Below are 83918 nucleotides of genomic sequence, written 5' to 3'. Positions count from 1 at the left end.
AGATTAAGTCCATATAATTGTGTAAAAAGAAAGAGTCATTTTATTCACTCTTGGCAACACTGTTTTCTACCACGATAACAATGAAGAGAGGAATAATAATGACTCAATTACAGTTTAACCTAGATATTGATGTTTTAAAAGAATCGGTTATGAATTCTAATATTGAAGTGGTTGTTAAATCAGCCATTGTTTTAGTCTTAAATGAATTCATGGAAAAAGAGAGAGATGAATTTTTACATGTTGGTACCTATGAACGCTCCGATGAACGTCGTGACTATCGAAACGGCTACTATGAACGTGAACTAACAATGAGTATTGGTAAATTAAAGCTGAAGGTGCCTAGGACTCGCAATGGTGAATTTTCAACATCGGTATTCGAAAAGTATGCCCGTTGCGACCAGGCCCTGGTAATCTCCATGTTAGAGATGGTCATCAATGGTGTCTCTACCCGGAAGGTTACTAATATTGTGGAGCAGCTTTGTGGTGAAAACATCTCTAAATCATTTGTTTCATCACTTACTCAGAAGCTCGACCCCATTGTTAACGATTGGGCCAAGCGGCCCTTAAATACATCCTACTATCCTTATCTTTTTGTAGATGCCATGTATATAAAAGTACGTGAGCACCACCGTGTTGTCTCAAAAGCCGTTTATATTGCTACAGCTATTACGGAGAAAAACAAACGTGAAATACTTGGCTTAAGCGTTGACCATACGGAAAATTACGAGAGTTGGAGCCGTTTCTTTCAGCAGCTTAAGTCTCGTGGACTTCAATCACCTAAACTTGTCATATCTGATGCCCACCAAGGACTTCAGAAAGCAATACAGCGTGAATTTATCGGAACTGCATGGCAAAGATGCAACGTACATTTCAAACGGAATGTTATAGGGAAAATCCCCAAGAAAGACTCGGCTGAAATCCGTACGATGATCAAGCGTATATTTGAAGCCGTTACGATTGAAGATATACGCCAGTTTAAAGATGAATTAATGACACGGTTTGGGGATGAAACTAAATATGAAAAAGCCCTCGCTATATTGGATGAAGGTTTTGAAGATACCATACAATATATGAACTATCCAGAAAAGGTACGCTGCCACATCCGAAGCACTAATTCACTTGAACGATTAAATCAGGAGGTCCGCAGGAGGGAAAAAGTTGTTCGTGTCTTTCCTAATACCCAATCTGCATTTCGACTGGTTGGCGCCGTCCTAATGCAATATCAGGAGTCCGCCTACTCTGTAAGAAAGTCACTCAGTAAGTAACGAAGTTAATTTTCAGCTCCATTTCCTTCCCGGATATGGAAATAAAAAGCCCATGGAAACTTCGCTAAAAAAATGAAAAGGTAATGGATAGAGATTACAAAAGTTCTAGTTGAAAACACTTGCCATTGAATTTACACAATAATCAGGACTTGACTGCCCTTCAAATTTAGTGAGGATTATATTCCATAAAAATTAAATATATTCCATGAAAACACAGATATTTTCCATAAAAATTTGATATATTCCATAAAAAACGAATATATTCCAAGACGATAATTATTCTAAATTAATTTAAGCAGATATGCTCGAACCAAAGTCAATTTCGGTGCTTTTTTTTAACAAGAAATCGGCTCCGCTTTTTTATTCTGTAATGATATTGTGTCCTGATGCTTTTTTTAGCCGGTTCATGACCGCAGTGCCTACGCCTTTTTCCGGGAAAACTTCTCCGAAAATGATATCGGCATTTGTGTTGTTAAAGGCTCGTAAAGTATCATATAAAGCTTCTGCAACTGTTTCAAGCCGATTTCTGTGCCCGCAGCTGTATACGATGTCTGCCTTATAAAAGTCTTTCGCTTCCTCAGTCGTTAATACCCCAACCGTTAAACCTTCTGCTTGTTTTTGGAGAATTAGTTCCTGAATGAAGGGTTTACCGGCATCCACAAGATAGAAGGGCGCATCGGGAGCATAATGACGATACTTCATTCCAGGAGACTTAGGAGCTTGAGCCGAATCAGTCAGTGCCGGATCAAAACGAACCTCTCCTAGTACTTCCTGCAGCTGTTCTGCGGTCACTCCACCTGGCCTAAGGATAACCGGAATGTTTTCCGTACAATCAATAACAGTCGACTCTACCCCTACACCAGTAGGTCCGCCATCAAGAATGCCTGAAATTCTTCCGAATAGATCATCCTGGACATGACGGGCAGTCGTCGGGCTCGGCCTGCCGGATAGATTAGCACTTGGTGCCGCAATCGGCAGGCCAGCAGCCTTAATAACCGCCAGGGCGAGCGGATGGTCCGGCATTCTAACAGCCACAGTGGAAAGTCCCGCTGTAGCGAGATCAGAAAGCACTCCTTCTTTCTTGTTAAAAATAATTGTTAACGGACCAGGCCAAAACTTTTCTATCAAGATTGCTGCCTTTTCCGGAATTTCTGAAACAAACTTCCCTAACTGCTGGGAGTCCGCTATGTGGATAATGAGCGGGTTATCGCTGGGACGTCCCTTAGCTTTGAAAATTCTCTCGACCGCTTTGTCACTTTGGGCATTTCCGCCAAGTCCGTAAACGGTTTCAGTTGGAAAAGCTACTACTTCGTTTTTTTGTAAAAAACCTGCTGCTTCTTGGACTTGTGGATATGTTATTAATTCATCCACAAACTTATCCACTAGCCAAACCTTTGTTTCCATTTGAATCCACCTTTAATTAATGGGACCTTGGTCCCGAATCTAGTTCGTTAATCCCTTTATTTATAGCTTCTTAGGATTATTATCTATGAAAGTATAAAAGAAGACAAATGCGAACACAAGTTTTTATCCACATTTTGTGTATAACATTGATGATTTTGTGGATAACTTTTTGAACATATCCACAAATTAAAGGTTTAATTCCATAATCGTTGAGTTATCCACATTTAAAATGTTCTTTAAATGTGATGAATGATATAAATCCTTGGGAATTTCCTGCTTTGAAACAGCTCGAAATCCTATTTCTTCAAAAAATGTTAAGGCATTCTGCTTATTGGAGGCAAGATAGAGAGAGGTTAAAGCTTTTTCCCTTGCCAGCTGGAGCATATGGTCGAACATCATAATAATATGCTGTTCAGATAGACTGCCTGACACAACAAACGACCTCAGCAGGCCAACTGATTGTAGCGGTTCAATTCCCAGCGTAGCTATCATTTTTCGATTGCTATCTTCCATTATTAAAAAATAATCAATAGTTTCCTCAAGCCCCTCTAAACTTAAATTAGCATTTTGCAATAAATCCCTCAGCTTGTTAGTGTCTTCTTTAACTGCATAACGAATACTTATTTTCATTTTTCGCACCCCATTTTCAGATTCTATTATATGAATATGAAAAGATAGGGAAAGTAGAACAAAAAATAGGACTATTGAGCGCCAAGAACAAAAACCGTGTCAAAACCGCCTGGCCCCCTTTTTGGCCGGTGTTTAAACCGGAGTAGTTGATTTCCGCTCCAGTCGCTTGCTTTCCGCGGGGCGTGCGGTGAGCCTCCTCATCGCTTCGCTCTTGCGGGGTCTCACCTGTCCCGCTGATCCCGCTGGAGTCAAGCGACTTATGCTCCAATCAACTACTCAACTACATCAATACGGTATTCTATTAACATCATGACAGCCTTCACGAACAAATATTTTTGGGGATTTCCACATCCCATGATTTATCCATTTCCTATAGGACGTTCGGTCGAGTTTGGTTCTTTTTTTCAAACAATCGATCCCAGTGATTATGTACATCAAAATAGATTCTCGTCAGAATATTCATTTCCATAAGGTTATTTTTCGTTTCGCAAAGAAAGGACAAAAGCATAGCGCTCGGTTAAGCGAAGTACACTAGCTACCGAGCGTTGGAGCTGCGGATACAGACAACGCTACCATTATCCGTAACTTGGAACTTTTATAGTTTCTTATACAACAAAAAAAACACGGCAACCTTGATAGGCTGCCGTGTTTTTCACTACTTTTACATATTAGTCGCTGTTGTTTCCGCCTTTGCGGCCAATTTCTTTATAAAAATCTTTGTCGTGAGATTCACTAGTGGCTTCTCCGCCTTTACGGCCAATTTCCTGATAGAAATCTTTGTCATGATTCTCACTAGTGGTTTCTCCGCCTTTTTGGCCAATCTCCTGATAGAATTCCTTGTCATGAGATTCAGCAGTGGCTTCTCCACCCTTGCTTCCGATGTCTTGATAAAAATCTTTATCGTGAGATTCACTAGTGGCTTCTCCGCCTTTGCGGCCTATTTCCTGATAAAATTCTTTGCCATGTGATTCACTAGTAGCTTCTCCGCCCATGCGTCCTCTTTCCTCGCGTGACAATTTATCGTTGTTGTTGTTGTTTGCCATGTCTGATCATCTCCTTTGTTATTTTTATCTTACACTCTTATGTATAGCCGCTTTCTCAGGACATAAACCCTTGTAAATTGAATGTAAAATGCTTGTGCTATTCATGTAATAATCTTGGAAATTTATCCGGCTTTTTTTCCATAGTTGGATAACTTTTCATTCTATAAGTCATATTTTTTCATCTGAAAGACGTTTCTATTTTCTAGCTTTATCTTCTAACTGCCTTTTTTAAGAGGTAGCCTGTGATGCAGCTCACTTCTCTAAAAGATGCTAGGCTTTATACTAAAGTTACCGCTCCAGTGAAAAAGGTTCTCATTTCAGCGGAACCACAATAACTTCCTTAGGAGGGAAACAATATGGAACATAAGACATTAAAAAGCTATCAGGAATTTAGCGATGAAAAGTTTACGAAGCGAATTGTATATAAAATAGGAGAAAGTACGGTATTTCTTCTTAATTTCCTGCCAGGACAGGCACTGCCAGCACACGGGCATTCTGGAACAGAAGTATACATCCTGGTTCTTCAGGGAAACGGAACCTTCACCATTGACGGTGTAGAAATAGCAGCTTCGGCTCACGATACTGTTCACTGCGGCGGCCAGGAATCGCTTGCCTTTACGAATGACGGCTCTGATCCGGTCAGTCTCTATGTGATGCTGAATAAAATCCCGGATGACAGATACGCGCAGAACGTTTAGGCATACAAAAACAGCTAGCAGGAGAGATAGCCTGCTAGCTGTTTTTAATGAAGGTTATATTTCTTTTTAACTAGTTGTATTTCTTAAAGACCAATGTCGCGTTGTGGCCTCCAAAACCTAGTGAATTGGATATGGCAACCTGTACATCAGCGGACTTAGCCGTATTTGGAACGTAATCCAAATCTAGCTCTTCGTCTGGGGTGGTGTAGTTGATCGTTGGAGGAATGACCCCTTCCTTAATTGCCAGAAGCGAGAAGATCCCCTCGATCGCACCTGCCGCGCCCAATAAATGGCCAGTCATAGATTTGGTTGAACTGACAGCCAGCTTATAGGCATGCTCACCAAACACCTCTTTGATGGCTTTTGTTTCATATAAATCATTGTAATGGGTTGATGTTCCATGGGCGTTAATATAATCCACCTGATCAGGGTTAATGTTTGCATCTTCCAGTGCCTGTCTCATAGCACGCTGCCCGCCTTCCCCGTTTGGAGCTGGTGTGGTGATATGATAGGCATCTCCGGTAGCGCCATAGCCAACGATTTCACCGTATATAGAAGCTCCGCGAGCCAGGGCATGTTCTAAGTCTTCTAAAATGATGATTCCTGCACCTTCTGCGATAACGAACCCGTCTCGATCTTTATCAAAAGGACGGCTTGCAGTAGCTGGGTCCGGATTGGTCGATAGAGCGGTCATGTTCGTAAATCCGGAGACGGTCATTTCCGTAATCGCAGATTCTGTTCCGCCTGCAATCATCATGTCAGCTCCGCCATTTTGGACAACCCTAAAGGCATCCCCTATTGAGTTCGCTCCAGATGCACATGCAGTTACTGAACAATTGTTCATTCCTTTTGCTCCGATTTCAATCGATACTCTGCCTGCAGCCATATCAGGTATAAGCATAGGGATTGTAAAAGGGTTTACACGTTTTGGTCCCTTTTCTAAAAATCGCTTATGCTGGACTTCAAACTCATCCAGCCCGCCAATTCCAGAGCCGATCCATACTCCAAGCCTCTCAGGATTTATGTTTTCTCCTACTTTTATTCCTGCATCACTAACAGCCATTTTAGCTGCTGCAATTGCAAATTGGGTAAACCGCCCCATCCTGCGGGCTTCTTTCATATCCATAAAATCAGCAGGAGCAAAATCCTTCACTTCTGCTGCGACTTTTACATTCACATGGGCTGGGTCGAATTTCGTAATCGGGCCAATCCCCGATTCACCTCTTTTAATCCGGTCCCAGGTTGTAACAGCATCATTTCCCAGTGGTGTGACCGCACCGATCCCCGTAATGACGACTCGTTTCTTCATTATATGACTCTCCCCTTTTAACATAGTTTATATGATATTCAATTATGACTAGGTACTAGAATCTACTATATAAACATTATAAACCTTTTAACAGAAAAAGTGGTCAAAACAAACCCGGAAAAACTCCCAAATTTTTTCAAATCAATTTATGAGGAAAAATTTGTAAGGTGACAGGCACCATCCATTTTTCTGGATGGTGCCTGTCACCCTTAATAGTCACCCTAATCAATATGAAACCCCTATGTGATTCACATAGGGGTTCTTTGGTTATTTTTTATCGAGCCAGACGTCTTTCATGTGAATGTTTCCGTATGATGCGTGTGTGTGCCAGTTTTTCAGGTAGGCTTGCACTGGTGATCTTGTGATATGGGTAGTGATCGGGATCGGATTCACTACATTTTCGAGAGCATAGATTTGAATATCCCTTACTTTTTTGATCCGTTCTGCTTCATCAAGAATGGTCCTTTGCTCTTCCAACATTTTATCTAGTTCCGGATCATTGATTCCATACCAGTTCTTCGCTCCCTTGGAATGAAGCTGGCCATAAAGCCACTCATCAGGCTCTTGAAGGTAAGACTGGAATCCGACTCCGATATCATAGTCAAGCTTAGGCCATTTTTGCGTGAAGTAAGTTGCGTATTCGACAACCTCCAGCTCTGCATTAATGCCGATGCTTCTTAAATCTTCGACGATCCATTGCGCCATTCTTACAGTGGCTTCGCCATAGCCGTCCGTTACCATTACTTTTGTATCAAATCCATCCGGGTAACCGGCTTCTGCCAGCAGCTTTTTTGCCTCTTCTACATCATAAGGCTGCATGCTTTCTCTTTCCTCTTTTGTTAATGCCCATTTACCGAGGGATGGGTTGACTGGACCGCTGATTTCGCCGCCTCCGAAGATTTGATCAACTGCGTTTTGCTTATCAATCGCTAAGCTAATCGCCTTCCTTACTTTTACATTATCAAATGGTTTGCGTGTTGCATTCATATAAACCTGATTTTGAGTAGGGAACAGAGTTTCTGTATATTGCAGATTTGGATCTGATTTTATGAGGTTCCCAAACTGCTGCGGAGACAGCAAGCCGGTTGTATCTGCTCGTTGAGTTCTAAAGGCCGCAAGTCTTGTATCTTCGTCAGGAACTACCTTGAAATTAACTCCATCAAGATATGGAAGACCTTCTAGAAAGTAATCCTCGTGTTTCGTGAAGACTGTTTCGACATTTCTTTCCCATTTATCGAGTACAAATGGCCCCGTACCAACCGCTGTATTCTCCAAGTCGATTTTCCCCTCGACAGCTTCCTTAGGAAGGATCCACATGAAATGGTTTGCCATATAACTGAGGAATGGGGCAAATGGTGCCTTTAAATGAATTTCTACCGTTAAATCATCCGGAGTTTCAACTTTGTCAATTTGATCAAGCATATACGCCTGATGTCCTGGAAGTGTTTTTATTCTTTCAAAAGTTGCTACTACATCTCCAGCATCAACGTTACGGCCATTTACAGGAGCAACATTATGCCATTTCGCATTTTCCCGGAGATAAAAGGTATAGACTTTGCCATCATCAGATATTTTCCATTCCTTCGCAAGATCGGGAACAATATTATATTCTGAGTATTCAACGTCAGGACCTGTTTCATAGGTTACCAGCTTGCTATATACGAGCCCAAGAATATTATGAGTGTAAATCGATGACGTCTTGTGAGGGTCGAGCATATCAGGATCTGCAGGGTTAAGAATCTGGACGACTCCCCCTGGTTTCGGGGCACCGTCATCCTTACTTTCTGTATCAGTCTTTTTTCCATTGTCAGCAGCCGGAGCATCTGTTTTTCCTGAACATGCAGTCAGCACCAAAGTCAGCATTACCAAGAAAATTAGCCATTTACTCTGTTTCAACACGCATCCCTCAAATCGATTAATTTTTTTATCCAAACGGTTAGTTCAGCTTTGGATCAAGGAAATCCCTTAAAGAATCTCCTAACAGATTAAAAGCTAGCACAGCAGCACTTAAAATTAGGCCTGGAAATAACACCATCCAAGGTGCGTTTTCCATATAACTGCTTGCACCGCTTAACATTAAGCCCCAAGAAGGATTGGGAGGAGGCGTACCAATGCCCAAAAAGCTTAGCGAGGCCTCTGCGATAATCGATTGCCCAAATGTAAGGCTTGCAATAACAATGATTGGAGCCATCATATTGGGAAGTCCATGTTTAAATATGATTCTGAAAGCACTCGCCCCTGCTGACCGGGATGCTTCTACATAATTCATTTCCTTTATGCGCAGCATTTCCCCCCGGGTAATTCGAGCAAAGTGCGGGATGTTGACGATTGTTAAAGCAATGATGACATTTTTGATGGCAGGACCTAACAGAGCTGCAATGAACAAAGCAAGAATCAGCGGCGGGATCGCCATGATCGCGTCCATAATTCTCTGAATCACCATATCCACCGCTTTGCCGAAATACCCGGAAACGACTCCGAGCATTGTGCCAAGCACCATTGAAATTACCACGGTTGCCATACCGACAAGCAGGGATACCCTTGCACCGTAAATGATCCTGCTGAAAATATCTCGGCCCAAATCATCCGTACCCATTATGTGCGCTTGTGTCGGCGCAAGCATAAAGGCAGCCCTGTCCTGGGCAACTGGATCATATGGGGCAATAAGCGGGGCACAAATGGCGGCAAGAATGATGATGACAATAATGGAAAGCGAAACGACACCCATCCTTTGCGTTTTAATAAACCGTTTTGTTTCTTCCTTTGCCTTGGTCAGCTTAATTCTTTTACCAGATACATTTCCCTTTAACTCAATATCAGGATTTACCTGAGAAGCTGGGTACATGCCCCATTCACATCCTTCCTTTTAAAATAGCTTAACTTGGACGCATACGCGGATCGATCCAGCCATAGGCCATATCGACAATCAGGTTAACGAGCATAAACAATGCTCCGTACACTAATACGGTTGCCTGTACGACTGGATAATCACGTTTGGTAACGCTTTCAAAAATTAAGCTACCTATTCCAGGCAAGGAGAAAATGGATTCAATGATAACCGTCCCCCCCAACAGGAACCCAATCTGTAAACCTATTAGAGTGACAATCGAAATAAGTGAGTTTCTTAAGGCATGCTTAATAATAACGATTTTTTCCTTGGCACCCTTTGCCCGAATTGTTCTGATGAAATCTGCGTGCAATACTTCCAATAAGGATGAACGGGTCATTCTTACGATACTTGCACTCAAGGATAAGGCCAGCACTAAAGCAGGAAGAAACATTTGCTGCAGGTTTACAATCGGGTTTGTTAAAAATGATTGGTACCCAAGGGGAGGGATCCAATTAAAAGTTAGTGACAGAAAAATAATTAACAGTAAAGCGAACCAGAAATTCGGAATTGACAGTCCCCCGATTGCTATGACCCTGATGGTATTGTCGATCCACGTATTCCTTTTCATCGCTGAATAAATTCCTGCCGGTATCGCTATGATAATGGCCAGAACGATCGCCATGAACGCTAGCTGAAGCGTAATCATAATTCTTTCGCCAATCATCTCGGTGACTGGCAGCTTAGACCAGAGGGAGTTTCCTAAATCCCCGGTTACAGCATTTTTCATCCAATCCACAAACTGAGTCCAAACTGGCAAATCCAAGCCAAGCTCTGCTCTCATTTGAGAAATTTGTTCTTCAGAAACCGCCCCGGCGCCAGCGAGCTGGAGCGCCACAACGTCACCGGGAACTAACCTCATGACAATGAACACAAAGGAGATCATAATCACAAGGACGATAAACCCATATACCAGCCTTTGTCCCAAGTACTTCAGCAGACTCATTCCCTCTCCACCCCCTTATTAAAATAAGTGACAAGCAACATTATGGCCGATTGTAAGCTCCTTTAATGGAGGTGCATCTGTTTTGCATATCTCCTTGGCAAATGAACAACGAGTATGAAAACTGCAGCCGGATGGCGGGTTCGCCGGATTAGGCACATCTCCCTCAAGGATGATCCGATCCCTTTTAAGGGTTGGATCCGGAACTGGGATAGATGAGATTAGCGCACGAGAGTACGGATGCTTAGGGTGGTTAAAAAGATCTTCCGAATCTGCTACTTCTACGATTTTCCCTAAATACATGACACAAATACGGTCAGCGATGTATTTCACAACATTCAAGTCGTGGGAAATAAATAAATAGGAAAGTCCAAGATCCTTTTGAAGCTTTTTAAGCAGGTTTAATATTTGTGCTTGTACCGAAACATCTAACGCTGAAACAGCTTCATCACAAATAAGCAGTTCTGGTTCTGTGGCTAGAGCCCGTGCGATCCCGATTCTCTGCCGCTGCCCACCGGAAAATTGATGCGGGAACTTGTAAAGATCACCGCTCGAAAGTCCAACCATCTCAAGAAGCTGGCCAGCGCGGATCGACTTTTCTCTTCCTGTTGCTATTTGGTGAATTTCCAACGGTTCCCCGATGATGTCTTCTATTGTCATCCTCGGATTTAAAGAACTGTAGGGATCCTGAAAGACAATTTGCATTTTCTTTCGCTGTTCCTTTAATTGATTCCCTTTATAGCTCGCCAAATTATTGCCGTCAAACAGAACTTCTCCTTCTGAAATATCCAAAAGCTTAAGGAGGAGCCGGCCTGTAGTGGACTTACCACATCCTGATTCTCCGACCAATCCCAAGGTTTCTCCTTTAAAAATTTCAAAATTGATCCCGTCGACAGCCTTTACATTCGCCACGGTCCTCGAAAACAGTCCCTTTTTAATCGGAAAGTGTTTTTTTAGACCTTCGACTTTTAAAAGCAGCTGCTTCTCTTTTTCCATAGGTGCATTAGCTGCCTCTGCTTCGGCAGGAACAACCGCATCAGCCTGCAATACATCGATAAAATGGTCTTTCTTCTCAGGATCATTCATCCAGCATCTGCTGAATCTCTCGTTCCCCAGGTCTATAAAAGCTGGTTCCTCCTGCTTGCACAGGTCTGTTGCATACTGGCAGCGCGGATGGAACCGGCAGCCGGAAGGCATTTCATGCAAGTTGGGAACAGAGCCCTTAATGATCTGCAGCGGCTGATTACGATCCGTTTCAGCCCTCGGTATGCTTTTAATTAACGCATCTGTATACGGATGCTCGGGCTTGGCGAAGATTTCACGAACCTCGCCCTGCTCCACTACCGTTCCGGCATACACTACAATGACCCGGTCGGCCATTTCGGCAACAACCCCCAAATCATGCGTTACTAAAATGATCGAAGTACCAAACTCTGCCTGTAATTTTTTTAGCAGCTCTAAAATTTGAGCTTGCACCGTTACATCAAGCGCGGTTGTCGGCTCATCTGCGATTAAAACATTCGGCCTGCATGCCAGGGCAATCGCAATCATGACTCTTTGCCGCTGGCCTCCGGATAGTTCATGAGGATAGCTATTCATTCGGGAACCGGCATCAGGAATCCCTACTAGATTCAGTAATTCCAGCACTCTCTCTCTTGCGTCTGCCGGAGAAAGATCCTCATGAATTTTTAGCACCTCAACAATCTGATCCCCTATCGTATATAAAGGATCGAGACAAGTCAGCGGATCCTGAAACACCATTGCAATTTGTTTCCCTCTGATCCGCCTGATTTCCTCGTCGCTCAGCTCAGCCAAGTTTAAGTCATTATATAAAATTTTCCCCTCGGTGATTTGGCCCGTACTTTCGAGAAGCTTCATAATGGATAGGGCCGTTACACTTTTTCCGGAACCGGATTCTCCGACGATGGCAATGGTTTCTCCTTTAGAAATACTAAAGGAGACTCCATTTATAGCATCGATCACCCCGTGGCGAGTTTGGAAGACTGTTCTTAACTTATCCACCTTAAGGATAGTATTATTTACCAACCAGTTCACCTCTTTCTAGTAGTTCAGTGGTTTTAAAACTAACTATTAGAAACTGCAGAATCCTTCGTTTCAAACTCCTCTCTCAATTTCCTTTTTAGGATTTTCCCAACACCGTTTCTCGGCAGCTGATCGAGAAAGACTACTTTTTTAGGTGACTTGTATTTTGCGAGCTTTTGCTGGCTGAAGCTGATAATTTCATCCTCAGAAACAACTGCGCCTGGCTTCTTGATGACACAGGCAACAATTTCTTCTCCCAGGCTTTCACTAGGCACTCCGATAACAGCCACTTCGGCAACTGCCTCATGAGATGCAATAACTTCCTCTAGATCACGAGGATAAACATTGAAGCCCCCGCGGATAATTAAGTCTTTTTTCCGGTCAACAATGTAGAGGTACCCATCATCATCCATCGTGACAAGGTCTCCGGTATATAACCAGCCATCTTTAATCGCCTTTTTCGTTTCTTCCTCAAGGCCATAATAACCTGGTGTAATATTATCGCCTCTGACAATCAGCTCCCCAACTTCTCCCTTTGGAACCTCCTGCCCGTTTTCATCGACAATTCGAACCTCAACACCAGGGATCGGAATCCCGACAGAACCATATTTGATAGGCATTCCTTCCCTATGGCTCGCCACAACAGGCGCAGCTTCAGAAAGGCCATAGCCTTCGAGAATGTCGGCCTTGAATTTTTGGTTAAACGCGTGTATTAACGCGACCGGCAATGCAGCAGAACCACTGCCAACCGTCTCTAAACTGGAAAGGTCGTATTTATCAGCTGCTGGTGAAGTAACCATTGCATGAATCATGGCCGGAACACCTGCAAAGCTTCTAACCTTATATTTTTCAATGGCAGCAAACACTTTTTCAACTTCGAATTTTGGAAAGACAACGACTGAGCTCCCTAGCAGAAAGCTTGTATTCATAGAGGTAAATCCATATACATGTGCTAATGGCAAAATTCCCAGTGTTGTTCCTCTGCCGAAGTTCTCCCGTTCCCTGGATAATTCATATGAGGTATAAGCGCTTGTATAAAGGTTCTTATGTGTTAACATAACTCCTTTAGGACGGCCGGTTGTCCCGGAAGTATACAAAATAACCGCTATATCACTTTCAGATGCTTGCGGTGCGATCTCTTGTGCCTCATCAAGCGCTGCTATTTCTTTATATAAATCAATAATTTCCCAGCCTTCATAGGCCGATATGTCTTCAATTGGATCTACTACAATGAATTTGGGTTTATGCGACAGGTTTTTTGATGCTTCAATCATATTAGGAAGGACTTGAGATGATGTAATGATTGCTTTGGCTTTAGAATCATTAAGGATGAAGTGGATTTCGCCTGGGTGAAGTAGGAACATGACAGGAATGACAATACTGCTTGAGCGCAGGATCCCTTGATAAGAAAAAATGACTTCGGGACAGTTCGGCATACTGACCATGACCCGTTCCCCGTCTGCAATGCCATGATTCCTTAGTAACATGGATATCTTTTTTGCCATACGCTCAACATCAAGATTGGTATATTCCTTATCCCCATAATAGAGAAAAGGATACTCACCAAATTGTTCTTTCGTATGGTCTATCAAACTGGTTAAAAGCATAAAAACCCTCCCTTTGCTGATAAATGATATGGTAATCTTTTACTTAGTTATAGATATTATCAGAAATTTTAGATAAATGTAAGCGTTTTCTAAACTTTTGTTTTTAAAAATATTTTTTAGTATTTTCGGTCTACTTTTGAATATATTAGTATCTTTTCTCTCTTGAATTAGAATCGATCTACCATAAAATTTTAGCAGGATAAATTTTCTAAAAAACTTCCATAGACGAAATAGTTGTGATATTATTCAAAATAGTTACAATATTCCAAAATAGCTTGTATATAATTTTGTAAAGGAGGGTCGATTCTCCCAAGCAGTATGTAATTCTTCAACCATTATGATTAAAAAGAGGTGGAAAAGATGGACTTATCATTTAGCCAGCAACAAGAGGAATACAGACAGGGTGTAAGAGAATGGCTCATCAACAATATTCCGGAAGGCTGGGGAACACCAGAATTTAACTGGCCTGACGATGAAGCAGAACGCGGCAAGATATTAAGGGAATGGGATCGGAAGTTATATGAAGGCGGATACGCCGGAATATCCTGGCCAAAAGAGTATGGCGGACAGGGATTAACACATGTAGAAGAAATTATTTATGATGAAGAAGCTGGAAAACTTAACGCTCCAAGCGGAATAAATGTTCTAGGAAAGCTGTTGCTTGGGCCGACTTTGCTATTATTCGGAACAGAAGAGCAAAAACAAAGATTTCTTCCCGCCCTGCTTCGCGGCGATGAAGTGTGGTGCCAAGGCTTTTCTGAGCCTAATGCAGGTTCGGATCTTGCTGCTATTGAAACGAAAGCGGTCCTTGAAGGCGACAACTGGATTATCAACGGGCAAAAGGTCTGGACAAGTTACGCCCATCATGCCGATTGGTGCTTCGTACTGGCAAGAACAGACAATGAGGTTGCCAAACATAAGGGCATCACATTCTTCCTCGTGCCAATGAACAGTGAAGGCATCACCGTACGCCCGCTAGTTCAGATGAATGGCAACAGCGATTTTAACGAAGTATTTTTTGATAGCGTTTCCATTCCTAAAGAAAATGTAGTCGGCGGCCTAAATAATGGCTGGAAAGTTGCGATGGGAACGTTAGGCTTCGAACGTGGAACATTAGCACTTGGACGCCAAGTTCGCTTCCAAAATGAATTTAATACTCTCGCGCGGATCAGCTCTTCTGTTGAAAAGTCAGGGGAAAAGGCTAGTGAAAGCGCGTATTACCGTCAAAAACTTGCCGAGTTATTTTCCGAGATTCGAATTCTCCGCTATCACGGTCTAAAAACAATTAGCCAGCTGTTAAATGAAGGCAAGCTCGGACCGGAAGCTTCCCTGCAGAAATTATTCTGGTCCGGCATGCATGTCAATATGGGTAAATTAGGTTTAGAAATATTAGGTGACCAGGCGCCATATATTGGAGAAGAAAGCGTCGGCCGAGGCGTTCTTCAAGCAATTGACTCCGGTTCCCGCGGTGCAACCATTTATGCCGGTACAACGCAAATACAAAAAAATATCATTGCTGAGCGAGTTCTCGGCATGCCTAGATAAGGAGGGTAAAAAATGTTCTTTGGATTTAATGATGAAGAAAAGATGCTTCGCCGGAGTGTAAGGGAAATGTTTAAAGCCCGAAATACTCCTGAACATGTCCGGGAATTCATGGAGACCCCTGCCATTTCTGACACTATGCAAAAGCTGCTTGCCCAGCAAGGGTTATTAGGAATCATTGATCTAGATGGCGATGGAGAAGATGGCAAAGGGATGTTAAATGGAATTTTAATTGCCCAAGAAGCAGGCCGCCATTTATTAACCTACCCGCTCACTGAAGCAATGGTCGGCTTGGCTGCGCTTAAAACTTGCAAACAGCAAGAAAAGGTTGTGAACGAAGTAGAAGCAGGCAAAAAACTGTTAACCGTTGCCTGGGTTAATGTCGATGCAAGAGCACGAAAGTCTGACGGCGGTTATGTGTTAAACGGGACATTGAGAGAAGTTCCTTTTGCTAAAGATGCCGACCTTATTCTCGCCAGCATCCGCGTTGCTGGTAAAGGATACACTCCTGAGGAGGAAGAAACGCTAATTGTTCTCGACGCAAAAAGTCCTAATATTAGCGTACATAACTCTAATTCCATGGACGAAACGTATCCGCTATATGAAGTGAACCTCGCTAACTATGCAGTTAAACCTGAGGATGTGGTTCAGGGCTTAGGCATGGGCATTGGTAACAGGTTAATGACAAGAATGCGGCAAATTGGGGCTCTCCTCGTGTCCGCAGATCTAGTCGGCTGCTCAGAAAAAGCGCTTTATGAAACGGTTGAATACACAAAGCAACGGAAGCAATTTGGCGTTTTAATCGGCAGTTTCCAGGCTGTCAAACACCTTGCAGCCGATATGTATTTAAAGGTTGAGAGCGGAAAGTCCGCTGTAGAATATGCCGCTTGGGCAATCGATACCAATAATGAGGAAGCAGATTTAGCTGTATCCATTGCGAAGTCTTATACTTCCAATGCTGGAATCGAAGTCTGCGGTGACGCCATTCAGCTCCATGGAGGCATCGGCTTCACGTGGGAAAATGATATGCATTTATATTTCAAAAGAGCCAGAAGAAGCGCTGCTGTACTAGGTGATGTATACTCCCACCGCGAAAGGATTGCAAAATTCGCAATCGACGATCTAGGAGAAAAAACATACCTAACCAAAAACAAAACAGAATTCGCACCAGTTTAACTCAAAGGCGGAGGCGCCTTGGTCAGCCCCGACAAGCGCTGGAGGGCCTGAGGTTGAAGTCGTTCTTTGACTTCAGCCGCAGGACCGAAGCGACTCGAGGGGGTAGGCGCCGCAGCTGGATGAAACCTAAAGCGGAGACGACTGTTTAGAAACGAGTAAACTGGAGGCTCAGCCCAGAGAAGCGTTCTTTGCTTCTGGGGATGAGATGAAGTTTACCGAGTTTCTAGGAGTCGCAGCTGGATGAACCCAAGAGCGGAAGCGCCTTTCCAGAAACGAGTAAACTGGAGGCTCAGCCCCAAGAAGCGTTCTTTGCTTCTGTCGGAGGAGCCGAAGTTTACCGAGTTTCTAGGCGCTGGAGCTGGATGAACCCAAAAGCGGAAGCGCCTTTCCAGAAACGAGTAAACTGGAGTCTCAGCCCAAAGAAGCGTTCTTTGCTTCTGGGGATGAGATGAAGTTTACCGAGTTTCTAGGCGCTGGAGCTGGATGAAACCAAAGGCGGAAGCGCCTTGGAACAGCTTAGCTTGTTGTTCGAGGCCAGGCTAAAAAAATATCCCGGTCATGCATCCTTCACAGACTGACCGGTTAGTAGCTACTGCGAGGGAGAAAGCCTTCTCCCTCGCCCTTTGCTATTAAAAACCATTCATGCTGTCAAATTCAAATTGGTAGGCCTGATTATAGTTACGGCCGGCTTTAAAGGAGATGTCCTAAAAGGCAACTCCGGGAGATGGTGAGTACTACCGCAATACGAATGGAGACGAGACCATGGATCGCAAGGCCTTTATTATTTTGGGGTTTACCATGTTTTTAACCATGACCGGCTACGGGATTGTTCTCCCGAGCCTGCCTTATGTAGCTGAACGATTAGGATTATCTTCTTTTGAGATGGGCAGCTTGATTACTGGCTGGGCTTTGGCTCAATTTATTGCTACACCCATTTGGGGAAGAATGATTGACCGCTATGGAAGAAAGCCTATCCTCCTGTTTGGATTATTTGGTTTTGGAATTGCGTTTATTTTAATTATTTTTGCTCAGTCCTTTGGCCAGCTGTTAACAGCTAGAATTATTGGCGCCACTTTATCTTCAGGATCTGTACCGGCCGCTTTAACAATTGTCGCTGATTCGTCAGATACGAAGAACCGGGGTGCTGCGATGGGTAAAATGGGCGCGGTAAACGGATTAGGCTTTTTGTGCGGCCCTGCTATAGGCGGCCTCTTTTCTCCCTTAGGGGTCAATGCTCCATTTATTGCAGCAGGATTGCTAGCCTTAATAACGCTTCCGCTTGTATGGCGTTATATTGAAGAACCGGCTCACCAAAATACCCAAGCCCACACTCCCTCATTTGGCAAATCCCTTACCTTCGTCACAAAACCTGGATATCGTGAGCTATATCTTCTAACATTTGGGCAGTCATTGGCCGCTTCAAGCCTTTTTGGAATGCTGGGATATTTTATGATCGAACGATTTTCTGCCGCACCAGGAGAAGTTAGCCTCGGATTCAGCGTTTTTGCTGGCGGTTCCGCCTTTGTCCAATTTTTTCTGTTAAAGCATTTATATCTGATTCGTACCGACAACTGGATTGCCAAATTTGGCTTTCTGCTCTCAACAATTGGATATTTTTTAATTGTCTTGCCTATCCAGCTATGGATCGTTATCCTCGGATGTGCTTTTGTTGGTGTAGGATCCGCCTGTATTAAACCAACCATCATTTCCCTCCTCTCCAAGCAAGGTAAAATGGGAAGCGGGATTACGATGGGCTTAGATCAATCAATAGACAGCCTAGGAAGAATCTTAGGACCATTAATCGGTGGAGTTTTTTACAGTATCCATATATCGTCACCATTTATCGGCTCCGCATTTATTTGTGCAATTATGTTTGTTATTGTTCTGGTCAATGGCCGCAGCTCAGTTGGAGTTTGGGGAACCCAAGATAAACAAACTGATCAGCCAGTTTATAAAGACGGCTAAGGAGCCATTCTTAAAAATGAACGTTAATCGGAGTCTCCCGATTTTTTTATATTTGGCAATTTCCATCCCTCAAGACTATATAAATATAATAGTTAAACTACAAAAGATTAGAATGGTGTGTATGTAGATGATTATTTCTAATAAAATCGACGGAATTGAAGTGTTGGAACTCCCCACTAACTGGCCTGTAGGTCCTGTTAATTTATTTCTTATCTTTGGTGAAAAATTAACCTTGGTAGACTGCGGGAGAAGGTTGGAACCGGCTTGGGAACAGTTTAATAGCTTCCTCGGTCAGCTTGGCTTATCTGTCATGGATATTGAGCAAATAGTTCTTACGCACCACCATGGCGACCATATTGGGTTATTAGATTGGATTCTCGATAAGAATCCCATTCCAGTCTATGCACATGCTAATTGCCGGCCATATTTAACAAATGACTCTGCACACTTTGAAAATGGCAATACATTCTTTAAGCAATTTTATAAGGAATTTGGCATCCCAGCTGAATTAGCCAAAAAGCTTTCCAGGAAAAAAGGCTGGAACCAGGGCCCAAAAAATAAAATTATTATCGAACAGGAACTGGATGAAGGTGTCGCCATCCCAGGATTATCCGAGTGGCAGGTGATTGAAACAAAAGGCCATGCTCAAAGCCATATATCCCTTTACAGGCCACGAGACCAAGTGCTCCTGTGCGGAGACCATCTGATTAAGCATTCTCCAGCTGGCATTTTCCTTGAGCCCCCAATCTATCCCGAAACGGAGAGGTCCAAACCGTTAATTCAGTACGTTAACAACCTTCACAAATTGTTGAGACTGCCAGTAAAGCTTACCCTATCCGGCCACGGAGAGAGAATTGACGATCTGCCTGAACTGATAAATGAAACTTTTGAAAAGATTGATAAGCGTGCACTGAGAATAAAGAAACTATTAGTAAATCAGCAAAAGAACGGTCTTGAAATCGTAAAAGAACTTTACCCTAACAAGTATGAAGACGCAGTGGTTCTTCTGGCATCTGATACAGTTGGATTACTAGACTTGTTATTGGACAGGAAAGAAATTGCTGCCCTAGAAATAGACGGAGTTATCTACTACTCTGCTTGATTTATTCTTTAAAATTAACCTCAGCACTTTTGGTCCTCATACTTAAACAGCTTCCAGGCGCTGCTGCCTGAAAGCTGTTTTTATGTTTATTAACGTTAGCCAAACAGTTTATCCCACAAGTCGACTAAAAAGAATCTAACTTTAACAGGCTCTTCGTCACCTTTTTCATATACAGGGGCTGCTTCCTTCTCGCTGACAGCCGCTGCTTCACCTTCTTCGGTATTCTTTACCGCTTCGTTAGCCTGTGGATCTGATGCAGTTTTTTCGGCGTCAGCTGCTTCCTTCTCATTTTCGTCAAACCCATCACTGACAGCTACCCCATTAGAAAAGTCTAGAAAGCATAACGGCGGGAACAACACACACCACCAATTGGCTCCCTCCCCCTCACCAAGAGTGATCAGGATTGCTTCATACTCTCCAGCGGGATATAAAAATTGACCATAGAGCTTAGTTGGAAATTGAACTTTTTCAAATGCAGTTTGCACCGTTTGGGTCGCACCTTGTGATTCAATAACTGCCTCCGCTATTTTTTGAATCTCTGGCAGCTTCGACTGAATAACCATTCTAGCATCCTCCAAAGAAGTCAGGTTTTCTACCCATTTGGTTATTTCAGCATTCACTTCATCTCTTACCATTCTCTTAATCGTTTGGTCTATTTCCAAATCACTGTTTGCCAGAATCCTCAGCCGAATTGCTTCATGAGGAATGACAATTGCATCGTTTGCCGTTACCTCATTTTTCGGTATATATAAACTAAGTAGAGTTCCTATTGATAAGACCAGTATGTATAACACAGCCATTTTGTTTTTCTGCACTTTAAGCACCGCCCCTTCATCAGACAGTGTGGACAGAATTGAAAAATCTTAAACTAGTAAAATGAGAAATATTATCCAATTGGAAGTAAACTTTCTTGTTCGATTGGTTGAAAACCGAGCTTAAATGGGAAGTCTCTCGTCAGTTAGACTGTAAATCACAGTTTTCCAACAACTTTCTTGATCATATATCTGGATTCCCCTGTCTGCAAGATTCCTTTTTTAAGGTTCGTTCAATTGATTTTTAATATATTCCCAAAAAAACAGATATATTCGATAAAATTTAATTATATTCCATAAAAATCGATTATATTCCATAATATTTGATTATATTCCATAACGATAATTATTCTAATCAAGACCTACCTAATTCACTTGTTTTTTTGAGTCGCCCGAAAAATTGTGCTTTCAAAACTAGAAAGAGCAGCTCGTTAGTTGAGCTGCTCTCTTACATTGTAATTTCAGCATACACCATCCGGTCTCTGCCATTAATGTCGTTCACGACTTCTACTTTAGCTTTTGGAAAGGTGCTTGTAAGCAGTCCTGCTACAGCTTCGCCCTGTCCAGTGCCAATCTCAAAGCAGACAAGTGCTTTCGGCTGCAGGACATGAGGAAGATCGTCCATAAAACGCCTGTAAAGATCGAGGCCATCATTGCCTGCAAATAGGGCAAGATGGGGCTCATGGTCAGTAACGACCTCAGACATCCACTCCCTGTCCTGATTGGGAATGTACGGAGGATTTGAAATAACAATATCCAATTTTTCACCTAATTGTTTAATTGGATTCAGCAGGTCTCCCTGCAAAAAACCTACCTCTGCCTCTAGTGCTTTTGCATTTTCTTTAGCAACTGAAAGAGCGTCAGCGGATAGATCGGTGGCTGTAACCGTTAACAGTGGCTCCTCTACCTTTAGCGTGACGGCGATCGCTCCGCTTCCTGTACCAATATCAGCAAGCCGCAATTTTTCTGGTCCGCCGAAAAAAGACTGAATTCTGTTCAGTGTTCCCAAAACAAGCTCTTCAGTTTCTGGTCGAGGAATCAAAACAGCCGGACTGACAGTAAACAGCCGGCCGTAAAACTCCTCGCTGCCGATGATATATTGAATCGGTGTCCCTTCCCCATGTTTAATAACAGCTTGACGGAATTTTTCCGCTGCCTCCGCGTTAAGCTCTGACCTAAGCTCAGCAAATAGCTGGGCCCTGCCTAACTCCGTAAAATGGCGGAGTAACAGCTCTCCAGCATTTTCATCACGATTCTTTTCTTTTAAAAAAGAAGAAGCCCAGTTCAGGGCCTCAAAAATCTTCCAATTAATCTCCATCAGTTGCGTTCTTTAGCTTCTCGGATTGATCTTCCATTATCAATGCATCGACAAATTCCTCGAGCTTCCCTTGAAGAATTTGGTCAAGCTTTTGGATCGTCAAACCAATACGGTGGTCTGTTACACGGTTTTGGGGAAAATTGTAGGTACGAATACGCTCGGAGCGGTCACCTGTACCAACAGCCGATTTACGAACTTCATCATACTCCGCCTGCGCTTCACGCTGAAATTTATCGTATACGCGTGCTCGAAGAACCTTCATCGCCTTGTCTTTATTTTTATGCTGGGATTTTTCATCCTGGCAGGAAACCACGATTCCGGTTGGAATATGCGTTAAACGAACAGCCGACATTGTCGTGTTAACACTCTGTCCACCCGCTCCGCTTGAGGCAAACGCATCGAAACGAATGTCTTTATCATGGAGTTCCACTTCAACTTCTTCTGCTTCAGGAAGACAAGCAACCGTTGCAGTTGAAGTATGAATTCGGCCTCCTGATTCTGTTTCCGGTACCCGTTGGACACGGTGGGCGCCATTCTCAAACTTTAGTTTAGAGAAGGCTCCATTTCCATTGATCATAAAAATTATTTCTTTAAAGCCGCCGACACCCGTTGAGCTAGCTTCAATAACTTCCGTTTTCCAGCCCTGGGACTCTGCATAGCGTGTGTACATCCGGTAGAGGTCGCCAGCAAACAAGGCAGCCTCATCTCCGCCTGCAGCACCACGAATTTCCATGATAACGCTTTTATCATCATTAGGGTCTTTGGGAATTAGAAGAATTTTCAGGCGAGCCTTAAGCTCTTCAATTTGTTCTTCGAGTTCACCAACTTCTTCCTTTACCATCTCGCGCATATCAGCATCCATTTTTTCATCGAGCATGGCGCGTGCATCTTGGAATTGTTCACTGGCAGCCTTGTACTCGCGGTATACCTCCACTGTTTCCTGTATATCTGATTGCTCTTTGGAGTATTCACGCAATTTATTTGTATTGTTAACAATATCAGGGTCGCTCAAAAGTTCATTTAATCTTTCATAGCGATCCTCAACAGCTTGAAGACGATCAAACACAATTCTTCACCTCAAATTTTATTGAAGGGTAAAACGGCTTTTGCCGAAAAAACCAACATTTTTTCTGGTCCATAACATTCTAATTATAGTATAGGTGAAAAGCTTCGTCAAAATCAAAAATATGTGACATATGTAAAAAGCATGCTCAGACTGGGAGCATGCTAAATTTGATCTTCCTGAACCGTAACTTCAATATGATAACGGGGAAGTGCTTTTGTGAGCAGACGTTCGAGCTCTCTTTGAGATCGAGCGCGATCCCTCTCATGGAAATGGCCTTCTTTAAATACAGTAACCTGAAGCACGTTTCCTGTTATCCATACCTGCCCTGGCTCATACCCCTCTATTTGGGAAACTGTCTGCCGGGCCTTATCAACATCAAGACTGCGGTCATGCCTGCCCCCGCTCATATTGATGAAATTCGGATTTTGATCACTCATTTGCCAATCTCTTGTTTCCTGGTTAGCGTCTCTTCGTGCATCCTCTGCATTAAAAAGCTGAGTTCCATTCCGGTCTTCGTCATTATAGGCGTTATCCGTATTTCCAGCGCAGCCAGATAGAAGAGCCAACATTAAAGATAAAACCGTTAAACACAGTTTCATTTTCCCACCTCCATTCATAGGTTGTCCTGAAAGGAAGGTTTCTTGTCCGCCAAAATAAGGGATTGTTGTCGTTGGAATGACATTAAAAAACCCGCTTTTCCAACAAAGCAGGTTCTAAAGTAAGTATGGCCAAAGACAATGATTATGTCACAGATCGGCTAATTGTCGTTTTAACATCAAGTTCATTCGGAGACTTGGGCACCTCGTGGTGATGGCGGCAGCGTGGTTCATATGCTTCAGAAGCGCCGACAAGAATGATGGGATCATCGTAAGAGGCTGGCAATCCATCAATTAGTCGCTGGGTTCTGCTGGCGGGCGATCCGCAAACAGCACAGACAGCCTGGAGTTTGGTTACTAATTCAGCAATAGCCATCAAAGCTGGTACTTGTCCGAAAGGTTCTCCGCGGAAATCCTGATCAAGTCCCGCACAAATAACACGGTATCCACTGTCAGCCAGGTGTTGAACAACCTGAAAAATTTCCTGATCAAAAAACTGGATTTCGTCTATGGCAATCACTTCAATATCAGGACTAATGTGCTGAAAGATTTCCATGGAATGAGCAATTGGTTTTGCAATTACTGAGGCTCCATTATGGGAAACAACCGATTCTTCACTGTAACGATTGTCAATCTGGGGTTTGAATACGGCAATCTCCTGTTTAGCAAAATGGGTTCTTTTTACGCGGCGGATCAGTTCCTCTGATTTACCGGAAAACATGCTGCCGCAAATAAGTTCTACCCAGCCGCTTTGTTTCATAACATACATCAGGACGGCCTCTCCTTCCTACTAAGTATTATCGGCGGTTTGCTTAAGGCTGAGCGCTTTCAGAAGCGATAATGGTGCTTCCAGAGCATTTCCAAGCCTTACCGATGGTTATTAATAATACTTTATCATGACTTTTTAACGAGTCGTAAAAAATCGCTCGCTTTTCTAGGGGCGGGCGGTGATCCTGTGGAGTCTCGCGTATATCGCTCCAATCAACCCTTATTTCATAACATTTTTATTTTATATTAACAGCATGTGTTATTTTTGCAATAAAAAACAGGCAAGTCAGATTGCATCTTGCCTGTTTCTTTACATACAGTTTATTCTTGTTCTTCTTGTTGGCCTTTAAGACCGTATTTTTTATTGAATCGGTCAACACGTCCGCCAACTTCAGCGAATTTTTGACGTCCTGTATAGAAAGGATGGCACTCAGAGCAAGTTTCAACGCGAATTGATTCTTTAACAGAACCAGTTTCGAATTCGTTACCGCATGCACAAGTCACCTTTGCTGTTTTAAAGTTAGGATGAATTCCTGCTTTCATTACTTTCATCTCCTTTTGCCCTGAATCATTCTGAAACAGAGTTATATTATACAGCGCATCACTATGGAGACTGTAAATTGTAAAAACACACTGAGGTTATTATAACAAGCATGCCTCTATATTTCAAGTTAGTTTTTATGCTTAAAAATTAAAATGCAGGACATGCTCTTAAATCGCCTTGCCAAAGTTAGGCCAAGTTATACTTTAATGGTTTTAATTACCAATTTAGTGATTAGGATCTTAATGGCTTTCTAGTCGAAGGTCCAGATTTCATATCTTCGCCAAGAAGCTCAAAGAATTCTTCATTCCCTTTTGTCTGGCGCAAGCGCTTCAAGAACTTTTCTGCGAAGTCATGCGAATCGGACATGGTTTTGCGAATAGCCCATAGCTTATCAAGATGTGACTTTGGAATAAGAAGCTCTTCTTTTCGGGTTCCTGAGCGGCGGATATCGATTGCCGGAAAAATACGGCGTTCTGCCAAAGACCGGTCCAGATGAAGTTCCATATTCCCAGTTCCTTTAAATTCTTCATAAATAACATCGTCCATTCTTGATCCCGTTTCAACAAGGGCTGTTGCAAGAATGGTAAGCGATCCGCCTTCTTCAATATTTCTGGCAGCCCCAAAGAAACGCTTAGGCCGATGGAATGCGGCTGGGTCTATACCGCCAGACAAAGTCCGTCCGCTTGGAGGGATAACTAGGTTATAGGCTCTGGCTAAACGAGTAATGCTGTCCATCAAGATAATCACATCACGCTTATGCTCAACCAGGCGCATTGCACGCTCAAGGACAAGCTCAGCTACTTTAATGTGATTTTCAGGAACCTCATCAAACGTCGAACTTACGACATCTCCTGCAACTGACCGCTCTATGTCGGTTACTTCTTCAGGACGTTCATCAATGAGGAGAACAATCAGCTCTGCTTCAGGATGGTTTGTCGTAATGCTGTTGGCGATTTCCTTTAATAGCATCGTTTTACCTGCCTTAGGAGGTGCGACGATTAAGCCGCGCTGTCCAAACCCAACGGGGGCAATAACGTCCATAATCCTTGTAGACAAGTTTCTTTGAGCAGTTTCTAGAGGAATAAGGCGGTCGGGGTACAGTGGCGTTAACGCCGGGAAATGAACACGGTCCTTAGCCGACTCCGGATTATCTCCATTAACCGCTTCAACCTGGAGCAGTCCGAAATAACGCTCATTTTCCTTGGGAGGACGGACTTTTCCGGAAACCTTATCCCCGTTCCGCAAGTCAAAACGGCGGATCTGTGAAGCGGAAATATAAATATCTTCCGAACTAGGTGAATAATTAATTGGGCGCAGGAAGCCGAAGCCTTCTGATTGAATAATTTCAAGAACACCTTCCATAAAAAAATAACCCTGCTGCTCGGCACGAGCTTTTAAGATGGAAAAAATAAGTTCTTTTTTTGTCAGTTTGCTGTAATATGAAACCTTGTATTCACGGGCAAGTTCATACAGCTCTTTTAATTTCATATTTTCTAAGCTTGAAATATTTAGTTCCATTATGTCACCACACTTTATTAATTGTTCTTATTCCTCCGGCAATGCTTATTCATGTATGAATGGAAAGTAGATAGAATCACCAATGAAGAATGCTAGAAGGATTAAGGGAAAGATTTATGCAATTTGTTTTGGGCAAATTGGCAGATTGAAAAACAATTTCTATTTTACCCTTTAGTTGAAAAATTAATCAACTTTAAAGTCAATTAGCTCGGAAATGTTCATTTTGAGGATGATAAGCAAAGGCTCCCTTTTTACTATTTAAGGAAAAAAGGGAGCAAGCTTATGGCAGAATTAAGGTTTGAATACCAAGTTTGGTTTCTTTTTCAGGCTGTGCCGTCCATCAACAAATCGGACAGTGCCTGATTTCGCACGCATGACAATAGAATGAGTTTGTCCATACGAACCTTTGAATTGCACACCTTTTAAAAGCTCCCCATCTGTAACGCCGGTAGCGGCAAAAATAGCGTCGTCGCCCCTGACTAAATCCTCCATGAGCAAGATCTTATTTACATCGAGGCCCATCTTTTGGCAGCGAATCAGTTCTTCGTCGTTTTGAGGAATCAGTTTCCCTTGGATTTCTCCGCCAAGGCATTTAAGGGCTACTGCCGCAAGAACTCCTTCGGGCGCTCCGCCGGAACCAAATAAGATATCTACTCCGGTCGTGTCAAAAGCCGTATTGATAGCCCCAGCCACATCTCCATCATTGATCAGCTTGATTCGCGCGCCAGCTTCCCGAAGCTGCGAAATGATGTGGGCATGACGCTCACGGTTTAGCACTGTTGCAACAACATCTTCAATATCTTTGTTTTTCGCTTTAGCAACTGCTTTTAGGTTATCAAGAACCGACGCGTTAATATCGACCAGCCCAACTGCCTCTGGTCCGACCGCAATTTTATCCATATACATATCAGGGGCATGAAGTAAGTTGCCATTATCTGCGATAGCTAAGACAGCTAAGGCATTCCAGCCGCCCGAAGCGACAATATTGGTTCCTTCAAGCGGATCAACGGCAACATCCACACGAGGTCCGTAGCCTGTACCAAGCTTTTCCCCGATATAAAGCATCGGAGCTTCATCCATTTCTCCTTCACCAATGACTACTTTGCCCTTCATTGGAATTGTATCGAAAACATCTCTCATGGCTGAGGTTGCTGCATCATCGGCTTCTTCTTTTTTTCCACGGCCCATCCAGCGTGCAGAAGCAAGTGCAGCTGCTTCTGTTACACGGACTAGCTCCATTGTTAAGCTTCTTTCCATCGGTTACTCTCCCCCATGTTTCCTGTTTCCAGAAGTACGAATCTATCTTACTGGTTAGGCGTTTTCTACCTGTTCCTGTTCTTCTTGATTCAGTTTTTCGCGCCAGACCGTTGCACCTAGGCCGGTTAATTTTTCAACCAAATGGCTGTAGCCTCTGTCAATATGCTCTAGCCCTGTGATTTCAGTGATTCCTTCTGCCATCAAACCGGCAATTACTAGAGCTGCCCCTGCTCTTAGATCGCTTGCTTTTACTTTTGCTCCCTGAAGCTGAACAGGACCGCTAACGATCGCAGATCTGCCCTCTACTTTTATATTGGCATTCATCCGTCTTAATTCATCAATATGCTTAAAACGGGCACCATAAATAGTATCGGTGACTACGCTCGATCCGGATGCTTTCGTCAACAGGGCAGTAAATGGCTGCTGAAGATCGGTCGGGAATCCGGGATAGACCAAGGTTTTGATATCGACAGATTTGTATACAGGGGCTGGGCCAACAAATATTTGATCATCTGCTGCCTCTACCTGGACACCTACCTCAGAAAGCTTGGCAATCAGTGATTCCAAATGCTGAGGAATGACATTATCAAGCAGGATGCCGTCTCCAATTGCAGCTGCGAGGATCATGTATGTGCCTGCTTCGATTCTGTCCGGTATGATCGTGTGGCGGCAGCCGTGAAGTTCATCAACACCGTCAATTCGGATAACATCTGTTCCGGCGCCTTTAATTTTAGCTCCCATATTGGTAAGGAGCGTAGCAACATCAATAATCTCAGGCTCTTTGGCAGCGTTCTCAATCACCGTACGGCCTTTAGCCCTTACAGCTGCAAGCATTATGTTGATTGTCGCACCAACGCTGACCACATCCAGATAGATTCTGGCCCCGCGCAGCTCATCTGCTCGGAGGTAAATCGCGCCTTGCTCATTGGTAACCTTCGCACCTAGCGCTTCAAAACCTTTAATATGCTGATCAATCGGGCGAGGACCTAAATAACAGCCTCCTGGCAATCCAATTGCTGCTTTCTTAAAGCGTCCAAGCATCGCTCCCATTAGGTAATAAGAGGCCCTCAACTTTTTAACTTTACCATTAGGCATTGGCATGGAAATCATTTGAGACGGATCCACCGTCATTTCGTTATTCGAAAGCTCAACTGTTCCGCCAATTTCTTCCATTATGCTTTTTAAAATATGGACATCCGAAATTTCGGGCAATCCTTCTATTGTCACTGGTGATTCGGCCAAAATGGTAGCAGGGATAAGTGCCACTGCGCTGTTTTTTGCACCGCTGATACGAACAGTGCCTTTTAAAGGATAACCGCCTGCAATCTTAAGCTTTTCCATGTGTAACTCCCTTCTAAGCCGTGATGTTTTATGGTCCACTTCCCGCTGGCGAACTAGCAATAAGTTTTGCCAAGCTTGTTCCAAGATATAAGCTGCTTTCTAAAAGATTCGGAACCTTTTGAAAGAGTTATGATGGACTTGGCATCATGATGGTCCAGCTGAGGATGCTTCCTGTGAAGGCGCTTCCGCAATGCCTTTAAGTAAGCTGGATTTTTAAACGATGCAGCAGCTCAGACCGAAAAAGGCTTGTCTAAAATACTTTAAAGTCAGCCCGAATAATCTTCGGGCTGTATTGGCTATCGTTTGGATATAGATTAGGAATAGTTTACCAACGTAAAATTCGCACTATGAAATCTTTCTATCCTATTAGTTTACACGAAGTTTTAGTATTCATGTAGTAAAACTCATAAATTTTGTCAATTTAGAAGAGCAAAACTAGCCTGTGAAACCTGCTAGCGGGCATTCCAATCTGCGAGGAATGCCTCGATTCCCTTGTCTGTAAGCGGATGGTTAAACAACTGCATGATTACTTTCAATGGTACAGTTGCAATATCAGCACCTCGTAATGCAGCATCTGTTACATGCTGAGGATGACGGATTGAGGCTGCAATGATTTCTGTTTCTATCCCGTGGACAGCAAAAATTTCATTGATTGTAGAAATTAATTCTAATCCATTATGGCCGATATCGTCCAGACGGCCCACAAACGGCGAAACGTATGTGGCCCCAGCTCTTGCAGCAAGCAATGCTTGGTTTGCGCTAAAGATCAGGGTTACATTTGTCTTAATTCCTTCTTTTGCAAATGTGTTTACTGCTTTAAGACCATCCGGGGTCATCGGAACTTTTACTGTAATGTTTGGAGCTATTTTGGCCAATTCACGGCCTTCTTTTATCATACCCTCAGCATCAAGTGCAATAACTTCGGCACTGACAGATCCTGAGACAAGCTCAGTGATTTCGCGCAGGCGGTCATGGAAGGAAACATTTTTTTCTTTAGCAACGAGAGAAGGATTTGTAGTCACTCCTGATAGGACTCCTAAGGCATGGGCTTCACGGATTTCATCTAAATTAGCTGTATCAATAAAAAATTTCATTATAAAAACGCCTCCATTCGACAAAATTTTTAGAATTATGTAAAGCAATGAAAACCGCCATGGGAGGCGGTTCTCAACTTTTTAAAGTAATAGTAGGATTTACGCTCTGCCTGCAGAACCAAATTCACGCATTTTGCCTGCAACTGTTTTTTTGATTGCATCACGAGCAGGTCCAAGATATTTACGTGGATCATACTCATCAGGCTTAGCTGCAAGAACTTCGCGAACCGTTTTTGCAGAAGCAATTTGGTTTTCAGTATTCACGTTGATTTTTGCTGTCCCAAACGAGATGGACTTTTGGATATCCTTTGTTGGGATTCCAGTACCGCCGTGAAGTACTAACGGAACTCCTGTAGCAGCACCGATTTCTTCCATTTCTTTAAACCCAAGGTTTGGTTCACCTTTATAAGGGCCGTGGACAGATCCTAAAGCTGGTGCAAGGCAGTCAATACCTGTACGAGTAACAAGCTCTTGACATTCTTTTGGATCAGCATAAATAACGCCATCCGCAATCACATCATCTTCCTGCCCGCCTACAACGCCTAGCTCTGCTTCAACCGAAACGCCCTTTGAATGAGCATATTCGACCACTTTAGAAGTTGTTTCGATATTCTCTTCAAAAGGATGGTGAGAAGCATCAATCATAACGGAAGTGAAGCCAGCATCAATTGCTTCTTTACATTTATCATAGCTTGAACCGTGGTCCAAGTGAATTGCAACTGGAACGGTTGTCTTATAATCCAGCATTAATCCTTTGACCATGTGGACAACAGTAGTGAATCCGCCCATATAACGTGCAGCACCCTCTGAAACCCCAAGGATCACTGGTGACTTTTCTTCTTCAGCTGCCTGAAGGATAGCCTGTGTAAATTCAAGGTTATTCAAATTAAATTGCCCAACTGCATAACCTTCGGATTTTGCTTTATTCAACATATCTGTCATTGAAACTAAAGGCATAACATTTCCTCCTTAAATAAGAATCATCTTCTTTGACATGGCTTCCATTAAAAGGATTTCCTTCTCAGCTCTTGATTATGTACCCGAAAAACTGCCAGCCAAAACGAGAGATGTTCCTGTGGAATTCACTAGTTATCATACCAAAAGAAAAACAGAAATGCTATTTATCAAGCAAGGTTTTTGCCAATAACACCAGACTGTAACAAAGCAAGCGCTATCATTCAATTCACCTTACTCATAATGAGCAATTGTAGAAAAAGTCAAAATCAACACGGCATTTAGACAGCTGGTTTAAAAAGCCCCCTCTTTCCTCAAGGGAAGGGGGACTTGGATTATGTATTAATATACGGCCTGTGAATATTTCTTAACAGCCGCTCTTATATCATCAATGTCAAACGGCTTTGCAAAATGGGTAATCGCTCCAAGGTCCATTGCTTCCTGGATCATATCAAGTTCCCCATAAGCAGTCATGATAATAACGCGAATATCCTGATCGATGACTTTCATTCTTTTTAAGATTTCAATTCCATCCATGCCAGGAATTTTCATATCCAGCAGAACAAGGTCGGGAGAATGTTTTTTCAAAATATCAAGTGCCTGTACTCCGTTTGCCGCCTGGAAAGTTTTATAACCTTCCTTTTGTAAAACTTCATTGAGCAATATTCGAATCCCAAACTGATCATCAACAATTAAGATCTTTTCCTCCATGAAGCACCTCTTCTCTTTCAAATTATGTTATTTGGAATGCTGATATTTTGTCTTATAGATAGATATTCGCCCAATCGATCAAAATTCCTGCTATCTTGGTAAGCAAAATATTTTTGCATACGACTTTTATCTGAGGACCCGAGTCGGATATAATCACGTTAGGAGGCGAAACAACATGTTAAAAATGTTTTCTACGCAGGTAGCTGGTTTGTTCAAGCGGATTTCCGAGCGTGAGGAGCTCGCAATTGAAGACGGTGCGCGGCTCCTTGCACAAGCAGCTGCAGGTGAAGGATCTATCTATATATATGGAATTAACGAGATGTCAGCTATTCAGTTCGAAGCCGAAAACGGGCAGGAAATACTGACTTCTGCAAAAGCAGCGGACAGCATAAGTGTTCTGAGCTTGGTTAGTGATGCCGATCGTGCTTTGATCGTTTCCAGATTCTCGACTGATCCTGAAGCCGTAGCCGCAGCAAGGCTTTTGGTTGAAAAGGGCATTTCATTTGTTGGGATTTCGACCGTAATCCCGGATAGCGATGATGACTTGAGTTCACTTGCTGATGTACATATAAATCTGGGTTTAACGAAAGGGCTTTTGCCGGATGAACAAGGTGGCAGAGTTGGATTTCCCACTTCTATGGCCGCATTATTTGTTTACTATGCGCTCCGCTTTACGATCGATGAAATCCTAGAAGAATATGAATGATAATATCTTCTAAATTAAATAGGCGAAATTATGAGTTATAAGGAGTCTGCACGGCTTTTTTATAACTCTTTTTTTAAAGTGGCCAAAGATTTTTTCTTGTGGATGAACTAATCATTTATGGTAAATATTTTTATGAAAACTATTTCCCCGGCTATATTTCCCGAATTTTATAACAAATTCTGAAAAGGAGAACCTGATTTGAGGATGTTCGAGATTTGACATCCTGCTGTCTTTTCATCTAAATATTCTGTTAATAAGTAGACAATAAATATTGGGATATTGTCTTTTTTCATTTTTAAAAGAGGCTAGATCCTTTGTTACCACTAGGTTCTTTGCCCATATAATATTATCCACAAAGTTATCCACAGCCTTTTATGCCTTATATTAAAAAACGACTTATCCACATGTGGGTAAGTCGTTTTTTGACAGTCGGCTTCGCTTTACGTTATTGTCTAGCTCCGCCTCCTAGAAACTCGGGTAACTTCGGTTCCTCCTTCAGAAGCACAATACGCTTCTTTGTCGGACCCTCCAGTTTCCGTGTTTCTGGGCAGTCGGCTTCGCTTTTCTTATTCCGCGTTCATTTTTAGTGAGATTTCTACAAAGTCTCTGAAAAGTGGCTGCGGACGGGTTGGTCTTGATGTGAATTCTGGATGGAACTGTGATGCAACGAACCAAGGGTGGTCTTCTAGCTCAATGATTTCAACTAGGCGGCCGTCTGGGCTTGTCCCTGAGAAGATGAAGCCTGCTTCTTCCATCTCTTGGCGATACTGGTTGTTAAATTCGTAGCGGTGGCGATGGCGCTCATAAATGACTCCATCTTTGTAAGCATTATGGGCTTTCGAATTCTCTTGGAGCTTACATGGGAATAGTCCTAGACGAAGGGTACCGCCTAAATCTTCAATATCTTTTTGCTCAGGTAAAAGGTCAATTACTGGGTAGCTAGTATTAGGATCGATTTCTGCAGAATGAGCGCCTTTATAGCCCAAGACATTTCTTGCATATTCGACTGATGCTAGCTGCATCCCTAGGCAAATACCGAAGAACGGTTTTTTCTGTTCACGAGCGTATTTGATTGCAGACAGCTTTCCTTCAATCCCTCTGTCACCAAATCCACCTGGAACAAGAATTCCATCAACATCACTTAACAATGTATCAACGTTTTCTTCGGTTACTTCTTCAGAGTTAACCCATTTTATTTGGACATCAGCATCAAATGCATAGCCGGCATGTTTTAATGATTCTACGATAGAAATATACGCATCCTGAAGCTCAACATACTTACCAACTAGTGCGATACGCGTTGATTTAGTCAGGTGGGTCACTCGCTCAACAAGTTCTGTCCACTCTGTCATGTCTGCTTTATTGCATTGCAGCTTCAAGTGATCACAAACGATTGTATCCATGTTCTGGTCCTGAAGAGCCAGCGGAATGGAATAAAGTGTTTCCGCATCTCTGGCTTCAATAACCGCCTTAGGATCTATATCACAAAATAGTGCAATTTTATCCTTCATATCTTCAGAAATGGCTGTTTCTGTCCGAACAACAATAATGTTAGGCTGGATACCAAGACTGCGAAGCTCTTTTACACTGTGCTGGGTCGGCTTCGTTTTCATTTCTCCAGCTGCCTTGATATAAGGAACGAGCGTACAATGTATGTACATAACATTATCACGGCCAATGTCACTCTTGATTTGACGGATTGCCTCCAGGAAAGGAAGAGATTCGATATCACCAACTGTACCGCCTATTTCGGTAATGACGATATCCGCGCCTGTTTCGCGGCCAGCACGAAATACACGGTCTTTAATTTCATTCGTAATGTGGGGAATAACCTGAACCGTTCCGCCAAGGTAATCTCCACGACGTTCTTTTCTCAGTACAGTGGAATAAATTTTCCCTGTTGTTACATTGCTATATTTATTGAGATTGATATCAATAAAACGCTCATAGTGGCCTAGATCAAGATCCGTTTCCGCACCGTCATCCGTTACGAAAACCTCTCCGTGCTGGTATGGACTCATCGTTCCTGGATCCACGTTAATGTAAGGATCAAACTTTTGAATCGTTACCTTTAATCCTCTATTTTTTAATAACCTTCCTAGGGATGCTGCCGTAATCCCTTTACCAAGTGACGATACTACGCCGCCCGTAACAAAGATATACTTTGTCATGATTGAATTCCCCCTCTTTCAACAGTTTGTGCTATTTTTGACTTGTTTACCGACTTTTTACTAAATTTTTTACCCGGAGGATATCAGTTATCTTATCCTAATATAAAATAAAAAAAACGCTCCGCCTGTGATAGGGGAGCGTTTTATACGCATTTTATAAGACCGTCCTTTTTTAAGGAGCCCAAAAATGATTCTACAATCCGGTCTATTAAAAGTCAAGCTGTTTATTAATCTTTGTCGATGTCTTCTTCGAGGTCTTCGTCTTCTTCAAGATCTTCATCTTCAAGGTCTAAATCCTCGTCTTCATCCAGATCTTCATCCAGATCTACATCGTCTTCGAGGTCATCTTCGAGGTCATCTCCAATAACATCATCATCTTCATCATCGAAGTCATCATCATCGTCGAAATCAAGTTCGTCTTCATCAAGCTCATCGTAATCTTCCAGATCAAGATCTTCCTCGTCAACAACCTTTTTCTTAGCCTTTTTCTTCTTTTTCGGTTTAATCGTGTTTACATTATCCTCTTCCATTTGGTCAACTGGATACCAGACACGCAATCCCCACCGATTATCCCCAAGAGACATAAAACGCCCATCTATGTTTAGGTCCGTGTATAACTGAACCATTCTCTCGTTTGCTGTACTGCCAAGCTTAACTAGCTTTTTGATTTCATCCATTATTTCTTTGAAAGATAAAGCCTGTTTTTTCTCTGCTAGTAAATCAAACGCTAGGTCAATCAGCGCCATCTCTTTCAGCTGCGCTTTAGAATATTCATTTAAACTCAACCTTCGCACTTCCTTTCTCTATTTCACATTCTTTTTCGGCAGATTGCACGAAAACAGAATCCTTCTATGAGAATGCATATTCTTCATTATAAACAAATTTTTCCCGTTTATGCTAGTTTTATCTAGCGCCACTCTATCTTTTTTCAGGAGTATCCGCCTTTTCCGAGCCATTTTCGTCATCCGGTGTGGTCCTTTTGGATAGCTGATGCCGGGCAAGTGCGAAGAAAAATACCGACAAAATGAAAAATGAGATGGCACCAAGCTGTCGCTGATATAAGTAATAGAGTCCAGCAGCTATCCCAATTACTATAATATAAGTAAGTATATTTTTCACTTTGCCCACTTCCTGTCTTGAAGTTAAATTCATTTAGAGTCAACAGTTCCATTTTTACTATGATTATATAGAAAAAACAAGATATTTGTATGCAAAATTTTAAATTTAGTAAAAAAATGGCCTATAGGATCACCTATAAGCCACTTCAACTGTTTTTCATCTAGCTTACATATTACATATTACATATTCCTGCGGTACTGACCTCCGACTTCATATAAGGCCCGAGTGATTTGTCCCAAACTGGCAGACTTTACTGCTTCCATCAATTCCGCAAAAATATTCCCGCCACTCATGGCTGTTTCTTTCAATCGTCTTAATGCTTCTTCATTCTTATCCTGATGCCGTGACTTGAAAGCCTCCAAATTATGAATTTGGGTGTCTTTTTCCTCTTTAGTTGCCCTGGCGATCTCCATTGAGTTTAAGTCTTCCTCAGAGGCCGGATTTGGATTCAGGTACGTGTTTACCCCAATGATCGGCAAGTCCCCGGAATGTTTTAGCATTTCATAATGCATGGATTCATCCTGGATTTTCCCCCGCTGATACTGGGTTTCCATTGCCCCTAGGACGCCGCCGCGGTCATTAATCCGTTCAAATTCCTGGAGCACTGCCTCTTCGACAAGATCTGTCAGTTCATCAATTATAAAAGCTCCCTGGAGCGGGTTTTCATTCTTGGTAAGGCCATGTTCTTTCGTAATAATCATCTGTATAGCCATTGCACGTCTAACGGATTCCTCAGTTGGTGTCGTAATTGCCTCATCATATGCATTAGTATGGAGAGAATTACAATTATCGTGGAGGGCCATAAGTGCCTGTAATGTTGTCCGAATATCGTTAAAATCAATTTCTTGTGCATGCAGCGAACGTCCGGAAGTTTGGACATGATACTTAAGCTTCTGGCTTCGTTCGTTTCCATTGTATTTATTTTTCATAACTGTCGCCCATATACGGCGCGCGACCCGCCCTATTACCGTATACTCAGGGTCAAGTCCATTCGAGAGAAAGAAACTGAGATTAGGAGCAAAGTCATCGATATCCATTCCTCTGCTCAAGTAATATTCAACATACGTAAAACCGTTTGACAGTGTAAACGCCAGCTGGGAAATTGGGTTAGCGCCTGCTTCAGCAATATGATATCCGGATATGGAGACAGAATAATAATTCCGGACTTTTTGCTCAATAAAATATTGTTGAATATCCCCCATCATTCTTAAGGCAAACTCTGTAGAAAAAATACATGTATTCTGGCCTTGATCTTCTTTTAAAATATCAGCCTGAACAGTCCCCCTTACTGTTTGCAGGGTCATAGCCTTCACTTTTTCAAATTCTTCATCTGTTAGATCGCGGTCAAGTTCAGCCTGTTTTTTCTTTACTTGCTGCTCAATCGCTGTATTCATAAACATAGCCAGAATTATAGGTGCTGGCCCATTGATGGTCATGGAAACAGAAGTAGATGGATGACATAAATCAAATCCTGCATAAAGTTTTTTCATATCATCGAGCGTACAGACGCTGACTCCGCTTTCACCAACTTTGCCGTATATATCAGGCCGGTAATCTGGATCTTCTCCATAAAGAGTCACCGAATCAAATGCCGTGCTTAACCGTTTTGCACTATCATCCTTTGATAAGTAATGAAAACGGCGGTTCGTCCGCTCAGGAGTTCCCTCACCAGCAAATTGGCGTTTTGGATCCTCACCTTCCCGCTTGAATGGAAATACTCCTGCAGTGTATGGAAAGGCACCAGGAACATTTTCTTTGTAAACCCAATTAACGATTTCGCCATAGTCCTTATACCTAGGTAAGGCAACCTTTGGGATATCTAATCCTGATAAACTTTTTGTCTTTAAGGTAGTCACTATTTCTTTATCTCTAATTTTAGTTACAAATTGGTCCGCTGCATATTTTTCTTTTAAATCAGACCAGCCGGCAAGAATCTTTTGGGTAGTAGGTGACAGCTGGCTTTCAAGTTCGTGCTTTAATGTCTCAAGTGATTGCAGGAAAGCCCCATCTGGATCACGCTCTTTAACCATAGCGATTGTTCCATCAATCTGGAATAAGCGGCGGGCCAAATCGGCCTCAGCTTCAGCCATCCTATGATGATTTCGAACCGCCTCTGCAATTTCTCGTAAATAATAGCGGCGGTCATTCGGAATAATCACATTTTGCTTTTCAACAACGGCATCTGTTGTAAAAGATGTTGTCCAGTCCGTTTCAGTTTTTTCATTAATCGCGTTAACCAGTGCCGCAAACAAAGAATTGGTTCCTGGATCATTAAACTGGCTAGCAATCGTTCCGTAGACTGGCATCGTGTCAATATCCTGGTCAAACAGCATATGGCTGCGCTGGTATTGCTTTTGCACCTGGCGCTTTGCATCTTCTGAGCCTTTTCGTTCAAACTTATTAATGACAATCAAATCAGCAAAATCTATCATATCTATCTTTTCCAGTTGGGAAGGTGCTCCAAATTCACTCGTCATAATATAAAGAGATACATCACAAATCTCGGTGATTTCTGCATCTCCCTGTCCGATTCCGCTCGTTTCAACGATGATGAGGTCATAGCCCGCTGCCTTCATTACCGCAATTGCATCTTTGATAGCGAGTGAAAGTTCTGTTTTTGATCCGCGGGTAGCCAAGCTTCTCATAAAAACGCGCGGTGAAAAAATCGCATTCATACGGATTCTGTCACCAAGCAAAGCGCCGCCAGTTTTCTGTTTTGTAGGGTCAATGGACAACACAGCTACTTTTTTCTCTGGAACTTCATTAATAAATCGACGAATTAACTCGTCTGTAAGCGAGCTTTTACCCGCACCTCCCGTACCCGTAATTCCGATTACAGGAACATTGCGGGTAAGCGTCTTTATTTTTTCCATGACTAATCCTGCAGCTTCAGCTGTTTCCTTGTTGTCAGAAGCCTGGTTTTCCGCAAGGGTAATCAGGCCAGCCGCGGCCTTAACATTCCCTTGAAGAGAGTCCAAGCTAACCTGATCTTCAGGGTTAATAGTGGCGAAATCACACTCCTTAATCATCAGGCTAATCATTCCTTGTAAGCCGCGGATTCTGCCGTCTTCGGGGGAAAATATTCTCGCGATTCCGTATTCATGAAGCTCTTTTATTTCCCGTGGAATGATGACTCCTCCACCGCCTCCATATATACGGATATGGGAAGCTCCTTTTTCCTTTAAAAGATCGTACATATACTTAAAGTATTCGACATGGCCCCCCTGGTAGGATGAAATCGCAATGCCTTGAACATCTTCTTGTATTGCAGCATTTACAACCTCTTCGACTGAACGGTTGTGTCCAAGGTGGATCACTTCAGCTCCATTCGCCTGAAGTATTCTCCGCATAATATTAATGGAAGCATCGTGCCCGTCAAAAAGACTGGAAGCGGTTACAAAACGAATGTGATGCTTAGGTTTATACATCTGTGCCTTGCTCATTTTGGTTCCTCCTGTTCCTATTTCATTCAGGTCCCTTTATCCCCTTAAAAAGCAATGCTGTCTGAAGCTCGATGTATTCTTCAAGTGAATATATTTTTTGGAGCGCCCAACGGCGGAATCCCCACATTTGACCTTGGACGTAAATATTATGGGCCATTAGCTTTAGTTCTCTTTCATTTAAATCTAATTCGCCATTATCGACACATCTCTGGATTACTTCTTCTAAAATAGCAACCATTTCTAGTTCCTTTTTCAGCACATATGGAAGAGCATCCTTGGACAGGGATTTTGCCTCCTGGTACATGACAAGCACCTCATCCTGCATTTCATCCATAACCCTGAAGTAATAAGCGATAGCCAGCTTAAGGCTTTCAAGGGTTCCCTGGTTGGGAAGCTCCTTTTGAACCCGTTCCCGAACCTGATCATAAATGCTGTCACAGACGAGGTATAAAACATCTTCCTTTGTCCGGATATACTCATATAAGGTTCCGATACTAAAGCCTGCAGCCCTTGCAATCTCTCTTGTCGTCGTCCTATGAAAGCCTTTTTCTTTAAAAAGGTTCACAGCACCTTTGATCATCTGATTGCGCCGCTTATTAACGAGGCGCTCATCCTTAACTGACGCCTGCACTTCACGTTTTTTCATGATCTTCTCCTACCGCCTTGCTTAGCCCGGGCACCCTGCCAGAATGTAAAACAGTTTAGAGGCTGTTTTACATTCTAGCAACAGCACCAGGCCATGTTTATTCACACATCTTGAATAAAGTCTGTTTTCGTAATCTTTATTGTTATTTAAAAATGCAGTAGTTGATTTCCGCTTTAGATGCTCGCTTTCCGCAGGGCGGGCGGTGAGCCTCCTCGGCGCATTGGCGCCTGCGGGGTCTCGCCTGTCCGCTGATCCTGCAGGACATTGAAGAACTTCCTCGAGTAAGCCCACGCACGAAGGAAACGCGATAGCACAAGGAAAGCATCCGTGAATTTACATCGCACGAAATTATGCTATAGCATAATGAGGAGTTTCGAGGAGTCTCGCAGCTACCGCTCCAATCAACTTTTGGTTTCACAACTAATACAAAAACAACAATCTTTTAACAAAGAGCCATAAAGATTCTATTAGAGCTCAATATTAATAATACTCTCTTAGATTCGCTCGCTTGCAGCGCCTCCAGTTTGCTCGTTTCTGGACACTAAGGGAAGCTTCTAAGAGAATATGCTCCGCAGGAACAAGCTGTGCTTGTTCCGAGTCGGCTCCGCTTTTCTTTGTCCAGCTTCGCCTCCTAGGGGCTCGGGGTCATAAGCCAATCGCTTCGGAAGGCAAAGATCGCCTTCTGTCAGCGCTCGTCTTATGCCTGTCACCCCTGGACAGTCGGCTCCGCTTTTCTATTTGTCTAGCTTCAGCGCCTAGCTCCTCGAGTCGCTTCCGCTTTTCTATTTGTCCAGCTTCGCCTCCTAGAAACTCGGCAAACTTCAGCTCCTCCGACAGAAGCAAAGAGCGCTTCTTTGTCGGAGCCTCCAGTTTGCTCGTTTCTGGACACTAGGGGAAGCTTCTAAGAGAATAGGCTCCGCAGGAACAAGCTGTGCTTGTTCCGAGTCGGCTCCGCTTTTCTATTTCGTTAGCATTCTTGAGATGACTAGGCGCTGGATTTCTTGTGTGCCTTCGTAGATTTGGGTGATTTTAGCGTCACGCATAAATCTTTCAACCGGGTAATCCTTTGTGTAGCCATAGCCTCCGAAAATTTGCACTGCTTCTGTAGTAACCTTCATGGCTGTATCGCCTGCTAATAACTTAGACATGGCAGACTCTTTGCCATATGGAAGGCCTTCTGATTCAAGCCATGCTGCCTGATAGGTTAATAATCTTGAAGCTTCAATGCTTGTTGCCATATCGGCAAGCTTAAAGCCAATTCCTTGTTGAGATGCAATTGGCTTACCAAATTGATGGCGTTCTTTTGCATAATCCGTAGACGCATCCAGGGCTCCTTGTGCAATCCCCACTGCCTGAGCAGCAATTCCATTTCTTCCGCCGTCAAGAGTCATCATGGCAATTTTAAAGCCATCTCCTACATTGCCAAGCACATTTTCCTTGGGCACACGGCAGTCTTCAAAAATAATTTCAGTCGTAGGTGATGAACGAATCCCTAATTTTTTTTCTTTCTTTCCAACAGAGAATCCTGGGAAATCTTTTTCGATGATGAAGGCTGTTGTGCCTTTATGCTTATTCTCAGGGTCAGTTAGTGCAAAAACAACATAAGTATCGGCAATGCCTCCGTTTGTAATGAAGATTTTTGAGCCATTCAATACATACTCATCACCAACAAGCTTGGCATTGGTTCTCATTCCGCCAGCATCTGAACCGCTTCCTGGTTCAGTTAGACCGTATGCACCAATTTTCTCTCCGAGTGCCATTGGCTTTAAATATTTCTGTTTTTGCTCCTCAGAACCAAACTTAAAGATGGGCCATCCTGCTAACGAGGTGTGAGCTGAAAGGGTTACGCCTACAGATGCACATACGCGGGACAGCTCTTCGATTGCAATACAGTAAGCTAAGTAATCACTGCCAATTCCACCGTACTCTTCCGGCCATGGAATCCCTGTTAAACCAAGCTCTGCCATCTTATCAAAAATTTCACGGTCAAACCGTTCTTCCTCGTCTCTTTCAGCAGCTGTCGGTGCTACTTCTTGTCTAGCAAAGTCTCTAACCATTTTACGAATCATTTCATGTTCTTCACTTAATCGGAAATTCATTTTTATATCCTCCATCTCTCTATCTTTAAAGTTGTTTGCTTATAACAATTTTTTGAATCTCGCTTGTACCTTCATAAATTTCCGTGATTTTTGCATCGCGGAAATATCGTTCAACAGGGTAATCCTCTGTATAGCCGTACCCGCCAAAAATCTGGATGGCCTCTGTTGCCACATCTACCGCTGTTTTAGAGGCATATAATTTAGCCATAGATGCTTCTTTTCCACAACGTTCCCCTTTTGCCCGCAGCTCGGCAGCACGGTAGATCAAGAGCTTTGACGCCTCGACTGCAGTTGCCATATCTGCAAGTTTAAAGCCAATGCCCTGCTGTGCAGCAATCGGTTTTCCAAACTGGCGGCGTTCCTTGGCATAAGCAGTAGCTACTTCAAGGGCTGCTTCTGCAATTCCAAGCGCCTGTGCTGCAATACCGATTCGGCCAACATCAAGGTTTGCCAAAGCTACTTTAAAGCCTTCGTTTTCCTTACCAAGCAGGTTTTCTGCTGGGACTCGCATATCTTCGAATGTTAGCTGGACCGTTCGCGAACCGTGGAGTCCCATTTTTCGCTCATCTTTTCCAACGAAGAAACCGGTTGTGTTTTTTTCAACGATAAAGGCGGAGATCCCTTTACTGCCTAGTTCTGGACTTGTGCTGGCAAACACAATATATGTATCTGCTTCTCCACCATTTGTGATAAATACCTTTGATCCATTAAGGATGTAATGGTCTCCGTCTTTTACAGCTCTTGTTTTCAAGCTTCCTGCATCAGATCCTGCGCTTGGCTCAGTCAGACAGAAGGCCCCCAAATATTCCCCAGAAGCCAGTTTTGGGACATACTTTTGCTTTTGCTCCTCCGTTCCGAAATAAAGAATCGGACTGGTACCTACAGACGTATGTACCGAAAGAATAACCCCAACCGTAGCACTTACCTTGGAGAGCTCATGTATAGCAATAATGTAGGAAATAAAGTCCATCTCCGCTCCGCCATATTCTTCTGGTATGGGGATTCCCATTAACCCGAGCTCTCCCATTTTTTTAAGAACCTCTCGCGGAAATTCCCCTTGCTCCATTTTTTCAACAAAGGGGGCAATCTCTGTATCCGCAAAATCGCGAACCATCTTCCTCATCATGTTTTGCTCTTCTGTAAATCTCAGGTCCATATGATTTCCTCCCAGACATGGGTTTGGGTTATTGTAAATTACTCATAAACATAGAATCCGCGTCCTGTTTTCTTCCCTAACCAGCCTGCCCTTACATATTTTCGCAAAAGCGGGCAAGGCCGGTACTTTGTGTCCCCAAAACCTTCATGCAGCGTTTCCATAATGTATAGACATGTATCAAGTCCAATAAAGTCAGCAAGGGTTAATGGCCCCATTGGATGATTCATTCCTAGCTTCATTACATCATCAATCGCTTCCTTGGAAGCAACGCCCTCATAAAGGGTATAGATCGCTTCATTAATCATTGGCATTAAGATACGGTTCGAGACGAAACCTGGAAAATCATTTACTTCTACAGGGACTTTATTTAACGCCTTGGTGATTTCCTGAATCGTCTCGTATGTTTCATCTGCTGTTGCCAGGCCGCGGATAATTTCAACAAGCTTCATAACTGGCACCGGATTCATAAAGTGCATCCCTATTACTTTCTCCGGACGCTTTGTTGCTGCTGCTATTTCTGTGATTGGCAGGGATGAAGTATTTGTCGCGAGAATGGTATGCTCTGCAGCAATTTCATCAAGCTGACTGAACAGCTTAGACTTGATCTCCATGTTTTCCACAGCCGCTTCAATTACCAGGTCCACTGAGCTTGCACTTTGAATATCTGTTGAAGTTTCAACTCGGGATAGCACATTTTCAAGCTCTTCCGCCGTCATCCGCCCTTTATCCACCTGGCGGGCCAAATTCTTTCTGATCACCCCAAGTCCACGCTCAACAAACTCGGGTTTTAGGTCGTTCAAAATAACTTGGAAGCCTGCCTGAGCACATACTTGGGCAATACCTGAACCCATCTGCCCAGCTCCAATGACCATAATTTTCTCAACCTTCATGACTATTCCCCCTTTATTCAGTGAAACTATGAAACTAGTTAGTTGGTCTCTATAGCAGTCTGCTTACGCTTTTCTTGGTACTTCGATCATGATGGCGTCGCCTTGCCCGCCTCCGCTGCAGATGGCCGCAATGCCAATTCCGCCGCCGCGCCGCTTTAGTTCATGCATGAGTGTTATGATAATTCTCGCTCCGCTGGCTCCGATTGGATGGCCGAGGGCAACTGCACCGCCGTTCACGTTCACTTTTTCAGGATCAATGTTTGCAATTTTTCCGCTTGCTAATGCTACAGCGGCAAACGCCTCATTAATTTCAAATAAGTCGATTTCTTCAAGCGTCTTTCCTGTCTTCTTAAGTAGTTCGTTGATGACCAAGCCTGGTGTTTTTGGGAAGTCTTTCGCTTCAACCGCGATCGCAGTGTGTCCTAAAATAAGTGCTTCTGGAGTACGCCCCTCCCGCTCGGCTCGTTCTTCGCTCATTAACACTAGCGCCGCCGCACCGTCATTTACTCCCGGCGCATTTCCAGCTGTGATGGTTCCATCTGAGTTAAAAACAGATCCAAGCTTTGTCAGCTTTTCGATGGTAGTATCTTTGCGTGGTGCTTCATCATTCTCTACAACGATAGGGTCACCTTTTCGCTGGGGCACGTTTACAGGAACGATTTCCTCAGCTAGTTTACCTGACTCTATCGCTGCAACGGCACGCTGGTGGCTTCGATAAGCCCACTGATCTTGATCTACGCGGCTTAATTCCATCTCATTTGCAACCGAATTTCCGTATGTCCCCATATGTGCACCAGTAAAGCTGCAGCTTAAGCCATCGTGCAGCATTAGATCCTTAACTGCTGAATCCCCCATGCGCAGTCCCCAGCGTGCTTTCGGCATTAGGTATGGTGCATTGCTCATAGACTCCATTCCACCGGCAACAATTACCTCTTCATCACCTGCACGAATAATCTGGTCTGCAAGCGTAACACTGCGCATCCCAGAAGCACATACCTTATTGATTGTTTCTGTTTTAACTTCCCAAGGAAGGCCGGCATTTCTCGCAGCCTGGCGAGACGGAATTTGACCCTGTCCGCCCTGGAGAACACTGCCCATTATGAGCTCATCAACCTGTTCAGAACTTACCCCCGCTCGTTCAAGTGAACTTTTCACAGCAATGCCGCCTAGCTGTGATGCTGTTAAGCTCGCCAAAGCTCCGCCAAATTTCCCAAACGGTGTTCTGGCACCTGATAAAATAACTGTTTTCCCCATAAGTTCCACTCCCTTTTAATTAATCCTAGAAACGCTGCGTTATTTTCCTTTTGGACCATACTGACTGAACGCTCGCTCGATGAAATCCAGAAAGAAAACAGGGATTTCCCCTGCAGATTGAAAACGCTTTATTGCGAAAAAAAGCAGAAGCTGAAACACCTTTTGAAAAAATTCAAGCAGTTATGCGAATTTTAACTGTGCCTCAGCTTCTACTATGGATTCAGCAAAGATAATTTTTAGTTTTTATGAAACAAGCTGCTTGTTTTCACCGATGACAGCTTTTTCAAGCAATTCTGCAACGTCATAAGTAGAAACAGTTTCTTCTACTTCCTTCGCCTTCGTTCCGTCTGAGAGCATCGTCAGGCAGTATGGGCAGCCAGAACTGATAACAGTTGGGTTAACAGCTAAAGCTTGTTCTGTCCGGGATACGTTGATTCTGTGGCCCGTTTCTTCTTCCATCCACATTAGTCCGCCACCAGCACCACAGCACATTGCATCTTCACGATTCCGCTCGATTTCATGCAGTGTAACACCCTTGATGGATTTTAATATGTCGCGTGGAGGATCATAAACCTCGTTGTAACGCCCTAAATAACAAGAGTCATGGAACGTAATGGTTTCGTTAACCTCATACCTTGGAGTCAGCTTTCCTTCCCTGACAAGCTCCGCAAGCAGCTCTGTATGATGGTAGACTTCTGCTTCGAATCCAAAGTCCGGATATTCATTTTTAAAGATATTATATGCGTGAGGGTCGATCGTAACGATCTTTTTCACTTCATTCTTTTCAAATTCTTCAATGTTTTTTGTTGCCAGCTCCTGGAAAAGGAATTCGTTGCCTAGGCGACGCGGAGTATCTCCAGAGTTCTTTTCCTTGTTTCCAAGGATGGCAAATTTCACGCCAGCTTCGTTTAACAGACGGGCAAATGATAACGCGATTTTTTGGCTGCGGTTATCATAAGAACCCATTGCTCCAACCCAGAACAAGTATTCAAACTCTTCGCCGGATTTTTTCATTTCCTTAATGGTTGGAACATGAACATCGTCACGCTGGTCGCGCCAGTCTTCACGCTCTTTGCGGTTTAATCCCCAAGGATTGCCCTGGCGTTCGATATTCGTCATCGCACGCTGTGCATCCGGATCCATTTTACCTTCTGTAAGGACCAGATAACGGCGCAGGTCGATAATCTTATCAACGTGTTTGTTCATAACTGGACACTGATCTTCACAGTTACGGCAAGTTGTACAAGCCCAAAGTTCTTCTTCGGTAATCACGTCTCCGATTAAACTTGGACTATATTCAACCGCAGCAGCTGCTTCTTCAGCACCTTGGCCAGCAGCCGCAAGAGCAAGCTGATTTCCCTTTGTATTGGAAAAAGCAAATGTTGGTACCCATGGCTGTTTGGACGTTACGACGGCACCATGATTAGTGAGATGGTCACGCATCTTAACAATGATGTCCATTGGTGACAGCATTTTACCTGTGTTTGTCGCAGGACACATATTTGTACAGCGTCCGCATTCCACACATGCATAGAAGTCGATCATTTGAATCTGATCGAAGTCTTCGATTTTACCGACACCAAAGCTTTCCTGAGATTCGTCTTCAAAATCAATCTTCTTCAGCTTGGTTTTGTCATCTTGAAAATACGTATTGGCAGGCCCGGCTATCAAATGCGCATGCTTGGACTGCGGTACATAAACCAAGAAAGCAAGCAGGAATAATAAGTGAATCCACCATGAAATGTAGAATATAACAATCGAAGCGGTCGTTCCAATCCCCGAGAAAATGATAGCAATGGCTGAGGCAACCGGCTCTGTCCATGTTGCTTCATGGCCATGCCAGATCATGCCCATACCGTTCCCAAGAAGAACAGAAAGCATGAGTCCTCCAATAAACAGAAGAACTAGTCCATTTTTAAAGCCTCGCTTAAGTCGTACAAGTTTTTCCACGTAGCGGCGGTAAAAAGCCCATACAACAGCAACCAGGATGGTTAGGGTAACGATCTCCTGGAAGAATGTAAAGCCAGCGTAAAGCGGTCCCAGTGGAAGGTGAGAGCCAGGACTGAGGCCCTTCCAAATAAAGTCAATCGCGCCAAACTGAACTAAAATAAAACCATAAAAGAACATAACGTGGATTAATCCGCTTTTCTTGTCTTTTAAAAGTTTTTTCTGCCCGAATACATTTACCCAAACACGTTCGAGCCGCTCTTTAAGCTTTTTCTCAAACTCCACTTTTCTCCCAAGCTTGATGAATTCAATTCTTGTTTTGACCACGTACACAAAAAGGCTTAAGGCGTAAGCGGTTACAAGTAAAAAAGCAATTAAGTTTACCCATAAGAGAGCATTCATATTGTGTTCTACCCCTTTCATGAAGTTTGCGGCTAAGAGCAGCCTTGACAGGCAAGTCTCTCAAATGACGAAAATTTCTAAACCATAAAATTTTCTGAATTTAATCTTATTTTAAATATGAATGAGCATTCAGTCAACCATTTTTAACTATTCTTGTTAAAAACCTGCTGTTCTATTTTTGAGAATTTATCATAGAAGCGCCGTTTTCGGAAAAAATAACGGAAATACTACGCGAGGAGCAGGATATTGTGACCATAACATTTACAATGATTGGATTCATTCTACTCCTATTTGTATGGCTGATGGCTGATTTTTCGCTAGGCAGGAAAAAACACCTTAGCCAAGCACGATTTGAAACCTATCCGGTCCGCTCAGGGAGCCTGGTTTTATTTACCAAAGGCGAGAAGCTTTTTACCGATATGTTCAATGAGCTAAAAAAAGCTGAACACCATATCCACGTTCTTTTTTACATTGCTAAGAATGATCAAATCAGCTGTGACTTTTTGGCTATTCTAAAGGATAAAGCAAAAGCTGGTATCGAGGTTCGGCTTCTATTGGACCGGATCGGCTCAAAGTCTGTTTCACGCCAAATGATTAAAGACCTGAAGCAGTCAGGGGTAAAATTCTCTTTTTGCAACGTCCCTCGGTTTCCGTATATTTTTTACAGTACACAGGTAAGAAATCACCGCAAGATTACGATCATTGACGGGAAAGTTGGCTACCTTGGAGGATACAATCTCGGGAAAGAATACATAGATAAAGACCCTGAACTTAGTCCGTGGCGAGACTACCATTTAAAGCTGATAGGAGAAAGTGTCCAGGACTTGCAGCAGGAATTTTTGCTGGATTGGAATAGAACCGTAAAAACTGGGCTGCTTAAGGAAAGGGTCTATTTTCCTCAGCTTCCGAAAGGACCTTTGCAACAGCAAATCGTCGCCTCTGAAGGTGTCCACTTGGAACAAGTATTATCCTCACTAATAAAAAAAGCAGACCAGTCAATAACGATAGGCACTCCCTATTTCGTACCAAGCAAAAGACTGCAGGAGGATATGCTACATGCTCTAAAGAGAGGCATCCGGCTGACCATTTTATTTCCTCATCAGGCAGACCATATTCTTGTTAAAGAAGCTTCCTACTATTTTTTGAGACCGCTTTTAAAAGAGGGAGCAAGGGTATATGAGTATATGAAAGGCTTTTATCATGCAAAAGTAATTTTGATTGATGATAAAGTATGTGATTTAGGAACGGCCAATTTTGATAAGCGAAGCATTTTTTTAAATCATGAGTTAAATTGCATTATCTTTGATGAAACTTTTTCTCAAAAAATGGCTGCTGTCTTGCACAAGGATATCCTTGATTCTGAAGAGCTGACACTCATGAAATTGAGCGGGTTTAACCCTTTTCGGACTTTAAAAGAAAAGGCTGCCCTTTCCATCTCCTACTTTCTATGAACAACGGTTAGCGGGCCTTCATATGTTATTCATATGTTCGGCCCATTTATTTCAGACGTTTTTATGGACAAACTTCCGCTAAAAAAGGAGTATCGATATGATTATACGATTTGGCTATGTTTCGCATGCGATCACCTTATGGGAGGCCTCCCCAGCAAAAACGCTGACCTTTACCCGCTACAAAGCAATGGAAGAGAAAGAACGCATGGAAAGACTTCTAATTGCTACATCTCTAAACTTAAAAAACACCATAAGAATGCTCCACTATAACATTGCTCATGATATTGAGGTATACCGGTTCTCAAGCTCGCTTGTCCCGCTTGCAACCCACCCTGAGGTGCGCTGGGACTTTGTAACTCCATTTAAAAAAGAATGGAAGGAGATTGGAACCTTAGTAAAAAAGCACAAGCTGCGCTCAAGTTTTCATCCGAGCGCTTTTACCTTGTTCACGTCACCGCGTCAGGAGGTAACAGCTAACGCCATTATTGATATGGACTATCATTACCGGATGTTTGAGGCGATGGGACTAGAAAAAGAGGGTACGTTAAATATTCATATTGGCGGGGCATACGGGGAAAAAGAAACAACGATTCTCCGGTTTCACGAAAACCTAAAACAGCTCCCTTCTCATATTAAGAAAGTAATGACCCTCGAGAATGATGACAAAACTTATAATTCTGATGAAACACTTCTTGCATGTCAAAAGGAAGATATCCCGTTTGCATTCGACTACCACCACCATCTCGCCAATCCGGGGGAAGAGCCGCTCGAAGATTTGCTTCCTAAAGCCTTTAAAACCTGGGAGCGCACGGGCATTAGGCCAAAGATTCACATATCATCTCCTAGGTCAGAGCAAGCCTACAGAGCTCATGCCGATTACATCGATGCAGATTATATCGCCCCGCTCCTAAAAATTTTAAGAGAGATTAATGTAAACGTTGATTTGATGATTGAGGCCAAGCTAAAAGATCAGGCTTTACTCGCCCTTGTAGATGAACTAAGCAAGATTCGCGGCGTTAAGCGAATTCGTGGGGCCGCACTGCAGTGGAAGTAGGATATAAAAAGAGGCGTTCGCCAGGTAGCGAACGCCTCTTTTTTATCTTTCCTTACATTTTCTCAGGTGCTGATACACCAATCAATGCCAGTGCATTGCGAAGTGTGATCTGGACTGACTTTATTAACGCCATACGCGCTACTGTTTTATCTTTGTTTTCAAGATCCAATACTTTCTCAGCGTTATAGAAGCTGTGGAAAACTGATGCTAGATCAAAGATATAATTGGTGATGCGGTGCGGCATCCGCTTTTCTGCTGCCTCTGCCACTGCCAGCGGGAATTCACCAAGTTTTTTCAGCAAATCAATTTCTTTTTCGGACCCAAGAATAGAGACATTTGCATTCAGATCATAAATGATTCCCTGTTCTGCACCCTGACGCAGAATGCTCGAAATTCGAGCATGCGCATATTGCGCGTAGTAAACAGGATTTTCATTTGACTGGGAAACGGCAAGGTCCAAGTCAAAATCTAAATGGGTATCTGCGCTTCTCATTGCGAAAAAATAACGTGTGGCATCGAGGCCAACTTCATCAATCAAGTCACGCATCGTGATCGCTTTACCCGTCCGCTTGCTCATTTTCATTTTTTCCCCGTCTTTATAAAGATGAACAAGTTGAATAATTTCAACCTCAAGCGTCTCGCGGGCATAACCTAGTGCCTGAATCGCCGCTTTCATCCTCGGAATATAACCATGGTGATCGGCACCCCAGATGTTAATCAGTTTTTCAAAGCCACGGTCAATCTTATCCTTATGATAAGCGATATCTGGAGTAAGGTATGTATATGATCCGTCCTGTTTGATCATTACGCGGTCCTTATCATCCCCAAAAGTTGTTGAACGGAACCATGTTGCTCCGCCTTCTTCGAAAATATGGCCATTATCTTTCAGAACTTGCATGGCTTCATCGATTTTCCCATTATTATAAAGCGATGTTTCAGAATACCAGACATCAAACGGAACACGGAAGTTTTCAAGATCTTGTTTTAGCTTTTCCATTTCGTATTTCAAGCCGTATTCTCTAAAAAAGTCAAACCGCTCCTGCTCAGGAACATTAACATATTTATCACCGAATTCTTCAGCAAGCCGATCTCCAATTCCGATCACATCTGCTCCCTGGTAACCGTCCTCAGGCATTTCTTTTTCAAGGCCGAGCGCCTGAAAATAGCGTGCCTCAACGGATAAGGCCAGGTTATTAATTTGGTTTCCTGCATCGTTAATGTAATATTCACGAGAAACATTATAGCCCGCTTTATCGAGAATATTGCACAAAGAATCACCTACCGCCGCACCTCGTGCATGTCCAAGGTGAAGGTCGCCAGTTGGGTTTGCTGAAACAAACTCGACTTGAACCTTTTGATTGTTTCCGACCGCAGTGCGGCCGTACTCTTCCATCGATTCGAGAATGGTTGGAATCAGCTGCGTCAGGTAACTATTGTCGAGATGAAAATTAATAAACCCCGGTCCAGCTATCTCAATTTTTTCAATAGAAGCTTTGCTTTTATCAAAGTGTTCAATCAGTTCTTCGGCAACTTTCCGCGGCGGCTTTTTCGCTATGCGCGCTAGCTGCATCGCCATATTGGTTGAATAATCACCATGCGCCTTTTCTTTCGGAACCTCAAGGATGACTTCAGGAATTTGTTCTTCAGCAGCGAGGCTGGCTTTAAGAACGGCCTCTCTAATTTCCTGCTTCAATTTCTTTTGGACTTGCTCGACTATGTTCATTATTTCCCTTCCTCCTTGAACGTGATCGTTAAATGGTATGTACCCGCAGCAGAGCCTTGGACCGCTAGTTCATACAGCACGTCCACAACTCCCTCTGTTTTTTCCTCATTATAAGTAATTTCCAGCCGCTTGGTGACTGTTTCTGTCAACAGCTGGCCCATTGGTGTTTCATATGTACCCCGCAGCTTCTTATGAAGGCGAAAGGGCAGCCTCATTTTGACCGAGCCGCTTCTCATAATTCGGAGCTCTGAATCCATCATCTTGACCGTTGTATGAATCTTCCCCTCTTCAATTGGTTCATCATATTGAAGATAGGAGCTTGTCTCTTTTTTATAAAATTGACCAGACGTTGTCAAATCAATCTTCTCCTGATGGCCTTCGCTGTGAATGATGGTTTTCACATCCACTTTCACATTAGTCTGTTCAGCCGGACGTACCATCCCATCACATCCTTTTTCCTATATTATAACTGAATAGGGTGACAGGCACCATCCAGAAAACTGGATGGTGCCTGTCACCACATCAAATTTATTTAACCCAGCCAAGCAGCATTTCACGTATAAGTTTTGAGGCAGTGTTGGCTGTTTGCTCGGAGTGGTCATAAATCGGGGCCACTTCTACTAAATCAGCTCCAACCACGTTCACTTGGGAACGGGCTATTTCATGGATAGACGCAAGCAATTCTCTTGAAGTAATCCCGCCTGCATCCACAGTTCCTGTACCGGGCGCATGGGCCGGGTCGAGAACATCGATGTCAATCGTAATATAAACAGGCCGGCCTGCAAGTGTTGGAAGAATTTCCTTCAGCGGCTCAAGCACTTCAAATTTGGAAATATGCATGCCAGCCTTCTTCGCCCACTCAAATTCTTCCTTCATTCCAGAACGAATTCCAAATGAATAGACATTTTCTGGTCCAATATGCTCAGCAATTTTCCTGATCGGTGTTGAATGAGAGAGGGGCTCTCCTTCATAGTGTTCGCGCAGGTCTGTATGTGCGTCCATATGAATAATCGCTAGGTCTTTATATTTTCTTGAAACAGCCTTCATAACAGGCCAAGAAACAAGATGTTCCCCGCCCATTCCAAGTGGAAACTTATCTGCTGCTAAGAGCTTATCAACAAATTCTTCGATAAGATCTAAGCTTTTCTGTGGATTTCCAAACGGCAGGGGAATATCGCCGGCATCGAAATATTTTACATCTTCAAGTTCCCGGTCTAGATAGGCACTGTATTCCTCAAGACCGATTGACACCTCTCGAATTCTGGTTGGGCCAAATCGTGAACCTGGGCGGTAGCTGACTGTCCAATCCATCGGCATCCCGTATAAAACAGCCTTGCTTTCCAAGTAGTTAGAGTGGCTGCCAATAAATACATTTCCTGAATAAGCTTCATCAAATCTCAAAAGCGGTAACCTCCTTATATTTTATCTGAATATTCGGTACAAATGAATTAAGTTGGAATTCCCCGGAATTAATTCCGAATAGACCTGAATTAAATTTAAACTCCCCTGAATTCCTCTAAATCACCCGGGAAAAACTTAAAGAATCACTTTAAGGGAGGGGAAAAATCCCCCTCTGAAAAGCGCCCGGCTGAGGGCGCTTTAGAGTGCATGTTTAAGTTTTATGTAAATAATGGAGACGGCTTGTCCAAAATTAAACAAGTCGTCTCCGCTTTTAGGTTTTATTTTACAAGGTCTCCGACGAATTTCGGAAGTACGAATGCTGCGTTATGAAGTTCCTTTGTGTAGTACTTAGTATCAATCTCATGGAACCGATCTTCACTTACTTCTAATGGATCATACTTTTTGGATCCGATTGTGAATGCCCACATCCCGCTTGGGTACGTTGGGATATTAGCAATATAAAGACGGGTAATTGGGAAAATTTCTTTCACATCACGCAGTACATCTCTAATTAAATCCGCTTTAAACCACGGGTTATCCGATTGTGCAACAAAAATCCCATCTTCCTTTAAAGCCTTGGAAATTCCAGAATAAAAACCCTTTGTAAAAAGATTTACGGCCGGTCCTACAGGTTCAGTGGAGTCAACCATGATGACATCATATTCATTTTCACTTTTGGCAATGTGCATGAAGCCATCGCCAACCTGGACGTCCACTCGCGGATCGTCTAGCTTGCCTGCAATTTCTGGAAGGTACTTTTTAGAGTATTCAATGACCTTTCCATCAATATCAACAAGTGTCGCCTTTTTTACACTCGGATGCTTTAAAATTTCGCGGATAACACCACCGTCTCCGCCGCCTACTACTAGTACATTTTCAGGATTAGGATGTGTAAATAACGGAACATGTGCAACCATTTCATGATAAACAAATTCATCTTTAACAGACGTCATTACCATGTCATCCAAGAGCAGCATATTTCCCCATTCTTCGGTCTCTACCATATCAAGCTTTTGAAAATCAGTTTGTTCTGTATGTAAAGTACGCTTGACCTTCATTGTAATTCCGAAGTTTTCGGTTTGTTTTTCAGTAAACCATAGACCCATAACATTCATTCCTTTCGATTTTCCAAAAATAGTTCGGCTGTTTCGCAAAAGAAGAGGCTGATTTCGTTCCAAATCGAGATTTCCCTTTATTTATAATTCCCCAACATAGCGATTACAAACATGACAAAAAGTATAGATGAATCTAGCAAAATTGCAAGAAAAATTTACTAATTAACGTTTAAAATCACCTGTTTCCTTTCATACTGTGAATATGTGGATATTTAAGCATTACATTTGGGATGAAAGGGGGCAGGCATGATGGAATTGATGACAGATCAGCGTTTTCGTAAAACAGTCAAGTATTTACGGGCACTCTTTTTTATTGCATTAATCAGTACAGCGCTGGCTATGCTTTGCTATCTTTCTATTACTGGCTACGCAAAACTGCTTGGAGCACCGCCACTTGCCGTCCCACAGTCCAGTTTATATTTTTCCGACGACGAAACAATTATCGGTGAAAGCCACAGTGGGCAAAAACGCTACTGGGTAGCCCTCGATGATATCTCCCCATCCTTAATCGATGCGACTTTAGCCATTGAGGACCGCCGTTTTTACGATCACAGCGGCTTTGATTATAAACGAATTGCCGGCGCCGCCCTCGCTGATATAAAAGCACTTGCAAAGGTTCAGGGGGCCAGCACCATAACACAGCAGTATGCCCGGAACCTTTTCCTTGAGCACGATAAAACATGGAAACGAAAAATGAATGAAGCATTTTATACAATCCGGATCGAAATGAATTACTCTAAGGATGAAATTCTCGAAGGCTATCTAAATACAATATATTATGGACACGGCGCATATGGGGTCCAGGCCGCAAGCCAATTTTATTTCGGTAAAAATGCGAAGGACCTCAACCTGGCGGAAGCTTCCATCCTTGCTGGCGTTCCAAAAGGGCCAGGGCTGTATTCCCCACTAACATCTTTTGATAAAGCAAAACAGCGGCAGCAGCTGCTTCTCGATTCTATGGTTAAAAACAAGTCTATTAATGCGGAAACCGCAGCACTAGCTAAAGAGGCACCACTAGATATCATTGGAGAGCATCAGCACGATTCTCTTGTAACTGCGCCTTATTTTCAGGATGCAGTTCGCAATGCACTGAAGACTCAGCTTAATCTTGATGAACGCACAATTGAACTTGGCGGCTTGAGAGTGTATACAACACTTAATCTAAAGCAGCAGGAGATTGCCGAAGAGACGGTAAAAAAGCTGATTTCTGAGGAATCTGAAATCCAGACAGGCTTGGTTGCTCTCGATCCCAAAACTGGACATGTTAAGGCAATGGTTGGCGGCCGTGACTACGGCAACAGCTCCTTTAACAGGGCCATTCAGGCTGTCAGGCAGCCAGGATCCACCATTAAACCTCTGTTGTATTACGCTGCATTAGAGCATGGCTTCACTCCATCAACGATGATGAAAAGTGAAATCACTACATTTCGGTTTGATGACGGAAGACCCGAGTACACGCCTCATAACTTTAATAACCGCTATGCAGGCGGAGAAATTACTATGGCTCAGGCACTAGCTCTATCCGACAATGTATATGCCGTAAAAACCCATCTGTTTCTTGGAGAAGACACTCTTATGAAAACAGCGGACCGTTTCGGAATAACAACTGAGCAGGATATGGTTCCATCCCTTGCTCTAGGTACATCAGGGGTAAGAGTGATTGATATCGCTGGAGCATACAGTCTGTTTGCAAATGGCGGCAAAACTGTCTCCCCTGTGTTGATTAAGAAAGTTGAAAATCATAAAGGCGATGTCATTTTCAAAGCCAAAAAGGCAGATGAACAAGTTTTAAAACCCGAGCTTGCCTCTGTTATGACTCATATGCTGACTGGTATCTTTGATAAAAAACTTAACGGCTATGCACCTGTGACCGGCAGCACCCTAATAAATGACATGACCCGCCCATATGCCGGTAAATCCGGTTCAACGGAAACTGACAGCTGGATGGTTGGATACACTCCCCAGCTTGTTACGGCTGTTTGGACAGGCTATGATCAAGGAAAACCCATCGATTTAACAGTTGAAAAAACCTATGCGAAAAATATTTGGATTCATTTTATGGAAAATGCCTTAAAAGACGAACCTGTAAAAGATTTTAAAGCAGCCAAAGGGACCGTTGGGGTTTATATTAACCCCGATAACGGAAAAATCGCGACTGACAACTGCCCGGTGAAACGGCTCACTTATTTTAAAACCGGAACTGAACCGACCGAATATTGTACCGATCATCTAGATGATAATGAGCCAATAAAAGAAGAGCCAAAGCCTTCCAAGAAAAAACCATGGTATAAACGGATCTTTGGCGGCTGAACATAAAAATCCCCAGACAATAGTTTGTCCGGGGGATTTTTATGTTCAGCTAAGTTTCAAACTCGTCTCATTCATAAGCCAGTCTTTTCATGGCAAATCAGACTGTTTAATGCTTTCGCTTCACGTGTCCTAGCGTCAAATGTGTTTGCGCTGTTTTTAAGTTTACTTTCTTTAGCCCATTTGGGCAAGTAGAAGACAAACTTTGTTCACAAATATTTCACATTTTCGACAAGAAATTTATTTGGCATTCAAGTCTTCTTTTAGCTTGTCACTAGCCCTTTCCCACATGCCAGCATCATGGTTTTTTAGGAAATCACTAAGAATTCCCTTTGACTTATTATCCATATGGTCCACAATTATATGGCGCTTAATTGATTTATCAAGGCGGTTTACGTGTTCAGGCAAGGATTTATAGCCGCGGCGAATCTCTTGGTTAACGGTCATTTCACAAGCCGTAGCTCCTGCGTAATATGGACCTTCTGGTTTTCGGTCTATCGTAACCCATACGAGCCAAAACAGTTTTGCATCCGGAACGTCTTCCTTGTTTGGGAGGAATTTAATGCGTTTTTCAATCGCACTCCTTGCATGCATGGCCCCTATATCGACTACAGCTTCGCCCCCTTCTACATCAATAATGACTGGGGAGACATTATCGAGACTTAAGGAACCTCCACCAAACCCTCCATGCCCGTCTGTCGGGTCGTTTTTTATAATGTTGAACCCTATGCTTTTCTTCTTTTTCTCTTCCATGACATCTTACCTCCTGCTACAAGGTCATTTTTTTATGCGATAAATAACTGATAGAAAAATTCATGCAAGTCTGACATCAAGCCTGGCAAAATAAAGCTGAAAATCGGCTGAATCGTGTACTGATCTAATGGTGTAATAACCAAAATCAAAAAAATCAGCGACCCATAGTTTTCATATTGTGACATCTTAACCCGAATATGCGACGGTGCTAAATCCTCAATAATCCGATAGCCGTCGAGGGGCGGAAACGGCAGCAAATTAAACACAAACAAAACAATGTTTAGTGAGATAAATAGTTCAAGAAATTCAAGCACATACACCGGCAAGCCAGCCAAAATCCCAGCACCTGCAAGGCCATAGAGGATTGTTAAGGCGATAAGGGAAAGGATCAGGTTGCTGACGGGACCGGCAACTGATACTAATATCCCTGCAAGCTTTGGATTCTTAAAAAAGAAACGGTTAACCGGAACCGGCCTTGCCCACCCAAAGCCCATGATAAAAATCAAAATTGTTCCAAAGGGATCCAAATGCTGAAGCGGATTCAATGTTAGTCTTCCCTGATTTTTTGCTGTTGGATCACCAAATTTATAAGCTACAAATGCGTGGGCAAATTCATGTATCGTAAACGCAATCACTAAAGTGATAATTACATAAGGAATTTGATCCCACGGAAACGCTAAAAACCGCTCCAAAAATTCCACATCTCAATCCCCTTTTTTCTAGATATACCTAAATTAGTCCAGTCTGATAAAATAAGCACGACTTCACCTGCTGGCCCTCCAGTGCTTGTCGGGGCTGGACAGTCGGCTCCGCTTTTATTTGGCTAGCTGCTCCTCCTAGCCCCTCGTGCACTTCGGTCCATCTGATGAAGTCAAAGTACGACTTCACCTGCTGGCCCTCCAGTGCTTGTCGGGGCTGGACAGTCGGCTCCGCTTTTATTTTAGTATACATGAATGGGGCTTTAATGTGAAAAGTGAGAATCGTGATCTGCTTGCAAAATTAATTGAATTATGAAAAACTACAGCTAGTTAGTTTAGGAGGAATGAACATGCCATATGTTACTGTCAAAATGCTGGAAGGCCGTACTGAAGATCAAAAAAGAGCGCTTGTTGAAAAGGTGACTGACGCTGTCAGCGAAACTACAGGAGCACCAAAAGAGAAAATTGCGGTGTTTATTGAAGAGATGAGTAAAAACCAATATGCCATCAATGGAAAGCTCCTTAGTGACGAGCAAAACTAAAAACGCGACATTAGCCTTCATGTTACATAAAATACCTGGATATAAAACAAAAGCTAAGCATCTTAATGCTTAGATCAGACTATCGACAAAAGGCAGCGAAATGCTTTTCCTCGCTGCCTTTTGTCATCTTTTTGTTGGAATGGTTGAAAAAAGCTGTTTCTGCTCCGGGCGCTTGCTTTCCGGGGGGCGGGCGATGAGCCTCCTCGGTCGCATCGCTCCCTGCGGGGTCTCACCTGTCCCGCTAATCCCCCAGGAGTCAAGCACCCTCCGCTCCAATAAGCAGGTTTGCTCTCAAATTTTTGACCCCAAACCTGTGAGATAAGCTATATAGAGTGATCGTCAAGCACTTTGCCAAGTCCTAGTTGCTAGTTTTTTTAAATCCATTGCAGCAAGTTAAGCATCGCCAGCATGACATGCTGCCCTTCGCATCAACAAAGATTTATTCTATTTTATAAGTGGATTGGAGAAGAGGGTGGCGACTCCTCGAAACTCCTCATTATGCTATCGCATAATTTCGTGCGATGTGAATTCTCGGATGCTTTCCATGTGCTATCGCATTTCCTTCGTGCGTGTGCAAATTCGAAGATCCCCAATCAATTTCCTGCGGGAAAAGCGGCTCGTCCCCGTCCGCCGAAAGCTTGCACCCGGAGTGGAAAACTAATCTCACTAGTTATTCTAACTAAATTTTAAAATAAAAAGACCGTAGGCAAACTCAAAATTCTTCGAGTTTGTCTACAGTCTATGCTAAGCACCTTAATGCTTAGCTTTTTGTTGAAGTCCGTTAATAAAGCCAAATGCTTGAGCCATTTCCTCATCAGTGTAGCGCTGGCTCTTTTTTAATGTGTGAACTTTCTCTATTACCTCTGTTTCTGGAAGGTTATCAAAATACAAAATCGTTGATACGAGTTCCAGAAATCTTGCACTTTGGCCGTTTATATCTCCAAGGCAATCCTGCAGGCTAGGCATTTCAATGCTGTTAAGTCCCAAAAACTCTTTTCCAGAATCCGTTAAACTATAACGGTACTGAAAGTAATTCCCCTTGTCTTCCTTCGCTTCGTTTAAAAAGCCCATGTTGCACAGTTCTTCCACCCGCAATGTCAATTCCTCTGAATAAGGTCCATAAAAGTGAAACTGGAACCGTTCCTGGAATGGGAAATTCATCTTTTTGGCAATGTATATCATTTTCTGCAGTTTTTTCCGGCCAACAACTTCACCGGAGACGGCAACAGCATGAATAATTTTAGCATGATCTTTTAACAATCTCGTCATCTCCCGTTTTTAAATTAACAAAGCAAGTATCTGTTTCACATAAGGGTTTTCTGGGCTTTTTTCAAGGAGGTCTGCCGGATAATAAAGTTTATGGTCCGTTCTTCTTTTACCCGAAATCGCATCGACAATCTCAGACTCTCTTGAAAGCTCGCGCACCTCTCCGTTTTTTAGAAGCAAATGAATAGGAAGCCGTTCTTCTTCCTCGCCTGGACGATAAAAGTCGTAAGGAAGATCGGATGAAGAATCGACGACAAGATAGTATTCCGGGTCTATTTCTGCTTTTACAAATAAAGCGGAAAGTTCAGCTAACTTTTTGTATTCTTTTGCCGGGTCAAACTCTGCATATTTAAATAAATTCCGGTTAAGAAACCTTGTGCAAAGATCTCTCAGTATTTGATCTTCTTCCTCCTGCCACATCTGAAAATAGTAGAGGAAAACCGCCTCGTCCAATTTTAAATAGTCTTCAAGCGTAAGCTGATCTTTAAAAAGGGAATAAAAGTGAAGCGGATTATATTTAAAGGAATAATTATTTTGATAGAGGTCTTTAGCACGGTGAAGAATCTTGGTGAGGATTACCTCTGCACTCCTGGTTACTGGGTGAAAGTAGACCTGCCAATACATTTGATACCTGCTCATTATGTAATCTTCAACAGCATGCATACCGCTTTGTTTAATGACAACCTGATCTTCTTTTGGACGCATAACGCGGAGAATCCGTTCCATATCAAAATGCCCATAACTGACGCCGGTAAAATAGGCATCACGCTGCAGATAATCCATCCGATCTGCATCAATTTGGCTTGATATCAGGCTGACCACCAGCTTGTCCTCTGATGTTTTGGCGATTACTTCGGCAACCCGTTTTGGGAAATCCTGTTCAACCCTTGATAAAACTTCATTTACTTCTGTATCTCCTAAGATTATTGCCTGTGTAAAGTCCTCATGATCCAGGTCAAACACCTTCTCGAAGGAATGGGAAAACGGCCCATGCCCTAAGTCATGAAGTAAAGCTGCACATAAGGAAAGCAGCCTTTTTTCTTCGTTCCATTCCGGACGCCCCTCAAACGCAATATCCACAATCCGGCGAACAATTTCATAGACACCCAGCGAATGGTTAAAACGGCTGTGTTCTGCCCCATGGAAGGTCAGGTAGGTAGTACCCAGCTGTTTAATTCTGCGGAGGCGCTGAAATTCCTTTGTCCCGATTAAGTCCCATATGAGTCTGTCTCGTACATGGATGTATCGATGTACCGGATCTTTAAATACCTTTTCTTCGCTAAGCTTTTCCGTCGAATACCCCATTGTTTCCCTTCTTCCTGTTTTCATGTATCTATTATAGCCCGTTTATGGTTCCAATTCACCTCGACTTTCTGCAAAAAAAGATAATTTTTGACAAAAATCCCTATATGGCAAGGTTTCTCGATGACAAAAAAATTACCTCTAAGCTTTAGCTCAAAGGCAATTTTTATTTTAGCTTTTTGTTGATTTTCTCCATTAATTCTTCTTCTGTTAATGCAGCTACCGGTCGGTTATTAACAAACGCGAAGGTTTTTTTTCGTCCAGGGCCGCAATAGCTCTGGCAGCCAATTTCAATCTCGGCCTCAGCATCCAGTTGTTTCAGGCGGGGAATGAGCGTTTTTAAGTTTACGGCCTGACAATCGTCGCAAACTTTGAATTCATTACTCATCGTAATACAATCCTTTCTATATAAAACCAAAGTAATCTATTAGTTAATCATGAATAAAATTGATTAATTTCTGTTACTAGCTCGAAAACGCATACGTTTTTTCCGTTTGCTAAAGGGTATTTTACATTTTCTCCTCTCTGAATGCAAGCCGAATTCAATCATATGATTCACTAGAGAATTTAAGCTTTAAAAGGTTTTTCCAATACCTATCTATCGAAAAATTGGAAAAGTCTACTATCCTTTCATTGATTTTAGTATAAACCTTGGAAAAACCGGACAAACTTGGACTAGAACTTTTAATAATATTAAAAAAATAGGGAGTTGAGTTAACATGAAAGTTCGCCAGGATGCCTGGACAGATGAAAATGATTTATTGCTAGCCGAAACAGTGCTGCGGCACGTAAGAGAAGGCAGCACCCAATTGAATGCTTTTGAAGAAGTAGGCGACAAACTGAACCGTACATCTGCAGCATGTGGATTTAGATGGAATGCTGTTGTCCGCCATCGTTATGAGAAGGCCTTGCAGTTAGCTAAAAAGCAGCGAAAACAAAGACAGCGAATTCTTGGTAAGGACCAGGGCGGCAAGAAAAAATTGCTATATTCTCCACCCGTACCAACGATGGAAGACGTAGCGCCAACTCCAGCACCTGTTCCAGTTTCCGTTTCTGCATCCGATTCTTCCTCTGTTCAAGATACCGAAACCGATACATTCGAAACCGGGGCAATGGAGCAGGAAGCTTTTCAAGAATTTGCCGCTCACTATCAGGTTCCGCAACAGCCTGAACCAAGGCAAGTATATACACCTTCAGAAGAGCTGACATTGGAACGTGTTATTTCATTCTTACAAAACCTGGGAAGCTCAAACCTCCAAGTTGATATATACAAAAGTGAGAATGACAGATTAAAGCGGGAAATTGCTGAACTGAAGAAACTAAATCATGAGCTTGATCTGAAAATCTCTGATCTCGAACAAAATACTTTTACGATTCAGGAAGATTACGAGACGTTAATGAAAATCATGAATCGGGCCCGTAAGCTTGTGCTATTTGAAGAGGAAGAGCGTCCGGCTACAAAATTTAAGATGGACCGAAACGGCAACCTTGAAAAAGTAGCTGAGTAAACCATATTGGTTGTTAGCGCATATATATTTATATATAGATAGACAAGCAGGAGAGGGGCAGCATCCCTTAACAAGAAAAGCCGAAACTCTAAGCGTTTCGGCTTTTTTTATATCAGATGTTCTATAAGCTCGCTTCCGCTGTTGAGAGGACTTTTGCATTTCGCTCCACAACCCTCATATAATATTGCTCATACAAAAGTGTTTCTTCCTCTGTTAAAGAAGACGCTGCAAGCTTTCCGCTATTTTGCTGAAGAAAGGTTAAGAACCGAAGCACCACGTCTTGGACTGTAAGGCCCACGCCAGTGAGTTCAGAAAGAGACGCCATGACAGCAGGCTTAACCGCAGGGTAGCTGAACTTTGTTTGCTCTTGTCTTATTGCATGGTCATAAAATCCTTTAACCAATTCAGCTCGCTCACTGCCGCTCCCTGTTACACTAAGATAAATCTGAACAGCGACCCCTCTTTTCAGCCTGCGCTGGGAAATGCCTGCAAACTTTTTGCCTTCGATGCTTAAATCATAGCTTCCAGGGCAATAGGAGCCAACGATTTCCTTTGCCTCTATATCTTTATGAAAATCAGAAAACATCTCTTTTATTAAAATCCACATCGCATCATAACCGCGATTGATATCAATTCCTTTTTCCTGCTCAGTGAAAACAAGTGATAAGTTCAAAACTCCTTCATCTAGAGCAACGGCAAGTCCACCAGAATTCCTGACAATATATTGGCAACCTCTTTTTTCAAGGAATCTCAGTCCCTCCTGTAAAAATGGAAGCCTTGTATCCTGAATACCAAGAACAAAGGTGTTATGGTGAACCCACGCCCGAGCTGAAGCAGGTGATTGTCCTGTTCCCACTGAGGCACAAAGCGTATCGTCCATTGCAAATGACTGCAACGCATGAAAATGCGGTCCAAGTGCAGACTGATCAATTATTCTCCATGTGTCCTGACGAAGCAAATGAAGTGCCTCATTCATCTTTTTATCTCCTTTTACGTTCCTTTATAACAGAGGTATTATAGCATAAGTACCTGACTTGGTTAAAATTAATCTTTTATTAACTGGTTTCTATTAGTTTAACGTCGACTGAGATCAACTTTTATAGCAATATTCTACTTTTTGCTATTAATCGGTTTAAAAAACGGATATATTCCATGAATGGAGCAGGATATTCCATAAAAAACGGATATATTCCATAACGATAATGATTCTAAAAAACATTTAAAGACCAGCAAATATTTGCTGGCCCTTTCGTCTTTATTTATTAACCTATTGCCTGTCCTGCCGTAATTAGGGCTAGTTTGTAGACGTCCTCTTCGCTGCAGCCGCGGGACAGATCGTTTACCGGGCGGTTTAGGCCCTGAAGGATCGGTCCGACTGCCTCGAAGTTGCCAAGGCGCTGGGCAATTTTATAGCCGATGTTTCCTGCCTCAAGGCTTGGAAATATAAACACATTAGCATCTCCTTGCAATGGGGAGTTTGGTGCCTTCTTCTCAGCTACTGAAGGGACAAAAGCTGCATCAAATTGGAATTCGCCGTCAATTACCAGAAGCGGGTCACGAAGCTTCGCATCTTCCAGCGCCCTTGATACCTTTTCTGTTTCTGGTGATACAGCGGACCCTTTCGTTGAGAAGCTGAGCATAGCAACGCGCGGCTCAATATCAAACATCCTGGCCGTGCGGGCACTTTCAACCGCGATTTCAGCCAAATCCTGGCTGTCAGGTGAGATGTTGATTGCACAGTCAGCAAATACATATTTCTCATCTTCACGAACCATGATAAACACACCTGAAGTTTTACGAACACCCTCTTTTGTCTTAATAATTTGGAGGGCAGGCCGCACCGTATCTGCTGTTGAATGGGCTGCACCGCTTACAAGCCCATCTGCCTGGTTCGAATACACGAGCATGGTGCCGAAATAGTTCTCATCCAATAAGATTCTTCTCGCATCTTCATCAGTAACCTTGCCTTTACGTCTTTCAATAAATGAAGCAACCAGCTGGTCCATCATTGCAAAATTATTGGGGTCATAGATTTCAACTTTTTCAAGTGAAACATCCAAATCCTTAGCCAATTCCTGAATTCTTTCAATATTGCCTATCAAAATCGGCGTCAATATCCCGTCTTCAGCCAGTCTCCCAGCTGCTTTTAAAATCCGATCATCTAAGCCTTCCGGAAAAACGATTTTCATGTTCTGCCCAGTTACTTTTTCTTTTAACACTGAAAATAAATCACTCATAATACGTCCTCCTTAACTTCTATATCAATAGAATATCTTACCAGCCGCATTTTTCAAAATGTTGCAGCCGCTGAGACCGTTTCCAATCAATAAGTTCGTTTTTTATAAATATTTACAATAATCTGTTGGATCTCACGTACCAATGTCTATCCTGTTATAATATCTTCATTCTTTTACAAAATATCCTTTTTCCCAGTTATATAAACAAGGATCTTATTTTAAGGGTTGTTAAAATCATGGCCGATGGCGAAACTATGATATAGTATGGTTGTATATTATTGATGATTTAGGAGTGATGAAAATGAGTGAAGCAGCACAAACTCTTGATGGCTGGTATTGTTTGCATGATTTCCGGACAGTTGATTGGACAACATGGAAAATGATGCCGAGCGACGAACGGCAGGCAGCAATCGATGAATTTTTAGGACTAGTTGATAAATGGAACGCTACCCAGAATAAAAAAGAAGGCTCTCACGCCCTTTATACGGTTGTAGGACAAAAAGCTGATTTCATGATGATGATTTTGCGCCCGACAATGGAAGAGCTGAATGAAATTGAAACCGAATTCAACAAATCGAAACTTGCTGAATTTACGGTTCCTGCTCATTCATATGTTTCTGTCGTAGAACTCAGTAATTACCTTCCAGCAGGAGAGGATCCTTATCAGAATCCACAAATCCTTGCAAGGCTCTACCCGACCCTTCCGAAGGCTAAGCATATCTGCTTTTACCCAATGGATAAGAAACGCCAGGGTGAAGACAACTGGTACATGCTCCCGATGGAAGATCGCAAAAAGATGATGTACAGCCACGGCATGATCGGCCGCCAGTACGCAGGCATCGTGAAACAGGTCATCACCGGATCTGTTGGCTTTGATGATTACGAATGGGGAGTCACCCTGTTTGCTGACGAAGTCCTTCAATTCAAAAAACTAGTATATGAAATGCGTTTTGATGAAGTCAGTGCTCGTTTTGGCGAATTTGGTGCCTTCTTTGTTGGAAACTTACTTGAAGAAGACAAAGTCAATCACTTTTTACATGTCTAATATTTTCAAGAGGGTGTCCCAAAAGGTATAAACTTTTGGGCACCCTCTTTTATTTAAGGACAGGATATATAAATGGGCCGTTGATTTCCGTTCCAGACGCTTCGCTCTTGTGGGGTCTCACCTTTCAAGCTGATCCCGCAGGACACTGAAAGACTTCCTCGAAAAGGCCTATACACGAGAAAATGCGTTTTTCATTTTCAAGAGTCTCACGCCTTCCACTCCAAATCAACTTAGATTTTAAAAATCATTTTTATCTCAAAAAAACAAGAAAACTATAACCTAAAATGGATGAAACAATAAAAGTGGTGACTCTTAGTCGAAATTATTCGACCTTTTGAGTCAGCCTCTTTTATTTATGGATTTATCTTCTAGCGGCGCCCCTCTCCTTGAAAAACTTCGGCCATCCTTAAGAAGCACAACCCGCTTCTTTGGCGGACTCTCCAGTTTGCTCGTTTCTGAACAGTCGTCTCCGCTTTTCTTGGCTAGCTCCGACTCCTAGGGGCTCGGGGTCATAAGTCATTCGCTTCGGAAGGCAAAAAACGCCTTCTGTCAGCGCTCGCCTTATGCCTGACGCCCCTGACAGTCGTCTCCGCTTTTCTTGGCTAGCTCCGACTCCTAGAAACTCGGCAAACTTCAATTCCTCCTTCAGAAGCACAACCCGCTTCTTTGGTGGACTCTCCAGTTTGCTCGTTTCTGAACAGTCGTCTCCGCTTTTCTATTGTCCAGCTTCAGCGCCTAGCTCCTCGAGTCGCTTCGGTCCTGCTGGTGAAGTCAAAGAACGACTTCACCAGCAGGAACTCCAGCGCTTGTCGGAGCTGTTCAAGGCGCTTACGCTTTTCTTGGCTAGCTCTGACTCCTAGGGGCTCGGGGTCATAAGTCATTCGCTTCGGGAAGGCAAAAAACGCCTTCTGTCAGCGCTCGCCTTATGCCTGACGCCCCTGACAGTCGTCTCCGCTTTTCTATTTGTCATAAATTTGTTTTGCTCTCATATTAATTAGATAGTGAGTTTTTCTTATCTATCTTAAGGTTTAACCGCTGCATGATTATACTTATTAGGAGGTAGAAGAATGAATCAGAATCAAACTTCAAATCAGAATCAGAACCAGAATCAAAACCAAGGCCAAAGTCAATCTAACTCTAATCCATATTTGGATTATAGGGTATATCCGCAGGCTGCTCAGGCATACCGAACTACAGGAGCCCAGGGGAATGCAGGATTTAATTATCTCGGTCAGCCCGGAGCACAGGCTGGATATGGCTATCCTTATACTGCCCAAGCTCAGGCTGGAATGGGCGCCCAAGGGTACCCAGCTGGAATGCCACAGTTTACCCAGCCGACAGCTCCAAACCCTGCACAGAATATTCCAGGGATGCTTCCAATTGAGCAATCGTATATTGAAAACATTTTACGGCTGAATAAAGGGAAAATCGCCACAGTTTATATGACATTTGAAAATAACCGGGAATGGAATGCGAAAATTTTTAAAGGTGTTATTGAGGCTGCCGGGAGAGATCATCTCATCCTCAGCGATCCGCAAACAGGGATGCGTTATCTTCTTCTTATGGTATACCTTGACTACATTACGTTTGATGAAGAACTTGAGTATGAATATCCATTTGGCGCCGCCGGCATGGGTGCTGGCATGGGAGGTACTGCTGCGGGCGCTGGTGCTCCAGGTACAGGGGCAGGAATGGCCACGTACCCTCCTCGCTAAATACAACGCGTTTAACACCTTAAATGGGCACAGGAAGGGCAAATACTAGGCGCTAGGGCCCTGCAGGATGCATTCAACGATACGATTAGCTATCAATTGGAACTTTTAAAGTTCAATAATTGAAAAACAAGCCCTGCAGCTCACTGCAGGGCTTTGTCTTTTATAGAAACTTGACTGCTGCAATAATGATAAGAATCCATGCAATTAAGAAAGACACTCCGCCAAGCGGGGTGATCGCTCCAAGCACACCTATCTTTGTTAAGGTTAGTACATATAGGCTTCCCGAAAACAAAATAATGCCAACAACCATTAGCCATCCTGACCAGGTTAATAGTGCTGTTGCCGGAAGATTCCCCATTAAAATTCCAATAATCAGCAGTCCAGTAGCATGAAACATTTGATAAGTTACACCTGTTTTCCAGATTTCCAGATACTTTTGTTCGACTTTCCCTTCAAGTCCGTGAGCACCAAATGCACCGAGGGCTACAGATAAAAAGGCATTTATTGCTCCAAGAATAATAAATAATTTCATATTTCCTCACCTCTATAAAATATTAAAAATCGAAAAGAGAATCTCCATTTGCTTCATCGTCCATTTTCAGTTTTTTTGGCTGATTGATAGCGGCAGGCTGGATTGGCTCAGCTGGATATGTTTTAACCTGCATTGTGTCCGAACTGGCGTACACCTGTTTAGCCTGGCTTTTTTGATCCGCTTGCGAAGGTTCATCCAGGATAACTTCACATAATGTTTTCAAGGCACGCACCCTCTCGCGCAATTCTGCCTCGGAAGAAGCTCCGTTTGCCTTTCTAAGTTCTTCTCCCATTTTAGCCATCAGTTTATGGACCGATATATTCATTGCTTATTCACCACGCTTTTAAATTCCTGTTCAGGAACCTGTCTGCATTTTAACAGCATGTCCCTCATCCATATCATAATAGTTGTTTCCGTATTACACAAATTGGATCTGCTAAAAAAACACTTCTCGTCAAGACTCAAGCTAAAGCAGCCTTGATATCTATCAATTGCATCAGACTGAATAATCGTTTCACGTGAAACATGTCGAATTTTACAACTTTCTACAGACTTTCGATCTGCCAGTCTATCTCTTTTTCATTCAGCTCGCGGAGATACTCATTAACCTTGGAAAATGGACGGCTTCCAAAAAAGCCTCTTCTGGCGGATAGCGGGCTTGGATGTGGGGATGTTATAGCCAGGTGCTTGTTGGTATTAATGATCTTAAGCTTGCTTTGGGCAGGTTTACCCCACAAAATAAATATCACAGGATTTTCCCTCTCATTTAAATGAGCAATCAGTTGATCTGTGAACAATTCCCAGCCTTTGTCACGATGGGAGTGCGCCTCACTCTTTCTAACTGTTAAAACTGTGTTTAACAGGAGGACACCTTGATCCGCCCATTTTTTCAGGTATCCATTGTTGGGGATATCACAGCCAAGATCAGTCTGCAGTTCTTTAAATATATTCTTTAAAGAAGGAGGGATTTGCTCTTGTGGCTGTACTGAAAAGCTTAAGCCATGTGCCTGTCCAGGTCCATGATAGGGGTCCTGTCCGAGGATGACCACCTTCACCTTCTTAAAATCTACGTATTTTAAGGCATTAAAGATATCTTCTTTTGCTGGGTAAACCACTTCATGTGCATACTGATCCTCCAGAAATCCACGGAGCTTTCGAAAATATGGTTTTTCCATCTCTTTTTCAATGATAGGTTTCCAATTGTTGGTGATTTCAGGAAATTTCATGACTTTCTCCTCCTTTTAGACCTTCGCTCACTCGAGTCAAAACTCGATATTATCTCTTTTGTATTATATCAACTATAGGAGCCTCCCTTTATAACTAAAAATATACCCTGCCTGCTAACTTTTCCTTTCAAATCAGGCTTATTTCTGCCTTTATTGTTCCCTCGTTTGAGTCGCCATGTTTAAACGACCTTATGAGCGGATATATAAACTGTATACGAGAGAAGCCATCTAGTAAGGTTTCCTCTATTATTCTATCTACCATTCTAAAGGAGGAATTTTTGTGTATAAAGTACATGTTGTAGAAAATGGCGTACAAGCTACTGATACTGTGAATATGCTGCAAACAGAAGGTTTTGAAAAGGATAGCATTTATCTTTTCGCCCACGACAAGGATCGTACTGAAGATTTAACAGAAGCTACCGGCCTTGGTGAAATGGGAATTAAAGAACAGGGCTTAGTTGATTCTGTTGGCAATATGTTTAAATCAAGAGGGGACGAGCTGCGCAATAAGTTTGAAGCACTAGGTCTCTCATCAAACGAAGCATCTCAGTATGAAGTGGAGCTCGATAAAGGGCGCCTCGTTCTAGTTGCTAGCGACGAAGTGAAGTAATAGTAACCATTAATGCGCAAGCGCCCATGCGACTTGGGTAAGGTTTACTAGTCGCTTGGTGTTTAAGCTAGATACAGAAAACACACACGGTTATCCACCACCTGAAACCTTTATAACCTAAAGGACAAGAAAATCCACCTGTCGAATTGACAGGTGGATTTTCTATTTCTTTAGAAGTTGACCTTCTGCACACGATACTATAAACATAAGCCCCACTACACACCTAAAGGTTTGTCTCGCCCGCTTAGCCTAGAATTCGCTGATAAATGCTTCTGGCTTGAGCAAGGTCTTTTGTACCATGTATCAACGCACGGCCGTCATTAAAAATAACCATCCGCTGTTCACCCATCTCAACTGAAAGTAAATATGGATTCCCTTTAACTTGATACCCCAGGGCCTCAAGCTGAGTTGCTGTTTCTTTTAAGTTAACCTCCCCCTTATGATGAGGTCGTATTTGTACGGTTTCTCTGCCGCAAAGGACAGTCGACTTTGTCATATTTTCATGGTTAAGGTAAGGATATTCCGGATGCGCGCCGCATGACAGGCAGCCTTCATCTTTGGCCTTGGACATTTTCATGTTTGTATACTGGTTTCGCCATAGATCAAAAGAAACAAAGGAAGTCCGGACTGCCTCCCAATCCTCGGTGAGAATTTTCAATGCCTCAGCCGTCTGATGGGCAATAACCATCTGAACTGCGGGAGCGATAATCCCCCCGGTATCACAGGTCATACCCTGAATAGGAATCGTTTTAAGCAGGCAATTCAAACAAGGGGTCTTACCAGGCAGAACAACAAAGCTCATTCCAAAACTGCCTACACATGCCCCGTAAATCCAGGGGATCTTATATTTTTGAGAAACATCATTTATCGCCATTCTTGTCTCAAAGTTATCAGTAGAATCAAGGATTAAATCGACACTTTCAGCCAAATCTAGCAGCATTTCCGGTGTGGCGTCAGCAATGCGGGCGGTGATCTCAACATCCGAGTTTATCGCCCGCAGTCGCTTTTCGGCTGCAGCTGCCTTGGGCAGTTTTTCAGCGACATCATCTTCTGTATAAAGCTGTTGGCGCTGAAGATTGCTAGCCTCAACATAATCTCGGTCAACGATCGTCAGCTTTCCAATTCCTGCCCTTACCATAATCTCGGCGTTGCCGGAACCCAGCGCCCCGGCACCAATTATTAACACATGCTTATTTGCGATTTTTTCCTGGCCAGTTTTTCCGATTTGCGGGAAAAGAGTCTGGCGTGAATATCGTTCAGACATATAAAAGCCTCCTTCAAAAAAGGAGCAGAATAGCGGTCATTCTGCTTTATGGATGTTAAATCACCCACCGCTGACTGGCGGTATAAAAGCGATCTCATCCCCATCATTAATTAGTTCATCATTTGATGCAAACTCTTCGTTTACGGCAGTCATAACCGTGTCGAGCTTTTGCAAATTATATTTCTCTGACATTTCGGCTTTAACCTGACCAACTGTCTTGCCAGCAGCTTCTATTGTAATAGATTCCTGGCCGACTGTGTCGCGCAAATGAGCAAAAAATAAGACTTTATTCATTGAGATCCTCCTCCTCTGGCTTACCTGTAGGATAAGACTTTGTTTCCAGCTGATTCCCGATCCATTCCTCGCCATCTTCCCAGTGTTCCTTTTTCCATATCGGAACAATTTCTTTAATGCGCTCAATCGCATACCGGTTCGCTTCATAAGAATCAGCGCGGTGCGGTGTTGACACTGCAATTACAACCGCTATATCAGTAATATCCAGCTTACCGACTCTATGGGTTATCGCAACTTTAGCTCCAGTCCACCGAGTTTCAATTTCTGATCCGATTTGTTCGAGTTTTTTCACTGCCATTGGTTCATATGCATCATAAACCAGATAAAGAGTTTTCTTGCCTTTAGTCAGTTCTCGGACTGTGCCAATAAAAGTGGTAATGGCTCCTGCTTCCCGCTGAACAACTTTATCGATGACAGATTGTGTATTTATTGGTTCTTTTGCTATTTCGAAGTTCATTTGTCCACCTCGGATTTTCTGTTATTTAAAGCATTACTGGTTCTGCATGATCCACTACTGCATAGCCCCCGATACTTTCAACCTGGGCTTTAAACTCCTGTGAATGGATCGCTGATATAAGCCATTTACCCTGTTCGCTTTCAAAGAATGCTTTCGTCATTAGTAAATCATAACTTTCATCGGCAACTGGGATAAAATCAAGCCCCATAGCTTTTGCGGCCGGATAAATGCCCAGTCCAGCTGTATTTGAGTTGACCCTCACTTCAGCTGCTACACTAAGGTGGGAAAACATCTCCCGTTCATACCCTTTAATCTGTTCAGGCTCAAGTTCTGCATCTTTCAATAGCATATCAAAAAGTATCCGCGTGCCGGCACCTTTCTGTCGGTTTACAAAGTAAACGTCAGGATCTGTAAGATCATGAATTCCATTAACCTTACTAGGGTTCCCAGGGGAGACAAGCCAACCTTGCTTTCGTTTTAAAAATGGATAAAGGACAACATCTTGTCCTGAAAGTATTTTTTTTACATATGAAATATTATATTCGTTTGTTTCCGGATCAAGCAAATGAATGCCCGCTACATGGGCTTCCCCTTTTCGTATTGCCATAAGGCCCGCCATACTGCCTACATGGGAAGAAACAATTTTCATGTCAGTATTCTGCTGTTTTAAATTTGATGATAGCAGATCAATGGTCAGATCATGGCTCCCGCTAAATACAATTGCATTTTTAATTTCATTCAGCGGCTTTAATAATTCAACTTCTGCTAAATCGCCCTGCTCATACCCAAGGATATTAGAAGCAACAATTAACAGCCCGTCTGCCCTCACATACGACATTGTCACTCCCGCTGCTCTTGTCAGCGGATTGGCAACATATTGTCCATTCACGTAGCCGATGCTCATTCTGATAAAATCCTCTGCTCCCATTGTTGAAACGATCCGGCGCCCCAGCTTCACTTTGAGCTTTTGCCGCTGCGGTTCGATAACCTGGAGATATTTGCAAACAAGCGGCCGTACAAACCATTCTAGTGCTAAATAGGCAGACACAGGATAGCCCGGGACTCCAACTACTATTGTATCATTTATCTTCCCTAAAATAACGGGTTTACCCGGCCGTGCGGCGACCCCATGGGTAAAAACAGTGCCGAGTTCCCCTATAATGTGGACCGTGTAGTCCTTTGATCCTGCCGAAGAACCGGCATTGATGACGACGATATCTGAAGATTCCACAGCCTTTAATAGAGCAGCCTTAATTTCTTCTGGTTCGTCTGCAACAATATCATGAAGGATCGGTTCACCGCCCCATTCTTGAATAAAACCCGCGAAAACTGTTCCATTGAATTCAACGATTTTCCCAGAAGTTAGCGGTTCGTTTGCTTGAACAAGCTCATTGCCTGTCGGGATGATTGTAACCACAGGTTTTTTCACGACAGAAAGCTCAGTCACTTGTCCGGCTAGCAGAACACCTAGATCGGCTGGACGCAATGCATGGCCTTGTGAAAAAAGCATCTCTTCCTGGACGATATCTTCGCCGATTGGCCGGATATGCTGCCAGGGAGTTGCCGGCTCAATAATTTCAATCGTATCATTGTCGATAATTTGAACATGCTCAATCATGATAACAGCGTTAAAGGGCTCGGGAATTGGGTTTCCTGTATCAACATAACAAAATTGAACTCCCTTGATAAGATGCAGCGGCTTTTGCTCATGAGCGCTGTATGTCTCCTCTGCCATGACTGCAACTCCATCCATTGCTGAAGCGTGATAATGAGGCATAGACATTTTGGCAAACACAGGTTCAGCCGTTACACGTCCGAGGGCATGACTTACAGGAATCATCTGACTTTGTGAAGGGACTTTAAAAACTTCGAGAATTTCCTGTTTAGCCTGCTCCCGGGGTTTATCCTCTAAATATATTTTTCTTTTATAACCTGCTTGCTCCATCTCCAGTTCCTCCTTATCTAGTTAATATTACAGGTACACAGTCACCCTGTGAGACCCCTTCTTTTTCAGAAGTGATTTCCGCAATCCCGCTGCTTTTAACTAGTGTTGTAATTAATCCGGATTTTCCGATAATTGGTTCGGCCCACCATCCTCCATCTCGCTGTTCAAGTCTGACACGGATATAATCGGATCGGCCAGGAGCTGAAGGGATATTCTTAGTGATTCTTGCAATGACCCGGTCTGGTCTTTCTTCTGGCTTTTCCCCTTGAAGTGCTTTCAGAATATATTCTCCAAATAACTTGAAAATAACCATAGCCGAGGCCGGATGTCCAGGCAGGCCAATGACAGGCTTTTCACCTGCAACTGCAAGTATAGTCGGTTTTCCTGGCTTGATTGAAATCCCGTGCACAAATACACCCGGCTTTCCAAGTGTTTCGATCACTTCCGTTGTGTAATCCTTTGCGCCTACGGAACTGCCGCCAGAAACAATTAAACAATCAACCTTTTTAAATAGCTCCTTTGCACGTGCTTCAAATGCATCGAACTGATCTTCAACAATACCACCATAAATAACCTCAGCATTCCAATCCCTTGCGAGCCCTGCGATCGTTAAGCAGTTGATATCACGAATTTGTCCAACAGCCAATTTTTTTGTGTCATAAGGAACAATTTCATCACCTGAGGAAAGGTAACCTATTTTTACTTTTCGGTAAACCTTCACTTCTGCTATTCCAAGAGAGGCAATTGCTCCTAATTCCTGAGGCCGCAGCTTGGTGCCTTCCTCGAGAAGTGTCTCGCCTTCGCTTATATCTTCGCCAGCTCTAATCACGTTTTCATTTGGCGCAATTTGTCTATACGTATTTAACACGCCACCGAGCTCTTCACAGTGCTCAATCATAATTACGCTGTCACTTCCCTGCGGAATCATTCCTCCAGTAGGGACATATAGAGCTTCACCTTGGAGAACTGGCCTTTCGGGCTTTTCACCCATTTTCACTTCTCCTGTTACGTTTAGGAATCCAGGCGTCGACTCTGAGGAACCATAAGTATCTCTCGCTTTGACCGCATATCCATCAACCGTTGACCGATCAAATCCAGGTACGTTTTCCTCTGCCAGGACCGATTCAGCCAGAATATAATTTAAAGCCTCTGCTAATGGGCGGAATTCAGTGTCTTTTATTTTGGTGATTTTTTCTTCTATCAGCGCAAATGTTTCATCGACTGTTTTCACTTTGAAAAATTGCATAATCCGCTTCTTCCTCTCCCGAAAAAGTTATTCCTTAGCTTCCGCCCACTTTTTCGCATTCTCATATTCCTCAGGATGGTTCATGTTGTAAAAAATGCGATCAAGGCTTTCGCTGTTGTATGCCTGGAAATCTCTATCGTTCAGGTACAAAACATTGAGGCTTTCGAGCAGATGTTTTATTCTTAGATTTTTATTATTCAAGCACTCTTCAATTCTGGATATGATGCTTTTCCTATAAACAGCAAACAAAGGATGCTGTCTGCCTTCGATTACAGGAACTACCGCATCATAAGAACCGGCCTTTTCAACCAAAGCAGCCGCAAGGTCAGAAGTGACAAACGGCATATCACAAGCTACCAAGATATTGATTTCAGAAGCTGAAGCCATTAAACCAGCATGGATTCCTGCCAGCGGCCCTAATCCTGGGTATTCATCTGAAACAGTCTTCAATCCAAGAAATTTATACGTCTCGGGTTCATTTGTAACGAGAATTACTTCTGCAAATCCGGACATTTCATCCTTGATCCGTTCGATATTGGTTTTATTATTAAATTCCAGCAATGCCTTGTTCGATCCCATTCTGCTAGATTTTCCACCAGCTAAAATAATCGCCGAGGCTTTCATGTTACGCACCTTCTTTTAGTTTTTGCCTTTTGGACTGCCCCCAGAGGTATAGCCTCTCTCCTGAGCTATAAAGTCTAAGTGAATTGTCGTCAAGTCTAGTATTGCAACAGTTGGCTTCGTTATATATTGTCTAGTATCAATTACTTTAGTATATCCATGACACTTTTCGCAAACCTGAATCTGTGCAGCAGCTTCTCCTTCTACATTCATATTTTCTACCGTTTTATGATCATTATTTCCGCAATGAGAACAGGCAACCCTTTTATCACGCCAGTGTACTGTACAGCGTGGACAATAGACAACCTTTTGACCCTCTCCCTCAAGTTGAGCAATCCTCACTGGTTCTCCACAAACCTGACAGCCGCATCTTGGCTCAGCTTTATGAATTTCCGGCTGTGCCTTCTCAGCCAAGATTTGAAGGTAAGGGCGCACGGCTGATTCAGCTAAGAAATAAGGAAGCCATTCTTCGAGCCCCGTTTCCCTAGCAAACTCATTAAAGTAAGATTGATTAAAAGAAAGTGCTTCTTCAATCCATTGGTGAGCTACAGTTTCTGTGAGTTTATCATTTAATATTTCAAAGCTAGCAGATAGAGCGGGATTCTGATTTACAAGCAATTCTTCTAATTCCTTTATCCACTGTAAAAATAGTGGAATTTCAAAGTGAATATCCGCAAGGGCAACAACTGGCACCCCTGCTGCCATCGCAGCCTTGTCTAGATTAGGGTTAACCCCATCAGCATGCACAGAATTCTTCCAGGATTCTTGGAGTTTAATAATTTTTGATTGCAATTCCTTATACTCCCTTGAAACAACAGTTGTTTTCATCCTGACACCTCTTCTATAGTTTTAAAGGAAAAGCTGTCTTGTTAGAGACAGCTATTTCCCCAATCATATTTAATATTGGTACCGTTCAATAAGGCTGTAACCGTAAACTTTGTTGCTAAGCAAGCTAGCGTTGATCTTTGGGCAGTCGGCGAGCGACGGACAGGATGTCCTAGTCAGGCGAGTGCCGCAGGACGCGGCAATGGCTTTTCTTTGTCCAGCTCCAGCGCCTAGCCCCTCGAGTCGCTTCGATCTTGCTGATGAAGTCAAAGAACGACTTCACCATCAAGCTCTCCAGCGCTTGTCGAAGCTAAACAGTCGGCTTAACATTAAGAATTGTCGGGGCTGATCAGGCGCTTCCGCTTTTCTTTGTCCAGCTTCGCCTCCTAGGGGCTCGGGGTCATAAGTCAATCGCCCCTGGACAGTCGGCTCCGCTTTTCTTTGTCAAGCGCCTTTTTTCTTGTTTTGTTTTGGGTCGTCTAGGTCTGGGAAGTTGCCTTTTTTGACTTCTTCCTCGTACCATTCTGCGTAATGCTCTTTTGCCCAACGTGCAGGAACCTTGCCGGTCACTACACCGGTAAACCCTGGCCGTGAGTTTTTATGGATGACACTAAGGTAGATATGTCCTACAACAACGGCAGCCGCTAAACCAAAGCCTATGTTATGAAAGAGGTAGGCCCACTGGACAACTGCACTTGGGAACAAGTCTGGGAACCACATTGGGAACCCTGAACCCAAAATGATAATGGCTGTAAGGATTTGCAGGATTGAGTTGATCTTTTCACCAGCATTAAAGAATGTTTGTTTTACGTGTTTAGACTTAAAACCAAAAAGCTCTTTAGTAAATTCAGCGAAAAACTGAATATCTCTCTTCTTCCAAGTAATTAGCTCTTTCAGCCATAACTTAAAGCCTTTAGGATCAAAAATCAGCCAGATAAAGGTTGGAAGAATAAAGGTTACAGCGAAAATTCTGTGCAGCAAGCGGGCCATTTCCGGTCCACCTAACACCACATACAGCCAGTCAAACCACTCCGTGTACATAGGCAGGGCTGTAATGTATAGAGCCAGGAACGAAATGGCGTTGATAGCATGAGCCCATACAAACCCTTTCGAAAAACGTCTAACTTGCAATTCAGGCTTTTGCTGCTTACTCATCGCTCTCACCACCATCTTCATGTGTTCCATTGCCCTCTTTATTAAATAGCTTGTTGGAAATAAATGCGCCTACAACCGCCATTGTGGTTGCACCGATCATCATTTTGCCAATTGGCTGCGCATAGTCTTTCCATAAAACAGCTGAGGTTGGAACCTTAGGGTTTTCAGGCATACCATAAACAGAAGGTCGTTCCGCAAGAACATAAATTGTATGTGTGCCGCCAACTCCCTCAGGATTATAAACCATCGCATTAGGATAACGGTCTTTAATTTCTTTAACCCGCTCTTCTGCTTTCTCGATCATTGCATCCTTACCGCCAAACTCCATTGCACCAGTATGGCAGGTTGTTACGCAGGCTGGCTGTAAACCTTCTTCAAGGCGATCGGTACACATCGTGCACTTATGAGCCTTCCTGTACTCTTTTCCGTTCTTATCCTTATACTCTTTAAGGGAAATAACATCGAACGGACAGTTTTGCACACAATAGCCACAGCCAACACATGTGTCTTGATCAATAACAACTGTTCCAAATTCGGTATAGCTGATAGCGTTTTCCGGGCAAACCTTCTCACAGGCAGCATCGCTGCAATGGTAACAGGATGAGTGGCGGAAAAGATAGTCAAGACCGCCTTTCGAGTTTTCATGCTCAACGAATGTAAGGACATTCCATGTATCTGCTGACACATTGGCATGAGACTGCATGGTCCCAAGAAAATCCTGAGGCTCTGCAGGGAGGTCGTTCCAGTTTTTACAGGCAACCATGCAGGCACGGCAGCCATCACATTTTGTTACATCAACGTATTTTACATATTCGGCAGCCATTAGTCAGCCCTCCTTACATTACAGAGGAATGCCTTATATTCAGGAATGGTCGTGTTTGCGTCCCCGATATGAGGTGTAAGATGGTTTGCTGTATCCCCTGTTGCATAACCTTTATAACCAAAATGCCATGGCATTCCAATATGGTGAACTTTTTCGCCTTTTATGATGAAAGGTTTAAAACGTTTTGTCACCATTGCGTAAGCTGTTATTTCGCCTCTGGCTGTGCTGACAATAACTTTATCTTTGTTTTTAATGCCTTTTTCTTTGGCAAGCTCTTCACTCAGTTCTATAAACATATGTCCAACTAGTTCAGACAGCCATTCCTGGTTTCGTGTCATTGATCCAGACTGCCAATGTTCAGTTACCCTGTAGGTTGTTGCTACGATTGGATATTTGCTGGCATCACCTTTAAGGTTAAAATCACCTTCATGGATTTCGACAGCAGGGTTCAGTTCCTGGCTTGAGAATACATTTGACGCCGGACTTTCAAATGGCTCGTAATGTTCTGGGAATGGTCCTTCATTTAGTGGTGCAAACAATCCGCCAACTCCATCTTTAAGCATGATAAAAGGATTATTTCCACCCGGGTCGGAAGGTGCCTTAATTGGAACGAAGTCTGGCACATCATTGCCAACCCATTTTGCCTGGGCAGCGTCCCACCAGATTACTGCTTTTTCCTTGCTCCATGGCTTTCCATTTAAATCTGCAGATGCGCGGTTGTATAAGATTCGGCGATTTGCCGGCCATGCGAACGCCCAGTTAAGATAGTTTCCGCCTCCGGTATCGACATTATCTCGATTTTTCGCACGATTTTTGCCTTCTTCTGGATAAAAGCCTGTATAAATCCAGTTGCCAGAACTTGTGGTTCCGTCATCCATCAGCGCTCCGAAAGTCGGTAGCAGCTTTCCTGTTTTAAGGTCGTATCCATTGATTTCTTTACACACCAGGTCAATATCAGGGTGATGTCCTTCCCCGAAATTCCAGGACAACGCATTGAACGGTCTCGCAGCCGCTGTATTTTCATTTTTATAGAGTTCTTTAAGTTTTTGAACTAATACATGAATGATCTCAAGATCGGCTAACGAATCTCCCTTTGGCTCAATCGCTTTCCAACGATACTGCATCCACCGGGAAGAATTTGATACACTTCCATCTTTTTCATAGGAAGATGCTGCAGGAAGAAGGAACACTTCTGTATTAATTTCAGCAGGATTTCCGCCAGCTTCTTTTTGCCAGAATGCAGCCGATTCAGTTTCCCAAAGGTCCACTGCAACTAGCCATTTTAGATTGCTAAGTGCTTCTTTTTCTTTCCCGGCGTTAGGGCCGCCGACTACAGGGTTTGTTCCAAATAGGAATGTACCTTCAATCTTTCCTTCATACATGGCCTTAAATAAGTTAATATGCGAATAGTTTTTATTTCCTTTTGGCAAATAGTCGTATGCAAAATCATTCGCTTTTGTCGCATTGTCCCCGTACCAAGCTTTAAGCATGCTAACAAGGAACTTCGGCTTGTTGCTCCAGTAACCTGCTGCTGGTGTTTCGTTTGCATTGTAATCTGCTAAAGTTGCATGTTGAGGTTTTGCAGTTGGTGTTCCAACATAACCTGGAAGCAGGTGATGTAAGAGTGCAAAATCAGTAGACCCTTGTACGTTTGACTCACCGCGCATGGCGTTAATTCCGCCTCCAGGCAGACCAATATTGCCAAGAAGCAACTGGATCATTCCGAAAGCACGAACATTTTGCGATCCGACTGTGTGCTGGGTTGTTCCCATTGCATACATGATCGTACCTGATTTTCCTACCTGTCCTGTCGCACAGAAGGTTTCACAAACTTTCAGGTAATCATTTTTCGGAGTTCCCGTTACAGATATAACGGTATCAACATCATAGCGATTGTAATGCTGCTTCATTAATTGGAAGACAGATCTTGGATGCTTCAGTGTTTTATCTTGTTTTGGGGTGCCGTCTTCGTTTGTTTCAAATGCCCATGTTGTTCTGTCATACTTTCTCGTTGCCTCATCATAGCCGCTGAATAGCCCGTCATTAAATTTATAATCTTCCTTTAATATGAAGGGCGCGTTTGTATAATTAACCACATAGTCCTTGTGGTACAATTCATTATCAATTGCATACTTAATCATCCCGCCCATAAAAGCAATATCTGTTCCCGAACGAAGCTGGGCATAGACATCTGCTTTAGAGGATGTCCGTGTGAAACGAGGATCAACAGAGACGATTTTCCCGCCCTTTTCTTGTGCTTTTGTCAGCCATCTGAAGGATATCGGGTGGTTTTCGGCGGGATTGCCGCCCATGATCAAAGCACAATCTGTATTTTGCAAATCACTCCAATGATTTGTCATTGCTCCACGACCTACTGTAGGTGCCAGACCGGCAACCGTAGAACTATGTCATATTCGCGCCTGATGTTCGAGATAGACAACACCAAGCCCTCTCATCATTTTTGCCAGCAGGTAAGTTTCTTCATTATCAAGTGCAGCTCCGCCTAGGCTCGCAATGGCTTCGGTCTTATTAACAGTAAAACCGTTTTCTTTTTCCACAAACGTTTTATCGCGAGTTTCTTTTGTCCGCTGGGCAATCGTTTTATACATCCACTCCCAGTCTTTTTCTTCCCATTTGTCACTTCCTGGAGCGCGGTACAGCGGTTTTGTTAAGCGCTTTTCAGAGGTGTATACTTGCCTGATTGTCGTTCCTTTACTGCAAAGAGTTCCTTCGTTAACCGGGCTATCCGGATCCCCTTCTGTATAGACCACAGTATTATCCTTTGTGTGTACAAGGATGCCGCAACCTACTCCGCAAAAACAGCAGATGGTTGGTGTTACAGTTGCTCTGGCAATTTTCAGTTCTTTTGACTTGGCATATGCTTCTTTTTCATTGAAGCCAAGCTCAACAACTGCAAGTGTAGCAGCCGTGGCGCCTGACAGTTTCAAAAATTGCCGGCGATTCAGGTTAATTTCAACCATTCTCTCTCTCTCCTCCCCAATTTTAGCTAAAACGTCCCTTTTTCTGCTTTAAATTGACCCTTCCCTCAGTGACCCCCTTTCATCGCGCCTCCAGACCAGCAGGCTCTGCTAAATCATTAATGATTCTGTTTTCCGATGTATAAACGATCGCCATCTTCCCCCTGAGGTAGCCAATGACTTCTATATTTAAATATCTTGCCAACTGTACCGCCTGCTTGGTAGCAGCTGTACGGGAGCCAATGATAGCGAATCCAAATCTTGCAGCTTTTGAGAGCATTTCATATGAAACACGGCCCGTTGTCAACAAAATAAGTGTTTCCGGCCGTAAGCGTTTTCTTAGGGCATGGCCAATAATCTTGTCCACGGCATTATGGCGGCCTATATCCTCTCGAACGGTAATGGTTCCATCTTGATGGACAATACAGGCTCCGTGCATCCCGCCTGTTATCAAATAAAGCGGGGAGCTTTGGGCGAATTCACTTCGCTTCTTCAAAAGGTAACTTAGCTTGCAGCTTTGTTGTGAGTTTACCTTGTCAAAGTTCTTCACATCTGTCATCGAAAAGAAGGTAACTCCCCGGCCGCAGCCAGCAGTGTAGTGCTTCTTTTTCGAAAACATTATTTCCGGATCAAATCCATTTGTAAGCGTCACGGCGATTGTTCCTGTATCTTCATTGAGCTGAACAGTTGCAACATCATCTATACTGTCAATTAATCCCTCAGAAAACATATAGCCATAAACCCAATCTTCAAGATCATGCTTGGTCAGCTGAAAAACAGCAATTTCATATCCATTGACGATTAAACTAACCGGGTACTCATCGGGACATCCCTTTCTGTTCATCTTCTTTCTCCCTTCTTGTTATCTAAATGGGATAACCAAGTAATCTATTCTCTACTACTATTTTAGAAACTATAGAAAAAGGAATCTGTTAGATTGCTCACACTTTTTTAAGTTGGGAAAAATCATTAACTAGATCACTAATTTATTGATATATCAGCATTAAAATCATCTCTATATTATTAATGTAAAGAATTTTTGAGATAAAAGGCTCGTTAATTGTGACGATTATATAGCTAATTATTGTCCGTTTTATTACAAACTTAAATTGACTGCAAATGACAACCTTTCCATCAAAGACGTTTACAGCACCCGCATCCAATTCGCAATTTCATGTTACTTTAAACCTTGCAGCACTACAGTAACTTTTCTCACTACCATGGTGACAGGCACCACCCAATTATTTACCAATCACCTGAATGAAGTGAATACAGAATTGTTTTTTAAAAGTTTTTATATTGATATAATCAAAGAAAGGGTCCAAACCCTAATTCGAATAGACATCAGGAGGTTTTTATTAATGGCAGTTAAGAAGGTCTTAACCGTTGCAGGTTCTGATACCAGCGGTGGAGCAGGTATTCAGGCAGATTTGAAAACTTTTCAGGAACTTGGGGTTTACGGAATGACAGCGTTAACGACCATTGTGACAATGGATCCAAAAAATAATTGGCACCATGGAGTGTTTCCGCAGCCAACTGAGCTAGTTGCTGCCCAGCTGGAAACAATTTTATCTGTAGAAATAGATGCGATGAAAACCGGTATGCTCGGTTCTGTTGAAATTATTGAGCTGACCGCTAAAAGAATTGATGAACACCAGTTGAAAAACATCGTTATTGATCCTGTTATGGTGTGCAAAGGAGAAGATGAAGTTCTTCAGCCTGAGAATACTGAGGCTTTAAGGGAACTGCTAGTCCCAAGGGCTACAATCGTGACACCGAATTTATTTGAAGCATGGCAGCTTGCTCAAACGGGACCAATACGGTCTATTGAGGATATGAAGAAAGCGGCTGTGAAAATTCATGATATGGGCGCTGAAAATGTTCTGATAAAAGGCGGCAGCAAACTTAATCATGATAATGCAGTAGATCTTCTCTATAATGGCAGTGAGTTCAAGCTATATGAATCGGAAAAAATCGAAACAACCTATACGCATGGTGCGGGCTGTACCTATGCTGCAGCCATCACAGCGGGGCTTGCTAAGGGGTTAAGTGTCGAGGAGGCAGTAGATGTGGCAAAAGTTTTTATAACCGAAGCGATTCGCCACGGGTTCCAGCTGAATCAATATGTAGGCCCTACCTTACATGGCGCTTACCGCACATTTGGCGGAGAACAGACTTCCTACGATCAATAAGAAAAGAACCTGGAGCTAGACAGCATCATAACTTAATTTTTCTTTATAAAAAAAAAGGATGGCAAGGTTGAGCTATACCCCGTATAACGGACACTGATAAAAAAGTGTCCCTTATACGGGGTTTTTTGTGTTTCAATAGAATTATTGAGGGGACGGAGGAGTATCATGGGGAAGAATTTATATACCGATTTTCAGATAAAAGAACTT

The 83918-nt window shown here is 43.0% G+C and carries 73 protein-coding genes and 1 pseudogene; 16 read left to right on the top strand and 58 right to left on the bottom strand.

The window, feature by feature from the left end:
- Positions 1-98 precede the first annotated feature (98 nt).
- Entirely contained in the window at positions 99-1265 is a 1167-nt protein-coding gene (locus tag HRJ06_RS20230) for an IS256 family transposase (protein ID WP_174734782.1), read from the top strand.
- A 360-nt stretch (positions 1266-1625) separates the two neighbouring features.
- Here HRJ06_RS20230 and HRJ06_RS20225 read toward each other — a convergent pair whose 3' ends face one another.
- From HRJ06_RS20225 to HRJ06_RS20215, 3 genes are all read right to left on the bottom strand, one after another.
- Positions 1626-2669, bottom strand: a complete 1044-nt coding sequence (locus HRJ06_RS20225; protein WP_174734781.1) for an L-threonylcarbamoyladenylate synthase — start codon at positions 2667-2669, stop codon at positions 1626-1628.
- A 186-nt stretch (positions 2670-2855) separates the two neighbouring features.
- Positions 2856-3299 (bottom strand): GNAT family N-acetyltransferase, encoded by a 444-nt coding sequence (locus HRJ06_RS20220; protein ID WP_174734780.1) that lies wholly within the window; start codon positions 3297-3299, stop codon positions 2856-2858.
- Positions 3300-3967: 668 nt separating this feature from the next.
- Entirely contained in the window at positions 3968-4342 is a 375-nt protein-coding gene (locus tag HRJ06_RS20215; protein WP_174734779.1) for a KGG domain-containing protein, read from the bottom strand.
- A 356-nt stretch (positions 4343-4698) separates the two neighbouring features.
- Between HRJ06_RS20215 and HRJ06_RS20210 the strand changes: the two genes are divergently transcribed.
- On the top strand, positions 4699-5040 hold the full coding sequence (locus HRJ06_RS20210; RefSeq protein WP_174734778.1) for a cupin domain-containing protein: 342 nt from the start codon (positions 4699-4701) through the stop codon (positions 5038-5040).
- Positions 5041-5110: 70 nt separating this feature from the next.
- Here the strand turns inward: HRJ06_RS20210 and fabF are convergent, their stop codons facing one another.
- The 6 genes from fabF to HRJ06_RS20180 form a co-directional block, all read right to left on the bottom strand.
- Positions 5111-6352 (bottom strand): beta-ketoacyl-ACP synthase II, encoded by a 1242-nt coding sequence (fabF, locus tag HRJ06_RS20205; protein WP_338421130.1) that lies wholly within the window; start codon positions 6350-6352, stop codon positions 5111-5113.
- Between the two features lie 264 nt (positions 6353-6616).
- Complete coding sequence (locus tag HRJ06_RS20200) at positions 6617-8248, bottom strand: ABC transporter substrate-binding protein (protein ID WP_422392749.1); 1632 nt, start codon at positions 8246-8248, stop codon at positions 6617-6619.
- A 37-nt stretch (positions 8249-8285) separates the two neighbouring features.
- Positions 8286-9194 (bottom strand): ABC transporter permease, encoded by a 909-nt coding sequence (locus HRJ06_RS20195; RefSeq protein ID WP_197970049.1) that lies wholly within the window; start codon positions 9192-9194, stop codon positions 8286-8288.
- Between the two features lie 31 nt (positions 9195-9225).
- Positions 9226-10182: a nickel ABC transporter permease gene (nikB, locus tag HRJ06_RS20190; protein WP_242035311.1), complete on the bottom strand. Its 957-nt coding sequence runs from the start codon at positions 10180-10182 to the stop codon at positions 9226-9228.
- An 18-nt stretch (positions 10183-10200) separates the two neighbouring features.
- Positions 10201-12225 carry an ABC transporter ATP-binding protein gene (locus HRJ06_RS20185; RefSeq protein ID WP_174734776.1) on the bottom strand — a complete coding sequence of 675 codons (2025 nt, stop codon included), beginning with the start codon at positions 12223-12225 and terminating at the stop codon, positions 10201-10203.
- A 38-nt stretch (positions 12226-12263) separates the two neighbouring features.
- On the bottom strand, positions 12264-13829 hold the full coding sequence (locus tag HRJ06_RS20180; protein WP_174734775.1) for a long-chain-fatty-acid--CoA ligase: 1566 nt from the start codon (positions 13827-13829) through the stop codon (positions 12264-12266).
- A 360-nt stretch (positions 13830-14189) separates the two neighbouring features.
- On the opposite strand from HRJ06_RS20180, the gene HRJ06_RS20175 reads away from it, so the two are divergent.
- The 4 genes from HRJ06_RS20175 (at position 14190) to HRJ06_RS20160 (ending at position 19614) form a co-directional block, all read left to right on the top strand.
- Positions 14190-15374, top strand: a complete 1185-nt coding sequence (locus tag HRJ06_RS20175) for an acyl-CoA dehydrogenase family protein (RefSeq protein WP_174734774.1) — start codon at positions 14190-14192, stop codon at positions 15372-15374.
- Between the two features lie 12 nt (positions 15375-15386).
- Complete coding sequence (locus tag HRJ06_RS20170) at positions 15387-16547, top strand: acyl-CoA dehydrogenase family protein (protein WP_174734773.1); 1161 nt, start codon at positions 15387-15389, stop codon at positions 16545-16547.
- A gap of 762 nt (positions 16548-17309) precedes the next feature.
- Positions 17310-18512, top strand: coding sequence for an MFS transporter (locus HRJ06_RS20165; RefSeq protein ID WP_174734772.1), 1203 nt, complete (start codon positions 17310-17312; stop codon positions 18510-18512).
- A 127-nt stretch (positions 18513-18639) separates the two neighbouring features.
- Positions 18640-19614: an MBL fold metallo-hydrolase gene (locus HRJ06_RS20160; RefSeq protein WP_174734771.1), complete on the top strand. Its 975-nt coding sequence runs from the start codon at positions 18640-18642 to the stop codon at positions 19612-19614.
- 95 nt (positions 19615-19709) lie between these two features.
- Here the strand turns inward: HRJ06_RS20160 and spoIIR are convergent, their stop codons facing one another.
- The 12 genes from spoIIR to HRJ06_RS20100 all read right to left on the bottom strand — a co-directional run bounded on the left by spoIIR (position 19710) and on the right by HRJ06_RS20100 (position 31593).
- Complete coding sequence (gene spoIIR, locus HRJ06_RS20155; RefSeq protein WP_174734789.1) at positions 19710-20414, bottom strand: stage II sporulation protein R; 705 nt, start codon at positions 20412-20414, stop codon at positions 19710-19712.
- 460 nt (positions 20415-20874) lie between these two features.
- A complete protein-coding gene (gene prmC / locus HRJ06_RS20150; protein WP_174734770.1) occupies positions 20875-21744 on the bottom strand; it encodes a peptide chain release factor N(5)-glutamine methyltransferase in 870 nt (289 codons plus the stop codon).
- Positions 21734-22810 carry a peptide chain release factor 1 gene (gene prfA / locus HRJ06_RS20145; protein ID WP_174734769.1) on the bottom strand — a complete coding sequence of 359 codons (1077 nt, stop codon included), beginning with the start codon at positions 22808-22810 and terminating at the stop codon, positions 21734-21736. The genes prmC and prfA overlap by 11 nt, the downstream gene beginning before the upstream one ends.
- A 161-nt stretch (positions 22811-22971) precedes the next feature.
- Positions 22972-23409 carry a hypothetical protein gene (locus tag HRJ06_RS20140; RefSeq protein ID WP_174734768.1) on the bottom strand — a complete coding sequence of 146 codons (438 nt, stop codon included), beginning with the start codon at positions 23407-23409 and terminating at the stop codon, positions 22972-22974.
- A 142-nt stretch (positions 23410-23551) separates the two neighbouring features.
- Positions 23552-24175 (bottom strand): thymidine kinase, encoded by a 624-nt coding sequence (locus HRJ06_RS20135; RefSeq protein ID WP_174734767.1) that lies wholly within the window; start codon positions 24173-24175, stop codon positions 23552-23554.
- A 320-nt stretch (positions 24176-24495) separates the two neighbouring features.
- On the bottom strand, positions 24496-24717 hold the full coding sequence (gene rpmE, locus HRJ06_RS20130) for a 50S ribosomal protein L31 (protein WP_174734766.1): 222 nt from the start codon (positions 24715-24717) through the stop codon (positions 24496-24498).
- 232 nt (positions 24718-24949) lie between these two features.
- Positions 24950-26236 (bottom strand): transcription termination factor Rho, encoded by a 1287-nt coding sequence (gene rho, locus HRJ06_RS20125; RefSeq protein WP_197970048.1) that lies wholly within the window; start codon positions 26234-26236, stop codon positions 24950-24952.
- Between the two features lie 291 nt (positions 26237-26527).
- Positions 26528-27493, bottom strand: coding sequence for a class II fructose-bisphosphatase (gene glpX / locus HRJ06_RS20120; RefSeq protein WP_174734765.1), 966 nt, complete (start codon positions 27491-27493; stop codon positions 26528-26530).
- Between the two features lie 54 nt (positions 27494-27547).
- On the bottom strand, positions 27548-28834 hold the full coding sequence (locus tag HRJ06_RS20115) for a UDP-N-acetylglucosamine 1-carboxyvinyltransferase (RefSeq protein WP_174734764.1): 1287 nt from the start codon (positions 28832-28834) through the stop codon (positions 27548-27550).
- A gap of 452 nt (positions 28835-29286) precedes the next feature.
- Positions 29287-29928, bottom strand: coding sequence for a fructose-6-phosphate aldolase (gene fsa, locus HRJ06_RS20110; protein WP_174734763.1), 642 nt, complete (start codon positions 29926-29928; stop codon positions 29287-29289).
- A gap of 99 nt (positions 29929-30027) precedes the next feature.
- Positions 30028-30885: a class II fructose-bisphosphate aldolase gene (locus tag HRJ06_RS20105; RefSeq protein ID WP_174734762.1), complete on the bottom strand. Its 858-nt coding sequence runs from the start codon at positions 30883-30885 to the stop codon at positions 30028-30030.
- A 339-nt stretch (positions 30886-31224) separates the two neighbouring features.
- A complete protein-coding gene (locus HRJ06_RS20100; protein WP_174734761.1) occupies positions 31225-31593 on the bottom strand; it encodes a response regulator in 369 nt (122 codons plus the stop codon).
- 175 nt (positions 31594-31768) lie between these two features.
- Here HRJ06_RS20100 and HRJ06_RS20095 point away from each other — a divergent pair, with 175 nt between their 5' ends.
- The gene (locus HRJ06_RS20095; RefSeq protein ID WP_174734760.1) at positions 31769-32299 is read left to right on the top strand and encodes a DUF2529 domain-containing protein; all 531 of its coding nucleotides are present in this window, start codon (positions 31769-31771) and stop codon (positions 32297-32299) included.
- Positions 32300-32865: 566 nt separating this feature from the next.
- On the opposite strand, the gene HRJ06_RS20090 is transcribed toward HRJ06_RS20095, so the two are convergent.
- The 10 genes from HRJ06_RS20090 to HRJ06_RS20045 all read right to left on the bottom strand — a co-directional run bounded on the left by HRJ06_RS20090 (position 32866) and on the right by HRJ06_RS20045 (position 47426).
- The gene (locus HRJ06_RS20090; protein ID WP_174734759.1) at positions 32866-34470 is read right to left on the bottom strand and encodes a CTP synthase; all 1605 of its coding nucleotides are present in this window, start codon (positions 34468-34470) and stop codon (positions 32866-32868) included.
- Between the two features lie 227 nt (positions 34471-34697).
- Positions 34698-35264: a DNA-directed RNA polymerase subunit delta gene (gene rpoE / locus HRJ06_RS20085; protein WP_338421129.1), complete on the bottom strand. Its 567-nt coding sequence runs from the start codon at positions 35262-35264 to the stop codon at positions 34698-34700.
- A 124-nt stretch (positions 35265-35388) separates the two neighbouring features.
- The gene (locus HRJ06_RS20080; RefSeq protein ID WP_174734757.1) at positions 35389-35589 is read right to left on the bottom strand and encodes a hypothetical protein; all 201 of its coding nucleotides are present in this window, start codon (positions 35587-35589) and stop codon (positions 35389-35391) included.
- A 179-nt stretch (positions 35590-35768) separates the two neighbouring features.
- Complete coding sequence (gene icmF / locus HRJ06_RS20075; RefSeq protein WP_174734756.1) at positions 35769-39032, bottom strand: fused isobutyryl-CoA mutase/GTPase IcmF; 3264 nt, start codon at positions 39030-39032, stop codon at positions 35769-35771.
- A gap of 22 nt (positions 39033-39054) precedes the next feature.
- The gene (locus tag HRJ06_RS20070) at positions 39055-39678 is read right to left on the bottom strand and encodes a TetR/AcrR family transcriptional regulator (RefSeq protein ID WP_174734755.1); all 624 of its coding nucleotides are present in this window, start codon (positions 39676-39678) and stop codon (positions 39055-39057) included.
- A gap of 959 nt (positions 39679-40637) precedes the next feature.
- Complete coding sequence (locus HRJ06_RS20065) at positions 40638-41777, bottom strand: acyl-CoA dehydrogenase (RefSeq protein ID WP_174734754.1); 1140 nt, start codon at positions 41775-41777, stop codon at positions 40638-40640.
- A 25-nt stretch (positions 41778-41802) separates the two neighbouring features.
- Complete coding sequence (locus HRJ06_RS20060; RefSeq protein ID WP_174734753.1) at positions 41803-42933, bottom strand: acyl-CoA dehydrogenase; 1131 nt, start codon at positions 42931-42933, stop codon at positions 41803-41805.
- Between the two features lie 38 nt (positions 42934-42971).
- Positions 42972-43823, bottom strand: a complete 852-nt coding sequence (locus tag HRJ06_RS20055) for a 3-hydroxybutyryl-CoA dehydrogenase (protein WP_174734752.1) — start codon at positions 43821-43823, stop codon at positions 42972-42974.
- A gap of 63 nt (positions 43824-43886) precedes the next feature.
- Positions 43887-45077: an acetyl-CoA C-acetyltransferase gene (locus tag HRJ06_RS20050; RefSeq protein WP_174734751.1), complete on the bottom strand. Its 1191-nt coding sequence runs from the start codon at positions 45075-45077 to the stop codon at positions 43887-43889.
- Between the two features lie 243 nt (positions 45078-45320).
- Complete coding sequence (locus tag HRJ06_RS20045) at positions 45321-47426, bottom strand: (Fe-S)-binding protein (RefSeq protein WP_174734750.1); 2106 nt, start codon at positions 47424-47426, stop codon at positions 45321-45323.
- Between the two features lie 248 nt (positions 47427-47674).
- Between HRJ06_RS20045 and cls the strand changes: the two genes are divergently transcribed.
- On the top strand, positions 47675-48877 hold the full coding sequence (gene cls, locus HRJ06_RS20040) for a cardiolipin synthase (RefSeq protein ID WP_338421128.1): 1203 nt from the start codon (positions 47675-47677) through the stop codon (positions 48875-48877).
- 97 nt (positions 48878-48974) lie between these two features.
- Positions 48975-49931, top strand: a complete 957-nt coding sequence (gene uvsE, locus HRJ06_RS20035; RefSeq protein ID WP_174734749.1) for a UV DNA damage repair endonuclease UvsE — start codon at positions 48975-48977, stop codon at positions 49929-49931.
- 52 nt (positions 49932-49983) lie between these two features.
- On the opposite strand, the gene argS is transcribed toward uvsE, so the two are convergent.
- The 4 genes from argS to speE all read right to left on the bottom strand — a co-directional run bounded on the left by argS (position 49984) and on the right by speE (position 54161).
- Positions 49984-51654, bottom strand: coding sequence for an arginine--tRNA ligase (argS, locus tag HRJ06_RS20030; protein ID WP_174734748.1), 1671 nt, complete (start codon positions 51652-51654; stop codon positions 49984-49986).
- The gene (locus tag HRJ06_RS20025; RefSeq protein WP_174734747.1) at positions 51654-52094 is read right to left on the bottom strand and encodes a YwiB family protein; all 441 of its coding nucleotides are present in this window, start codon (positions 52092-52094) and stop codon (positions 51654-51656) included. The genes argS and HRJ06_RS20025 overlap by 1 nt, the downstream gene beginning before the upstream one ends.
- Before the next feature lie 88 nt (positions 52095-52182).
- A complete protein-coding gene (gene speB / locus HRJ06_RS20020) occupies positions 52183-53055 on the bottom strand; it encodes an agmatinase (RefSeq protein WP_174734746.1) in 873 nt (290 codons plus the stop codon).
- 278 nt (positions 53056-53333) lie between these two features.
- Positions 53334-54161, bottom strand: a complete 828-nt coding sequence (gene speE / locus HRJ06_RS20015; protein ID WP_174734786.1) for a spermidine synthase — start codon at positions 54159-54161, stop codon at positions 53334-53336.
- A 258-nt stretch (positions 54162-54419) separates the two neighbouring features.
- On the opposite strand from speE, the gene HRJ06_RS20010 reads away from it, so the two are divergent.
- Entirely contained in the window at positions 54420-56480 is a 2061-nt protein-coding gene (locus HRJ06_RS20010; protein ID WP_174734785.1) for a transglycosylase domain-containing protein, read from the top strand.
- A 237-nt stretch (positions 56481-56717) separates the two neighbouring features.
- On the opposite strand, the gene HRJ06_RS20005 is transcribed toward HRJ06_RS20010, so the two are convergent.
- Genes HRJ06_RS20005 through HRJ06_RS19995 form a run of 3 tightly spaced genes read right to left on the bottom strand, consistent with a single transcriptional unit; the run spans position 56718 to position 58118 of the window.
- Positions 56718-57230, bottom strand: coding sequence for a YwhD family protein (locus HRJ06_RS20005; protein WP_174734745.1), 513 nt, complete (start codon positions 57228-57230; stop codon positions 56718-56720).
- 32 nt (positions 57231-57262) lie between these two features.
- On the bottom strand, positions 57263-57922 hold the full coding sequence (locus HRJ06_RS20000; protein ID WP_174734784.1) for a site-2 protease family protein: 660 nt from the start codon (positions 57920-57922) through the stop codon (positions 57263-57265).
- 37 nt (positions 57923-57959) lie between these two features.
- Positions 57960-58118, bottom strand: a complete 159-nt coding sequence (locus tag HRJ06_RS19995; protein ID WP_174734744.1) for a hypothetical protein — start codon at positions 58116-58118, stop codon at positions 57960-57962.
- 160 nt (positions 58119-58278) lie between these two features.
- Between HRJ06_RS19995 and HRJ06_RS19990 the strand changes: the two genes are divergently transcribed.
- Entirely contained in the window at positions 58279-58470 is a 192-nt protein-coding gene (locus HRJ06_RS19990; protein WP_174734743.1) for a 2-hydroxymuconate tautomerase, read from the top strand.
- 753 nt (positions 58471-59223) lie between these two features.
- On the opposite strand, the gene HRJ06_RS19985 is transcribed toward HRJ06_RS19990, so the two are convergent.
- The 3 genes from HRJ06_RS19985 to HRJ06_RS19975 form a co-directional block, all read right to left on the bottom strand.
- Complete coding sequence (locus HRJ06_RS19985; RefSeq protein WP_174734742.1) at positions 59224-59730, bottom strand: YwgA family protein; 507 nt, start codon at positions 59728-59730, stop codon at positions 59224-59226.
- An 18-nt stretch (positions 59731-59748) separates the two neighbouring features.
- Complete coding sequence (locus HRJ06_RS19980) at positions 59749-61041, bottom strand: HD domain-containing protein (protein ID WP_174734741.1); 1293 nt, start codon at positions 61039-61041, stop codon at positions 59749-59751.
- Positions 61042-61204: 163 nt separating this feature from the next.
- Entirely contained in the window at positions 61205-61426 is a 222-nt protein-coding gene (locus HRJ06_RS19975) for a YuzB family protein (protein WP_174734740.1), read from the bottom strand.
- A gap of 331 nt (positions 61427-61757) precedes the next feature.
- On the opposite strand from HRJ06_RS19975, the gene HRJ06_RS19970 reads away from it, so the two are divergent.
- Positions 61758-62546: an RsfA family transcriptional regulator gene (locus tag HRJ06_RS19970; protein WP_174734739.1), complete on the top strand. Its 789-nt coding sequence runs from the start codon at positions 61758-61760 to the stop codon at positions 62544-62546.
- Positions 62547-62667: 121 nt separating this feature from the next.
- Here HRJ06_RS19970 and lipL read toward each other — a convergent pair whose 3' ends face one another.
- On the bottom strand, positions 62668-63522 hold the full coding sequence (gene lipL, locus HRJ06_RS19965; RefSeq protein WP_174734738.1) for an octanoyl-[GcvH]:protein N-octanoyltransferase: 855 nt from the start codon (positions 63520-63522) through the stop codon (positions 62668-62670).
- A gap of 286 nt (positions 63523-63808) precedes the next feature.
- Positions 63809-64783: a phosphate acetyltransferase gene (pta, locus tag HRJ06_RS19960; protein WP_174734737.1), complete on the bottom strand. Its 975-nt coding sequence runs from the start codon at positions 64781-64783 to the stop codon at positions 63809-63811.
- A gap of 301 nt (positions 64784-65084) precedes the next feature.
- Between pta and hemQ the strand changes: the two genes are divergently transcribed.
- Both hemQ and gerQ read left to right on the top strand, forming a co-directional pair.
- A complete protein-coding gene (hemQ, locus tag HRJ06_RS19955; protein WP_174734736.1) occupies positions 65085-65828 on the top strand; it encodes a hydrogen peroxide-dependent heme synthase in 744 nt (247 codons plus the stop codon).
- Positions 65829-66895: 1067 nt separating this feature from the next.
- Complete coding sequence (gene gerQ / locus HRJ06_RS19950) at positions 66896-67543, top strand: spore coat protein GerQ (protein WP_174734735.1); 648 nt, start codon at positions 66896-66898, stop codon at positions 67541-67543.
- A 160-nt stretch (positions 67544-67703) separates the two neighbouring features.
- Here gerQ and HRJ06_RS19945 read toward each other — a convergent pair whose 3' ends face one another.
- The 3 genes from HRJ06_RS19945 to HRJ06_RS19935 form a co-directional block, all read right to left on the bottom strand.
- Positions 67704-68075 carry a DUF423 domain-containing protein gene (locus HRJ06_RS19945; RefSeq protein ID WP_174734734.1) on the bottom strand — a complete coding sequence of 124 codons (372 nt, stop codon included), beginning with the start codon at positions 68073-68075 and terminating at the stop codon, positions 67704-67706.
- A 22-nt stretch (positions 68076-68097) separates the two neighbouring features.
- On the bottom strand, positions 68098-68400 hold the full coding sequence (locus HRJ06_RS19940; RefSeq protein WP_174734733.1) for a YwdI family protein: 303 nt from the start codon (positions 68398-68400) through the stop codon (positions 68098-68100).
- A 220-nt stretch (positions 68401-68620) separates the two neighbouring features.
- The gene (locus HRJ06_RS19935; protein WP_174734732.1) at positions 68621-69301 is read right to left on the bottom strand and encodes a uracil-DNA glycosylase; all 681 of its coding nucleotides are present in this window, start codon (positions 69299-69301) and stop codon (positions 68621-68623) included.
- A 280-nt stretch (positions 69302-69581) separates the two neighbouring features.
- Between HRJ06_RS19935 and HRJ06_RS19930 the strand changes: the two genes are divergently transcribed.
- On the top strand, positions 69582-69911 hold the full coding sequence (locus tag HRJ06_RS19930) for a general stress protein (protein ID WP_174734731.1): 330 nt from the start codon (positions 69582-69584) through the stop codon (positions 69909-69911).
- Positions 69912-70155: 244 nt separating this feature from the next.
- Here HRJ06_RS19930 and HRJ06_RS19925 read toward each other — a convergent pair whose 3' ends face one another.
- The 12 genes and pseudogenes from HRJ06_RS19925 to fdhD form a co-directional block, all read right to left on the bottom strand.
- A complete protein-coding gene (locus tag HRJ06_RS19925; protein ID WP_174734730.1) occupies positions 70156-71175 on the bottom strand; it encodes a thiazole biosynthesis adenylyltransferase ThiF in 1020 nt (339 codons plus the stop codon).
- A gap of 60 nt (positions 71176-71235) precedes the next feature.
- Positions 71236-71469 carry a molybdopterin converting factor subunit 1 gene (gene moaD / locus HRJ06_RS19920; protein WP_174734729.1) on the bottom strand — a complete coding sequence of 78 codons (234 nt, stop codon included), beginning with the start codon at positions 71467-71469 and terminating at the stop codon, positions 71236-71238.
- Positions 71462-71926 carry a molybdenum cofactor biosynthesis protein MoaE gene (locus HRJ06_RS19915; protein ID WP_174734728.1) on the bottom strand — a complete coding sequence of 155 codons (465 nt, stop codon included), beginning with the start codon at positions 71924-71926 and terminating at the stop codon, positions 71462-71464. Before HRJ06_RS19915 ends, moaD begins: the two co-directional genes overlap by 8 nt.
- Before the next feature lie 25 nt (positions 71927-71951).
- Positions 71952-73871 (bottom strand): molybdopterin biosynthesis protein, encoded by a 1920-nt coding sequence (locus HRJ06_RS19910; RefSeq protein ID WP_174734727.1) that lies wholly within the window; start codon positions 73869-73871, stop codon positions 71952-71954.
- A gap of 13 nt (positions 73872-73884) precedes the next feature.
- Positions 73885-75117, bottom strand: a complete 1233-nt coding sequence (locus HRJ06_RS19905) for a molybdopterin molybdotransferase MoeA (protein ID WP_174734726.1) — start codon at positions 75115-75117, stop codon at positions 73885-73887.
- 27 nt (positions 75118-75144) lie between these two features.
- Positions 75145-75741 carry a molybdenum cofactor guanylyltransferase gene (gene mobA / locus HRJ06_RS19900; protein ID WP_174734725.1) on the bottom strand — a complete coding sequence of 199 codons (597 nt, stop codon included), beginning with the start codon at positions 75739-75741 and terminating at the stop codon, positions 75145-75147.
- 15 nt (positions 75742-75756) lie between these two features.
- Positions 75757-76566: a formate dehydrogenase accessory protein FdhE gene (locus tag HRJ06_RS19895; protein ID WP_174734724.1), complete on the bottom strand. Its 810-nt coding sequence runs from the start codon at positions 76564-76566 to the stop codon at positions 75757-75759.
- A 441-nt stretch (positions 76567-77007) separates the two neighbouring features.
- Positions 77008-77718 (bottom strand): formate dehydrogenase subunit gamma, encoded by a 711-nt coding sequence (locus HRJ06_RS19890; protein ID WP_174734723.1) that lies wholly within the window; start codon positions 77716-77718, stop codon positions 77008-77010.
- A complete protein-coding gene (locus HRJ06_RS19885) occupies positions 77711-78541 on the bottom strand; it encodes a 4Fe-4S dicluster domain-containing protein (RefSeq protein WP_174734722.1) in 831 nt (276 codons plus the stop codon). The genes HRJ06_RS19890 and HRJ06_RS19885 overlap by 8 nt, the downstream gene beginning before the upstream one ends.
- A pseudogene (gene fdnG, locus HRJ06_RS19880) lies at positions 78541-80937 on the bottom strand (formate dehydrogenase-N subunit alpha); the annotation flags it as partial. The gene HRJ06_RS19885 and the pseudogene fdnG, both read right to left, overlap by 1 nt.
- 12 nt (positions 80938-80949) lie before the next feature.
- Positions 80950-81522, bottom strand: coding sequence for a twin-arginine translocation signal domain-containing protein (locus tag HRJ06_RS23750; RefSeq protein ID WP_197970046.1), 573 nt, complete (start codon positions 81520-81522; stop codon positions 80950-80952).
- Between the two features lie 79 nt (positions 81523-81601).
- Positions 81602-82363, bottom strand: coding sequence for a formate dehydrogenase accessory sulfurtransferase FdhD (fdhD, locus tag HRJ06_RS19875; protein WP_174734721.1), 762 nt, complete (start codon positions 82361-82363; stop codon positions 81602-81604).
- A 517-nt stretch (positions 82364-82880) separates the two neighbouring features.
- Between fdhD and pdxK the strand changes: the two genes are divergently transcribed.
- A complete protein-coding gene (gene pdxK, locus HRJ06_RS19870; RefSeq protein WP_174734720.1) occupies positions 82881-83711 on the top strand; it encodes a pyridoxine/pyridoxal/pyridoxamine kinase in 831 nt (276 codons plus the stop codon).
- Positions 83712-83918 lie beyond the last annotated feature (207 nt).

Source organism: Mesobacillus harenae, from assembly GCF_013343715.1.
In the GTDB taxonomy this organism is placed as follows: Bacteria; Bacillota; Bacilli; order Bacillales; family Cytobacillaceae; genus Mesobacillus_A; species Mesobacillus_A harenae.
Note: the sequence above shows the minus strand (reverse complement) of the source record. Positions and strands in the feature narration are given on the sequence as shown.

Coding starts and splice junctions, on each gene's coding strand:
- HRJ06_RS20230 (WP_174734782.1), top strand. CDS start 99: ATGACTCAATTACAGTTTAACCTAGATATTGATGTTTTAAAAGAATCG.
- HRJ06_RS20225 (WP_174734781.1), bottom strand. CDS start 2,669: ATGGAAACAAAGGTTTGGCTAGTGGATAAGTTTGTGGATGAATTAATA.
- HRJ06_RS20220 (WP_174734780.1), bottom strand. CDS start 3,299: ATGAAAATAAGTATTCGTTATGCAGTTAAAGAAGACACTAACAAGCTG.
- HRJ06_RS20215 (WP_174734779.1), bottom strand. CDS start 4,342: ATGGCAAACAACAACAACAACGATAAATTGTCACGCGAGGAAAGAGGA.
- HRJ06_RS20210 (WP_174734778.1), top strand. CDS start 4,699: ATGGAACATAAGACATTAAAAAGCTATCAGGAATTTAGCGATGAAAAG.
- HRJ06_RS20195 (WP_197970049.1), bottom strand. CDS start 9,194: ATGTACCCAGCTTCTCAGGTAAATCCTGATATTGAGTTAAAGGGAAAT.
- nikB (WP_242035311.1), bottom strand. CDS start 10,182: ATGAGTCTGCTGAAGTACTTGGGACAAAGGCTGGTATATGGGTTTATC.
- HRJ06_RS20180 (WP_174734775.1), bottom strand. CDS start 13,829: ATGCTTTTAACCAGTTTGATAGACCATACGAAAGAACAATTTGGTGAG.
- HRJ06_RS20175 (WP_174734774.1), top strand. CDS start 14,190: ATGGACTTATCATTTAGCCAGCAACAAGAGGAATACAGACAGGGTGTA.
- HRJ06_RS20170 (WP_174734773.1), top strand. CDS start 15,387: ATGTTCTTTGGATTTAATGATGAAGAAAAGATGCTTCGCCGGAGTGTA.
- HRJ06_RS20165 (WP_174734772.1), top strand. CDS start 17,310: ATGGATCGCAAGGCCTTTATTATTTTGGGGTTTACCATGTTTTTAACC.
- HRJ06_RS20160 (WP_174734771.1), top strand. CDS start 18,640: ATGATTATTTCTAATAAAATCGACGGAATTGAAGTGTTGGAACTCCCC.
- spoIIR (WP_174734789.1), bottom strand. CDS start 20,414: ATGGCTGTGTTATACATACTGGTCTTATCAATAGGAACTCTACTTAGT.
- prmC (WP_174734770.1), bottom strand. CDS start 21,744: ATGGAGATTAATTGGAAGATTTTTGAGGCCCTGAACTGGGCTTCTTCT.
- HRJ06_RS20140 (WP_174734768.1), bottom strand. CDS start 23,409: ATGAAACTGTGTTTAACGGTTTTATCTTTAATGTTGGCTCTTCTATCT.
- HRJ06_RS20135 (WP_174734767.1), bottom strand. CDS start 24,175: ATGTATGTTATGAAACAAAGCGGCTGGGTAGAACTTATTTGCGGCAGC.
- rpmE (WP_174734766.1), bottom strand. CDS start 24,717: ATGAAAGCAGGAATTCATCCTAACTTTAAAACAGCAAAGGTGACTTGT.
- rho (WP_197970048.1), bottom strand. CDS start 26,236: ATGGAACTAAATATTTCAAGCTTAGAAAATATGAAATTAAAAGAGCTG.
- glpX (WP_174734765.1), bottom strand. CDS start 27,493: ATGGAAAGAAGCTTAACAATGGAGCTAGTCCGTGTAACAGAAGCAGCT.
- HRJ06_RS20115 (WP_174734764.1), bottom strand. CDS start 28,834: ATGGAAAAGCTTAAGATTGCAGGCGGTTATCCTTTAAAAGGCACTGTT.
- fsa (WP_174734763.1), bottom strand. CDS start 29,928: ATGAAATTTTTTATTGATACAGCTAATTTAGATGAAATCCGTGAAGCC.
- HRJ06_RS20105 (WP_174734762.1), bottom strand. CDS start 30,885: ATGCCTTTAGTTTCAATGACAGATATGTTGAATAAAGCAAAATCCGAA.
- HRJ06_RS20100 (WP_174734761.1), bottom strand. CDS start 31,593: ATGGAGGAAAAGATCTTAATTGTTGATGATCAGTTTGGGATTCGAATA.
- HRJ06_RS20095 (WP_174734760.1), top strand. CDS start 31,769: ATGTTAAAAATGTTTTCTACGCAGGTAGCTGGTTTGTTCAAGCGGATT.
- HRJ06_RS20090 (WP_174734759.1), bottom strand. CDS start 34,470: ATGACAAAGTATATCTTTGTTACGGGCGGCGTAGTATCGTCACTTGGT.
- icmF (WP_174734756.1), bottom strand. CDS start 39,032: ATGAGCAAGGCACAGATGTATAAACCTAAGCATCACATTCGTTTTGTA.
- HRJ06_RS20070 (WP_174734755.1), bottom strand. CDS start 39,678: ATGAAAAAACGTGAAGTGCAGGCGTCAGTTAAGGATGAGCGCCTCGTT.
- HRJ06_RS20065 (WP_174734754.1), bottom strand. CDS start 41,777: ATGAATTTCCGATTAAGTGAAGAACATGAAATGATTCGTAAAATGGTT.
- HRJ06_RS20060 (WP_174734753.1), bottom strand. CDS start 42,933: ATGGACCTGAGATTTACAGAAGAGCAAAACATGATGAGGAAGATGGTT.
- HRJ06_RS20055 (WP_174734752.1), bottom strand. CDS start 43,823: ATGAAGGTTGAGAAAATTATGGTCATTGGAGCTGGGCAGATGGGTTCA.
- HRJ06_RS20050 (WP_174734751.1), bottom strand. CDS start 45,077: ATGGGGAAAACAGTTATTTTATCAGGTGCCAGAACACCGTTTGGGAAA.
- HRJ06_RS20045 (WP_174734750.1), bottom strand. CDS start 47,426: ATGAATGCTCTCTTATGGGTAAACTTAATTGCTTTTTTACTTGTAACC.
- uvsE (WP_174734749.1), top strand. CDS start 48,975: ATGATTATACGATTTGGCTATGTTTCGCATGCGATCACCTTATGGGAG.
- argS (WP_174734748.1), bottom strand. CDS start 51,654: ATGAACATAGTCGAGCAAGTCCAAAAGAAATTGAAGCAGGAAATTAGA.
- HRJ06_RS20025 (WP_174734747.1), bottom strand. CDS start 52,094: ATGGTACGTCCGGCTGAACAGACTAATGTGAAAGTGGATGTGAAAACC.
- speE (WP_174734786.1), bottom strand. CDS start 54,161: ATGGGTCTATGGTTTACTGAAAAACAAACCGAAAACTTCGGAATTACA.
- HRJ06_RS20010 (WP_174734785.1), top strand. CDS start 54,420: ATGGAATTGATGACAGATCAGCGTTTTCGTAAAACAGTCAAGTATTTA.
- HRJ06_RS20005 (WP_174734745.1), bottom strand. CDS start 57,230: ATGGAAGAGAAAAAGAAGAAAAGCATAGGGTTCAACATTATAAAAAAC.
- HRJ06_RS19990 (WP_174734743.1), top strand. CDS start 58,279: ATGCCATATGTTACTGTCAAAATGCTGGAAGGCCGTACTGAAGATCAA.
- HRJ06_RS19980 (WP_174734741.1), bottom strand. CDS start 61,041: ATGGGGTATTCGACGGAAAAGCTTAGCGAAGAAAAGGTATTTAAAGAT.
- HRJ06_RS19975 (WP_174734740.1), bottom strand. CDS start 61,426: ATGAGTAATGAATTCAAAGTTTGCGACGATTGTCAGGCCGTAAACTTA.
- HRJ06_RS19970 (WP_174734739.1), top strand. CDS start 61,758: ATGAAAGTTCGCCAGGATGCCTGGACAGATGAAAATGATTTATTGCTA.
- lipL (WP_174734738.1), bottom strand. CDS start 63,522: ATGAATGAGGCACTTCATTTGCTTCGTCAGGACACATGGAGAATAATT.
- pta (WP_174734737.1), bottom strand. CDS start 64,783: ATGAGTGATTTATTTTCAGTGTTAAAAGAAAAAGTAACTGGGCAGAAC.
- hemQ (WP_174734736.1), top strand. CDS start 65,085: ATGAGTGAAGCAGCACAAACTCTTGATGGCTGGTATTGTTTGCATGAT.
- gerQ (WP_174734735.1), top strand. CDS start 66,896: ATGAATCAGAATCAAACTTCAAATCAGAATCAGAACCAGAATCAAAAC.
- HRJ06_RS19945 (WP_174734734.1), bottom strand. CDS start 68,075: ATGAAATTATTTATTATTCTTGGAGCAATAAATGCCTTTTTATCTGTA.
- HRJ06_RS19940 (WP_174734733.1), bottom strand. CDS start 68,400: ATGAATATATCGGTCCATAAACTGATGGCTAAAATGGGAGAAGAACTT.
- HRJ06_RS19935 (WP_174734732.1), bottom strand. CDS start 69,301: ATGAAATTTCCTGAAATCACCAACAATTGGAAACCTATCATTGAAAAA.
- HRJ06_RS19925 (WP_174734730.1), bottom strand. CDS start 71,175: ATGTCTGAACGATATTCACGCCAGACTCTTTTCCCGCAAATCGGAAAA.
- moaD (WP_174734729.1), bottom strand. CDS start 71,469: ATGAATAAAGTCTTATTTTTTGCTCATTTGCGCGACACAGTCGGCCAG.
- HRJ06_RS19915 (WP_174734728.1), bottom strand. CDS start 71,926: ATGAACTTCGAAATAGCAAAAGAACCAATAAATACACAATCTGTCATC.
- HRJ06_RS19910 (WP_174734727.1), bottom strand. CDS start 73,871: ATGGAGCAAGCAGGTTATAAAAGAAAAATATATTTAGAGGATAAACCC.
- HRJ06_RS19905 (WP_174734726.1), bottom strand. CDS start 75,117: ATGCAATTTTTCAAAGTGAAAACAGTCGATGAAACATTTGCGCTGATA.
- mobA (WP_174734725.1), bottom strand. CDS start 75,741: ATGAAAGCCTCGGCGATTATTTTAGCTGGTGGAAAATCTAGCAGAATG.
- HRJ06_RS19895 (WP_174734724.1), bottom strand. CDS start 76,566: ATGAAAACAACTGTTGTTTCAAGGGAGTATAAGGAATTGCAATCAAAA.
- HRJ06_RS19890 (WP_174734723.1), bottom strand. CDS start 77,718: ATGAGTAAGCAGCAAAAGCCTGAATTGCAAGTTAGACGTTTTTCGAAA.
- HRJ06_RS19885 (WP_174734722.1), bottom strand. CDS start 78,541: ATGGCTGCCGAATATGTAAAATACGTTGATGTAACAAAATGTGATGGC.
- HRJ06_RS23750 (WP_197970046.1), bottom strand. CDS start 81,522: ATGGTTGAAATTAACCTGAATCGCCGGCAATTTTTGAAACTGTCAGGC.
- fdhD (WP_174734721.1), bottom strand. CDS start 82,363: ATGAACAGAAAGGGATGTCCCGATGAGTACCCGGTTAGTTTAATCGTC.
- pdxK (WP_174734720.1), top strand. CDS start 82,881: ATGGCAGTTAAGAAGGTCTTAACCGTTGCAGGTTCTGATACCAGCGGT.